General features: G+C 52.5%; 95 protein-coding genes (1 of these 95 running past the window's edge). 40 read left to right on the top strand and 55 right to left on the bottom strand.

The genetic code is table 11. The features are described from left to right. Window positions 1-1,966 carry the 5' portion of a hypothetical protein gene (locus ACKI61_RS02620; RefSeq protein WP_407456259.1) on the bottom strand. 395 nt of this gene lie to the left of the window's left edge, so 1,966 of the gene's 2,361 nt are visible here — the first part of the coding sequence; it begins with the start codon at window positions 1,964-1,966; its stop codon lies off the left edge, out of view. Between the two features lie 108 nt (window positions 1,967-2,074). Here ACKI61_RS02620 and ACKI61_RS02615 point away from each other — a divergent pair, with 108 nt between their 5' ends. Both ACKI61_RS02615 and ACKI61_RS02610 read left to right on the top strand, forming a co-directional pair. After that, a complete protein-coding gene (locus ACKI61_RS02615; protein ID WP_407456258.1) occupies window positions 2,075-2,407 on the top strand; it encodes a DMT family transporter in 333 nt (110 codons plus the stop codon). A gap of 63 nt (window positions 2,408-2,470) precedes the next feature. Next, window positions 2,471-3,841, top strand: a complete 1,371-nt coding sequence (locus ACKI61_RS02610; RefSeq protein ID WP_407456257.1) for an anaerobic C4-dicarboxylate transporter — start codon at window positions 2,471-2,473, stop codon at window positions 3,839-3,841. 2 nt (window positions 3,842-3,843) lie between these two features. Here the strand turns inward: ACKI61_RS02610 and ACKI61_RS02605 are convergent, their stop codons facing one another. Continuing rightward, window positions 3,844-4,284, bottom strand: coding sequence for a GNAT family N-acetyltransferase (locus ACKI61_RS02605; protein ID WP_407456256.1), 441 nt, complete (start codon window positions 4,282-4,284; stop codon window positions 3,844-3,846). A gap of 223 nt (window positions 4,285-4,507) precedes the next feature. Here ACKI61_RS02605 and ACKI61_RS02600 point away from each other — a divergent pair, with 223 nt between their 5' ends. After that, a complete protein-coding gene (locus ACKI61_RS02600; protein WP_407456255.1) occupies window positions 4,508-4,978 on the top strand; it encodes a hypothetical protein in 471 nt (156 codons plus the stop codon). A 63-nt stretch (window positions 4,979-5,041) separates the two neighbouring features. Here the strand turns inward: ACKI61_RS02600 and ACKI61_RS02595 are convergent, their stop codons facing one another. From ACKI61_RS02595 to ACKI61_RS02560, 8 genes are all read right to left on the bottom strand, one after another. After that, window positions 5,042-6,106 (bottom strand): hypothetical protein, encoded by a 1,065-nt coding sequence (locus tag ACKI61_RS02595; protein WP_407456254.1) that lies wholly within the window; start codon window positions 6,104-6,106, stop codon window positions 5,042-5,044. Between the two features lie 11 nt (window positions 6,107-6,117). Further along, a complete protein-coding gene (locus ACKI61_RS02590; RefSeq protein WP_407456253.1) occupies window positions 6,118-6,561 on the bottom strand; it encodes a hypothetical protein in 444 nt (147 codons plus the stop codon). Between the two features lie 28 nt (window positions 6,562-6,589). Further along, window positions 6,590-8,041 carry a sigma-54 interaction domain-containing protein gene (locus ACKI61_RS02585; protein WP_407456252.1) on the bottom strand — a complete coding sequence of 484 codons (1,452 nt, stop codon included), beginning with the start codon at window positions 8,039-8,041 and terminating at the stop codon, window positions 6,590-6,592. Between the two features lie 18 nt (window positions 8,042-8,059). Beyond that, on the bottom strand, window positions 8,060-9,208 hold the full coding sequence (locus ACKI61_RS02580; RefSeq protein ID WP_407456251.1) for a serine/threonine protein kinase: 1,149 nt from the start codon (window positions 9,206-9,208) through the stop codon (window positions 8,060-8,062). Continuing rightward, window positions 9,205-9,909 (bottom strand): tetratricopeptide repeat protein, encoded by a 705-nt coding sequence (locus tag ACKI61_RS02575; protein WP_407456250.1) that lies wholly within the window; start codon window positions 9,907-9,909, stop codon window positions 9,205-9,207. The genes ACKI61_RS02580 and ACKI61_RS02575 overlap by 4 nt, the downstream gene beginning before the upstream one ends. A 21-nt stretch (window positions 9,910-9,930) precedes the next feature. After that, window positions 9,931-10,851: a BatD family protein gene (locus ACKI61_RS02570; RefSeq protein ID WP_407456249.1), complete on the bottom strand. Its 921-nt coding sequence runs from the start codon at window positions 10,849-10,851 to the stop codon at window positions 9,931-9,933. A 110-nt stretch (window positions 10,852-10,961) separates the two neighbouring features. Then, window positions 10,962-12,446: a glycosyl hydrolase family 8 gene (locus ACKI61_RS02565; protein WP_407456248.1), complete on the bottom strand. Its 1,485-nt coding sequence runs from the start codon at window positions 12,444-12,446 to the stop codon at window positions 10,962-10,964. A gap of 165 nt (window positions 12,447-12,611) precedes the next feature. After that, window positions 12,612-13,559 (bottom strand): T9SS C-terminal target domain-containing protein, encoded by a 948-nt coding sequence (locus tag ACKI61_RS02560; protein WP_407456247.1) that lies wholly within the window; start codon window positions 13,557-13,559, stop codon window positions 12,612-12,614. Between the two features lie 295 nt (window positions 13,560-13,854). On the opposite strand from ACKI61_RS02560, the gene ACKI61_RS02555 reads away from it, so the two are divergent. Then, window positions 13,855-16,050: a cellulase family glycosylhydrolase gene (locus tag ACKI61_RS02555; RefSeq protein WP_407456246.1), complete on the top strand. Its 2,196-nt coding sequence runs from the start codon at window positions 13,855-13,857 to the stop codon at window positions 16,048-16,050. 298 nt (window positions 16,051-16,348) lie between these two features. Here the strand turns inward: ACKI61_RS02555 and ACKI61_RS02550 are convergent, their stop codons facing one another. From ACKI61_RS02550 to ACKI61_RS02525, 6 genes are read right to left on the bottom strand one after another with little or no spacing between them, the layout of a single operon-like run. Then, window positions 16,349-17,404, bottom strand: a complete 1,056-nt coding sequence (locus ACKI61_RS02550; RefSeq protein WP_407456245.1) for a glycoside hydrolase family 18 protein — start codon at window positions 17,402-17,404, stop codon at window positions 16,349-16,351. Between the two features lie 14 nt (window positions 17,405-17,418). After that, on the bottom strand, window positions 17,419-18,588 hold the full coding sequence (locus ACKI61_RS02545; RefSeq protein ID WP_407456244.1) for a hypothetical protein: 1,170 nt from the start codon (window positions 18,586-18,588) through the stop codon (window positions 17,419-17,421). Between the two features lie 11 nt (window positions 18,589-18,599). Further along, a complete protein-coding gene (locus ACKI61_RS02540; protein ID WP_407456243.1) occupies window positions 18,600-20,816 on the bottom strand; it encodes a hypothetical protein in 2,217 nt (738 codons plus the stop codon). 9 nt (window positions 20,817-20,825) lie between these two features. Then, on the bottom strand, window positions 20,826-23,177 hold the full coding sequence (locus ACKI61_RS02535; protein WP_407456242.1) for a hypothetical protein: 2,352 nt from the start codon (window positions 23,175-23,177) through the stop codon (window positions 20,826-20,828). Window positions 23,178-23,192: 15 nt separating this feature from the next. After that, complete coding sequence (locus tag ACKI61_RS02530; RefSeq protein ID WP_407456241.1) at window positions 23,193-25,736, bottom strand: hypothetical protein; 2,544 nt, start codon at window positions 25,734-25,736, stop codon at window positions 23,193-23,195. A 9-nt stretch (window positions 25,737-25,745) separates the two neighbouring features. After that, entirely contained in the window at window positions 25,746-26,489 is a 744-nt protein-coding gene (locus tag ACKI61_RS02525; RefSeq protein ID WP_407456240.1) for a sugar-binding protein, read from the bottom strand. A 240-nt stretch (window positions 26,490-26,729) separates the two neighbouring features. Between ACKI61_RS02525 and ACKI61_RS02520 the strand changes: the two genes are divergently transcribed. Further along, complete coding sequence (locus ACKI61_RS02520) at window positions 26,730-28,028, top strand: glycoside hydrolase family 5 protein (RefSeq protein WP_407456239.1); 1,299 nt, start codon at window positions 26,730-26,732, stop codon at window positions 28,026-28,028. Window positions 28,029-28,531: 503 nt separating this feature from the next. On the opposite strand, the gene lpxA is transcribed toward ACKI61_RS02520, so the two are convergent. After that, complete coding sequence (gene lpxA / locus ACKI61_RS02515; RefSeq protein ID WP_407456238.1) at window positions 28,532-29,299, bottom strand: acyl-ACP--UDP-N-acetylglucosamine O-acyltransferase; 768 nt, start codon at window positions 29,297-29,299, stop codon at window positions 28,532-28,534. A gap of 42 nt (window positions 29,300-29,341) precedes the next feature. Between lpxA and ACKI61_RS02510 the strand changes: the two genes are divergently transcribed. Continuing rightward, complete coding sequence (locus tag ACKI61_RS02510; RefSeq protein ID WP_407456237.1) at window positions 29,342-30,445, top strand: glycosyltransferase; 1,104 nt, start codon at window positions 29,342-29,344, stop codon at window positions 30,443-30,445. Between the two features lie 10 nt (window positions 30,446-30,455). Then, a complete protein-coding gene (locus ACKI61_RS02505; protein ID WP_407456236.1) occupies window positions 30,456-31,805 on the top strand; it encodes a DUF6056 family protein in 1,350 nt (449 codons plus the stop codon). On the opposite strand, the gene ACKI61_RS02500 is transcribed toward ACKI61_RS02505, so the two are convergent. From ACKI61_RS02500 to ACKI61_RS02485, 4 genes are read right to left on the bottom strand one after another with little or no spacing between them, the layout of a single operon-like run. Beyond that, a complete protein-coding gene (locus tag ACKI61_RS02500) occupies window positions 31,802-33,127 on the bottom strand; it encodes a CCA tRNA nucleotidyltransferase (protein ID WP_407456235.1) in 1,326 nt (441 codons plus the stop codon). The two genes, ACKI61_RS02505 and ACKI61_RS02500, sit on opposite strands and share 4 nt — an antisense overlap. Window positions 33,128-33,141: 14 nt before the next feature. Next, the gene (locus ACKI61_RS02495) at window positions 33,142-33,606 is read right to left on the bottom strand and encodes a hypothetical protein (protein WP_407456234.1); all 465 of its coding nucleotides are present in this window, start codon (window positions 33,604-33,606) and stop codon (window positions 33,142-33,144) included. 10 nt (window positions 33,607-33,616) lie between these two features. Next, window positions 33,617-35,746 (bottom strand): hypothetical protein, encoded by a 2,130-nt coding sequence (locus tag ACKI61_RS02490; protein WP_407456233.1) that lies wholly within the window; start codon window positions 35,744-35,746, stop codon window positions 33,617-33,619. 9 nt (window positions 35,747-35,755) lie between these two features. Continuing rightward, window positions 35,756-36,376 carry an RNA polymerase sigma factor gene (locus tag ACKI61_RS02485; protein WP_407456232.1) on the bottom strand — a complete coding sequence of 207 codons (621 nt, stop codon included), beginning with the start codon at window positions 36,374-36,376 and terminating at the stop codon, window positions 35,756-35,758. Window positions 36,377-36,556: 180 nt separating this feature from the next. On the opposite strand from ACKI61_RS02485, the gene ACKI61_RS02480 reads away from it, so the two are divergent. Further along, window positions 36,557-38,335, top strand: a complete 1,779-nt coding sequence (locus ACKI61_RS02480) for a thioredoxin family protein (RefSeq protein ID WP_407456231.1) — start codon at window positions 36,557-36,559, stop codon at window positions 38,333-38,335. Here ACKI61_RS02480 and glgA read toward each other — a convergent pair whose 3' ends face one another. Beyond that, entirely contained in the window at window positions 38,336-39,565 is a 1,230-nt protein-coding gene (glgA, locus tag ACKI61_RS02475) for a glycogen synthase (RefSeq protein WP_407456230.1), read from the bottom strand. A gap of 220 nt (window positions 39,566-39,785) precedes the next feature. Here glgA and rbr point away from each other — a divergent pair, with 220 nt between their 5' ends. Continuing rightward, a complete protein-coding gene (gene rbr / locus ACKI61_RS02470) occupies window positions 39,786-40,325 on the top strand; it encodes a rubrerythrin (protein WP_072801206.1) in 540 nt (179 codons plus the stop codon). A 166-nt stretch (window positions 40,326-40,491) separates the two neighbouring features. Here the strand turns inward: rbr and ACKI61_RS02465 are convergent, their stop codons facing one another. The 3 genes from ACKI61_RS02465 to ACKI61_RS02455 all read right to left on the bottom strand — a co-directional run bounded on the left by ACKI61_RS02465 (window position 40,492) and on the right by ACKI61_RS02455 (window position 44,053). Beyond that, a complete protein-coding gene (locus ACKI61_RS02465) occupies window positions 40,492-41,244 on the bottom strand; it encodes a fibrobacter succinogenes major paralogous domain-containing protein (RefSeq protein ID WP_407456229.1) in 753 nt (250 codons plus the stop codon). A 181-nt stretch (window positions 41,245-41,425) separates the two neighbouring features. Further along, on the bottom strand, window positions 41,426-43,072 hold the full coding sequence (locus tag ACKI61_RS02460) for an endo-1,4-beta-xylanase (protein WP_407456228.1): 1,647 nt from the start codon (window positions 43,070-43,072) through the stop codon (window positions 41,426-41,428). A 102-nt stretch (window positions 43,073-43,174) separates the two neighbouring features. After that, window positions 43,175-44,053 carry a LysR family transcriptional regulator gene (locus tag ACKI61_RS02455; RefSeq protein WP_407456227.1) on the bottom strand — a complete coding sequence of 293 codons (879 nt, stop codon included), beginning with the start codon at window positions 44,051-44,053 and terminating at the stop codon, window positions 43,175-43,177. A 125-nt stretch (window positions 44,054-44,178) separates the two neighbouring features. Between ACKI61_RS02455 and ACKI61_RS02450 the strand changes: the two genes are divergently transcribed. Both ACKI61_RS02450 and ACKI61_RS02445 read left to right on the top strand, forming a co-directional pair. Continuing rightward, window positions 44,179-44,745: an FISUMP domain-containing protein gene (locus ACKI61_RS02450; RefSeq protein ID WP_407456226.1), complete on the top strand. Its 567-nt coding sequence runs from the start codon at window positions 44,179-44,181 to the stop codon at window positions 44,743-44,745. A gap of 77 nt (window positions 44,746-44,822) precedes the next feature. Continuing rightward, window positions 44,823-46,505: a putative transporter gene (locus ACKI61_RS02445; protein WP_407456225.1), complete on the top strand. Its 1,683-nt coding sequence runs from the start codon at window positions 44,823-44,825 to the stop codon at window positions 46,503-46,505. A 198-nt stretch (window positions 46,506-46,703) separates the two neighbouring features. On the opposite strand, the gene ACKI61_RS02440 is transcribed toward ACKI61_RS02445, so the two are convergent. The 3 genes from ACKI61_RS02440 to lysA all read right to left on the bottom strand — a co-directional run bounded on the left by ACKI61_RS02440 (window position 46,704) and on the right by lysA (window position 50,363). Continuing rightward, entirely contained in the window at window positions 46,704-47,453 is a 750-nt protein-coding gene (locus tag ACKI61_RS02440) for a hypothetical protein (RefSeq protein WP_407456224.1), read from the bottom strand. A gap of 177 nt (window positions 47,454-47,630) precedes the next feature. Continuing rightward, a complete protein-coding gene (locus ACKI61_RS02435; protein WP_407456223.1) occupies window positions 47,631-48,800 on the bottom strand; it encodes a ribose-phosphate diphosphokinase in 1,170 nt (389 codons plus the stop codon). 303 nt (window positions 48,801-49,103) lie between these two features. Next, window positions 49,104-50,363 (bottom strand): diaminopimelate decarboxylase, encoded by a 1,260-nt coding sequence (lysA, locus tag ACKI61_RS02430; RefSeq protein WP_407456222.1) that lies wholly within the window; start codon window positions 50,361-50,363, stop codon window positions 49,104-49,106. Window positions 50,364-50,811: 448 nt separating this feature from the next. On the opposite strand from lysA, the gene ACKI61_RS02425 reads away from it, so the two are divergent. Continuing rightward, window positions 50,812-51,135, top strand: a complete 324-nt coding sequence (locus ACKI61_RS02425; protein ID WP_407456221.1) for a DUF3392 family protein — start codon at window positions 50,812-50,814, stop codon at window positions 51,133-51,135. A 6-nt stretch (window positions 51,136-51,141) separates the two neighbouring features. Continuing rightward, the gene (locus tag ACKI61_RS02420; RefSeq protein ID WP_407456220.1) at window positions 51,142-52,227 is read left to right on the top strand and encodes a hypothetical protein; all 1,086 of its coding nucleotides are present in this window, start codon (window positions 51,142-51,144) and stop codon (window positions 52,225-52,227) included. Between the two features lie 71 nt (window positions 52,228-52,298). On the opposite strand, the gene ACKI61_RS02415 is transcribed toward ACKI61_RS02420, so the two are convergent. Next, window positions 52,299-53,627, bottom strand: a complete 1,329-nt coding sequence (locus tag ACKI61_RS02415; protein WP_407456219.1) for a GGDEF domain-containing protein — start codon at window positions 53,625-53,627, stop codon at window positions 52,299-52,301. Window positions 53,628-53,711: 84 nt separating this feature from the next. Further along, complete coding sequence (locus ACKI61_RS02410) at window positions 53,712-54,812, bottom strand: GDSL-type esterase/lipase family protein (protein WP_407456218.1); 1,101 nt, start codon at window positions 54,810-54,812, stop codon at window positions 53,712-53,714. Between the two features lie 25 nt (window positions 54,813-54,837). Here ACKI61_RS02410 and ACKI61_RS02405 point away from each other — a divergent pair, with 25 nt between their 5' ends. The 4 genes from ACKI61_RS02405 to ACKI61_RS02390 all read left to right on the top strand — a co-directional run bounded on the left by ACKI61_RS02405 (window position 54,838) and on the right by ACKI61_RS02390 (window position 56,937). Further along, entirely contained in the window at window positions 54,838-55,302 is a 465-nt protein-coding gene (locus ACKI61_RS02405; protein ID WP_407456217.1) for a c-type cytochrome, read from the top strand. 84 nt (window positions 55,303-55,386) lie between these two features. Next, window positions 55,387-55,920: an RNA polymerase sigma factor gene (locus tag ACKI61_RS02400; RefSeq protein ID WP_407456216.1), complete on the top strand. Its 534-nt coding sequence runs from the start codon at window positions 55,387-55,389 to the stop codon at window positions 55,918-55,920. A 2-nt stretch (window positions 55,921-55,922) separates the two neighbouring features. Further along, window positions 55,923-56,291, top strand: coding sequence for a hypothetical protein (locus ACKI61_RS02395; RefSeq protein WP_407456215.1), 369 nt, complete (start codon window positions 55,923-55,925; stop codon window positions 56,289-56,291). A 4-nt stretch (window positions 56,292-56,295) separates the two neighbouring features. After that, window positions 56,296-56,937: a Spy/CpxP family protein refolding chaperone gene (locus tag ACKI61_RS02390; RefSeq protein WP_407456214.1), complete on the top strand. Its 642-nt coding sequence runs from the start codon at window positions 56,296-56,298 to the stop codon at window positions 56,935-56,937. A 133-nt stretch (window positions 56,938-57,070) separates the two neighbouring features. Here ACKI61_RS02390 and ACKI61_RS02385 read toward each other — a convergent pair whose 3' ends face one another. From ACKI61_RS02385 to ACKI61_RS02375, 3 genes are read right to left on the bottom strand one after another with little or no spacing between them, the layout of a single operon-like run. Beyond that, a complete protein-coding gene (locus ACKI61_RS02385) occupies window positions 57,071-58,180 on the bottom strand; it encodes a GTP pyrophosphokinase family protein (RefSeq protein WP_407456213.1) in 1,110 nt (369 codons plus the stop codon). An 8-nt stretch (window positions 58,181-58,188) separates the two neighbouring features. Next, a complete protein-coding gene (locus tag ACKI61_RS02380; RefSeq protein ID WP_407456212.1) occupies window positions 58,189-58,752 on the bottom strand; it encodes an HD domain-containing protein in 564 nt (187 codons plus the stop codon). 15 nt (window positions 58,753-58,767) lie between these two features. After that, complete coding sequence (locus tag ACKI61_RS02375; protein WP_407456211.1) at window positions 58,768-59,400, bottom strand: hypothetical protein; 633 nt, start codon at window positions 59,398-59,400, stop codon at window positions 58,768-58,770. A 259-nt stretch (window positions 59,401-59,659) separates the two neighbouring features. On the opposite strand from ACKI61_RS02375, the gene ACKI61_RS02370 reads away from it, so the two are divergent. The 3 genes from ACKI61_RS02370 (at window position 59,660) to ACKI61_RS02360 (ending at window position 65,775) form a co-directional block, all read left to right on the top strand. Further along, window positions 59,660-62,056, top strand: a complete 2,397-nt coding sequence (locus tag ACKI61_RS02370; RefSeq protein ID WP_407456210.1) for an MAC/perforin domain-containing protein — start codon at window positions 59,660-59,662, stop codon at window positions 62,054-62,056. A gap of 272 nt (window positions 62,057-62,328) precedes the next feature. Continuing rightward, window positions 62,329-64,794, top strand: a complete 2,466-nt coding sequence (locus ACKI61_RS02365) for an MAC/perforin domain-containing protein (protein WP_407456209.1) — start codon at window positions 62,329-62,331, stop codon at window positions 64,792-64,794. A 39-nt stretch (window positions 64,795-64,833) separates the two neighbouring features. Next, window positions 64,834-65,775 carry a C13 family peptidase gene (locus tag ACKI61_RS02360; protein WP_407456208.1) on the top strand — a complete coding sequence of 314 codons (942 nt, stop codon included), beginning with the start codon at window positions 64,834-64,836 and terminating at the stop codon, window positions 65,773-65,775. A gap of 60 nt (window positions 65,776-65,835) precedes the next feature. On the opposite strand, the gene ACKI61_RS02355 is transcribed toward ACKI61_RS02360, so the two are convergent. Beyond that, window positions 65,836-66,150: a hypothetical protein gene (locus ACKI61_RS02355; protein ID WP_407456207.1), complete on the bottom strand. Its 315-nt coding sequence runs from the start codon at window positions 66,148-66,150 to the stop codon at window positions 65,836-65,838. Between the two features lie 283 nt (window positions 66,151-66,433). On the opposite strand from ACKI61_RS02355, the gene pgi reads away from it, so the two are divergent. Next, on the top strand, window positions 66,434-68,098 hold the full coding sequence (gene pgi, locus ACKI61_RS02350) for a glucose-6-phosphate isomerase (RefSeq protein ID WP_407456206.1): 1,665 nt from the start codon (window positions 66,434-66,436) through the stop codon (window positions 68,096-68,098). Between the two features lie 399 nt (window positions 68,099-68,497). Here the strand turns inward: pgi and ACKI61_RS02345 are convergent, their stop codons facing one another. The 3 genes from ACKI61_RS02345 to ACKI61_RS02335 form a co-directional block, all read right to left on the bottom strand. After that, window positions 68,498-69,424, bottom strand: coding sequence for a hypothetical protein (locus ACKI61_RS02345; RefSeq protein WP_407456205.1), 927 nt, complete (start codon window positions 69,422-69,424; stop codon window positions 68,498-68,500). 110 nt (window positions 69,425-69,534) lie between these two features. Further along, window positions 69,535-70,695, bottom strand: coding sequence for an iron-containing alcohol dehydrogenase (locus tag ACKI61_RS02340; RefSeq protein WP_407456204.1), 1,161 nt, complete (start codon window positions 70,693-70,695; stop codon window positions 69,535-69,537). 160 nt (window positions 70,696-70,855) lie between these two features. Beyond that, entirely contained in the window at window positions 70,856-72,139 is a 1,284-nt protein-coding gene (locus tag ACKI61_RS02335) for an O-acetylhomoserine aminocarboxypropyltransferase/cysteine synthase family protein (protein WP_407456203.1), read from the bottom strand. 420 nt (window positions 72,140-72,559) lie between these two features. Between ACKI61_RS02335 and ACKI61_RS02330 the strand changes: the two genes are divergently transcribed. Continuing rightward, window positions 72,560-74,668: a glycosyl hydrolase gene (locus ACKI61_RS02330; RefSeq protein ID WP_407456202.1), complete on the top strand. Its 2,109-nt coding sequence runs from the start codon at window positions 72,560-72,562 to the stop codon at window positions 74,666-74,668. A gap of 16 nt (window positions 74,669-74,684) precedes the next feature. Beyond that, complete coding sequence (locus tag ACKI61_RS02325; RefSeq protein ID WP_407456201.1) at window positions 74,685-76,046, top strand: sodium:solute symporter; 1,362 nt, start codon at window positions 74,685-74,687, stop codon at window positions 76,044-76,046. Between the two features lie 112 nt (window positions 76,047-76,158). On the opposite strand, the gene ACKI61_RS02320 is transcribed toward ACKI61_RS02325, so the two are convergent. Together ACKI61_RS02320 and ACKI61_RS02315 are read right to left on the bottom strand one after the other, a co-directional pair. Continuing rightward, a complete protein-coding gene (locus tag ACKI61_RS02320; RefSeq protein WP_407456200.1) occupies window positions 76,159-76,782 on the bottom strand; it encodes a M48 family metalloprotease in 624 nt (207 codons plus the stop codon). After that, entirely contained in the window at window positions 76,779-78,656 is a 1,878-nt protein-coding gene (locus ACKI61_RS02315) for a DUF4954 family protein (RefSeq protein WP_407456199.1), read from the bottom strand. The genes ACKI61_RS02320 and ACKI61_RS02315 overlap by 4 nt, the downstream gene beginning before the upstream one ends. A gap of 28 nt (window positions 78,657-78,684) precedes the next feature. Between ACKI61_RS02315 and ACKI61_RS02310 the strand changes: the two genes are divergently transcribed. Together ACKI61_RS02310 and ACKI61_RS02305 are read left to right on the top strand one after the other, a co-directional pair. Further along, a complete protein-coding gene (locus tag ACKI61_RS02310) occupies window positions 78,685-79,155 on the top strand; it encodes a hypothetical protein (RefSeq protein ID WP_407456198.1) in 471 nt (156 codons plus the stop codon). 3 nt (window positions 79,156-79,158) lie between these two features. After that, complete coding sequence (locus ACKI61_RS02305; RefSeq protein ID WP_407456197.1) at window positions 79,159-80,466, top strand: glycosyltransferase; 1,308 nt, start codon at window positions 79,159-79,161, stop codon at window positions 80,464-80,466. On the opposite strand, the gene ACKI61_RS02300 is transcribed toward ACKI61_RS02305, so the two are convergent. Beyond that, a complete protein-coding gene (locus tag ACKI61_RS02300; RefSeq protein WP_407456196.1) occupies window positions 80,420-81,616 on the bottom strand; it encodes a metallophosphoesterase in 1,197 nt (398 codons plus the stop codon). The two genes, ACKI61_RS02305 and ACKI61_RS02300, sit on opposite strands and share 47 nt — an antisense overlap. A gap of 49 nt (window positions 81,617-81,665) precedes the next feature. On the opposite strand from ACKI61_RS02300, the gene ACKI61_RS02295 reads away from it, so the two are divergent. Further along, a complete protein-coding gene (locus ACKI61_RS02295; RefSeq protein WP_407456195.1) occupies window positions 81,666-81,980 on the top strand; it encodes a nucleotidyltransferase domain-containing protein in 315 nt (104 codons plus the stop codon). 1 nt (window position 81,981) lies between these two features. Next, window positions 81,982-83,775, top strand: coding sequence for a penicillin-binding protein activator (locus tag ACKI61_RS02290; protein WP_407456194.1), 1,794 nt, complete (start codon window positions 81,982-81,984; stop codon window positions 83,773-83,775). Window positions 83,776-83,900: 125 nt separating this feature from the next. Here the strand turns inward: ACKI61_RS02290 and ACKI61_RS02285 are convergent, their stop codons facing one another. Next, on the bottom strand, window positions 83,901-84,116 hold the full coding sequence (locus tag ACKI61_RS02285) for a hypothetical protein (RefSeq protein ID WP_407456193.1): 216 nt from the start codon (window positions 84,114-84,116) through the stop codon (window positions 83,901-83,903). A gap of 444 nt (window positions 84,117-84,560) precedes the next feature. Between ACKI61_RS02285 and ACKI61_RS02280 the strand changes: the two genes are divergently transcribed. Next, window positions 84,561-85,499: a hypothetical protein gene (locus ACKI61_RS02280; RefSeq protein ID WP_407456192.1), complete on the top strand. Its 939-nt coding sequence runs from the start codon at window positions 84,561-84,563 to the stop codon at window positions 85,497-85,499. A 97-nt stretch (window positions 85,500-85,596) separates the two neighbouring features. Beyond that, window positions 85,597-86,226 (top strand): NYN domain-containing protein, encoded by a 630-nt coding sequence (locus ACKI61_RS02275; RefSeq protein ID WP_407456191.1) that lies wholly within the window; start codon window positions 85,597-85,599, stop codon window positions 86,224-86,226. 501 nt (window positions 86,227-86,727) lie between these two features. On the opposite strand, the gene ACKI61_RS02270 is transcribed toward ACKI61_RS02275, so the two are convergent. Then, window positions 86,728-87,633, bottom strand: a complete 906-nt coding sequence (locus ACKI61_RS02270; RefSeq protein WP_407456190.1) for a hypothetical protein — start codon at window positions 87,631-87,633, stop codon at window positions 86,728-86,730. A gap of 151 nt (window positions 87,634-87,784) precedes the next feature. Here ACKI61_RS02270 and ACKI61_RS02265 point away from each other — a divergent pair, with 151 nt between their 5' ends. The 6 genes from ACKI61_RS02265 (at window position 87,785) to ACKI61_RS02240 (ending at window position 95,260) form a co-directional block, all read left to right on the top strand. Beyond that, entirely contained in the window at window positions 87,785-89,077 is a 1,293-nt protein-coding gene (locus ACKI61_RS02265; protein ID WP_407456189.1) for an ABC transporter substrate-binding protein, read from the top strand. Between the two features lie 3 nt (window positions 89,078-89,080). Beyond that, the gene (locus ACKI61_RS02260) at window positions 89,081-89,878 is read left to right on the top strand and encodes a cyclic nucleotide-binding domain-containing protein (RefSeq protein ID WP_407456188.1); all 798 of its coding nucleotides are present in this window, start codon (window positions 89,081-89,083) and stop codon (window positions 89,876-89,878) included. Between the two features lie 36 nt (window positions 89,879-89,914). Continuing rightward, complete coding sequence (purM, locus tag ACKI61_RS02255) at window positions 89,915-90,940, top strand: phosphoribosylformylglycinamidine cyclo-ligase (protein WP_407456187.1); 1,026 nt, start codon at window positions 89,915-89,917, stop codon at window positions 90,938-90,940. 244 nt (window positions 90,941-91,184) lie between these two features. After that, entirely contained in the window at window positions 91,185-92,798 is a 1,614-nt protein-coding gene (locus ACKI61_RS02250) for a hypothetical protein (protein ID WP_407456186.1), read from the top strand. A gap of 8 nt (window positions 92,799-92,806) precedes the next feature. Continuing rightward, window positions 92,807-94,231: a glycosyl hydrolase family 5 gene (locus ACKI61_RS02245; protein ID WP_407456185.1), complete on the top strand. Its 1,425-nt coding sequence runs from the start codon at window positions 92,807-92,809 to the stop codon at window positions 94,229-94,231. 84 nt (window positions 94,232-94,315) lie between these two features. Then, a complete protein-coding gene (locus ACKI61_RS02240) occupies window positions 94,316-95,260 on the top strand; it encodes a PorV/PorQ family protein (RefSeq protein WP_407456184.1) in 945 nt (314 codons plus the stop codon). Here the strand turns inward: ACKI61_RS02240 and ACKI61_RS02235 are convergent, their stop codons facing one another. Continuing rightward, entirely contained in the window at window positions 95,261-96,229 is a 969-nt protein-coding gene (locus ACKI61_RS02235; protein WP_407456183.1) for a sigma 54-interacting transcriptional regulator, read from the bottom strand. A gap of 138 nt (window positions 96,230-96,367) precedes the next feature. Further along, window positions 96,368-97,495, bottom strand: coding sequence for a hypothetical protein (locus ACKI61_RS02230; RefSeq protein WP_407456182.1), 1,128 nt, complete (start codon window positions 97,493-97,495; stop codon window positions 96,368-96,370). Window positions 97,496-97,731: 236 nt separating this feature from the next. On the opposite strand from ACKI61_RS02230, the gene ACKI61_RS02225 reads away from it, so the two are divergent. Beyond that, window positions 97,732-99,054, top strand: coding sequence for an aspartate kinase (locus tag ACKI61_RS02225; protein ID WP_407456181.1), 1,323 nt, complete (start codon window positions 97,732-97,734; stop codon window positions 99,052-99,054). A 185-nt stretch (window positions 99,055-99,239) separates the two neighbouring features. Here the strand turns inward: ACKI61_RS02225 and ACKI61_RS02220 are convergent, their stop codons facing one another. Further along, a complete protein-coding gene (locus tag ACKI61_RS02220; protein ID WP_407456180.1) occupies window positions 99,240-100,439 on the bottom strand; it encodes a DUF4434 domain-containing protein in 1,200 nt (399 codons plus the stop codon). Window positions 100,440-100,477: 38 nt separating this feature from the next. On the opposite strand from ACKI61_RS02220, the gene ACKI61_RS02215 reads away from it, so the two are divergent. After that, window positions 100,478-101,080 carry a fibrobacter succinogenes major paralogous domain-containing protein gene (locus ACKI61_RS02215; protein ID WP_407456179.1) on the top strand — a complete coding sequence of 201 codons (603 nt, stop codon included), beginning with the start codon at window positions 100,478-100,480 and terminating at the stop codon, window positions 101,078-101,080. A 260-nt stretch (window positions 101,081-101,340) separates the two neighbouring features. Next, window positions 101,341-102,255, top strand: coding sequence for an Rpn family recombination-promoting nuclease/putative transposase (locus ACKI61_RS02210; RefSeq protein ID WP_407456178.1), 915 nt, complete (start codon window positions 101,341-101,343; stop codon window positions 102,253-102,255). Window positions 102,256-102,536: 281 nt separating this feature from the next. On the opposite strand, the gene ACKI61_RS02205 is transcribed toward ACKI61_RS02210, so the two are convergent. From ACKI61_RS02205 to ACKI61_RS02190, 4 genes are read right to left on the bottom strand one after another with little or no spacing between them, the layout of a single operon-like run. After that, complete coding sequence (locus tag ACKI61_RS02205) at window positions 102,537-103,664, bottom strand: hypothetical protein (protein WP_407456177.1); 1,128 nt, start codon at window positions 103,662-103,664, stop codon at window positions 102,537-102,539. Window positions 103,665-103,676: 12 nt separating this feature from the next. Then, on the bottom strand, window positions 103,677-106,295 hold the full coding sequence (locus tag ACKI61_RS02200) for a hypothetical protein (RefSeq protein WP_407456176.1): 2,619 nt from the start codon (window positions 106,293-106,295) through the stop codon (window positions 103,677-103,679). A 19-nt stretch (window positions 106,296-106,314) separates the two neighbouring features. After that, window positions 106,315-107,070, bottom strand: coding sequence for a hypothetical protein (locus ACKI61_RS02195; RefSeq protein ID WP_407456175.1), 756 nt, complete (start codon window positions 107,068-107,070; stop codon window positions 106,315-106,317). Between the two features lie 48 nt (window positions 107,071-107,118). After that, the gene (locus ACKI61_RS02190) at window positions 107,119-108,612 is read right to left on the bottom strand and encodes an FISUMP domain-containing protein (protein ID WP_407456174.1); all 1,494 of its coding nucleotides are present in this window, start codon (window positions 108,610-108,612) and stop codon (window positions 107,119-107,121) included. 367 nt (window positions 108,613-108,979) lie between these two features. Here ACKI61_RS02190 and ACKI61_RS02185 point away from each other — a divergent pair, with 367 nt between their 5' ends. Next, the gene (locus ACKI61_RS02185; RefSeq protein WP_407456173.1) at window positions 108,980-109,852 is read left to right on the top strand and encodes a TIGR02147 family protein; all 873 of its coding nucleotides are present in this window, start codon (window positions 108,980-108,982) and stop codon (window positions 109,850-109,852) included. Window position 109,853: 1 nt separating this feature from the next. Further along, window positions 109,854-111,629, top strand: a complete 1,776-nt coding sequence (locus ACKI61_RS02180) for an FISUMP domain-containing protein (RefSeq protein ID WP_407456172.1) — start codon at window positions 109,854-109,856, stop codon at window positions 111,627-111,629. A 57-nt stretch (window positions 111,630-111,686) separates the two neighbouring features. Here the strand turns inward: ACKI61_RS02180 and ACKI61_RS02175 are convergent, their stop codons facing one another. The 6 genes from ACKI61_RS02175 to ACKI61_RS02150 form a co-directional block, all read right to left on the bottom strand. Beyond that, window positions 111,687-111,899: a hypothetical protein gene (locus tag ACKI61_RS02175; protein WP_407456171.1), complete on the bottom strand. Its 213-nt coding sequence runs from the start codon at window positions 111,897-111,899 to the stop codon at window positions 111,687-111,689. A gap of 36 nt (window positions 111,900-111,935) precedes the next feature. Continuing rightward, window positions 111,936-113,324, bottom strand: coding sequence for a DNA methylase (locus ACKI61_RS02170; RefSeq protein WP_407456170.1), 1,389 nt, complete (start codon window positions 113,322-113,324; stop codon window positions 111,936-111,938). Next, entirely contained in the window at window positions 113,248-113,577 is a 330-nt protein-coding gene (locus tag ACKI61_RS02165; protein WP_407456169.1) for a hypothetical protein, read from the bottom strand. The genes ACKI61_RS02170 and ACKI61_RS02165 overlap by 77 nt, the downstream gene beginning before the upstream one ends. Before the next feature lie 355 nt (window positions 113,578-113,932). Beyond that, complete coding sequence (gene rhuM / locus ACKI61_RS02160; RefSeq protein WP_407456168.1) at window positions 113,933-114,799, bottom strand: RhuM family protein; 867 nt, start codon at window positions 114,797-114,799, stop codon at window positions 113,933-113,935. Window positions 114,800-114,826: 27 nt separating this feature from the next. Then, window positions 114,827-115,120 carry a hypothetical protein gene (locus ACKI61_RS02155; protein WP_407456167.1) on the bottom strand — a complete coding sequence of 98 codons (294 nt, stop codon included), beginning with the start codon at window positions 115,118-115,120 and terminating at the stop codon, window positions 114,827-114,829. A gap of 42 nt (window positions 115,121-115,162) precedes the next feature. After that, window positions 115,163-115,343 (bottom strand): hypothetical protein (locus ACKI61_RS02150; RefSeq protein WP_407456166.1); only part of this gene is annotated, 181 nt, incomplete at its 5' end.

The following is a 115,343-nucleotide window of genomic DNA, read 5'->3' as shown; positions in this document are numbered from 1 at the left end:
TTGCAACGCCTAAGCTATCAAAGCCAACATCCAGAAGGTTTTCTTCGCCATTCCCTACGTTTCTTGTCTGCATACTGCAGAATAGGCCATTTTTTTGTGTGGCTACAGAAAGCCAGTTCCCCTCTTCATTGAATTCTTTTAGCGTTCCTTTTTTCAATGAGATTTTCCCCAAACTATCATAAAAAAGAACGCCCTGCAATTCCGTTTTTATCACGCCATTATCGTAATATTCTTTCCAATAGTTAGGAAAATCCATGTCAGAAAGAAGAACGCCTTGATCATTCCATGATTTTTTATAAATCATATTTCCTAAATCATCATATCGCAAATCTAAAATCAATTTTCCCTGAAGGTTCCACTCTTTACCTGCGACAATCCGATTGTTTTTATGTGTTGTAACACGATTCTTTCGCCCATTCGGGTAAAAAACTTTATATTCTCCATCGCCAAATGCAAATTCGCCATTATCCTTATAATATAGATTTCCCTTAAACTCCGTTTTCGGTTTTCCGTCATCCCAATATGTTTTCATATATTTCGGCATTTTCAAATCTGTAATTAAAACACCAGTTCCATTCCATTCTTTTGCAGAAACGGATCTTCCTAAACTATCATAAAAGGTTTCACTGACCGGCTTCCCTTGATAAGACCACGTCTTATCGGAACCTTCAGTTAGAATTAATTCGCCATTTTGATCGTAATAAAATTTTCCTTTGACCTCTCGCGACATTTTTCCATTCTGATGATACGCTTTATGAACGCCTTTTGACAAGTCGCCTTCCGCCTGAATCGTTCCATTCTCATCCCACGATTGGAAAGAATAGCCTTTTCGATCCTTATAATTCACAAACATTTCCATTTGCCCGTTTTCATAGAATCGTTTCACATATCCGTTTACTGCACTAGCTTCATTGAGCGAATTTATAGAAACTCCAATCGCCTCTATTTTTACTTTTCCATTATCATAAAACTCCCGATAATATTCAGGAAAATTCACTTCCTTAGTCAACACACCATTATCATTCCAGTCCTTTTCCGTAAGAATATGCCCTAAACTGTCATAGTAAAATTCCTTTACCAGGTCTCCTTTCCCGTTCCAATATTTTTCAGAAACTTTCTTCTTGTTTTTGTATTCAGCTTCCGCCATTATTTGACCATCTTCATAATAACCCTTATTGTACCCATTTTCGACATCTATCATGCCCTTTTCGTTTCTATAAAGTTCACCGGTCCACTCGTATTTTAGATTTCCATTGTCATAATAATCCCTCAGATATTTCGGGAAAAGCAAATCCTTGATTAGTACACCCTGATCATTGTACTGTTTCACAGAATCACGATTTATCTTCACATCCCATTTCACATTCATATTCATGACAAACTTGAAATTCTTCGCATCCCCTGTATAGGAATCCGATTCTATGGTTGAACTAAACTTTTCATTATTTTTTAGATGATATTTAGAGATGCACTTTATACAAGTGATGCTATCGCTATCCATATCCAAAAGGCGTACGTCGCCTTCTATATCCAAGGCACTATCCGTACTGAATATCCTATAAAACTTTCCCTTTTGATATTCCCTAACCAAACTATCGTCTTGATAAACTTTGCTTGCAGACATTTCCCCCGCCTGAAATTGCATGCTGCTTATCACAAAATGATTTGAATCAACATAACGAATGCCCGCATTCCGTTCATACTTGCCATCCTTAAGATTATACAAGGAATCAATTTTTCCTTCGGCAACCGAGTAATAATAATCACCTGGTACAGAGTCTACGACTCCCTTGAAAACCGACTGAGCAAATGTCGGCGTTTTCGCCAAAAGCGAATCCGCAACCGCAGAGTTCGCCTTTACTAAAGTTTTCCCCTGCATGTCATCTTTTAAAGACGAATTTGATCCTGCACAACCTGCGAGAATAAGCATCGCAAGCCAAATCATCAGCTTACATTCAAATTTCATAGGAGCTCCCTCTTTATAGATTACCTTCTAAATATAATCAAATAAAAAAGCAATGGTTCAGAAAATTTTACAAAAGGTTAAGCCACATTTATTTTGTATATTCTCCCTATGCTCAACTACGTATTCCTCATCCTCGCCATTGTCGCAGAAGCCGCCGGCACCACGCTCCTCAAGATGTCGGAGCAGTTCACCAAGCTCGTCCCGTCCATCGCCTCGCTCGTCTGCTACGTGGCGTCGCTTTACCTGCTGAGCCTCTGCCTGCGCACCATCCCCATCGGCATCGCATATGCCACCTGGTCGGCACTCGGCATCGCCCTCATTACAATAAGCGGCATATTCTTTTTCAAGCAGATGCCGGATTTGGGCGCCATCGTGGGGCTCGTCCTGATTATTTCCGGCGTAGCGGTTCTCAACCTGTTTTCGAAGATGAATATCCACTAGGTTCATAGGGCAACTTCATTTTTTTGTGTATCTTTATGAAGACTAGCTTATAAGGAGGCTTCCATGACACTCATGATTATCCAGCTTTTAATCGTACTCCTCGCCCTCTACGTGGGCTCGCGTTACGGAAGCCTTGCGCTCGGAGCCATTTCGGGTATCGGCCTCGCCATTCTCGTTCTAGGCTTTGGCCTGCAGCCCGGCAAGCCCCCTACCGATGTTATCTACATCATCATCGCGGCAGTGACGTGCGCGGGAATCATGCAGGCATCGGGCGGCATGGACTGGCTTATCCAGATTGCAGAACGCCTATTGCGCAAGCACCCGAACCACATCATTATCCTCGCCCCGCTCTGCACGTTCTTCCTCACGGTACTCGTGGGCACCGGCCATGTGGTGTACACCCTCATGCCGATTATCTGCGACATTTCGCTCAAGAAGGGAATCCGTCCGGAACGTCCGTGCGCCGTAGCTTCGGTCGCTTCGCAGGTCGGCATCACCTGCTCGCCGATTGCAGCCGCGGTCGCATCGTTCGTGGTTATCTCGAACGCGAACGGCTTCAATATCAACAACCTGCAGGTCATCGCAATTACGATTCCCGCATGCATCTGCGGGCTCATGGTCGCAGCGCTTGTCTCGTACAGGCGCGGGCTCGACCTCGACAAGGATCCCGCCTTCCAGGCGCGCCTCAAGGACCCGCAGATAAAGGAATACATGTACGGTAGCACCGCTTCCATGCTCGACAAGGAAGTTTCCAAAGAAGCAAAGCGCGCCGTATTCATTTTCCTCGGTGCACTCGCTGTCATCGTGTTCTTCTCCATCATGCAAATTGCGGGCCACGACATTCGTCCCAAGTTCCCTACAGGCAAAATAATCAATGGCATCGCAGAGATAAAGCCGCTCGCCATGAACATCATTATCCAGATCGTGATGATTGCCGCAGCCGCGTTCATGATTATCTGTTGCAAGGCTAGCCCCAAGAAGGCCGTGGCAGGCGCCGTGTGGCAAAGCGGCATGGTGGCCGTCGTCGCGATTTACGGAATCGCGTGGCTTGCCGACACCTACTTCGCGAACTACATGGACGTGATGCAGGGCGGCCTCAAGGATATCGTGCAGCACTACCCGTGGGCCATCGCGTTCGCCTTCTTCGCAGTGAGCGTGCTTATCAACTCGCAGGGCGCCGTCGTGGTGGCCATGCTCCCGCTCGCCTACAGCCTCGGCATCGAAGGCCCCGTGCTCCTGGGCGTACTCCCGAGCGTGTACGGGTACTTCTTTATCCCGAACTACCCCTCCGACATCGCGACCGTGAACTTCGACCGTTCGGGCACAACCGTCATCGGCAAGTACCTGCTGAACCATAGCTTTATGCGGCCGGGCCTCGTGAGCGTCATCGTCTCGACAATCGTGGGCTCACTGCTCGTAAAAGTATTCTACTAGGTTCAGAGAACCTTTTCCATATACACGCACTCGAACGTGTCATGATGGGCTTTACCGCTTTCGTTGAAGCGGTAGCCCATTTTTTCATAGAAGCCTTCAAGCCCCACGCGGCTAGAGATTGCAACTTTCTTGAAGCCCGCTTCGCGCATCCACTTTTCGGCCTCGGCGACAACGGAGCGGCCCAAATGCTGACCGCGGTATTCCGGCAGCACCACCACGCGTCCGATTTCGGCAACACCTTCAGCAGCGTCGCCTACTTCAAACCAACGGCAAGTGGCAACCGGGTAAATATCGTCCAATGCCAAGATGTAATGACAGTTCTCACCGTCATGCGTATCGATTTCAGCATCCAGCGGAATCTGATACTTGCGCATCATCGCGACCATGCGCACGTAGTAGGCGCCAGCGCGTTCACATTCCCTTGTCACACGTATAATTTTCATTCCGCAACCAATTTACAATTTTCACGACCTTGACTTCTTTTGTTTCCTGCCCAAAAACGGGGCAATTTCACCCATCGGGCTTTTAATTCCCGCTTTCCAGCAGACACGATTTTCAGAAAAAAAACATTTATCGCAATATCTGCACATTTTCAATACTTTTTGCTTTTTTGGCACGATATTTGCACTACTTCCGGTGTCAAACAATTCTCAAACGAGGTTCATTATGAAAACCAGACTCATTCCCGCAATGGCAATCGCCCTGATGGGCATCTTCGCCACCTCTTCTTTCGCACAGGAAGAAGCTACCACCGAACCGCAGGCCACTGAAACCGAAGTGGTCGCCGACAACGCTTCCGAAAAGGTCGCAAAGGAAGATCCACGCGCAGACCGCGCCAAGGAACGTTTCGAGCGCAAGGACGCTAAGAAGGCCGAAATTGCCGAACACAAGGCAGAAAAAGAAGCTTTGAAAGCAGAAAAGAAAGCCTTGAAAGAAGAACGCGCCCAGGCCCGTGCCGAACGCAAGGCCGAAAAGGAAGCCCTGAAAGAAGAGCGCGCCCAGGCCCGCGCCGAACGCAAGGAAGCCAGGAAGGCTGAATGGGAAAACCGTAAAGCCGAAAAGGAAGCTCAGAAAGCAGAAAAGGTTGCCATGAAGGAAGAACGCAAGGCCAACAAGGAACACGGCCACAACAAGTAACCAAACCCCTACCAAACAAAAATGCAAACACGCTATAAAAGGTGCGGCTTTATGCTGCACCTTTTATAAATTCCACTTGACGCCGGCCTTGTATTCCGTGAAAAGGCTATTTTGGGAATATCCTATTTCGTAATCGGCAGGAACTGAATAGTGTTTGTAGAACTGTTCCAAACCAATGAACAGTCCGAAATAATTGGGAACCCACGAGACATTGCAGCTCCAGGAACCGCTAAACTTTTGGACCTTTTCGTAGTCGCTGTCAGGACCATCGACCACAAATCCATAGAACATGTTTAGGCGAGCATCGATTGAAATTTCCGTCTTGAATTTGTACGAAATTGAAGGCTTGAGCGAAGGCCCACCCCACTTCAACCAGTATTCAGGCGACCTAATGGAATCTGCCTCAAAACGGCCTCCCACATACACGGAACTTTTCAAGCCATACTTGACATACCTGTGCCATGATGCATACAGGGCCAACGACAGAGGACCATCCGTATTTTCGTAGCCCCAGAACGCGACTCCCATCTTCTGGTTGTCATAACGGGCCAAGTATTTTTCCAGCCACGCAAAAAAATCAGGATGCCAGTCATCGTCTTCCGAAGCATTCATGTTCGCACCGACATCGAGCGTCAGACTTTTCCCGATAAGGCTGTATCCAAGGCCCACCGATGTTTCCCAAGCACTCGTATCCAGAGAAGGCATGTCATCCTTGTCAATGAACCAGTCCCCGGAAAAACTAAGCCCGAAGGAATGGATCCAATTCTTGGAATTGTAATCCAGCGAGACATTCACCGAAGAAGATAATTCACCCCCCGACTCCGTCGAGGCACCCTTTCTCCAGTAATTGAGTCCCATGTAGACGAGATTTCCGTAGGTGTGGAATTCCCAGGGGCTTGTCTCCTTATAATCCGAAGAGTCCCTCTCCGATTCGCCCAGGGCGTCTCGGTACTCGTCGACAATCTCCTGGATTTCAGCCGTGTAGGGGCCGGGAGTCGCAAGGGCCTCTTCGAATGTCCGTAACGCCAAGGAAAGGTCCCCCGCCTCTTCGGCCTTCAAGGCACGAAAATAAAGATCCTCTTGCGATTCGGCAACCGCAAGAGAAGACAAGAGAAGAAGGACTATCACTAAAAAACGCATTACTTACGGGGCGGCCAATCCTTATTTTCCTGACCACGCCCACGGTTCGGCATAGGACCTCCACCCGGGCCTCCCATCGGCGACGGCTCATTAAACTTGGGACGCTCCATGTAGGGATTCTGCCGGTGGTCAAAATTTTTCGGGGGGCCCTCCTCAAAACGGGGCTTTTTGTCCCTATTTTTTTCGGACTCCCACCGCATGGAATTCTTCTCTTCAGCCGACCTGTTCCGCAAATCGGCAAGAATCTGTTCGCGGGCCTGCTTGCGTTCGGCGCGCATCTTCTGCCAGTTCTCGCGGTCGCTTGCCGCAAATTCGCGGGATTCCTTCGAAATTTCCACTTTTTCGCCCGGAGTGGCAACATCGGCCTCGGGACGCACCGAAGATTCCGCCGCAAAAGCCACTGCAGCACAGACCATAAGTAATGTGATAAGTCTCTTCATCATATACAAATCCCTGCAAATTCTGTGCCAACTACTTAAAATTTTCCTTCTTGATTCCCAACCGTTCCATGATTTCGCGCAGCACCTTGCGGTCGATTCCAAGAATCGTGGCGGCAAGCGTCAAGTTCGCCCCAGAATCTTTGAGAGCCCTGCTAATCACTTCGCGCTCGACGGCCTCGCGAGCTTCCTTGAGTGTCCTCGGGGAATCCTTCACCAGCGCTTCCGCGTCGTCAAGCCCCAAGTCCTTCGGCTGAACAACTCCGTGGACAGCCTGCACAAGCGCCTTCTGAATCCGGTTCTCGAGTTCACGCACATTGCCCGGCCAGTGGTAGCCAAGCATCGCCTTCTCGGCACTACGGCTCAGGTGGAACTTTCCGCGACCATACTCCGCACCGTAACGCGTCAAGAATTCTTCAGCAAGCAGCACGACATCCTGCCCACGGTCTCTGAGTGGCGGCAAGTTCAGGGGCATCACCTGGATGCGGAAGTACAGGTCTTCCCTGAACTTCTTTTCCTTGACAGCCTGCTCCAGGTCCACGTGCGTTGCGCTGATGACGCGGACGTTCACGGGAATGTCCCAGTTTTCGCCGACGCGGGTAATGTGCTTCTCCTGCAGCACGCGCAGAAGCTTCACCTGCATATTGAGCGGAAGTTCGCCAATTTCATCCAAGAAAATCGTTCCGCCCTCGGCCTCTTCGAAAAAGCCCTTCCGATTGTCGATGGCGCCCGTAAAGGATCCCTTGGCGTGCCCAAACAGCAGCGATTCCATCAGGTTCTCGGGAATGGCGCCACAATTCACCGCAATGAAGGGCCTGTCGGCGCGGGGGCTGTGGCTATGGATGTAGCGAGCGATGACTTCCTTGCCCGTTCCCGTTTCGCCACGGATAATGACTGGCATCGGGAGCGGCGCAAGCTTGTCGGCAAGAGCCACCACATCGTCCATCTGCTTGCTCGAATAGATGATGTCGCCCCGGCGCTTCACATTCTTCAGGACATCGAGCGACTCCTTGTCGCGCAGGCGGTCAAACGCAGCAAACGCAAACTTTTCGCAGACACCCACAAAGGCGTCGAACAATTTGCTGTCATCTTCGGTAAAGGGTTCCTCGCGGGCGGCACGCTGCAAGTACAGGTAACCCGATTCGCTGTCGGGAGTACGGAACGGCGACACCATGATGCTTGTCAGCTGGTTCTGCACGATAGACTTCGACAAGTCCACAGAATCGTCGTCCAGCTGGTTCCAGACAACCGCCTTGTTCTCGGTTTTCGCGAGGCGGATGGCCGAAATCGAAATCGACACATTTTCCGGACGCGTCAGGTGCAAGGGCTTCTCGCCTGCAATGTCGAGTACCGCGGCATCGGCACGCAGAACGTCTTGCACCACTTCAAGAATTTTCGGGAATAAGAAATCTGGACGCTGTTCGTCCAGCAGGATGTTGATGACATCCAGCATCTTTTCTGTAGCAAGCATCGAGTTCGACTTCATAAAAAACCTTCGTCTTTACTATTCCCGTAATTCCGGTGTCGGCAAGTCCTGCAACAGGCTTGAGTCCACCCCGCTCTCGGTCGATTCCGACGGAACGCTGTCCAAAAGCTCGTCAAAGTTTTCAAGGCTACGCGACTTCTTCAAGAGCAAATCGCCCGCATCGTCCACATCCGATCTTCCGGATTTCAGAACCGAAACAGCCAATACAATTAATATAAGAACTAATCCCAGAAAAAACGATACCTTCCACCAACAAAATTTTCCCTGCCGCCCCGCAATTTTGTAAGGCAGCGCTATTTCGGAAGGGTCTGGAACTTTTTGTCGCATTTTTTCCTGGAGTTCGCCTTCCACAAAATCATGGACAGCCTTCTGGACAGCAGCTTCACCCGCGGTGAGTTTCCCCAGGGCAATTTCCAGGATTTCGTCCAGTTCGTCCAGGTCTTCGGCGCGGTTTTCCACATCGGCACGAACCGTCGCCTTCCAGAGCGGAGCTAGCGCAGAAATCTCTGCGACCGTGAACCTGCCCGACGCATAGAGCACCTGCGACGGGTCGCAGCAGTCGATGGAGAGGCTCTTCGCGGCATATTCATCGTAGCCGTCCGCAGTCACAAGCTCCGAACCATAGACCAGGCGGAACAGCAGCATTCCTAGGCTGTACACATCCGACTTCTCGTCGGCGCTCTTTCCCTGGAAGCGCTCCGGCGCCGCATACGCAAGTGCACCCGGCCCCAGAATGCCGCAGTCTATAAGAACAGGCTGCAGACGCCCCTTATTGGCCGTCAAGACGATATTTCCTGGGTTCAAGTCTCCATGGTGCAACTGTTTGGATTTCAGCGTTTCAAGCGTTGCGACAAGGCTTCTCAAAATGAACAAGGCGACTACGACCGGGACCCGCAATTCCGAAGCCGACACACCCGGAATGTAGTCGTAGACCACGTAGGAATGTCCGTCCCGTTCGCCAAACTCACGAATCTTGTAAAGGCCGTCGGCATTGAGCGATGCAATCTGTTCAACCGTTCCAAGGTCAAACGCAGACGCCCTCTTGTACCATTTCAGTACATAGGCGTGGTCCTTCGCCGACACCCTGTATATATCGGCTTCACCCCCCTGATGCAAGGGGACTCCCCCAGCAACAAGGTCCAGCAGGCTTTGGACTTTTTCACTCATAGCTCGCCCGAAAGCACCTTGGACTTCAAGGAATCTTCAGCAATCTTTGTCCAGCGCAGCAAGGCGGGGTGGCTAGGAGACTTCATGAGTCCCATGGACCAGGTGTCCCACGCCGATTCGACATCGCCTTCGTTCCAGTAGATGTTTCCCAGGTTCACGTAGGCCGAGATGAATTGCGGTTCGCTCGTAACAATGTGGATAAAAATCTGCTTCGCCCTTTCGACATCTTCGGCGTCATTGCTTCCGGCAAGGATCAGCCCCTTCAGGTTCAGGCTGAAATAATTTGCGCTATCAAGCTGAATCGACTGGTCTAGCAGAGACAAGACATTGGCGCTTTCGCCCTTCGCCATCGCGGCGCGCGCCAGGTAGAACAGGCAGGTCGAATGGTTTGCATCGACCTGGGCCCCGCTATCGATCTTGGAAAGAATACGGAATTCATCGGCGGCGCGTTTCCACAGATCCAATGTCGAAATATGGAGCCGTTCGCCTTCTTCTGCCACCGAGAAATAAGACAGGGCGAGTCCATATCGGGCATCCCTGTGGACAGGATCCTGATCCAGCGCTTTTGAAAAATTGGCGATGGCACGGTCGTAATCGCCTATGCGGAGCGCCTCGTTTCCTCGCCTGACATCGCCTTCGACGCAGGCGACAAGGCTAAGCGCAATGCACGCAAGAACAATTTGCCAAACACGATTCCACATACAAAAGAAATATAATATTTGCTAGAGCGAATCTTCTTCGATGCCCATGAGTTTCATCGCCGCTTTCCAAGTCTCCCTGTTCTCGAAGCCGTCGCGCTTTCCGCCGCCATAGCGGGCGTGTGCGAATTCTTCGACAAGGGCATTCCAGCCTTCGAGCTTGCCTTCCTTCACCAGGTTGTCGAGGTTGACCGCAGAGGCGGCATTGTCGACCCCTTCGACAAGCTCCGGGAACCTGCCTGCCACATATTCCTTGCAGACGCTTTCCAGCTCCAGAAGCCACTCGCGGCTGTCTGCCGCATTCACTCGCTGCTTTAGCACCATCATACGCTCACGCAGGGCGCTTTCTGCGGCATTCTTGGCAACGGCAGCCTTATGGGCGGCCGCACGCCGTTTTGCACGCCACAGGCCCGCCAAAAGCACGCAGAGCGCAACAACCACGCCCACCGCAACAGGCAGCGGGTTGAACGGCTCGTTCACGCGCACAGGCACGCTTTCGCTGCGCAGGTCGAGCGGACGGCCCACCTGCGTTGGAATTTCAAAGCGTATCGCGGGGATGTTCAGGCTGCCGGTGTCTTCGGCAACAATCTTGTAGGTAAAGGTAATCGAGGCCACCTCGGCGCCGTCTTTGACCGACCGCGCCGACTCCTGCGACATGCCCACCTGCGTAAGGCCCTTCGCGTTGGCAGAGCCCGTTGGCACCACCAACAGGGCACTGCCCTGCACGCCCCAGCTGACCGTCACCGGGAATTCAAACGTGTCGCCCACCGTCACCGCGGGCATTCCGCCTTGCGGTCCCGAGACGATCGATATGCCGAGCTGCTCCGCAGAAGGCATCGGAAGTTCCGACACCTCACCAGCAGAATCCCCATTCGCCACCGCAGGCTGCACCGACGATGCCCGGACCGAGTCCGGCTCTACACTTACAACAGAATCGTTTTCCATACCACTAGAATATATAAAAATCACCCCCATAAAAAAATCCCCGGATATACCGGGGAAATCATCCTTGATAAGCTTTCGCTAGTGCAATTTCGTTAGCACCCGAGTGTTTTTTAGATCGCCGGGCGGACAAACTTGCCATTCAGCAAGGCGCTATACAGCCCGAGCAGAATGTCCGGGAAATAGCTGCTACCGTTCCTGGTCAAAGTCTTTGCATTGACCAGGTTCGTGCAGGCGTTCAGCCAGTCAGGATTGGTGCCAATACCCGTTGCACACCAGCCAGCAAGCCACTGCGGCGGCACAACAGTGCTGGAAATATCACTCTTGCTCGGATCCCAGGAGTACGATGTTCCAAGAGCCGGAGAACTCGGATCGCCGCTCGCCCTGGTCGAAATGAAGCTGTTCAGCTTAGCAAGAATGGCCTGGTCGCGTTCGTCGGCAAACCAGTAGTAGTCCCAAGCGATACGCCACGGAATACGGACCGATTCCTTGTTAAATGTCCAGTAGGTCTTGTCGGCAGAACCATTGTTCGGATTCACGGCAGCACCGGAAGCATCGCTCCAGTCAGGGAACACACCCGTGCCCGCATTCTGCACCTGCATCATGTAGGCGTACATGCTGTCAAGCACCTTGTTCCAATCGTGTGCCGGGTCCACAACAGCAAACAGACGCAGCGCCACCGGAGAGAAGTAACTCAGGTTGTAGACCGGATTGTCGTTCACCCATGTGGAGGTGTTGCCGGAATAGAGCAGGTAGGTAGTCTTGTTGACTTCGGCATCCCAGATAGCATTGATGATGTTCAATGCATCAACCTTGTAGGCTTCGTTCTGGGTCTTGTAGTACATCATCACCAGCGAAGTGGCAATATCCAAATCGGCATCGGTAGCGCTGGAATTGTCAATCTTGTCGTAACCGAAGCTATAGGTGATCCACGGAGTCAGATACATCTTCGTCACCGATGTGCTGTTGTATTCGCGGATGGCCTTGGAGTAGTTCCACAGGCGGTCGAAGGCATCCTTGTCCTCGTTGGCAACCGTCAAAAGCATGCCGTAGCCCGTTCCTTCGGAAACGGTGCAGCCGCGAGCCTTCATATTAGACTTGGTGCTGTTGGCAGTCTTGCACTTGTCTGCATAGTAGCCGGTGCTCTGGGCCTGCCAAATCACGCGGGCTGCGGGCCTGAACTGTTCCGTAAACACTTCATCGGCCTGTTCACTGAGAGTCGGATAATATACAAGTTCATCTTCCAGCGTAACATAGTGGAATTCCTTCCACGATGCATAAATGGCGGTAGAATATTCAGGATTGGCTCCGGTGCCAAGCGCAACCGTCGGAGTCCAGACACCGGTATTGCCCTGCTGCCCCGGATTCGTCTGCGTGCCAGGATCCGTTTGTGCGCCCGGATCGGTCTGAGTACCAGGATCCGTCTGCGTGCCAGGATCGGTCTGAGTACCGGGGTCAGAAGGATTGGAAGGATCCGCCGGATTATCGATGTTAGCGTCGGTTCCAGAAGAGGAGTCGTCACCACAGGCAGCCAGTCCAAAGACGGCCGTAATCGTCAAGGGGAGAACGACAGGAGCTAAAAGTTTCTTGATGTGCATAATAGCCTCTTTTATAGTTTTTCCTAAATATATATTTTATTCCCCCATTGGCAAATAAATAGCAAAAAAAATAACTTTCGATTTAATCTACATCACAAACATCTTTAGAAAAAGGAAAAGGCCGTGCAGAGCACGACCTTTCCTTAAGATTTTACCGAAGTAATATTACTTCAGCATGATCTGCTGAGAGAGACCCATAGCGCGAACCATGTAGACGCCAGCCTGGAGCTTGGCGAGGTCCATAGCCTTCACGGAGGAAGCGGTCATCACGACCTGGCCCTGGAGGTTCACGATTTCAGCCTTGGCAACGGTCTTGCCGAAAGAAAGGGTACGGCCAGAGAGCTGAGCCTTCAGAGAAGACTGCATAGCCTTTGCACCGATAGCGTCTTCGCTGCTACTATTCGGAGTCGTGGTCTTGCAACCACCACCGAAAGCACCGAAGGACATGATGTTGAAACGACCGGTATTGTCGGCACCCTGGATCTTGAACTTCAGAGCAACGAGCTTCTTGGAAGCGGCATCACCGTCAATTTCGAGACCGCCGTCCTTGGCGCCCCAACCAGCCTGTTCGAACTTGCTCCATTCAAATTCCTTGACTTGACCAGTAGCGCTCTTCGGAACAGTCACAGCCGGGTTGTCATACTTGAGGTCAGCGTCAACAGCGTCGCCGAGACCCATTTCGAGGGCGGCCGGAATGTCAACGGAGTAACCAATGCAAATACCACCCATGCCAGAAGCGTCAGCAGCTTCCATCGGTTCCTCTGCATCCGGGTCGGCAGTACCGGCAATATTGAAGCCAATACCAACGAACGGTTCGTAGGTGAGGGTGCCTGCGCTCAGAGTGAAGGTACCGCACACGCCACCGCAGTGGTCGATGATCGGGTCAAGAGCGGTAGCGTCGTAGAGGTTGCCAGCTTCGACATCCCATGTGATCTTGGAGGCACCGCCATCCTTGTTGTCGTCGTAGGTCCACCAGTAACCGGCCTTTTCGCCACCGGCGTCAAGTTCGGTATCGATCTGATAAACGCCTTCGTCACCATTCCAGGTCACGAAACCGAAAGACATGGAAGCTGCAGCCAGGAAGGCAGAAGCAGTAAGAATTTTCTTGTTCATAATTCTCTCTCTTTTTTGTTTTTGTTGAGCTCAAAATGAGCGGTTTGTGTCTTAATATATCTTTTTTCAACCGCTTTGTCAAAAAAAAAATTCTCTTTTTTGAAAAATTTGATTCATATCACCTTCAAGCGCCCGTTTTTACCTAAAAGAGCGACCAAGATAACAAAAATTTACACCCAACATGACCGTATTCGCAGGTAAACATTATTTTTATTGAACTGCATTCCAATTTTCCTGCAATTAAAGTATTTTTAGACTCGATGGGAAATTATGGGATTTCTATAAGGGAAAAGCTATGAAAATCAAAAAAATTATCCCCAGCCTGCTTGCACTTGCGGTGATTCCCGCCTTTGCAGCAGCTACAGACGCGACCCCCAAACGCGTCGGTCCGGTAAGCTATTACGGCGCACTCCACACCAGTGGTGGAAAAATCATCGGCGCCAAGAACAACCAGGAAGCAGTGCTCCGCGGAATGAGCCTGTTCTGGTCGGACGCTACAGGACGCCCCTACTACAACAAGAACGTCATCAGCTGGGCCGCTCAGAACCTGCCCATGGACGTTTTCCGCTTCGCCATGGGCATCACCTACTACGATAGCGACGGCGGTACCTCCAACAAGCTGGACGGAAGCTACGCCTACAGCAGCGCTCCGGATGGATATGCAGGCATCATCGACAAGATGGTCGAAGCGGCCATCGAAAACGACATCTACATTATTCTCGACTGGCACAGCCACCGCGCCGATAAAAACGAAGGTGGCGTCAACGAACCTCAGTTGGCCAAGGATTTCTTCACCCAAATGGCTGCCAAGTACAAAGATGTCCCCAACGTCATCTTCGAAATCTTTAACGAGCCCCGCCAAAATCAGGACTGGGGTTCCATTAAGAGTTACGCGAACCCTATCGTTTCCGGAATCCGCGCGAGCACCGAAAACCTGGTGCTGGTCGGCACCCCGAGCTGGTCGCAGCTTGACCAATATGGCGGCGTGAGCGGAACAAACGTCGGCTACGTGTTCCACTTCTACGCAGGCACGCACTCGACCGGAACCTATAGCAGCAGAATCACCCAAGCAAAGAGCAGCGGAAACGCCGTATTCATTACTGAATGGGGAACCGTGAATGCAGATGGTGCGGGCAACGCCGATCAAAGCAGCACCAACAGCTGGATGACCTTCATGGACAACAACAACATCAGCAATTGCAACTGGAGCCTTCGCAACACCAAGAGCCGCTACGCGGCCGACGGCAAGGTCGAAACTTCCGCCATGTTCGAAGGCGAAGAGGACCTGAACACCATCGGCAAGCTCAACAACGCAACCTACAGCGCCTCCGGCAAGCTCGTCAAGGCCTACCTTGAAAAGCACGCACGCACCTGGGGTGACTCTCTCGTCAAGGGCAAGAATACCGGCAACTGCGCCTTCCCGACCGCTAACGTAAAAGAAACGGACGGTCAGCTCTCTGTTCTCAAGTCGGGCTGCACCTATGTTTCCAGCAACGAAAATGTCGTCACATCCACCGGTGAAATCAAGAAACCCGGCTTTGTCATTATGACAGACAACAACGGCTCTCAATCCGTGGTCGTCGTCAACGAAGTCCCCAAGCAGACGATTCCGTTCTTCACCGATCTTACCTGTAACTACAGTGGCAGCTGCTCCATTGAACGCGCCCTGTCATACTCCGGTGGCACCGCCAAGGAATGGATTGTTTCCGGCACCACCAAGACCGAAGAAGGCGGAACATTCACCATCACCTCCCTGAACCCTGAAATTGTGACCGTCAAGAAGGCCAACTGCACTTCTTCGTCTTGCTTCAAGATGCAAAACACCCAGGTGACCATGTACGAATTCAAGGGCTATGGCACCGCAAAGATCGTGGCAACGGCCCCGGCCGTAACAGGATACCCTGCCTTGAACGATACTGTCGAAGTGACCTTTAACAAGGGCTTCAACAAGATGACCAACAAGTACAAGGACATCGCGCTCAAAACAGGAGAAACAAAGTCTGGCTACCTTCCCGACCAATCCCTGTACAAGACTCCGGTGACCTACACGTTCAACGACAAGGAAACATCCAGCTATGTTTCTAGAAACGGCACTGACCTGGTAGCAGGCAACGAAAACGCCGTGGTCCTGGTGACCGCCCATGCCCCGGAAGTGGACAACTACCTGGAAATGCACTCTTCCATCACGGTGATCGTGGGTGACAGCTCCCAGGCCGTCAACAAGTCGGAATATCAGACTTCCCCGGTAATCGTCACGAACCCGGATCTTCCGCTCCAGGCCGTCATTGCAAATAACATGCTGGGCATCAACAGTGTCAACACCGAAGACATCCATGTCGACGTGTTCTCCGTGAATGGCCAGAGCGTGCTCAGCAAGACCTTAAGCGCAAAGCATGCCACACTCTCTCTCGCTAGCGTGCCGACTGGCGCCTACCTGATTACTATCAAGCAGGGCATGAGAATCCTGAGCGTCAGGTGGAGCAAGAAGTAATCCATTCTGAAAGCTTTCCCTAAAAGGAGCCAGGCCAACGCCTGGCTCCTTTTTTTACCTGATTTTTCTGCGGCACTTTAACTGCTAACGTTCCGCGCTTCGCTTACCACATGAGATCTCCGAGGGCATGCACGACGCCCAGAACAGGCCTTGGCGTACATGCACAAAACGGGCACAACATGATAGGCGCACACTCCTTTGGCAAGCAAATAAATCTTGCTAGAATGATAGCTATGTATAAAAATGCCCCCGACTCGGTTGTCGGAGGCAATTTCACGCGTCTTACAGACGAAGAAACTTACTTCTTCTTGGGCTTGTAGTTCACTTCGGGGCGAAGCTGCAGGCCAATCGTCACCAGAAGCGAGACAATCGGTTCGTGATGGTCCTGGGAAAGATCGTAGACCGCTACACCGGCCATGCCTTCGCTCTTGACCTGTTCTGCAACGGCCTTCACAGAAGGAATGCCCATGAACACGATCGTTTCGGCATCGCTTACCGCCACTTCGGACTTGGAAGCTTCATCGAAGGTCACCTTGTATTCCGGAGAATCGAACTTGCCCATGAGTTCGGCATAGGTCACGTAGCCTTCGTTACCGCTACCGGTACCCTGATGCGCAGAGCCAAGACCCTTGGCACCGCTCCAGGTTTTGCCGTAAAGGAAAATGACCGGCACGAGCAGGTCGCCGTTCACGCCAGCGCCCTTCACCTTGCTCAGGGCTTCGTCCACAGAGGCGGCGCTCTGGTTCGGAACGACTTCGGAGCTTTCTTCGGTCATCTGGTCGGCCATGAACACATCCACATAGGAAAGACGGTTCAAGGCGTCCGCCTTGTAGGCATCCATGCCTGCGGCAGGGTAAACCACAGCGGTCACCGTAGCGCCCGAAAGGCCATCCACCAGGGCGTTCACCATCTTGGCGTAGTCTTCGGCATCTTCGGCGGTCAGGTTCTGCCAATCCAGTTCCACGCCGTCGCCACCATGTTCAGAAAGCCAGCTGCTCACATTAGAGACAAACGTCGGCAAAAGTTCTTCGGAAGAGGCAATTGCCTTGAGGTTGCCTTCATTTTCCATGCCGCCCACGGAAACAATCAGCTTCACGCCGTTGTCCTTGGACATCTGTGCAAGCGTCTTGAAGTTTTCGGCATCATTTTCGTCTGCAAAGGCGAGCGAACCGTCTTCACCGGCGGCAAGGCCGACATAGTGGATGTCCGTCACGGTATTGTAACGAATGTCCTTCGGATAGAACTGAGAATACTGGCTCCAGTAGGGGTAGAAGCCCACTACCTTGTCTGCAGCGGCCTGGGCGACCACAGCAGCGCCAAGTGCAAAAGTCAAAAGAATCGGTTTGATATTCATAAAATCACCTCATCCTAGTTAATTTCATGCGTAATGCCATTGTCGTCGGCACAGTAAAGCTTTGTTGCCGGGTAGACTTCGGGGTCGTACGGAGCGTTTGCCTTTTCTGCTTCAGTACAGAGGCGGTATGCCCAGCCATGTTCCCTACCAAAAATTACGTACTGGTAGGCAACGGCAAACATGTCCACCTGGAATTCCTTCAGCTTGGCATAGTCGTCGGCCACGCCGTACAGATTCAAGGATTTCAGGACGTTCAGCTGTTGCTTCGAAAGTCCGCCTTCAACCGGAAGCTGTTCAGTCACCGTTTCAAGCGTCACCTGGATTCCCTTTGCGGAATCAATCGACATCTTTTCATCGATGGCAAGATCAACCAGGAGAGTCGCATCGGCAGTGGACCAGGAATCCTTGGTCTTGATACCCTTGCTTTCGATGGTCATTCCGTCGGCCACTTCGAATTCAACCAGGAGCGTGCTATCGGCAGTCGTCCAGGTCTTGCCGTCTGCAGACTCGTACTTGTAGCCAGTCACCTTGGTAATCTTTCCGTCGGTCACGACTACGGAGCCCTTCATGGCAGAATCCGCATCGACAAGGATAAACTTGTAAAAAGCGTCAGTCGCCTCCACCATAAGTTCAGTCGTATCCTTCTTGTAGTCGTACCTGTAGCCAGTCACCGCGGTAATCTTTCCATCGGTCACGACAATGGAGCCCTTCTTTGCAGAATCTGCATCAAAGAGACGCATCTGAATCTTTGTGGCGCTGGTCGAATCATAGATTTCGACCTGAACCGTGTCCTTGGGAACATCGTAGGTGGTGTCCCTAGTCGTAGAAGTCCAGGCAGCCGCCCAGGCAGCCTCGGTAAAGCCTGCGAACATCGGATCGACCATAATCTTGTGGAGCAAAGCCGTGTCGCCAAAGTATGCAGCCGTATCGGCAGCCTTGATGGAGTCAAAGGCAGCCGTTGTTTCTGCGGCCTTGGCATCTTCTTCCAACTTGGCATTGTACTTCGACACGAAATCCTTGACCTGAACGCGCACCAGTTCCGGATGCAGGTTCATATAGGTGACATCAGAAAAGTCTTCGGGGAAGTTTCCGGCCAGGGCGTCTTCTTCATCGACAGACATCGAGGAACAGCCTATCAGTGCAGAGGCCACCGCAACAGAGAATAAAAACTTGAAATTTTTCATTGCATTACCTCTTAGAAGTTCACCGTTACATCGGCGATAATGACGTTCTTGTCAATGGAGAGTTCACTGGGAGTCTTCTGCATAACGGCTTCTCCGGTCGCTTCATCGACAACCAGGTTGCCTTCGCCGTCAAGCACGTAGCTTGCCGCATTGAATGAGACCTTATCCGTAAGCATTCCATACTGCACCGAGAGGTAGGAGTTCGGAGCAATCTTCACGCGCGGACCAACCAGGAGCAAGCTTTCTTCGGCCTTGGTGACTTCGGCAAACTTGGACACCGCCATCGGAAGGCCAAACTCGCGGGTCGCCATCTGGTAACCGGCCAAGAAGGAGAGCGGGCCAATCACATCGACATTAAGACCCGCCATGATGCGGTCGTTCTTGCGCTGCATGTTCTTGTCTTCTTCGGCATGGTCGTAGGAGCCCTGGATCTTGATCTTGCGATCGAGTCCAATGATGCGGCCCACATCTGCACCAAGACCGACAGCATAACGGGTGTACTTGTTCTCTTCGAGAACTGTTTCGCTCTGGGTCATCATGGTGAACAAGCCGTTCAGTTCCACAGCGCCCTTCCAGGAAATGTCGAAGTTGACATTCAAGCCCTTGCGGTCAGGTGTTGCCACACCAAAGGGCAGCGCCATTTCGTTGATGGGGTCCATGCTGGCAAGGTTCTGCTGAGCATTGCGGATGTCGCGCAGCTTCAGCACATCGCCATTGTAGGCGTTGCGGTAGAAGTGGGCGTTCTTGTAGTTGTTGTCAAGACGGTAGTACATGTTGCTCGATTCGGACTTGTCCGTGAGCACGTTCGTCGCGTTCGACGTCATCAAGTTTGTCGCATGCAGCGGATTGGAGTTGTAGACCGCCATGTAAATGTTTTCGAGGCTGGACATGCCGAACTGTCCGACAAGAGTCGAATAGCTGGAATCCCTGTAGAAAGCATTCGAGTTGAACACCACCGTACCGCCACGGTACACCGGGCTAGACGCCATTTCGCTCCAGAACTTTTCGTTGTTCTGCAGGTACATCACCTTGACGATACCTTCGATATCGCCGAGATTCAGCTTTACGAAGGGTTCCACATAGAAAGCCTGGCCGTCGAACTTTTCGACTTCCGTTTCGTGGACTTCCTGTGTCGTTTCAGTTTCCTTGATCCTAAGGTAGCCAAACGAGGTATCCACCGGGTTTACGACAGCCGGGTCGCTCTTGTACTTGTATTCGTCAATTGCGTATGCCGTTTCAACGGCCTTCTCCATGTAGTCGCGGTCCAGAGTCCACCAGCTCTTGGCAAATTCGCCGTTCAAGCCGAAGCCGATGGCAGATTCGCCCATCAGGTCCTTGGAATCGAATCCGAGTTCCACGGAAAGGATGGAGTTGTCTTCGTAGTAGACCGTGTCCTTGTTACCAATCTTGCGAGAACGACGGCTCTTCGTGCGGTCAAACACGTCGGTGTAGTTCACGCCGAGGTGGCCGCCAAAGGCATCGCCTCCCAGGCGCAGGCCGTAGAAGTAGCGGTCGGAGAAATCGAAGTCGAAGAACACCTGGTCGAGCTTCTTGGCCGTGTTACGGATACGGGCGCCCGTCACCTGAGCGTGGATATCGCTCATGGGGCCAACCTGTCCGCTATGGAAGTCGGCATTGAGGCCCTGCATCAGGCGGCGGCTCGTCGTATCGAGATTACGCATTGCCAGGGCTTCCACACGCTTTTCGGCAAAGATATCCGGTTCCTGCAACATGGTCTGCTGCGGAGTGTAGACCGTATAGGGCGTATAGCCAACGCGCATGTAACCCAAGTTGAAGTCCAGGTGCTTGTTCAGGATAGATCCATCGTAGCTGAACCAGTGACCAATCACCGGGTTGTTGTTTTCGTCGAAGCCACTCTGCCAATCCTTGTGCAGGCGCACTTCCAAGTGGATTTCTGTTTCGGAGCTCGGACGGGCCGTGAGAACCAGGTTTGCATCGGTGAACATCTGGTTTTCCTGCGTCGGGGACTTTTCGGTCCCGTTGGAGCCGTCGCTGAACTGGTCGGACTTCGCCATGGAGGCAAGGCCACCGGCCTTGAGGGTTCCGTTGAGCTTAAGCCCGAGAACAGCTGCATTCAGGGAATCAAGCTTCTGCAGAAGCGTTTTCTGCTGGGTCTGCACTTCGTCTTCAGCGAAGGCGGTTGCTGCGGAGAACAGGATGGCAGAAGCGAGAGCGAAAGAAATTTTCTTGTTAAGCATCATATTCATACCCTCCCATTAAAATTCCACATTAAGGGAAGCTTCAATAATAAACTGCGAGAACTCATGCGTGTAAGAGACATTTCCTTCCGGATTGGTATAGTAATCTGGCAGGTTGTCCGCCTTCAAGCCGCTGACTTCAGCCCGGGCAGCCGTTGCGGCTTCTTCCGTCGCTTCAGGATTAGCGAGCAGTGCTGTATTGTAGGCGGTGTTATACACATTGCTCAAGTTGTATTCGTTCTTGACGTTGATGGTTCCAACATTAATCGCAAGCCATGTGGTGGGGGCGATGTTGTAGTCGAAGCCAACCATCCACTGCATCTGCTCACCCTTCATCAGAGGGGCCGGTTTCGGAACGGGGATGCCGACATTTTCGTATTCAGTGGTAATCATCTGGAAACCGGCATTGATACCCAGGCGCGGCAGGTACTGCACATAGAGACCACCGTTGATGAAGTCGGACTTGAGCGTGCTCGTTTCATCGGCCAAGCCGAGATCAGCCCAACCATCGGTATCCAGGGAGCGTTCGGAATGCTTGTAGGAACCAGAGAGTTCAAGCGGCTTACTGAAGCCAAGCATCTTGAAGATGTCCACCTTGGCGCCACCGCCAAACTCGGTGAACTTGGCAGCCTTGTAGCCAGCCACGGACGTTCCGACAGAAGATGTTCCGTCTTCGTTGTCGACGATGTAGTGCTGTACAAGGTTCTGACCCTTCACCTGGTTGAACATGCTGAAGAGTCCCTGCACTTCGGCGAAGTCCTTGATGTTTGCAATCAGGTTCATGCGGGCACCCACACGGTTGGACGTTGCAAGGCCGTTCGGGAGTGCAAGCTGGAGAGCCGGATCGCTGAGCGTTTCAAGGAGCGCAAGCTGGTTACGCGTATAGACGTTCGAAGTCCAGGAGTTCTTGTTGTAGTTTTCGATATTGTAGCTATTGACCTTACTGCTCTTGAATGCGTTATCGTCGGTAGTAAGGGTCGTTGTTACCGGGCTAAACTTCGGGCTGAAGTTGTAGAGAGCGTCGAAGGAAGAATACAGCGGAGAGTTCACGCCGTACTTGACCGTCTGACCGTCCTTGTCGGAGTTCTGAATGCGCTGGGCAAAGAAGCGCGGAGACTGTGCCAAGTTGTTGAACCAGTTGCTGTCGTTCATGACGAAGTCCACGGCAAGGCGCACGCCAAAGGCATCGGCCTTGTAGCCCAAGTTCGCATTCACGAGCATGGCCATACCGCTCAAGGTTTCCTTGGAGAAGGTATCCAGAGCCAGGGACTTCATTCCATTCTTGTCTGTAGAATAGACGAGATTGCCGTCGTCGTCGTATTCCGTGGCAATGACGGAATCCGGCGTATAGACATCGTCGTTCGACATCGCAAGTTCACCCATAAGGTCGAGCACCAGGTTGTTGCTACCAACGAGCGATGCAATGTCGGCGCCAACGCGGCCGCTCACGATCATCGTCTTCTGCGGATTCAGTTCGTAGGGGTTGATGTCTTCGCGTTCATAGGGCAGCTTCACGTTGTTGTCGGGATGGCGCCAGGTGTAGCTGTAGGAATCTTCGTTGTCGAAGATGAACATCGGGGTGGCACCCACATACACGTTGCGGTTCAGCGGCAAGATTTCGAAGTTACCTGCCAAGAGGAACTTGTCCATGTTCGCAGACTGCGATGCACCCAGAACCGTGTCGCTCGGCAAGATATTGCCCTCGGCACCGGAAAGGTCCAGAACCGCCGTACGGTTGATGCGTGCAAACATGGCTTCGGCGCGGATTTCTCCAGCGGGGCCAGGGACCTGCGTGCGGAACTGGAGGTTCACGCCCTGCAAGTTGCGCTGGTTGCCTTCGATCAGCTGCTCCTTCTCGGCCATGTAACGCTTGCGAGCGAAGATTTGCGCTTCGTACATGATGTCGAGATCGGGCAAGAAGAGGGTCAGCGGAGAATACTGCTGCCTAAAGTCACCAACAGTCCAGTAGAAGCTGTTGCCCAGGTTGCCTTCGGCATTGAGCCAGGCGACAGAGACTGTCTTGGCGGCCGAGGCGAAGTATTCCTGCATGCCAGCACCCAGACGAATCATCGCGTTGGCGCGGACATTTTCCCAGGGGCGGAAGCCAAAGTTCAAGTCAGCCGTTACGAATTCGTCTTTTTCGACATTCGGCTTGTCGTTGAGGCCCGTCGGATCGTTATCCGTATTGAGTTTGGAAGACTGTGCGACAGCACGAATGCTACCGGTGAGTTCAAGACCGCGCTTTGCATTGATGGAGTCCACCTTGCTTTCGAGCAGTTCCTGATTCTCTACAACCGAAGCTGCAGAAGCGGCCATGGAGGCTGCAAGGATAACAGCAAAAGTCTTTTTCATATTCATAGTCTTTTTCATTTTCAGCACCCCCTATTAGAACCAAGCCTTGGCTTCGGCTGAAATGTAGTGGGAATGCCAATCATTCTTAGAAATAAGCTCATCGGAATGGGTCATCCACTTGTAACGCACATGGAGACCGGCACGGTCAGCAAAGTCCCAGTCAAAACCGATACCGATTGCGGTTTCAAGGTAGTTGATCGGGGCCTGTTCGTAGTAAAGGGTGTTATACAGCAGGGACGAGGTCTGAGAACCAACCCATGTCAGGTTCGTCGCCTTGTAGGCGTAATCGGAACGGAAGGTTTCGAGGCCCAAGATGCCGAGCACATGGAAGGAAGGCGTCACAGCGACCGCCGGTTCAAACTGGCCGTAGAAGCTCCACAGGAGCATGTCGGACTGGGATTCGCTGTAGGCAATCGGCGCAATCGTCGTCGAGAGGCCAGAAATTGCGGCATAGCCCGTCATCATGATGGTGCGGTCGGTACCGAACCAGCCACCGATATCGTAGCCACCCATGAAGGAGAGGAAAGAAGACCACTTGGTGTGCGACGGGATTTCACCCTTCTGGATCTGTTCGGTGGTTTCGTAGGCCGTGAAGGATTCCCACATTTCCCAGGTTCCACCGTAGAGACCGCCCTGCTGGCGGTACTGCTTGATACCCTGGTCGTAACCCACGATGGTACCGGTACGGGCGACGTAGGCAGCACCTTCGGCGTTACCGGAGTCAGCCACGAACAAGGGCTTGTGCTTGGTCCAAGAGTTGGAGCTTTCCCACATGTTGCGGCCGTTCAGGCGGTAGTTGAAGAAGATGACATCCTGGCCGTCTTCGATCTGGCGGTGCAGACCGTACTGCAGGTCAAAGTAGCCACGGTTGAAGGTCGGTTCGAGCTTGAAGTTAAGACCGGCCATGTTCGGGGAGTAGCGGAGCGAACCACCGTTCAGGTAGGCTTCGTCCTTGCGCCAGCTGTTGAAACGGGACGGGTTGCTCAAAGAATACGGAGAGTAGAACTCCTTGGGAAGGAAGATGGCTTCGACCGTGATGGGCCAGCCTTCGATATGCTTGGACTGAGCCTTGATGTAGACACCCACCTGCGGAGTGTTCATACTGGATTCGTTTGCATCCGACAGGTAGCCGCTAGACGAGATGGTGGAATCGTAGTCGGCGGCATCGGCGGTCTGGAAGAACTTGACCGAATCCGTCATGCTCAAGGCCACATCGGCCATCAAGAAGAGCTTCGGGGTGATGTTTCCCTTCAAGTCGATAGAGGCAACGTGCGTATTGAGAATCACGGGGCCCACATCGGAATACTTGATCCACTGGTTGCGGAATTCCTTTTCGTAAATGATTTCGTTGTCAAAGACGACGCCCATGTAGTTAGCACCGAGCGTCAGGTTGTCGGCAATCTTTTCCTTGGCGATACGGCCGTGGTAGATGGAACCGCGGAAATCGTAAGCACCAGTCATTTCGAGCTGACCCATCAAGCCACCGTACATGCGCAAACCGTCGCGGGTACCGATGTCGGCGTCGGCCGGCTGGGACAAGAGGAACTGAGCCTTCATGTTGAACGGAAGCTGGTAGGCATTGGCAAACACGCCGCCGAAGCTGCGGTTGGTCCAGAACGCACGGCCACCTTCTTTAACCGGCTTAAACACCTTTTCCTTATAGTAAGTGGAAACGGTCTTTTCGTCTTCAAAGAGTTCGTACTGCCAGGCAAAGCGCGGGTTCGTTTCGCGTTCCCACATGGTAAGGGGAGATGCGTTTGCCCAGATAACGCCACCGGCCGTCACATAGGCGCCAAAGACGCCCGCACGGATATCCACGCCGAAGTTCATTTCTTCGTTCACGGTCGTGGTATAGTAGTCCGTGGAGTGGTCGAACAGGACATGTTCATCCTTGTTGTCGGGCACCATCGTCGGGTTCTTACCCAGATTGTTGGTGAAGATACCGGACAGGTCGAACGGGAAGCTCATGTTCGTCCAGAGGGTCATGTAGGAGTTCGGCATGGCCACGATGTTCATGTTGAGCACAGCGTCAACAGAAGTGCGTGCCAGGTCGTTCCTGACCCAGGGGCTCGGTTCGGAATAGTGGAAGTTCTTGAGGCGGAAGGCCATGTAACCGGAGACCGCCAGCGGCAGATCGTCCTTGCCCATAAGGGTCGATTCCATGTTGTTGGAAAGGGTGTCGATGCCCTCTTCCACGTTGGCCATCTGAGTCTTGGGGTCAAGACGAGAAGAAGCGTTCACCACGAGCGGCTGGTAGGGGCCGTTGTCGGCGGGCTTCGAAAGGTCGCGAGCAGGAGCTTCGGCCACCGGTTCTTCGGCAGGTGTTTCTGCCGGAGCTTCGGCGACTTCTTCGGCCGGTTCAGAAGCGGGGGCTTCTTCGGCGGGTTCTTCGTTGGAGCCATCCTCGGCCGCCGGTTCGGAGGATTCGGCAACAGATTCTTCGGGCTCGGAAGCTTCAGCACTCTCTTCGACAGCCGGGGCAGACTCTTCGGAAGAGACTTCTTCGTCGTCAAACTGAGCCAAAGCTAAAGACGTGCAGCAGAGCAGAGTCGTAAAAAGGGTAGGTAGTTTGCGCATAAAATCCTCTTAAATCTCGTTGCGGAACGGATAGTTCATCGGACCTTCGTAAGCCTTACCGTGCTTCTTGATCACGATATCGTCAATCCAGACCTTGAAGGACTCGTTTTCGTCTTTACGGACTTCGAGACGGAATCCCTTGAAGTTGCTCCAGCTGAACGGCAACATGACTTCGCGGGTATTCTTGGCATCCCAGTACACACCCGTCGTACCGAACAACTTCAGCGGGATGCTGAAATGCTTCCATTCCGTGGTAATTTCGCCAAGGCTCTTGGAACGGAGCTTCACCTGCAGGGATTCGCCACCGCTCTTCACGCCGTCGTCCACCAACACGAACAGGGCGTTTTCGCCACCCTTGGCCCCCTTGATCCAGAATTCCAGGACGCCTTCTTCGAAATACGGGGTCAAGTCGACAGAACCGGCGATACAAATGGCCACGCCGGAATAATCGCTTGCGATAAGCTCAATTTCCATGGAAAGGGCACCTTCCATGGCATACTTGTCCGTAAGTACCGGTTCGGGGTTTTCACGCGGGTACTGGTAGGTATAGCCACCACCACGCGGAATAGCTTCACGCATCACGACGGACACGACATCCTTGTCGGGCCTGAACGGCTTAGCCTGTTTAGTGACAAAACGGGACTGGTCGCGGTCGCGGTAGTCGCTGAAACCATAACCAGCAAAAGAGAAAGACGCTAAAAGGAGTACGCCCAAGGCGCACACCCAGCTTGCTTTATGCGGATTTACGTTCATAATATCTAAAATTCTCCAGATACGGACGGCTACAATATAGCTTGTTTTTTTTGTTCGTGAAAAGAGCGACTTGCCAAATTAAAGGCGAATCGAGACACTTCATCCCGAAAAACCTTTTTTTTTGCGTTTTTTCGCGTTTTCGCCAGTAAACACATTATTTTTCAGATCGATAGTCCAAAACAAAAAAAAAGTCTAATTTTTGAATGTAAAATGAACCGTAACAAATTTTAAGAGGTCCATATGAATTTTTACCGACTGTCCGCACTTGCCCTCGTCTGCAGCATGGGTTTTGCCGCCTGTTCTAGCGATAGCAAGCACGAAGCCGTGGTCGCCCCCGACGATGAAGAAGAAGTCAAAGCCGTCGCCATAGACTACTCCCTAGGCCGCGCCATGAACAAAAGGCTCGGAAAGGGCATCAACCTGGGAAACGCATGGGATGGGGAATCCTACTGGAGCTGCGGAAAGCTTGAGGCAGGAGATTCCTTCACCTATACAAACCTTTCCGGCGAGACCAAGGAAATCGTTCTGTCCAAGAGCGAAGCAGACTCCTATGTTCTTCCGGCGGAGCGCTACAACTTCGGCTGCTCCGACAACCTGGACGCAGGCTGGGGAAGCGCCATCAGCGACGACTATTTCCCGATGCTCAAGGCAGCCGGTTTCAATTCCGTCCGCATTCCCGTGCGCTGGCAGCACAATTCCGACCCCGTTTCACACAAAGTAAATCCTGACCGTATGGCGGGCGTCCTGGACGACGTGCAAAAAGCCATCGACGCAGGCCTTGCCGTCGTGATCAGCTTCCACTGGTACTACGAAATCATGTTCGCCGCGAACAACGCCACAAAGTACCCCGATCTCTACGAAGCCGAGAAGGTCCACTATTCCAGCATCTGGACCGAAGTGGCAACAGCGTTCAAGCACTTCCCCGACACCATGCTCGTCTGGGACATTCTCAACGAGCCCACCATCATATCCAAGGAAACGATGAACGAAGTGATGACGCTTGGCTACAACAGCATCCGCGCCGTAGACAAGAACAAGACCATCATGTTTGAATCCTACCACGCCGCAAAATTTGCCGACCTGGATGCTCTCACACTCCCGCAAGACGGAAACATCATCTATTCCGGCCACTACTACGAACCGTTCGCATTCAGCCACCAGGGCCATCAGGCGCAGTACCCCTGCGTCGGCGACAACGCCTTCAAAAACTCGGCAGCCATCGACCTGAACAAATATGTCAAGCAGGCAACGACCCTATACCCCGATGTGAATGGCGGACACGTTCCAATGAACATGGGCGAATTCGGCATTTCGGGCGGCGGAAAGTTTGCAACCGACTGGGCCTGCGACAAGGACAAGGACTGGTCGGTTCCCTCTGCAAGGATGAAGGCTGAATGGGCCAAGATGACCATCGAGGCTGCCGAAGCAAACGACATGTCATGGCACTACTGGGGACTTGCCAAGGTGGGCGGGTTCGAAGCCTACGACAAGAATAACGGCACCTGGTACGAAGGCTTCCCCGCCGCATTCGGGCTTTAAGAGTTCCGTGAGCCGTAAGCGACTCATCCTTATGAGTCGTGGCGGCGAGAGAACTGGCTCCAGAGTAAGGACTCCGTAGAATTTAGGCAGTTCGGTCGTTCCGTGAGCCGTAAGCGACTCATCCTTATGAGTCGTGGCGGCGAGAGAACTGGCTCCAGAATAAGGATTCTGTAGACTTTAGACAGCTCGGTCTTTCCGTGAGCCGCAAGCGACTCATCCTAATGAGTCGTGCCGGCGAGAGAACTGGCTCCAGAGTAAGGACTCCGTAGAATTTAGGCAGTTCGGTCGTTCCGTGAGCCGTAAGCGACTCATCCTTATGAGTCGTGGCGGCGAGAGAACTGGCTCCAGAATAAGGATTCTGTAGAATTTAGACAGTTCGGTCGTTCCGTGAGCCGTAAGCGACTCATCCTTATGAGTCGTGTCGGCGAGAGAACTGGCTCCAGAGTAAGGACTCCGTAGAATTTAGGCAGTTCGGTCTTTTTTAGCCAGTTCGGTCTTATATTCTACGGGCGGACGAGAGTACCGCCCCAGCGTTCGTCGAAAAAGGCTTGGAACAAAGGTTCCGGGCCTTTTTTCAATTCCTCGATGACTTCGGAAACAGGACGCGTGCCACGGTATAGTTCGCGGTAGGCCCGCGAAAGCGCCTTGATGCGTTCTTCGGGGAATTCATCGGGGTGAAGCCTAAGCGCATGCAGGTTCAGCGCCCCATAACGGATGGGATTGCCCGACGCCTTGGTGCAAGGGGGCACATCGCGGTCCACCTTGTGGGTGCCACCCACGAAAGCGTAGGCGCCCACCTGATTGCGCTGTTGGATGGCGGTGACACCGCCGATAGTTGCGTACTCGCCGATGCGCACATGGCCACCCAGCTGGCAGCTGTTTGCGATGACCACTCCTTCCCTGATATCGCAATCGTGGGCGATGTGCGAATACGCCATGACAAGCACCTTATTTGCCACACGGGTGCAGCCGCCCCCCTGCACCGTACCGCGGTTAAGCGTACAATATTCGCGAATCGTGCAATTTTCGCCAATTTCGAGACGGGTGGGTTCGCCCGCGTATTTCAGGTCTTGCGGAGGGCCGCCCAAAATGGCGCCATCGTAAACATGCGTATTTTTTCCGACCGAGACCCCGCCGTAAACATGCACGCGGGATTCAAGGACGACCCCTTCGGCAATCTCTGCACCGGCATCGACAAGGCACCAGGGGCCAATAACGGCCGTCTCGTGGACTTTGGCTTGCGGGCTTACAAATGCGGAAGGGTGAATCATGGGCAAGAATATAGCAATTCCACATTAACTATATTTTTCCACATGGGTGGTATTATCATCGCGAGCCTTACCGCATTATACGTGCTGTTGTTCCTATTCTTTATTATAGGAGTTATCCGCACGCACCGTTACAGGGGCCCGAAGGCTACTCCGAGTGTCACGGTCGTGGTGCCGATGCGAAACGAAGAGGAATTCGCCCAGCGCACGTTAGAAGCGCTCGCCGAACAAGATTATGTGGGCGAATGGGAAGTAATTTGCGTCGATGACCGCTCCACCGACTCCACCAGGGAAATTCTCGAGAAGTTCGCGGCGACACACCCGAAATTCAGGGTACTCAGCCTTTCACCTGATTTACCGCAGATAGCAAGCCCCAAGAAGCGGGCGCTGGAAAGCGCTTTCAAGATTGCTAAGTACGAAGTGCTTTTGACCATGGACGCCGACTGCATTCCTCGCAAGAGCTGGATTACCGCGATGGCGGGAAGATTCACTGACGGGATCTGCATTGTGCAGGGGCCCAAGCAGAACAACGGGAGCCGCACGATGCCGCACCTTTACCAGAAACTGGAAACGCTCGGCTACACCGCCATGGAAGCCGCCGGATTCAGCTGGGGACACCCCATCGTAGCAAGCGCCGCCTGCCTCGCCTACAAAAAAGATTTGTTCTTTGCCGTGGGCGGTTTTGGCGACCTGGTAAACCTTTCGAGCGGCGACGACGATATGCTCATCCACAAGATGATGAAAATCCCGGGCACCAAGGTCTGCTACAACCTGGACAAGGACGCCGTGATCGAAACCGCCCCGGTGCATACCTGGAAGCAACTCTTTAACCAACGCGCCCGCTGGAGCAGCAACGGCACCAACTACGAAAGCAAGGCGTACGTCTTGATGCTCACGCTGATTTACACCTACTACATCTGGATGTTCATTAGCCCCTGGTGCGTGCTCTTTTTGGATTGCCCGTGGCAATGGTGCGTATTCAGCATATTGCCGAAGGTGGTCGTGGACTTTGTGTTCCTGATGATCGCCTCGTGGAAACTGCATTCCAAGCGCAAGATGCTCGCCTTCATTCCGACCGAGATCATTCAGATTCCGATGATTGTCTTTGCAGTGCCCGCGGGCATCACCGGGATGTTCCGCTGGAAATAACGGAGGCGGCATGAACAAGGCCACGCTCCGCGTCTTTGCCCTGGTGGCGCTCCTTGCGCTAGGCGTATTCTGCAAGATAAACTACTCCGACGGCGACGACGCCATCTTTGACGACATGGTACGCTCGATGCCGTACCTTGAATACATCAAGATGCGCTACCTGACATGGACGGGGCGCATCGGCGGAGAGACGCTAGTCTACCTGCTTTTTAGCCTTGGCATTTGGTTCTGGCGATTTGCAAACGCCGTCATGGTCGCCGCGGTTCCGATGCTAGTTTTGCTGATCGTAAAGCAGCTGCAGCCCGCCGAAGGCATCGCCGAGAAGGAATCCCTGTGGCAGGCGCTTAGGCTTCCGCTGCTGATATGCGCAGGCTACCTGCTGATGGACATCGTCACCTGCGGACACGCCGCAGTCTGGGTAAACGGTTCCATTTTCTACACATGGTCGTTTGCACTAGCGCTGCTGTGCATCTACCTGAACCTGCATTTTCTGAGATCGGGCACTGTTTCTGCGAGGCAAGGCGCCCTGCTGCTCCCGGTACTTTTTTTTGCAGCGGCATCCATCGAGCAAATCGGAGTTATTCTCGCCATATTCTTTGCAGGAATCCTGATTTACCGCAAACGGCAAAAGAAGACTCTTCCCGCAGGAATCCTTGTGGAAATCGCATTCCTTATCACGACCTTGGCCGTCGCGACGGCAGCTCCCGGAAACATGGAAAGAATTTCACAGGAGACCTCGTCGTGGTTCCCGGGCTTCGCGGAACTTTCGCTTTCGGAGCGGGCTTTCATCTCGACGCAATGGTTCCTTTCTTCGCTTGCAAACGAAGGCAAGCTGTTCCTCGTTTTCATCTGGATCGGAAGCCTGCTTGTTGCACCAACAAAAGGCAAGGTGGACATTACCCTTTCTGCAATCTTTACCGCCATAGCTCTTTTACCCTTCGCAGGGGTGCATGCACTCTCCGACATGGGAATCGACTACATCAACCCCGCCATTCCCCCTACAGTATTTCCTTCGTTTGCCAACGCGACACCGATGAACCTCATCGCGATGGCCTGGTGGCTTGGTGCGACTGCATTTACATTCTACATGGTCAACAAGTCGATGAAGCTGGGCGGTGTGGCAGCCCTTGCAGCCGCCCTGCTCTGCGAAGCGATGATGTTCTTTACACCCACGATCTACGCTTCTGGGGAACGGGTGTTCTTTGTGACGGACTGGGTGCTGACCGCGATGATTGCGACTCTTTTTTTGCGGATTCCTTCGGAAAAAGGGAAAAACGCCTTCTTTGCCTCACTCTGCTGCATGGCGCTTTTCAACTTGGCGACACAGATTCCGGAATTACTTGCAAAGTTACACGGCTAGCGATTGCTTGACAACGACGCAAGACAGCTGCGGACCCAGGCGATAGCATCGGCTTCGCCTGCAATTTTTCCGTCGAGCTGAAGCTCGAAGCTTTTCTTGATGATTTCGCCCATCTGCTTTCCAGGCGCAACACCCAAGTCCATAAGCATCTTTCCGGTAAGGTAAGGTTGCGGGGCAGTGTCGAGCAGGTTATACTCCGAAGCAACACGCCACAGCCTGTCAGCAAAACATTCCCTATCGGCGGAGTCGCCGAAGTAGCTGCCAGGGGCGCATTTCACAAGGAGGCACAGCTGCTTTAAGCCGCCGAGCCGGACGGCGAGGCGGCGAAGCGATGGGATATCACCCACAATGGCTGTAGAAAGACCGCTGAACGATTCCAGAAGTTGCGGCACGACCTTCAGCAGATGCGTTTCGTTGGTGATACGCTCCAGGAACTGAAGCGACGTTGACGGACTTCCGCAAAGGAGCGCTGCAAAGGCAAATTCCATCGACTGGGCTTCGGACAGTCCTTCGCTTTCCGCGGCAAGACCGCGGCGCAAGCTCTCCATGCGGTCGAGGATTGTTCCGAGAGTTTCCCAGGAGCCTTCGAACGGATGAATCTCGGGGAAGTATTCGTTGAGCCTGATATCCAGAAATGCGTGGAGCCCAAGCGAAGGCTTGCCCGGTTTCAGGAGCCACTTCTTGAATTCCTCGAAGAGACGCTCCACGGACAAGTCATCAAGCGAAAGCGTGCGGCAAAGTTCAACGGTATCGGGAGCGAGCGTGCAGCCGAAGCGGCTTGCAAACTGCACCCCGCGCAGAATACGCAAGGAGTCTTCGGCAAAGGCGGGCCCCACATGGCGCAGCACATGTGCCTTCAAGTCGTCGATGCCACCATAAGGGTCACAGAGCGTCAGTTCCGGCAGCTCCATTCCCATCGCATTGATGGTGAAGTCGCGGCGGAGCGCTGCTTCTTTAAAGGAGAGCTTTTCGTCGGTATGCACCACGAAACCGCGGTGACCGTAGCCCACCTTGCTTTCGGTGCGCGGAAAGGAAAAGTCAAGCGACAGCCCCTTCATGGCCAAGTGAATGACGCCGAAGGCCTTGCCCACTAGGTTGGTGCGGCCATACTTCGAGAGTATTGGCACCAGGGCATCCTGCGACATGTCGTAAACTTCGACATCGTAGTCGCGGCAGGTTTTGCCCAGGAGCGCGTCGCGGACCCAGCCGCCCACCAAGAAAGCGCGACCACCCGCTTCGCGGATGTCGCCAGCAATTTTGAGAAGACGCCCCGGCAAATCCGGTTCGAACCACTGCCCCGAAAGTGTCTGCAACTTTGCCATGGGTGCGTGACCGCCTACTGGAAACTACCCACGTCGGCAGCAGAAGTGTCTGCGGCAGAAGCACCGGCAGACGCCGCGGAAGAATCAATCGCCTTGGCCGTATCGGCAACGGAACCGTAGCGGTCGTAGATGCTCACCGTCTTCTCGCTAGAAGAATCCTGCAACGCCTTGGTTACAGAAACTTCGCCGTCGTCGCCGGCCTTCGTCGAATCCGTAAGTTTCGACTGCGTCGTATCCGATGCGGCAAACTTTTCGTAGATGCTCTGGCGCTTGGCAGCTCCTTCCGCCTTCTTCTGCGACTCCTGCTCGCGGCAGACGCGCAGCTCCTCTTCCATATAAGCGCGCTGGTCCGGCGAATAGGTCATCGTGTTCAACCGGTATTCCATTTCTTCGCAGACAAGCCCCTGGCGCTCCCCTGCACAGGAAGCCATCAGGAGCGCGGCCGATACAGACCCTATGGCAAAAAGCACTTTCTTCATAAGCCACCCATCAATGGACGATGATAAACTTTCCCTTTTTGTTCTTGGAACCGTCGTTGACGACATAGTAGTACACGCCCGGCGTAACCCACTTGCCCGACTTTTCGCGACCGTCCCATTCAAGCTTACCGCCGAGCAGGTCCTCGCCACGGAATGACTTGATCAGGGCTCCGCCCCGGTTGTAGATGCTCACGACGGAACTTTCCGAGACGCCTTCGATCGTAAACCTTGCATGGAGCTTCGGACGGAACGGGACCGGATACGCCTTGATTTCCACCTTAGCCGAATCGGTCATGTTCGCACGGGCATCCTTCAGGTCGTTTCGCTGGTAGTAGCTGACACCGTTCGTATGCGAGAACCAGGCGACACCATAGACCGGATCGATTGCCACGTCCCGTACATTGTTGTTCAGGAGTCCATTTCTTTCAGAGAAGTGAAGCACCGACAATGTGTCCGGAGAGCCTTTCTTCGAAGTCAGCCGGTATGCCCCCTGGCTGGATGTACCGACCCACAGGTTGCCATGGATGTCGGTTGCCACGGAAGTATAGTCGCCCGTATGCATGCCGTTCATGGAACTCGGCGAAATCAACGTGTCATTTTCCTGGTCCACGTAGAAGATGTTGGAGATGGAGACCATCCACAGCCTTGAAGCGACCGAGTCGTAGGCCATGTCTACAGGAATCGGGCCTCCAATCCTGTATGTCTTACGCGTTCCGTTAGCAAGCTCGCCACCATTTGTCTTCGGCGCAGGGAACCTGAACACATCCAAATCCCCGATGTCGGAAATGTCCATGCCTTCCTTGGCACCCACATAGATGAGCCAGGAACCATCTTCGTCGAGCAAGGCATAGATGGCTCCCGCAACGGGCTTCGAACCGACCTGGTTTGCACAATGGACTTCACCGTCGTTCGTAAAATAGGCGATGCTGTAACCCTTTTTGCTGGAGGTCGCCACCAAAAATCCGGAGTTATCCGGCGCGGGGACAGACCCCCACGAAACCGAGTAGTTCTCTTCAAAGTTGTCAAGGCAGAGCCCATCGTAGGGGGTATAGCCATATTCCAGATGAGTCATCGATTCCGAATAGATCTGATAAGCCATGCCCCAGATGTGGAAGAACACGTTGCCATTCGGCAGGGCAGACAAAGTTTTCAGCACGGAAGAATAGGAGCCGTAACCATTATAGGCAAAGAAAGGGACATCCCAGCCGTACATGTTGCCAACGGCCAGCTGGCCGTCGCTCGATGCGGTCACCACGTTGCCAGAAGGAAGGCCAATGATTTCATAGGTGGAACCGATAGCAAATGCGCCATAAGAAGTCAGGTCGGTAACCTTTGAAGATCCCTTGGGGCAAAAGGCAACCAACGAAGAGCCGACCAAGAAGTAGCCTGAGCCACATTCGAAATTCCACAGGACAGTGCTTGTATCGGCATTGAAAAGGATAGGATCCGAAAGCTTCTTGCCCCCGACATTCAACGTAGACTTGTCCCTAGGTTCAAGACCCTTGACAACCTGCGTTTCCGGGAGAGACACCCAGGAGCCCGGATCGCTCAGGCGCCTATCGGAAGAAAGTGTTTTCCACGACATCTGGCGCACAAAGACAGCACGGTCGGTCTTTACATAAAGGGAATCGCCGCGGACCAAGATGCCTCGGACGGGATTTGCCAACAGTTCGTACGAGCCTAGACGTTCAACGGTTAGAATCGAACGGTTTTGCGTCAAATCATAAAAGGCAAGCCTGTCTTCAAACGCGACAACCAGGACACTGCCGCCAACTTCGGCTACACCGGGAACCACACGCACATTGTTGCCGACGTAGGAACGGTTCACCACCTTCCAAGAGAGTGCCTCCGGGTTGAACGCAGCGACGGCGCCGTACTCGGATATCGCAAAGATCCCTTGATCCGAAGACACCAGGGCATAAAAAGAGGATGTCTCAAGCCCATGTTCGGAATGGTACACCACATCTGCATCCAGCGAACGGTAGCGAACGCCGCCATCTGTCGCAAGCATAACCCCATGATCCCCATAAAGAATGGCATCCCTTATCGGAAAGGGGTCGGAAAAGGCACCCCAACGGTCGGCAGCAAACAGCTCCACCGAAAAGAGCAGTATCAATATGGATATCGGAAATAACTTCACTCCCTAAAATTACGAAAATTCACTTGCCCGCGTGAGCAAATCTTCCAAATTCAGACGAGAACTTTCGCTGTTTTTTAACGAAGCCATGTAGATATCCTTCTTTTGGCGCATCTTCTTCAACGCTTTCGATTTCCTTTTTGTGAAGGTACTCCGCTCAACACCGCAAAAGAGGCTCGCCTCGGTAGTGCCCATCTCGCCAATGCAGGAAAATTCAACCGCAAGCTTTTCTGCCGACGAAAGATCCTCCATCAGGTGATCCAAGGTTTTCCGAACATACTTTCCGCGACGATCCTCGCAGACTTCCTTGGCTATGCTTGGCAATCCACGCGCATGGTACTCTATGAACGACTCCGAAAAATGGGAAAAGGGTATTACCGGCAACACTCTGCGGTTCATGTCGCAAAAGGCGTTGTGCACCACCGCCCTAAACCAGGGATCGATGGGTCGTTCCAGGTCCAATGTCGCGGCAGACCTGCATAAACGGAGCGCAACTTCCTGAAATAGGTCTTTCGCGCGTTCCGTATCGCTACTCTGGCTCCGACATAGTTTGTAAATTTTAGGAGCATTCTTGCTCCACAACTTTTCAACCCACTGGGAGGGTCGCTCTGTTAAAATTCTTGATTTGGACATATCGCAAACCGGAATTTTGACAGCATTCTTTCAGTTGAAACAAAATATATGAAACTGGATTTAAAAAAACGAACAGGGCTCGCATTTTGCAAACAACTGTTTGCAGCTATCAACAGTTTTTTTAGTTTGGTGGTAATTTTCGCAGTTTATCCACAATCTGTGCGTGCTCAGGAATTCAACATGAACTCGATGCCGCCTCCGGAAATGTCAATGGAGTACAGCTTGGGCACCCTGAAGGAAGGCGGAAAGCTTGCCGTGAGCATCACCATCCCGGGCAAGTGGCACGTGAACGCAAACGAAGTGACCGACGAATTTCTGAAACCCTCTTCGATTGAGGCCAAGGCTGCAGGAATTGAATTTGGCGAACCCGTATGGCCTGCACCCATCAAGGAATACAACGAGGCGCTGGAACTTGAAATTTTAACCTTCCGCGGAACATTCACGGTTATGCTTCCGGTAAAGGCTGTAGACGGAGACTACGATAGCGTCGGGACAGAAGTCACCTTCCATTATCAGGCCTGCGACAATTCAATTTGCCTTGCGCCCACCAGCAAGACGATCCGCTTAAACGGGCAGCTGGGTGACGCCGGAAGTTCTGCCAAGAAAGCCGTTAAGAATGTGGACGGCCAAAATGCCTCAACAGGGAGCGCTGCCCTTATAAGTGAAGGCGCCCCGAAGAACCTTGAAAATTCCGCAACAGAGAACCGCGCCGGGGTCGCGGCACTCCTTTTTTTCGCGTTTCTCGGCGGAATCATCCTGAACCTGATGCCGTGCGTTCTGCCGGTACTTTCGCTCAAGCTCTTTAGCCTGATCAAGCAGGCAGGCGAAAGTCGCGGACGGCTCCTCGCCTTGGGAGGAGCCACGACGGCGGGAATCCTCATGAGTTTTTGGGTGCTAGCCGCCGTCGTCGCCGCCGTCAAGGCCGGCGGCGGGTCCGCGGGCTGGGGAATGCAGTTCCAGAGCGCAGGATTCATCGCCTTCATGACAGTCATCCTGGCAGCTTTCGCAATGAGCTTCTTCGGAGTTTTCGAAATCTGGCTCCCGTGGAACGCCACCACCAAGATGGATGCCGCGGGCAAGAAGGCTGGACTCGGCGGTGCATTCTTCACAGGCGCACTCCTGGTGCTTCTGAGCACTCCCTGCTCGGCACCCTTCCTCGGAACCGCCATGGGATTTGCCTTTGCAGAGTCCACCCCCGTATTGTTCATCTTCTTTACCGCGGCTGGGCTAGGTCTTGCGCTCCCCTACATGCTCGTGAGCGCCTTCCCGAAAATCCTCAAGGTATTCCCAAAACCGGGCCCGTGGATGGTTAAACTCCAGAAAGTCATGGGCGTTCTGCTTCTCGCGACTGTCGCATGGCTCCTGTGGCTTGTGAACGAACAGTCGGGAATGGCAGGAGTTGGACTTTTCACCATCTTGGTCTGCGCAAGCATCCTCTGCAGCGTTGCCATCGGGAAATTCGCCCCGCCGGGAGTCACCTTTAGCCGTGAAGCCTCCACCATCGGCGCAAGCGTCGTCATCCTTGTTGTCGCCTGGTTTGCAGCCATCGGCCCGCAATACGAAAGTGTCGCCACAGAACATTTCAACGCCCGCATGCAAGAGCAAATGACTGCCGACGGCTGGTACCGCTACAGCCCAGCCCTAATCGAAGAATTCGCAAAAGCGAAGCGCACCGTATTCATCGACGCGACCGCCGACTGGTGCCTCACCTGCAAGACAAACGAAGCCGCAGTCCTCAACCGCGACGATTTCCGCCATGCCATGGACAGCTTGAACGTGGCGCTTGTAAAAGCCGACTGGACCCGCGAAACCCCCGAGGTGAATGCTTTATTGCGTAGCATGGGAAAATCGGGCGTGCCCGCTTACGCCATCTACCCCGCCGGTGATGCCTCAAAACAAATCGTGCTGCCGGAATTACTCACGACAGCAGCGATTGTGGAGAAAATTGTAGGAAAGTAACTACCGTTTGCCTTCGCGCTTATAACGGTCAATGCATTCCTGGTAGAAGTCGAAGGTCTGCTGGGCGATCGACTTCCAGCTGAACACGTCAATGGCGCGCTTGCGGCTCACTTCGCCCATCTTCTTTGCAAGTTCCGGATTTTCGAGAATCTTGTTGAGCTTGTTCGCAAAGTCGGCCTGGAAAGCACCAGGGTCAGCCGGTTCAAAATCCGTCTCGGACTTGGCCTTGAGCGGCACCAGGAATCCGGTTTCGCCGTCCACGATGATTTCGGGAATGCCGCCCACCGCGGAACCCACCACCGGTGTGCCGCAGCTCATGGCTTCGAGGTTGATGATGCCGAACGGTTCGTAGAGCGAAGGTGTCGCGAACACGGTTGCATGGCTGTAGAGCACGCGGAGTTCTTCGTGCGGAACCGCTTCTTGAATCCAGACGACGCCGTCGCGGGTCTTCTGCACCTCTTCGATGAGGGCCTTACATTCGTCGGCAAGTTCAATGGTATCGGGGGCACCGGCACAGAGCACCACCTGGGCACTCTTGTCGATCTGCGGAATCGCCTGGATCAGCTGGCTGATGCCTTTCTGGCGCGTGATGCGACCCACGAACAGCACATAAGGACGTTTCGGGTCTACACCCCACTTGGTAAGGATTTTTTCGTCGAAAGTCGGCGCATAGAAATCCGGATCGATACCGTTGTAGATTACCTTCACGCGGTCTTCGGGAACGCCGTAAAGTTTCATCACGTCGCGTTTCATGCCCTCACTCACGGCAATCACGCCGTCGGCAGCTTCGTAAGCGGTGCGTTCGATCCAGCAACTCATGGCGTAACCGCCGTCACCCAGCTGCTCCGCCTTCCACGGACGGTGCGGTTCCAGCGAATGCGTCGTAAGAATCAACGGGCACTGCAGAAGACGGCTAGCGAGCACGCCGCCAAAGTGGCTGTACCACGTATGGCAATGAATCACGTCGATATCCTTGAGCGAGGCCGCCCACTGGAGATCGATATCGAGCGGCTTGAAAATTTTCTGGAAGCGGTCGTCTTCGGGGTTGAGCCCGAGCTTGCGCGAAAAGCCGAGCGCGTGGATATTGTTTTCGTCCACGTTCTGAACTCCAAAGCAGCGGGCCTCGATGTGGCAAAGTTTCGCAAGTTCCTGGGTCAGGAACTTCACATGAATTCCTGCGCCACCATAAATTTCTGGCGGGAACTCATTGGTAAGAATAGCAGCATTCATACGATAAAACTCCAATTTCACTAATAAAATAGCTTTGTTTTTCACCATATGCAAAAGTGTAAGTAAAATGTCCTATTCAAATTTGAGATATCCCCAACGAATCCACAGACTTTTTTCAATTTTTTTCGACGCTCTTAAGTTTATCCATAAAGAATATGTTATATTCAGACTAGGACACATACAAGGGCCAACAGGCCCGCAACCCAAAGAAGAGGAATTTATGGCAAACAAGTACGCCGGAACCCAGACCGAAAAGAACCTTCAGGCCGCCTTCGCTGGCGAATCCCAGGCTCGCAACAAGTACACCTACTTTGCAAGCTGCGCCAAGAAAGAAGGCTTCGAACAGATCGCAGAAATCTTCCTGAAGACTGCCGAAAACGAAAAGGAACACGCGAAGCTCTGGTTCAAGGAATTAGACGGTATCGGTGACACCGCTGCTAACCTGAAGGCTGCTGCCGACGGCGAAAACTACGAATGGACCGACATGTACGAAGACTTTGCAAAGACCGCCGAAGCCGAAGGCTTTGCCGCTCTCGCCAAGAAGTTCCGCATGGTCGCCGCCATCGAGAAGCGCCACGAAGAACGCTACCGCGCACTCCTCAAGAACGTGGAAACCGCAGCAGTCTTCGAAAAGAGCGAAGTCAAGGTATGGGAATGCCGCAACTGCGGTCACATCGTCGTGGGCACCAAGGCCCCGGCCGCATGCCCCGTGTGCGCCCACCCGCAGTCCTTCTTCGAAGTCACTGCTGAAAACTATTAAGACCGCTCGGCTCTATCGCATCAACAAGAATGTGATATCGCCTCGCTCTCGCAACCACGCCTCGTTAATACGAGGCGTTTGTTGCTCACAAACAATGCTGCATTTAATAGCAATAAGAAAAACCCCGCGATTTTATCGCGGGGCATTTTCGTCTATGCAGAAATTTTTAGTCCTTAATGCAGCGCACGGAGAGGCCTTCGTCCTTCATGAGCGAGCCGCCACCAAAGCCGAACATGCTCGACACGGTCCAGATGCCGACATTGCGAGGACCACCGACAACATCACGATGGTCTTCGTCCGCAGTCCAGAAAAATGTCTTTTCGCCAAGTTCTTCATAACCGGTAAAGTTTTTTCTTCCAGCGGGCAGCATCGCAAATCCGAAATCATCCGTAGCCGGATAATACGATTCGTTCGGCCACGCATCCTTGGCGCGGACAACCGCACCTTCGTCGTTGCTTTGTTCTATAGCGTAGTTCGCTACGAAGTCGTAGAAATCGCTCCATTCGGCTTCGGACGGCATGTGGAATCCCTCGGGGCAGTTGCCACGCTGCACCCCGGTCAGGTTTGCGTACTCAGTCTGGTAGGATTTATCAATTCCCATCGCCGCAGTCCAGCTGTACAGACGGCCATACTTATCGCAATTTTCCGCATTGTCTTCGTAGCACCAGCTGTCGTCCTTGATGTTGCAGGAATAGTAGTTCAAGTTCTCTGCCATCCAGACCTGCGAGCCGACAGTCGTAATCTTGTAGACATGCCCGTCGCGGCTATCGCAGATGGTGCCTTCTTCAAGCGTTGCGGGGCACTCCGCCTTCACGGCTTCGTTGCAAGCCGTAGATTCGCCGTTATCGCTTGCAGACGTAGAGTCACCACAGGCGGTGAATGCCACGGAGAAAGTCAAGGCGCATGTAGCCGTTGCCATTTTATAGAAATTCTTCATTGTTTCCTCACTATGGTTTGTGGAGTGAAATATAAAAAAGAAAACCTCCCTGATAAACCGGGAGGCTCTTTTAGGAGTAGATTGCTTCTCCACAAAGAGGATAACTCTACTAAGGCAACAAGTTGCCTTAGTATCGTATAGCTTCGCTCGCAATGACGTTGAGCTACTTTAACTCAACCATTTCGGACTTGTCGCCGATGGTTACTTTGTACTTGCCGGGGTAGCCGCGGAACTTCACGACACCGTTTTCGTCGGCCTTGAACGTTCCGTTGGTGGTCCACACCTTGTGCCACAAGTCGTAAATGAGCTTGGCGGCGGGCTTTTCGCGACCGTCCATGGCCACGATGCCGCCTTCCTTGACCCAGTGGCGGCCATCCCAGAAGCCCCACAGGATAATGCCTTCGACCGCCGGGTGACTGAATGCGATGCGCAGGAACATTTCGTAGCGCTTGGCCTGTTCTTCTTCGCCGAAGTACATGCCCTTCTGCCAATCGCCAAAGTCAAGTTCCGTGACCTTGATCGGGAGACCCAAAGATCCGAGCCTATCGAGGCGCGCCTTGATGAATGCCGGGTTCAGCTGGCGGTCGCCAAAGTGGCACTGCACGCCAATACCGTGTACAGGAACCTTGCGTTCGAGCATACCCTTCACAATTTCGTACAGGCGGTCGGTTTCACCGGCGGACACCACGTTGTATTCGTTGATGAAGAGGCGCGCATCGGGGTCGGCGCGGTGAGCCCAAACGTGGGCGCTATCCAACAGGTCCCAGCCGCACTTGTTAAAGATGAACGGTTCGTGGAAAGCTTCGTTCCACACGTCGTATTCCTTGATACGGCCCTTGTATTCCTTCACGTCGCGGGTGATGCGTTCCTTGATCTTTTTCGAAATGTCCTTGCAGCTGCCCTGGTTACTGAAGTGCTTGTCGAAGCCGTAACCTTGGTGGCCCCACACGAGCGTATGGGCGCGGAAACCCCACTTGTAATCGTTCACGTAATCCAGGTACTGCTTGAATTCTTCGCGGCGGATCTTGCCCTTCTTGGGTTCGTAATCGGGCCACTTGAACTGGTTCTCAGGCACGCCGTACCAGAAGTACTTATTGGCGGTTTTGCGGTACCAGGTTTCGACGCTGTCCTTAGTCGGGTAGAGAGCGAGTGCTGTTCCGAAGGGGAACGCGTGTCGCATGAGTTCCACCTTCACCTGGGCGCCGGGGGCAGCCTTAAGCGTCAATTCCTTCTTGCGCAGGCTGTCAATGCGTGCGGCGGAATTGTTGTACCAGCTCATGTCATCCATGCCTTCGATCTTCTCGATTTCCACATCATCCATCTGGAGCCAGCCCTTGGCGAGTCCCACGTGGAAAGTCACGTTATTCACGCCGTAACCCTTCTGGTCGGCAAGGAAAATCATGGAATATTCCTTCCAGTCCTTGGTAAGCATGAACGAGGCGCTTTCCTTCTGACGGTAGTCGGGAGGACCACCCTGAATGATGGCGTTAATGGGCATGTTGCCCTTCGCCTTGAAGGTGAGCTTGTAGTAGGCGGAGTCGGCGAGCCACTTGGGCGGCTGCAACTGGAGTCCCCAAGAGGGGTTCGGCAGTTCGGTCACTGTGACCTTGACACCTTCGCTTCCGTCAATACCGAGCCCCATTTCGCCGAGTTTGCCTTCGTACTTGGCAGGGCCATCGGGATTGTTCCAGATGTACCAGCCGCCATCACCGTAAGACAGATCACCGTTGGTAAGGAGCGGGGCTGCCATAAGAGCAGAAGTCCCCACAGAAGCGCCGATGGCGCACGCAGTCAAAAGTTTTTTAATCATAAACATCCCTTGTTTTTTCACAAGAATGAAAATACCCTTATTTTCCGCAGGGTGTTACAGAAAAAGAGACAATTTTGTATACCGCTGTATCAATTGTTTGCTTTACTTGGAGTTTTTTTTCAACATCGATACCAAGAACTTGAAGAACGCTTCCGTCCGAGAATTGTCCTGCTTGATCTTCACGAGCGTAATCACGATATCGCGCTTAAACTCCGCATCGGTAATCTTCAAGAGCTTGATTTTACGGTTGTTGATCTTACCCCAAGAGAATTCAGGCCAGAAGCCCACGCCGAGACCGCTTGCAATGGCATCCTTCACGGCAAGGGCGTTGTCACTTTCGAAAACGACATGCGACTTGAAACCGATGCGGTTGCAGTAGTCCTCGCAAATGGTATGCAGCTGCTTGGAGCCGTAAAGGCCGATGAAGTTGGTATCGCCCAGTTCATGCAGCGAGATGCTGTCGCGCTTCTTGAATTCAGCCGTATTGGGCACCGCCAAGTAAATGTTCTCGGAGCACACGAAGGTTTCTTCGTCGGGGTTTTCCTTTTCAGGCTTATGGTAGTTGGCGAAAGTCTGGATGCAGATATCGTACAAGGTGGACTCTTCACGCTGGACAAGGTAGAAGCGAAGGTCCGGGGCCTGCTTTTTGAACTGCACGACGGCATTGGTCACGAACGAAGACGCGGCAAGCACCTTAAGGCTAACCGTCACGGTCTGCGTATCAGACTTGGCGCGGAGCCTTGCGGGGAGAGCCTCGATGTCTTCGTAAAGCGGCTTCACCTTCTTATAGAAGTAGTTACCTGCCTCGGTGAGCTTGATGTTTCTGCCACTCGACTGGAACAGCTTTACGCCCAGTTCGTCTTCGAGCTTGTGGAGTGCATGCGTGAGCGCAGGTTGCACAATGCAGAGCGTCTGAGCGCTCTTGGTCACATGTTCGGTACGCGCCACTTCCAAGAAATATTTGATATGCGTGAGTTCCATTTGACGGGCTCTCCTTTTCGATTCATCAAAATAATTGATTGTTTCAATATAAATAATCTATTAGACATCGGCAAGAAAGTGTTCTAAATTTCGGCTTGAAAAAACAACACCCCAAGGAGTTTTCCATGAAAAAGATTTTTAAAGCCGCTGTACTTGTTACCACCACACTTGCTGCCGCCATCGCTTTCAGCGGTTGCGAGCAGGCAAATGTCTGCAACTACGACGAAGCCGCGAGCACGCTCTCCTGCCCCGAAAAAGTTTACAAGACCATGAAAATCGGAGAGGCCGTCTGGACCGCCGAAAACATGGGCACCTACATTCCCGACTCCAGCGTGTGCTACGGGAACGACCACGCCAACTGCGACCAAATGGGACGACTCTATACATGGAATGCCGCAAACACGGCTCTCTGCCCAAGCGGCTGGGCACTCCCCACCCAAAAGGACTACCAGGCAGCCTTCGGCAAGGCAACCGTCGAAGAGCTCAAGAAGGCGAGCAGCTTCAACGTGAAATTTGCGGGATTCAGGTATTTCGATGGCAAGTTCGCCGACAAGGACGCCAGCGCAAGCTACTGGACAAACGAAGCCTACGACGACTCCAGAGCCTATCTCGTGCGCGTCACCGACTCCACAATCACCTACGAGCACTTCAACAAAAGTATCGCAGCCTCTGTCCGTTGCATCAAGAAATAATTCTGAATTATATTTATTAGCCTTCCACCACCTAGACAACCAAACCAAAGCGCCGTAGGCGAAATCTCAAGATCACTATGAACTGGTTAATCGACTTATTCACGAAGCCCTCGGTAGGGCAACAGGTTGTGGCGATTGCGCTCACGGCCGCCATCGGCCTCATGGTCGGCAAAATCAAGGTCAAGGGAATTAGCCTCGGGGGCGCAGGGGCTCTCTTCGTGGGCATCCTGCTCGGACACCTCGGCCTCCGCGTCGAAGGCAACGTCCTCCACTTTATCCAGGAATTCGGCCTAATCCTTTTCGTGTACACCATCGGCATGCAGGTGGGCCCCGGCTTTATGGATTCCATACGCCGCCACGGCCTGGTGCTGAACGTCCTTTCGACAGGAATCGTGCTGCTTGGCGTTGTCGTGACGCTTTGCCTGTATTTCTTTACCGATATGCATAACAACGTACCCGTGCTCATCGGAATGCTCTGTGGCGCCGTCACGAACACGCCTTCCCTTGGAGCCGCTAACTCAGCCTTTGCCGCGGCCGGGGTGGACACATCCCTTACGGGTATCGGGTACGCTGTTGCATATCCGTTCGGCGTCATAGGAATCATCCTGGTGATGATTCTGATGCGAGTCATCTTTAGGCAGAATCCGGCCAAGGCAGCCGAAAGCTACGCCAAGGACATCGCGGCGAACGCCAAGGAAATCGAATCCTGCAGCCTTACGGTTGACAATCCCAACCTGTTCGGAGTGACGCTCAAGGATATCCCCGACCTGATTTCGAGCGGAGTCGTGGTCACGCGTCTCCTGCGCAACGGGAACATCACTACCCCGAACGGAAATACCGTCATCGTGGAAGGCGACAAGCTGCATATCGTGGGCATGCCCGAAGCGGTCGCCGCCATGGAAAAGATTATCGGACACCGCCTCGAAAAGCCCATCACGCATGTAACGAGCAACGCCGACAAGCCGATAGTCGTCAAGACGATCCTCGTCACCAACAAGAAAATTCTCGGCCGCACCATTGAATCGCTCGCACTCGCGGAACGCTACGGAGTCAACATCAGCCGCGTGGTCCGCAGCGGATTCAAGTTCACGGGACGTCTCGACCTGCGCATCAAGTTCGCAGACAAATTAAGAGTCGTCGGCACCGCCGAAGGCATCGAAGCCGCCGAGAAGGAACTAGGCAACTCGCTCACCGCGCTTGACCACCCCGAAATATTGCCCGCGTTCCTGGGGATCTTCCTCGGAGTCATCGTCGGAAGCATCCCGCTCGCCCTCCCCGGAATGCCGACACCGCTGAAGCTCGGTCTCGCCGGAGGCCCGCTGATCGTGGCCATCCTCCTCAGCCGCAAACGCAAGATTGGCCCGCTGAACTTCTTCATGGCGAACAGCGCAAACCTCATGCTCCGCGAATTCGGCCTCACGCTCTTCCTCAGCTGCGTCGGCCTGAACGCAGGCATCAAGTTCTTCGACGTGCTCCTGAACGGCGACGGACTCTACTACATGGGACTGGCCGCCATCATCACCTTCGTCCCGCTCGCCATCATGGCTACCGTCGGCCACCTGGTCTTCAAAGTCAACTTCCTTTCGCTCTGCGGCGTACTCGCAGGCGCCACCACCGACCCGCCCGCCCTCGCCTTCGCGAACAGCCAGGCTGACAGCGAAGCAGTGAACATCGGCTACGCCTCGGTCTACCCGCTCACCATGCTGCTACGAATCTTGAGCGGACAAGTGCTCGCGATTCTCTTGCTGCAAGCGATGTAGGCGAAACGAATAGCCGAACGGTCTTTGTGAGCAGCAAGCGACTCGTATTGACGAGTCGTGGCCGCGAGAGTGAGGCGATATCACATTGTCTAGGTTCATTTGAGCCGAACGGTCTTTAAAGTACTCCACCAAGAAACAGCAAAGGCTCCCCTTTTCGGGGAGCCCTTCGCTGAAATACCTTTAGCTTTCGCTAGGGAATTACTGACCCATATTGGAGAAAGCCGCGATCATCGCCTTATAGTCAGCACAAGACATTGGTGCGTCTGCGTAGAAATACATCGTGATGCCTTCTTCGCCAATATCACAGGCTTCGCCACCAGCCGGGCATGCATCAAGAAGTTCTTCGCCTTCTTCAGCAGCGCATTCAGAAGCCATAGCTGCAGGACCTTCAGAACAAATACCAGCCTTCATGCAACCGACCGTACCAGTAGCAGGTTCTTCAGCAACAGGATCAGCCGGAGTTTCTGCAGCAGGATCAGCCGGAGTTTCAGCAACAGGATCAGCCGGAGTTTCTGCGGCAGGGTCTGCCGGAGTTTCTGTGGCAGGATCAGCCGGAGTTTCTGCGGCAGGGTCTGCCGGAGTTTCTGTGGCAGGGTCTGCCGGAGTTTCTGTGGCGGGATCGGTCGGGGTCTCAGTGGCGGGATCAGCCGGAATTTCTTCGGCAGGCTGCGACGCAGCTTCACAGGCGGCAATAGGACCTGTAACCAGCGATCTCCAAGCATTCACGCCATCGCACTGCATGGTGTCATTCTTGTCTTCAATCAGAACCTTGGCGCACTTGTTTACCGTTGCAGAACATTCATACTTGTCGATGTCCATAAAGGTCGGAACGCTTGCCGGGGCGGTATTGCCGGATGCCGGAGAGCCCGAGGAACTGTCATCGCCACAAGCAACGAAAGAAGCCATCGCAACGGCAGCAAGGGGGAAAAGAACTTTTTTAGAAATCATTGTTACTCCTTATTTATAAAGCAAATAAAATGGATAAAACGAAAATTAAATAATTATTTTCCCAAAAAGGAATTTTTTTCAAAAAAATATAGATAAACGTTGTTGACAACAACAACAAACCCCCAAATGAAAAGTCATCCAGGGGTTTATTCATTTGTGTATAATTTTAGTTACAAACTAGAAGAACTGAGGGGGCCAACGCGGGTTCTTCGAGGACATGTCAATCTTGTAGAAGTCCTTCTCGAAGCGTCCGTCGTCCAGACCGTACATCTGCATCACGTGGCGTGCGATCCACTTGCCGAGCTTCATCACGGTGAGCTTCTTGCGGAGGCGGCCCTGGCAGTCGCGGTTCATGATGTCCGGGAGCGTAGACGTCGTGAGGATTTCGTCGATGGCCGGGCTGTTGAGCTTCTCGCGGGCCTCGGGGCTCGTGTGGAAGTGCGTCACGCCGAAGCACACGCGGTTCGGATTACCCTTCTTGATGTGTTCGCAGCACTGCACGATCGTCGTACCGGTACGCACCATGTCGTCGAACACGATGACGTCCTTGCCCTCGATTTCCTCGATGCTGATGTCGGAGAGTTCCGGGTTGAAGGTCATGCTGATTTCGCGTTCACCGGTACGGACCTTGTCCATCACCACGCGCTTGCATTCCGGCAGGTCAAGCGCCTCGTAGACGGCGTTCATGAACGGGCGTGCGCCCTTGTCCGGAGAGACGATCACCAGGTTGTTGCCGTCCTTGCCGGTCTGCACGAAGTTGCTGTTCTTGATGTAGTGGGCGTAGACGTCGGTCGGAATCAGGTTGTGGAAATTGTCCTTGCCGAAGATGTCGGCAAACAGGTTCTGCACCTTGATGCTGTGGTTGTGCACGGTCACCACGGCGTCGACACCGGACTTCTTCAGGAGTTCGGCATAGAGGAGGCTCGTGAAGGCCTGACCATCGAACTTCTTGAGGTCGACATCCGGACGGTCCTTTTCGAGTTCGCCGATGCGGTGGGGGCCTCTGTCCTGAGCGCTGTAGAACAGGTCGGGTTCAACAAGCACCACCTGCTCGGCACCGTTGTCCTTCGCGGCGCGGGCCAGGATGCAGTTGCGCATGGCGTAGTCGTTACGGCTGCGTTCATGGTTCGAAACCGAGCAAATCAACACGATCTTACCTTCCAGACGGCGGCCGATATGTTCCATGTCGTCCACGTCCAGCATGTAGCGGGGGCAGAATTCGGAGTTTGCGAAGGTCTTCAAGGAGACCACGTCGGAAATATCTTCACGGAGGCCGATGTACTGGGCCATGTCGATGGCGAACGGGTCATCAGTGAAGTTGCCGGTCACGATAAAACGATCTGACATTTTGTTGCCTTGATTTGAGGGTTGAACCATTTGGTACAGGCAAATATAGAATATTTCAATACCCGAATTCAAGGCTGTCTTACAATAGGCGACTTTTCAAAAAAAAGACTTTCGCCATTATTTGACGAAAGCCTTAAAAATAAAATGATGCTCACATTTTGATATTGATTTAGAAACAAGCAAGACAAGGCGCGAGCTCCCGTAGCGTACTAAAACGTACGTGAGGGAGCGAGCTATACGACACTTGAGGCGTAGCCTCTTAGTGAGAGTTATCCCCTTTGGGGAAACGCCGTAATGCGCCGTTTATAAATCAATAATCCTGTCGTTCTGCAACAGCTGTTCAAAAGTCTGCCTTTCGCGAATGACCTTGAGTTCGCCGTTCGTGTACATGGTCTCGGCGGCGTAGCGGCGGCTGTTGTAGTTACTGCTCATGGCAGCCCCGTAGGCGCCTGCGTCATGGAGAATCAACAAGTCGCCGACTTTTGCCTTCGGGAGCTTGCGGGTCACCACGAAGCCACCTTCTTCCTGCGTGAATACGTCACCGGATTCGCAGAGCGGGCCCGCCACCACTGCATCGACCATCTCGTTCATCTCGCGACCGTCGCGGGCGATGATGGAAATGCCGTGATAGCTCCCGTAGAAGCTCGGGCGAACGAGGTCGGTAAAGCCCGCGTCCAGCAGGTAGAACAAATTATCGCCCTGTTTTTTGACGGCGCGGATTTCAGCCATCAGGTAACCGCTTTCGGCCACCAGGTAGCGACCGGGTTCCACTTCAAGGTGTACCTCGTGACCGATGCTCTGCTGAATACGCTTGCGGGCATCGTCCCACAGCTTGTAGTAGGCGTTCACGTCGATGCGGTTGCCCTTGTCTTCTTCGTGATACGGAATCGGGAGACCGCCCCCTGCACTGATGGTGCGAAGGTGAGAGCCCAGGCGACGGCTAGCGTCCACCATCGCGTCGCAAACCTGCGAGAGGTGCTCGAAGTCGGAGCCGGAACCGATGTGCATGTGGAGCCCTGTAATCCACATGCCGTTCGCCTGAGCGAGCTTGATGCAGTCCTTGATCTGTTCGTGCCAGATGCCGTGCTTGCTGAGGTCGCCACCGGTGTTAGTCTTACGGGAATGACCGTGGCCAAAACCCGGATTCACGCGGATGGTTAGTTCGGACTTCACACCGAAATCAGCAAGCTGCTGGATCATGTCCGGCGAGCCCACGTTCACGGCGATGTCATACTTCTTCACGAGTTCAAGAGCGTCCTTGTCGAAGATGTCTGCGGTGTAGACAATTTCAGGAGCCTTGCCCTTCTGCTGACCGCCCTTGAAACCCGCCTTGAGGGCACGCACGATTTCGCCTGCAGAGACGGCATCCACCACGCCGCCCAACTTGCGCACCAGCGCTACGATGGAGAGGTTCGGGCATGCCTTCTGGGCAAAGCGCACGGTGTCAAAAACCTGGACCTCCTTGACGCGCTTCTCGATGGTAGCGCGGTCATAGAGCCAAAGGGGGGTGCCGTACTGTTCGGCAGCACCAACAAAAACTTCTTGAGGAATAGAATAGTTCATGGAAACAAATTTAGCAAAAGGCAAGAACCCCGCAAGCCATCCCTATGCCACTCACTCACCCACACCGCCACGCCATAAGGCTATCCGTCCCGAATGTTTTACAGAAAATGAAAAAGAGGAGCAACCTAATGAGACCCAACTCCAAAGCCCATTCACTTTCAAAAGCGATTCTGTCGCTATTCCTAATCCTGCTTACCGCGGTCACCTCGTGGGGAGCAACAAAACAACTCGGTGATTACACCTTCGATGCGGATGGTGACATATACCTGATTAAAAGCGCAACCGACTTATCTAACTTGGCGGGTTATAACAACAAATATATCAAGCATTCTAAATTGGGGCTAAACATCCCCATAACCTCCAGGGGGCTAACAGCCTCCAATTACGGAGTACGGGAAAAAGGGAACGCACCATTGCGCTCCCTTTTTCTTTTTAGTATTTTTATACCATGCAGCCCTACATCCACCAGTTTGCAAACTTCTTGCGGCTCCACATGGATTCCATTTCGGTGGGCCTTGTCGCCACGATTCTCATCATCTACGGCGGCTACATCAACAACTACTTCAAGAAAATCACGCGGAGCATCCCGTTTCTTGGAAGGTTCGCGCTGTTTGTCGTGCTGTGCAGCGCGGGCTATGCATTCTTGTCGTCGCAGATGGTGCGCCTTCTGAAAATGTTTCTGCGCGGACAGGCGGACATGCCGCTCATTGGAATCATCGCAGGGGCGTTCGCACTGCTCGCCTTCTTTGCCCGCAGCGGAAAGGACATCTAAAGCTCCATGATGACAAGCAGCGACATTTTCAACGATGCCGTCCGTAGTGCGATGAAGCTGAAGGACCTCTCGCAAGACGAGCTCTATGCACGACTCGGTTATTCCCGCAGAACGCTCGTCGACCACTTTTCGGCAGAGAAGCAATGCGAAATTGAATTCCTGCTCGACGCCCCCGCCACAGACCTTTGGAACATTACCAATGGCGAAGACAAACTTGCACTGGAGCAGGCAAGATGTTCCTTCGAGCATCGTTTCCGTTCTGACGAATACATTTCCTGGGCACAAAGGTTTCCTGTTCGAGAGCTGCAAAGCCTCGGCTTCATCCGCAAAAGCGACGGCATGAGCTTCACCCAGAAATTCAGGTCAGGATTGTTGCCCCGCGAAATCATGAAGTTCCTGGGAGTCGCATCCGTCGACGGCTGGAAAAAGAGATACGCCATCGTGCAAAATTCGGTGAACCCCTACACCTATTCCGCATGGATTCGCCTAGGCGAACTCCAGGTGAAAACACCCTCCAAAGAGATTTTCCTGTACCGCGGGATCATTGCAAACAACTTAAAATTTCTGCGCAGAAATTCCGAGCCCCTCCGACAAAGCTTGCGGAATACCGTTGTCGAAACGCTTGAAAAATGCGACATCCGTGTTCTGCAGGTTCCTGCATTCATCTCGGCTCCGGCACCTAGGAGCGCCGTCTTCTGGAAAGGGCAGCAGCCCATCATCCAACTTTCGACAGCGCCCATGAGCGACAGTTCCTTCTTGGAAGCGGTCTACCACGCTGTGGGGCATATCCTGCAGGAACACACCAAAAGGCCTTGTCTCATGCTACCTGCCGCAGCGAAATGTGCGACCAATCCCCAATCTAGCGATGATAACCGCTATTGCGCCGAAGCCTCGCGCATCGCCGAAAGCCTTCTAATGACCGAAACCGAAGAATGCGAAATCATCTGCTGCGGGCAGTTCGCCAAAAAGGAGTGCGTGGATTTCTTCGCAAGAAAATTCCAGATCAGACCGGGAATCATCGTGTCGCGGCTGCAGCAGCAAAACAAGATTCCCGCCAAGAGTCCGCTCAACGCGTTTAAAGTCGCCGTTTGATAAAGCACCAAAAAGAGAAGCCCGTCATGTAGTTGACGGGCACAATAAATCTCCGTAAATGACTAGGATGTTTAGCGGGTGTGCCTGAAGGTTGCACTCGTCACGCGGTTGCGGCCGTTTTCCTTGGAGGCGTACAGGGCCTTGTCGGCGCGCTCGAACAGGCGCTTCGGGTCTTCGCCTGCAATCATCTCGGCAATACCGAAGGAGCAGGTAATCTGTTGCTGCTTGATAAGCTGCGTGCTCTCGATGGCCATGCGAAGCTTTTCGGCAAGGAACTGCGCATTCTGGATAGGCGTGTCTCCGCAAAGGATTACGAACTCTTCGCCGCCCCAGCGCACCAGTGCGTCGGTGTTACGGATCTTGCTCTGGATGAGTTTTGCAAGGTTCACCAGCACCTCGTCGCCCACGATGTGGCCGTAGGTGTCGTTCACCTGCTTGAAGTGGTCGATGTCCAGGATCACGAAAGACACGGGGCTGTCGTTCTTCTGCAGGTTCTCCTGTTCGCGCATGAGCACGCTGCTGAAGCCCGCGCGGTTCAGGCACCCGGTCAGCGGGTCTTCCTTGCTGGAACGCTCGTATTCGCTCTTCTCGATTTCCAGGGCGCGCAGGTTCTTTTCGAGCTCTTCGCGCTTCTTCTTGTTGGCGGCACGTTCGCGGCTGTAATCGAAGAAGCGAATCACCAAAATCACGAAGAAGGTGATGAACCATAGAGCGACAAGGGCGGTCGCGAGTTCTTCCTTCTCAATCTTCTTGCCCTTGAAGCAGAGCCCCTTGATTTCAAGAGTGCCGTAGCCGAGCGGGGCGTTCGTACCCGTCTGGATTTCAATCAGCGGAATGTTCGAAAGGTCGACGCGGGCCTTGTGGACGTTGATTTCGTTCTGGGCGACCCACCAACCTGCCACGCGGAATTCCTGCGGGACGAACACTGCCGGGTAAGTTTCTTCCAGCGGGAAGAATTCAATTTCGTTGAACTTGAGCGAAGTCTCGTCGCCGGGGCGAGAGAAGGTGCTGTCGTAGCCACGCATGTAGAGACGGACCGTTCCTTCGCCGCGGGGCTTTACCCACACAAAAATGCTGTCGAACTTAGAAAGGTCCTTGCCGCGGGTCTTGCCGTCGCCAAGGAAGATCTTCACGCCCACGTACGGGTAAGCGTAGCCTTCCTTCAGTTCATAGTCGACGATGATGGAAGAGTCCGTGCGGGAAAGCTTGACCGCAGAGGCGCCACCATCGGCAGAGTCCGTTTCCGCCATCAAGTAGGGATAATCGGACAGGTAAAGGGGCTCGATGACATCTAGGCCGTTCTGATACGCGAACAAAGCGATGACCGTTACAGCCAACAGCACAAAGATCAGGAGATTCATCCTGAACAGCACGTATATCTTCTCAAAAATCCTAGACATAATCGTTTTCCATCTTTATTCCCCACTTAAATATATAAAAAAGACCAAAAAGACAAGAATAGTCCCTTTTAAGTGTGCGTAAAATCACCTAGAAAGCCAGCCACCCAGCCTAGCAACGATGGAACGGAGCGTCCTTGCCAGGTCCGCCTGGGAATGTTCGCTCGGATGCCCGTGGAGAGCCGTGTTTTCGGTATGGACTTCGACAAATTCCAGATCCTTCTTTCCAAGGGCCTTTTGGCTGTCGTAGACGGCCTTGACCGTCGGGGTCATGTCGTCGTTTGGCCACACCTTGGTGGACACCAGCAGGAACTTGACACCTGGATGCGCCTTGCGGAGCTTTTCAAGCAGCGCCACATAGGCCTTCTTGTATTCGTCCTTGTCGGCGTAGGGCGGGTTGCCCTGGAAATCATTGATACCGACGAAGATGACGATGACCTGCGGATGGAAGCTTCCGAAATCGTAGCGCAGGCTCTCGTCGGGAACGCCCTTGTCGAGGTCTTCGGGGGCAAGCCCCGGAACGGTGTATTCGTAGAGACGGGTCACCGGCCATTCCGGCACGATGTTGTCATAGTTGCGCACCATTCCACGCCCGCTAAACGCATTGATCTGGAAGTCCGCCCTGAAGCCATCCGCAAGCAAGAAAGCGTAACCCTTGGAAGAGTTCGTCGTCTTGAACACGAAGGAATCCGGGTCGCCAAGCTGGCCTTCTACCCCGTAGCCCACGGTGTAGGAGTCACCGATGAACTCGATGCGCCGGTTGTTATGCTTGGGCGGAGCAAGGAACTTGCCCGACTTGTCGGTTGACACCTTGTAAAGGTGGATTCCGCCCGGGTTGCTTTCGCTGATCTTGATCAGCCGATACAGGTGCGGACTGGCAGTACCGGTCGTTTTTACTTTATACACATCGCGAGCATCCGTCGAGATGACGGCAATCTGCTTGCCGTCTTCGTCTATACGGAAGCGGGCTTCGCCCGAAATTTCAAACAGCAGCTCCTTTGCCTGCGCATTGAACTGCACCATGGCGGCCGGGGCACTTGTACGGCTGTATTCCTTGCCGTGGTCCCAGCGACCGCTAAACAACAGATTTTCAGAGAAAGCACCCACAGTGACCTCTGCTCCCAAAGATAATGCCGGCAACAGCGAACACGCCGCCAAAGCCGAACGGATCCATTTCAAACAACGCATACTGGAATATTACTAAATTCAACTCATGTTCTACAAAAGGGCAACATTATTGGCGGTTCTTTTTGTAACCACCTACGGGCTATTGCTGGGCGGGGCGGCCTTTGCTTCTGCCAGCGATTCCGTCAAAGCGGAAAAGCCTGTGCCAGGTTCCCCTGGCGACACGCTCACGCGGGAAGATGCCCGCATGGCGCTCTTGGTCTACAAGCTGCTCGACAAGGACGGGAAAATCAAGGGAGCAAACATCAAGCGCGGCGAAAAGCTATTCATGCAGAACTGCAGGCCCTGCCACGGAGACGACGGGCACCGTTTCAACTTTTCGCTCTACTACGAAAAGCCCGCCTTTATTGGCGACCGCGCCCGCGATGACATGCCCACCTTCTGGTACCAGGTGAACTTTGGCGACCCTGAACGCAGCATGGAAGCCTATATCGACGAACTTACGCTCGAAGAGCTCATCGACATTGCGGGTTTTGCGCAAACCCTGCCCTAAAACCGACGACCCGCCGCAAAATTTTCATTTTTTATGCAACCGGAGCCGCCCCCTAGGCATCAAAAGGGTACAATGGACGAAAAAGTGATTCTTCAACATCTCCTGGAAGGTGGACGCGAAGCCTTGGCCCTGCTCTGGCAGGCACACAGCGCAAACGTGCTGAACCTCGCCTTCCGCATGCTGAAGGACCGCGACCAGGCCGAAGACATTCTGATGGATGTCTTTGTGCAGGTTCCCAAGGCCGTCAAGGGATTCCGCGGACAGTCCGCTCTCGGCACGTGGCTTTTCAGGCTCACGGTAAACGCCTGCCTCATGAAGCTGCGCGCCCAGAAGCGACACCACGAGCTCGAAGAGGACAACCTCGACGCCATCGTGGAATCGGCGCTCGGCCAAGGTGACGCCAAAAGCGAAAGCTTCGACCCGGAACTGCTTGAAGCGGGACTAAACGCGCTCAACGCCGAAAACCGCAGCATGCTCTGGCTCAAGGACGCCGAGGACCTAGATGTGAAGGACTTGGCCGAAATCTTCAGGATGCCCGAAGGCACCATCAAGGCAAGGCTCAGCCGCGCAAGGAACTTCGTCCGGAACTATTTGAAAGAACGCAAGAAAGGAGTGTAACCATGAGCGAAAAAATCGATTTCTCGAAGCTCGAAAGACTTACTCCCAGGGGCGATTCCTGGGCTAAAGTCTGTGAGCGCCTGGATGCAGAAGCCCGCGCTACACCCAAGGGAAAAATCATCTCGATTAAGGCCTGGTACAGCGCCATCCCGCTAGCGGCAAGCATTGCGCTCGTCGCCCTGACTGCGCTTCTCCCTTCTATCTCGAACAACGTAGAAGGAAACGGATCCATTTCGACCGAATATGTCGCCATCTACAGCTCGACGCCGGGCGAAGTCTCCAGCTGGTATTCCAGCCTGGGCAACTCAACGAGCGACGACTTCGAGACCCTAGAAGAAACGGTCGGTTTCAGCTATTTAACCAAGGAGTAACACCATGAACGGAAACAAACTATTCGCCGTAAGCATTGCCGTACTTGCACTCGCCCTGGGATTTTTCCTGGGAACTCTCAAAGGCGGATGTTGCTGCGGCGGTATGGACATGTCCTGCTGCAAGAAAGGGGCCCCCTGCGAACACAGCGCCATGAACGCCCCTTGTGAACACGGCAACCATCACATGGGCAAACACAAGGGCCCGCATGGAGATTTCAAGGGCCCCGGCCCGAGATTCAAGGGCAAGATGGACTTTGCCGAAATGGATTCCCTGCTGCAGGTGACGCCGGAACAGAAGGCAGCCATCGAAGCGAGCCGCACCAAAGGAGATTCCCTGTTCAAGGATCTCCGCAAGAACAAGCACGAAGCCGAGAAGGCCCTTGGCGAAGCCCTTGAAAGTGGCGACAAGAACGCCATCGAAACGGCAAAGGCGAAGGTCCTCGACGCCGACAGGGCTCTGCTCGAACACCGCATCAATGGCGTGCAGACGCTTGCAGGCATCCTTTCGAAGGAACAGTTCGACAAGTTCAACCAGTTCCACAAGGAACAAATGAAGAAGTTCCGCGAATTCAGGAAAGGCCCGAAAGGACCGCATGAAGAACACGGCCCGCACGGTAACCCGCCGCCAATGCCCCCGCAGCAGTAATAAGCTTCAATCCCTCCAAAAAAGCAAAGGTCCCCAGCAGCAATGCCGGGGGCTTTTTTATTTCTACTTGAGATCCTTCGACTCGTTTCACTCGCTCAGGATGACACAATCGGGCTGCACGCACACTTTCGCGTTACTTTTTCAAGAAGGCTAGGTTCTGCGATACGCGGAAAAGACTTTCGGCACGGTGCTTGTTGCTGGTCGACACGCCATTGAGCGTTTCTAAGAAACGAGTCAATTCAAGAACGCCGCCCCCCTGTTTGAGCACATGGACAGAACAGAGGGCAATCACGCCGAGTGATGAATTGATGATGTCGAGATCCGTATTGGCGAGCTGGAACGCAGCAAGCTGGTAGGCATCTTCAGAATCTCTCTTGAGAAGCCTGTCGATATCGCCCAGCGTCTTGAATCCGAAAGAGGCGAACACATTCAAGAAACGGGATAGCGATGTTTCATGAATTTCAGCCTGGTTGATAGAAGCGATGCGTCTGTTCAGCATATCGAACGGACGAAGCTCCAGATAATTGCTGAACGAGTCGCCGTTCAATTCCACTTCGTCGAAGCTTCCCGAACTCACTAGGGACTGCACCTGGCGTCGGTAATCGTTGATACCCGAACGAATCTGACTAAACTGTTCGTCAATCAGTTCGAGCATTCCCGCGATGCGGTTCAAGTTGCGCAGGTATTCCCTGGGGACTTCGAAACCGGACTTGTAGCCGGTATCGTGGTCGAGCACCGCCCAGGCATGCTGCAGCACCGTTCGCATCTGCACTTCAAAGCGGATTTCGTTCAGCTGCGGGCACTCCGGATCAAAGAATCGTTCCTTAGGTAAGCGACAGATATAGTGCAGGGAATTATAGCCGAAGCTGTTAATTTCGTGCATTCTGCGCTTGTCGATACTGTTTTCCCAGTCAATTTCAAAGGTGCGGCTCACCAGGGCGGCGATTTTGTCGACTTCGTCGCTGTAGAAGGTGATGACGCGGACGCCAAGAATATCGGTGAGGTCCGAAAGTGACGAGTACTTGCCGGACTTTCGTTCGAGCTTGCCTACAAGGCTGTCTTCAGCCTTGACGCGACCTTCAATGGCGTTGATATAGATTTTGTTTTCAGCGACACTTTCTTCAAGGGTATTCTTGACTATACCGAGCAGCCTTTCAAAGACACTGCGCTGTTCGCGGTAGTCTTCAAGGATCATCGCCTCGTTGTGCGACAGGTTATATTCTTTCGGGGTTTCTGCAGTCATGATTCACCCTACTTGGCAAAAACCTTGTCGATCGTCTCGGTAAATTCCGCGTAGGCGAATGTCCCCTTGAGACTAGAAAGCGCGCGCGCAAGTCCGCGGAAATGCCATTCGTGCGAAGCGGCATCCTTTACGCAGAACAAGTCCCATACCTTGTCGCCTATGGCCTGGTAATCACGGTAGATGGCGCGGATGTTGCTTAATTTGTCTGCAAGCGCTACAATTTTGACTTCGTTAGTTGCCGAAGACAAACGTTCAATCGCTTCTTCTTTACGAAGGCGCCAGCTTTCTTCGCGGGTCTTGCCTTCGAATTCGATATCGGATTCTGCTTCAACAAGTTCTGCCACCCTCTTGCCGAACTCTCGTTCGACATCCTTGAGCGTCACCGCCGTGTCTTCAACGGTATCGTGCAATACAGCAGCGGCCAGGAGCTCCTGGTCGCTTGTCATGGTCGCCGCAATCGACACCGATTCCAGCGGGTGCACTATGTAGGGGAAACCTTTCCCCTTGCGTTCGACGCCCTGGTGCGCCTTGACCGCAAAAACAATTGCCTTATCGAGAATAGAAGTATCCATGTCACTAAATGTATATTATTTGGCGAACAATTGCTTGGCGTCCCAGCCGTAATCCTGATACATCGTGACAAAAAGGTCGTTCGCCTTGACGTAGTCGCCAATCATCTCGGCGCGTTTGCTTTCGCGGAGAGCATCGTTTCCCGACATGTTCTTTTCCCAATCATCGTAGTGCTTGCCAAAGATTTTCTTTGCGCTTCTGAGATAGCGCGAGCCATCCTCGACGACATCTACCCGCTTGACGACATAGCCGCCATCACCCGTTTTTTTCAGGTGAGCAACCCCCGGATATTCACCACCCGAAACGCAGAAGAGCGTGTTGCCGCGAAGCTCGTAGTTGAGCACCCAAAACGAACCCCAGACTAGGGTTTCGCCAAACTTGGCCGGTTTTACCGCCAAAATGTTTACGATGGGGATGGTCACGTCGGACTTGGCGTAGTGCTTTCCGAATTCATCTACGACATACGCCGATATGGCGGCTTCCATCGAGTCGTTTCCGGCATAGCTGTAGGCCGGGAGCCTTGAAGATTCGACAGAGCTTTCCGCCACCGCTTCGCCTTCGCTTGAGCCAAGCTGTTTAAAATTGCCAGCGGCATAGCCAAAAGACACGACCGCAACCATCGCGACCAGGAATTTAACGCTCATTTTCATAATGCACTCCTTTGTGGCTGATTCCTATCAGCACGGATTGTTTTTCCTTTTCACACTATGAATATACATCTTTGCATCCATATTATAAAATGCATTATTCTAATCATTTTAATCAATTATTTATATAAATAGACACTTAGCCAAATCAATCAATTTTTATTATCAAAACAATGAAAATTATGCATTTGACTTTATGAATTTTCGAAGATAAATTACGGATGTAACAGAAAACAAAAAACCTTCAACAGAGGATTTCACCATGTTTACTTCAACCTATTCTAACAAGCAGAACGCCATTGCAAGATTCGCAACGACATCCATCGCATCCCTCCTGGTTTCGGGAGTCATGATTCTCACCACCGGATGCTCCGATGACTCCAGCTCCCCCGCCGGAGCCGCAACCGACATTTCCAAGTCTGACGACGTCGACGCCATGGTCTTCGAGATGCAGGACGGCACCTACGAACTGAACATCACCGCCGAGGGTCCCTGGCACATCGAGGACAGCACCCACTTCGTCCAGTCCATCAGCCAGACCGAGGGCACGGGCCCCGCGACGGTCGAGCTCAAGGTTCTCACCAACGACCTGGACGAACGCCTTGAAGGCAACCTTTTCATCGTGTCCGACGACCCGAACCAGGACAGGACCATCAAGTGCGTGCAGAAGTACTACGGTGACTACGGCGAAAACGCTCCTTCCGACATCGGCAAGAGCAACAAGATCTACGCCGTGGGCTACGGCTACAACGCCATTACCGGCGCCTACGCCGACCACAGCAGCCTGAAGGCGGAAATCTTCAACACGAAGAGCCTCATCGAGGAATTCAACGGCATCACGCTGAGCCCGACCTCGGTCGACTACCACGAAAAGACCTTCACCGGTTCGACCATCGCCGACATCAGCTACGAATTGGGCAGCCGCGTGGGCGTGAGCGGAAAGATCGCCAAGTTCGAGACCGAGATGAAGTCCTCCTACGACCTGAAGGTGGCCGCCCAGGACACCTTCGAGTTCGCCATGACCTACCTCAACATGGTCACGCAGACCGTCGGGCTCGATATCGGCGTTGACGACATCAAGAGCGACCCTGAAAACTTCATGAAAAAATCGGCCTACGACGCCATCAACGGCCTCAACAAGAACTACAAGACCAGCAACGAGGGCTTCAAGAAGTTGATCCGTACCTACGGCACCCACGTCGTGGTGGGCGCAGCACTCGGTGGACGCATCCGCCAGTCCATGACGGCCAACGTTGCAAACATCAGCACGCAGTTCGACATGAAGACCTTCGCGAGGGCGGCCTACAGCGGCGCCATCGCAAAGACGAAAGACACGGTCGACTCCAAGCTGAGCATGAGCCTGAAGGCGAACCTCGAAAACATGGATATCAAGGTAAACGTGAAGGGTGGCGACAACCTCCTGGCCGTCAAGCTGACCGACTCCAAGATCCTGAATCCCGAGGACATCAAGAACTGGAAGGAATCTGTCACCAAGACCGAAAACGCTTCCTTCATTGATCTCGCCGGTGACGGCGTGCTGCCGATCTACGAGCTCATCGACGAGGACCTCGGCCCCGAAGCGAAGGAACGCAAGCAGAAGCTCAAAGATTACATGGAAGGCAAGGACGTGATTGCCGACTTCAGCACCTACGAATGCGGCACCGTGACCGTGATCGATGTTCCGAAGATCGAGGACAAGGAAAACAACACGCTCGTGAAGGACATCTACTCCAGCGGACAGCTCATCGCAAAGGCCGTGCTCGAATACATCCCGAACCAGAACTACAAGGAAAAGATCATGGTGATCTACCCGGTCATCAACAACAAGGTCCGTTTCAACATGGGATTCTTCATTGGCGACAAGACCCACAAGCCCGCCCGCGTCAGCTGGGACGGAACCGACGTGGCCATCATCGAAGACGCCGACCTCGACTTTGGCGCGGTAAACAAGCTCTACATCCGCGGATCCTCCGTCATGGCTGAAGCCCCGAACGGCACCACGCCTCTCGCAGGCCGCATAGAGGATTCCTACCTGAAAGCACAAAAATACTTCGGGAAAATAGCACCACCGTACAAGGTGATTTCTTCGGTCAACGTCGACTACAAGTACCCGCTGGTCAAGGTATTCAACCACATCTGGACCCGCGAGAACTACTCGACCACAGTCGACAAGTACGGAAACCCGATGATCACTGGCGCCAAGAATTCGGATAATAAGAACAGTAAAGTGGGCGTTTACCATGAAACAACGATAAAAGACCCGACGACCGACCAATACAACATCAATCTTATGTTCCGCAACTACATCGCGTTGAGGGACTACGCCCCCGCAGGTTGGAGAATCCCCGATACCACGGCGTTCAAGGAAATTGCGAACAAGCTCGAAGCTAACGGATTTACAAAGATCACCAACGCCATGCTCAGCAAGAAGGACTGCCGGGCCGCCGGAGAATCAAGCGATTGCGGTCTGCTGGGACTGGATCTAAACACACTCGACGTGTCTTACGTGCCTTCGAATCTCACTTACTTGCAATATGCAACCAATTCAAGTAAAGCGGTTCTATACGCGTTGGTTGGGGGCAGCACCGTCAAATACAGAAATGTCGAAACAGACAAAAACATGGTCACTGATGTATACGTCCGTCTGATCCAGAACTAACCAAGAACAAGGCAACATAAACAAACCGCCCCAGACAAATGTCTGGGGCTTGTTTTTTAGGCAAGAAAACATTCCATCCTTACAAAAGTTCATAGATCTCCTCACCGACACAAAAGCTCCGCTGCAAAACAGCGGAACTTTTTAGTTTATACGCACCGCATTTCTTTTAATAGAAATAATTGATTATTTTAATGAAAATTATGCATTTGATTTTATGATTTTTCATAGGTATATTATAGTCGTAAAACTATGTTCAAAGAAGAGGTTCGCTTATGCTTTTCGATAGATTATTTGGCGGATTCAGCCTATTAACAGCATCTGCCCTTATTGTCGCCTGCAGCAACTTCGCAGAAACCGAAGACAGCTCGGTCGCGCTATCCGCCACTGTCCGCAACGACACGCTCTGGGTTGGTATTCAGGACAGTACCTACAAAATCGACATCTCGACCGATGGCGACTGGAAAATCGTCAACGAGACCGACTTCGCAAGTGTCAGCGAAGAATCCGGGACAGGGAACGCTACGGTCGATCTCGACGTTCTCTACAACGACTACGACCTGAGCCGCTACGGCAAAGTAACGGTGCAGCTCCCCGACGGAGAACGGACCATTGTCGTCGCCCAGCAGGGCCATGCCGACCTGGACGAAAACGACGCGAGTTCCATCGAATCGACCAACAAGATCTTTGCCGTGGGCTATAGCTACGACGCCATCAAGGGAGGCTACGCCGAACACAACTCCATAAAAAAGGAAATCTTCGACACCAAGAAGCTGATCGAGTCGGGCATATTCTCCGTGGGATCCCCGAACATCAACTATACCGAAAAGTCGTTCACGGGGATAACGGTCGCCGAAGTCGGCTACAAGATGGCCCAAAGCATGGGCATCGCAGGGAAGCAGGACAATTTCCAGGCCGAGATCGAGAACTCGCTCAACCTGGAAGTTTCCGCCAACACTTCCTACGAATTCGCGCTCGCCTACATCAACATGGGAATTGTGGACATCTCGAGCGAAATTTCACTTGACGAGCTCAAGGAAGACTACATGATTCCCTATGTCAAGAAGGACATCAACGGGCTCTCCGACGCCTACTCCAGCAAGAACAAGAACTGGAAGCGCGACCTAGTGCGCGATTACGGCAGCCACGTCGTCTTGAAATCGACCCTGGGCGGGCGAATCCGCTTTGCCATGAGCGCAAACACCGCCAATATCAAAGGCAGCATGGACATGAACCAGATGTCCACGGCGGCACTCAAGTCGGGCGACGCCAGTGCCACCGACACGGCATCCCAAAAGCTGGTGGCATCGCTCAAGCAGAACCTTGCCGCAGCCAACCTGAAAGTCAAAGTCGAAGGCGGCCGCGAGAGCAAGGCAAGAATCGCCGCCGAGGACGGACTCCCCGACAAGAGCGCCATTCAGGACTGGAAAAAGGAACTACTCGGATATAGGGAAAATATTTACGACGATGTGTCATACCACTTCAAGAACTGCAACCCTAACCCCCGGATTAACGACAACGATCGCAGAAATAAATATCTGCAGTTCAAACCCGAAAATAATAAGAAGGACGAGTGCAAGATTGTCGAAGTAAAGCAAACAGTGCATGAATGGATCCAAGAAATCCATTACGACGAACTGTCGCTGGTCGATTTCCCGCAAGAAGGCCTGGAGCCCATCTACGAGCTGATTGACCGCAGCCTCACGCTGGAACATGACGGCGTCGACGGCGAGGCCCGTTACCGCGAACTCAAGGCCTATTTCGAAGGTAACGAGATCGTTTCGGATTTCCGGTCGAAATTCGACAACGGCGCTGTGGCAGAAATCGCCTTGCCCAAGTATGTTGAAAGCGACACGGAGACGCTCATCTACGACGTGTTCCTGGGCGGGCAGCTCACGGCCAAGGTCGTCCAGGAATTCATTCCGGAACTGAGCACCAAGAACCGCGTGACGGTGGTGTACCCGGTACAGAACAACAAGATGAACCTGAAGAAGGGCTACTTTGTCGGAGACGCCACCCACCGCCCCGCAAGGGTATCCTGGAACGGTTCCAACGTCACCTTGACCGAAGACTCGCAGAACAACGCGGGCGAACCGAAAAAAGTCTACATTCGCGGAACGGCAATCACTCTCGCGCCGCCGAAGGGTGCCACCGTCTTCAGCGGGAGCGTCGAAGGCGCATACCTGAAGGCGAAAAAGGCTACAGCCTATACATCCGGCGGCAATGGCAAAATCGACTACACCACCGATACGGACTACAAGTACCCGCTCGTCAAGATTTTCGACAAGATCTGGCTCCGCGAAAACTACATGAGTTCCCACGATAGGACAGGGAAAGCCCTCGATTCCAAGCAATGGCTGTGGACAAGCAGAACGCCCAATCCCCAAAAGCACGGCAAGGTTCTGTTCTTCAAGAAAGATGCCGCCCAGAACAAGAACTTTGCTCCGAAGGGCTGGCGCGTGGCGAAAAGCAGCGACTTCGAGCAGTTCAACAAGATTTTCGCCGCCAAGTCGATAGGATCTTCGGTGGCGGGGCTCAAGGCGGGCGGCGTCACAGGCTTCAACGGAGACTACAGTTCCAGACACCTTAACCACCCGGATTACGGAGAAAAGGAGATCAGCTTCAACATGGCCGACGACAAGTACATAACAATCGCCAATGGCGCAAGCGTCATCCGAATCGAAAATCACTCCGGCAAGAGCAACGACGTCTGGAGAAGCATCCGGCTCATCATGGAATAATTTATATTTCGGCCCGGGACCCATACCGGAGCCGATTTTTTGTTCAGGGAAAAATTTTTATTTGGAGCATTTCTATTAGTTTCGTTTTGGGGCTGTTCCCAGGACGAAACTTCTGTCGCACCTGGCGAAAACGAACCCGCGGAAATTGGCACATGCGTCGAAAACCTCGACACGGCCTTTTTCAGTCACTCCGCCGCGACATCGCACCCCGAACTTGGCGAACGCTGGGCGCTCCTGGTTGCAGGCTCTACGGGCTGGGGAAACTACCGCTACGAGGCCGATGTCTTTGAAATGTACCAGAAGCTCAAGGAGTACGGCTACGACGACGACCACATCGTGCTTATTGCCGAAAACGATATCGCCTACAACGTCCACAATAGTGAACCGGGAATCTTGAGGACAAGCCCCGACGGAAAAAATGTATACGATTCCAGCGCCATCGACTACAGCCTGAGCGAACTCTCCGCGATAGACTTGGGCAATATATTGAAAGGGAACAAGAGCAGCCGCCTACCGCAGGTGATTGGCGCAAGCTCCGAAGATAACATCCTCATTTACTGGAGCAGCCACGGCACGCAGGGGAATCTCGAATTCGGCAATACCGAAATCGCCTATGGACAGATGGCAGAAATCTTGAAGGATACACCCCACCGTAAGATGATGTTTGTTCTGGAAGCCTGCTACTCCGGCGGAATGGGCGAAGCGGGCGTCGGGATTCCGGGCGTTGTCTACCTGACGGCGGCCGACCCCGACGAAACAAGCCACGCGACCGAAAAAGACGACAATCTCGGCGTTTTCCGGACCAACAGCTTCACGCAGGGCTTCCAGGAAATCATCGGCAATGCCCCAAACGTTTCCTTGCGGGACATGTACCTAGACCTTGTCTGTATGGTCAAGGACTCCCATGTGCGCCTGTATAATACGGAAAATTACGGCAGCGTCTACACGGAAGATTTGAGCGAGTTCTTCGCCTCTCCATAGACGTAAAAAGCCCCGCGAAGCGGGGCTGCGTCATTCAACAAGGAGAGAGAGGGGCATAAACTAGATGAAAATATATTCGTCGCCCGAGTTTTCCGTATAGCGAGGCCTCAAGGTCATATACATGTCTGATCCGACGTCATCCGGATCGGAGGCGTACATGCCGCCGAAGGCTTCCGGCTCGTTTGCTGCAGCGTCATAGTCCTCTTCTTTGGATACTACCGTTTCTTCAGAAGCGGCCTCGTCCATGCACCATACCGAACGGGAGATGCAGGGGTCGGTCAGGTAGGCGCTTTCGTCATCGGTAACGGGCGGGTAGGCGTAGGCGGAAACAGCGGCGATGGCGATAAAGGCGATTGCGTAGATAACGGTTTTCACGATGCGCTCCTTTTCAAAAGGTTCAATCTTTTCTCGTTTACATCTATAATATACCCACGCAAATCCATAAAATCAAATGCATAATTTTAATTGAAATTATAAATTATCTTGATGAATTAGTAAGACGCGACCACTAAGCTGCGGCTAGAGCGAAGTCCGCAAGCATAATTCGCAAAAAGAGATTGTTTTCGCCATAATCCTAATCACAAGCCACTAACCACCAACCACTATTTTCTATTTTTACTCTCGCAACAAATAACCGCGCAGCGGAAAGGATTAATCTATGTCGAAACTGACTGATTCTCAGGAATGGAAGGCCCTTGAGGCCCACGCCGAAGTCGCCAAGACCTGGCACATGAAGGAACTCTTCGCAAAGGACCCGGCTCGCGCCGAAAAGTTCAGCGCCGAAGCCTGCGGCCTCTTCCTGGACTACTCCAAGAACATCATCACCGACGAAACCATGGCCAAGCTCCAGGACCTCCTGAAGTCTGCCGGTTTCGAAGACATGCGCCGTAAGTACTTTGCTGGCGAAAAGATTAACACCACCGAAAAGCGCGCCGTGCTCCACACCGCTCTGCGCTACAAGGGCAACGATCCGATTTGCGTCGACGGCAAGGACGTGATGCCCGAAGTTCGCGCCGTGCTCAAGCACATGGAAGAATTCACGAAGCTCGTGCGTACCGGCAAGTGGAAGGGCCACACCGGCAAGTCCATCAAGTACGTGGTGAACATCGGTATCGGCGGTTCCGACCTCGGTCCGGTGATGGTGACCGAAGCATTGAAGCCGTATGCCGACAAGCCGGCTGCTGGCGAATACTCTCCGGAAGTCTACTTCGTTTCTAACATCGACGGCACCCACATGGCCGAAACCCTCAAGAAGGTGAACATCGAAGAAACGCTCTTCATCGTTGCTTCCAAGACCTTCACCACTCTTGAAACCATGACCAACGCCGAAACCGCCAAGGCTGCCGTTCTCAAGGCTTTTGGTGGCGACGAAAAGTCCATCGCCAAGCACTTCGTGGCGCTCTCCACCAACACCGAAGCCGTGTCCGCCTTCGGTATCGACACCGCCAACATGTTCGAATTCTGGAACTGGGTGGGTGGCCGTTACTCCCTGTGGTCTGCCATCGGTCTTTCGATCGCTCTCCGCATCGGTTTCGACAACTACATGAAGCTCCACCAGGGCGCCTACGAAATGGATCAGCATTTCAAGACCGCTCCAGTCGACAAGAACCTGCCCGTCATCCTCGCCCTCATCGGCGTTTGGTACAACAACTTCTTCGGTGCTTCCAGCTACGCTATGCTCCCGTACGACCAGTACCTGCACCGCCTTGCCGCCTACTTCCAGCAGGCCGACATGGAATCCAACGGCAAGACCGTTGACCGCGACTCCAAGCGCGTGAACTACCAGACGGGTCCGATCCTCTGGGGCGAACCGGGTACCAACGGCCAGCACGCCTTCTACCAGCTGATCCACCAGGGCACCAAGATGATTCCGTGCGACTTCATCGCCCCGGCAAACAGCCACAACAAGGTCGGCGACCATCACCAGAAGCTCCTCTCCAACTTCTTTGCACAGCCCGAAGCCTTGATGAACGGCAAGACCCTCGCCCAGGCCCAGGAAGAACTCCGCAAGGACGGCAAGAGCGAAGAAGAAATCGCCTTCCTCGCCCCGCACAAGGTGTTCGAAGGCAACAAGCCGACAAACTCCATCATGATGGACTACGTTTCTCCGGAAACGCTCGGCGCCCTCATCGCCATGTACGAACACAAGATCTTCACGCAGGGCGTAATCTGGAACATCAACAGCTACGACCAGTGGGGTGTTGAACTCGGCAAGCAGCTCGCCAAGAAGATCCTTCCGGAACTTGCCAAGGCCGATGCCGAACTGAACCACGACAGCTCCACCAACGGTCTTATCCGCTGGTACAAGGCCCACCAGAAGTAAGACGGCGCAGCGGGGTAAATCGCCCCGAGCCTAAAAATTAAAAAGGCCGCGACTTGAACGTCGCGGTCTTTTATTTGTTCTTTACCTAAGTCCGCTCGACCCAAGGTTTTGTCATAAACGAAAAGGACCAGGTCCTCATCTTCGGGAAACGGGCATTTCTTTTTCATAAGGGCTGCCTCATTAATTAACATTTACATTTCTTCAAGAAATGTAAAAATCAGGAAGCGCCCCGTTTCTCTCACCCACAGCTACGACTATTTTTTCTTAGCACGTTCCGCCTTGACGGTTTGTACGGCAGCATTCAGCTCATCCTTTTTAGCCTGCTCTTCTTCCTGTGAGCAACAAATGCTCCGTATAAACGGAGCATGGTTGCGAGAGTGAGCGCTATTCTATGATTTCTTATTTGCTTTGAGCGCGAACGGTCTCTGGTGTCGGCTTGGTATCTTCCAATAGGCGGTCGGCCCATTCGTCCCAGAAGCGGCAGCGTTCGCCGTCGAGCTTCATCTTTGCAAACTTGACCGGTTCGGTTTCTACGGCAAGCGTCACCACCGATTCCTTGTACGCCTGCGGAAGCCCCGCCACATGCGCCATACGCTGCTTGAGCTCGGCGACGGTCGCATCCAAGATGTCCACGTCAAAGCGGCGTTCAATGTAGCGGCGGGCAATGAAACCCAGCGACATGAAGTAGTCGCCCTGATTGCCTTCGGCAAGGTAGTTCCGTGCTCGCAGCTCCTTGAGCGCAAGCACCGCTTCTTCGTAGGGCGGGAGCCGCGGGGCAGCCCCCTTCTTTGCAAACTTCTTGTGGAGTACGGCACCAAGTAAAACGAGAAGCGCCACGCCGACGATAATCAGCACAATGTAGAGCCACTGCGGAAGACGCGGATCGTCGAGCGGATCTTCCACTTCCAATATGTCCGTCTCTTCGCCGGTAGTGCGGGTGGAGACCTTGACCGCCACGGGGTCGGTATTCGTCTTCACGGTGTCGGAGCCTACAACGGCGCTCACCTGCTGCGGGGCAATCAGAAAGTCACCGCTCACGAAGGTGTTTAGCGTTGCATTCCACACGAACTTCGCCGTACCCTTGGGCATGCCCTCTACCACCTTCTCGTTCTTCATTTCCTTGACTTCGAAGCTGCCCAGGTTACCGACAAAGCTCGGCAGGTCGACAATGGCGTTTTCGGGTGCTGTCACCTGGATTTCGTAGTTAAACATGTCGCCCACGAACACCTGGGCGTTATCGACATTTGCCTTGACCGAGACATCGAACGCGATGGCGGGAGCGGCAAGGAACAACCAGAGAGCGGCAGCCCAAAACAGGCCTGCCATAGAACGATTCGAATTAGACAAACTCAAAATCCGGGACATAAAAACCTCTTCGGGGAAGAATATACAAATTTTGTACACCGGAAGAGTAATGCCCAAATTTTGAGCTTAATTCAAAGTGCGACCTTCAAGATATCCTTGATTGCTGAGGCATCCAGCGGAACATAGTGACCGACCTTGCCGTTGCGCGTGGCACGGGCGGCCATCGCGTCAAAGTCCCTGTCGGTGATTTTGAGTTCCGTAAGCGTCGTCGCGAGTCCCAGCTTCTTGAAGAAAGCCGTGAGCTTTTCCGAAAGGATGTAAGCGCGTTCGGTTTCGCTGTAGTTGAACGAATCTACTCCGAAAACCCTGCTTGCCAAAAGCGCAAGCCTCCAGGGCTTTTTCTCGGCCATGTACTTTGTCCAAGCAACAGTCACCACCGCCATGCCTTCGCCGTGAGTGATGTTGTACTGCGCCGAAAGCTCATGCTCGATTCGGTGAGAGCCCCAGTCAGCGCGACGACCTGCATCCAAAAATCCGCCGTGAGCGACGCTCGCGAGCCACTGGATTTCTCCGCGGGCGTTCACGTCTTTCTGGTTGGCGATGAGCTTGTCTGCGTTCACGAGCAATGCACGAATCGCGCCTTCAATCAGGTAGTCCGTTGTGTCGGAATTTTTCTCGTCAGAGAAATAGCGTTCCAGCAAGTGCGAAAGTACGTCCGCAATTCCCACGAAAGTCTGGTATGCCGGCAGGCCCACCGTGTATTTCGGGTTCATGATGGCAAATTTCGGAATGATTCGGTCATCTTCAAAGCCGAGTTTCCATTCACCGCTCGAAAGAATCGCCGCATTAGAAGTTTCGGAACCGCTCGATGCCGTCGTTGCAATCACGCCAATCGGCAAAACCTGCTTGGGCGAGATGCCTTTTTCAAAGAAATCCCACACGTCGCCATCGTACGGAATGCCGAGTGCCACCGCCTTCGCGGTATCGATGGAGCTTCCGCCGCCGACGGCCAGGACGAAGTCTACCCCGTTTTCTTTGCCCTGCTTTACAAGTTCACGCACCAGGTCAATGGAAGGGTTCGGCACCACATTCCCGTTTTCGGAAAAACGAATCCCGAGTTCCTTGACAGCGTCCTTGATTACGTCATAAATGCCGAGCGTCTTGATAAAGTCGCCACTGTAAACGAGCTGAAGCGACTTCACGCTGTATGCGGCCAAAAGTTCACGCAGCTTTTCTTCGCTGTGTTCGCCAAAAACAATCTTTGCTGGATTATAATATTCGAAGTCTATCATGATGTACTCTCCTTGTAAACATCAATAAAAATAATCCCCGCCGCCAGCCGGAACCGTGGGCAAAGAATCCAGTACCAAACTCTCGAGCAGGACTAGAATCATCCTTACCTACGGCCCGCCTGCATGACGAACGAGGAATGTTGTTCACGCAATGGAACTTTTAGATAGCGGCGAAGCCGTTTTCCAAGTCAGCGATAATGTCTTCGTAATGTTCCGTACCGATAGACACGCGGATCGTTGCCGGGGTAATTTCGGCGGCAGCCAGTTCTTCCGGAGAAAGTTCGGCGTGCGTGGTGGTGTACGGGTGAATCACGAGGCTCTTCACGTCGGCGACGTTTGCAAGCAGGCTGAAAATTTTCAGGTTGTCAATGAACTTGAAGGCTTCTTCCTGACCGCCCTTGATGTCGAAGGTGAAAATGGAACCGCCGCCATTCGGGAAGTACTTCTTGTAAAGTTCGTGGTCCGGATGGTTCGGGAGGCTCGGATGGCTCACGCGGGTAACCTTCGGATGCTTGGTGAGGAACTCGATAACCTTCTTGGTGTTTTCCACATGGCGATCCAGGCGGAGAGAAAGCGTTTCGACACCCTGCAACAGGAGGAATGCGTTGAACGGAGAAATTGCAGCACCTTCGTCGCGGAGGAGAATCGTGCGAACGTAGATCACGTAAGCAGCGGCGCCCGTCGCGGTGAAAGGAATTCCGTAGCTCGGGTTCACTTCGGTGAACTGCGGGAACTTGCCGGATGCAGCCCAGTCGAACTTGCCGCCGTCCACGATGATGCCGCCGAGAGTCGTGCCATGGCCACCGATGAACTTGGTTGCGGAATGCACCACGATGTCGGCACCGTGTTCAATCGGGCGAATCAGGTACGGAGTACCGAAGGTGTTGTCGATGACCAGAGGAATCTTGTTCTTGTGGGCGATTTCGGAAATGGCTTCGATATCCGGGATGTCGGAATGCGGGTTGCCGAGCGTTTCGATAAAGATGAGCTTCGTGTTGCTCTTGACAGCAGCTTCGACACTCTTGAGGTCGTGGGTGTCAACGAAAGTCGTTTCGATACCGAAGTCGCGGAGCGTGTGCTGCAGCAGGTTGAAGGTACCGCCGTAAACCGTACGCTGTGCAACCACGTGGTCACCCTTGCGGGCGAGAGCCGTAATGGCGTAGGTAATGGCAGCTGCACCGGAAGCGACGGCGAGAGCGGCAACACCACCTTCGAGGGCAGCGATACGTTCTTCGAGCACACCCTGCGTAGAGTTGTTGATACGGCCATAGACGTTACCGGCGTCCTTCAGGGCGAAACGGTCAGCGGCATGCTGAGCGCTATGGAACACGTAGGAAGTGGTCTGGTAGATGGGAACTGCGCGAGAATCGGTTGTGGGGTCTGCGTGTTCCTGGCCAACGTGAACCTGGAGAGTTTCAAAATGGAGCTTGTTCTGTGTCGTCATGGTTAAAATTCCTTTTAGGTTGCAGCAAGCAACGGGGTTTTTCGCTGACCCTTGCTCACTAAATTTTTTTTGGGGTGTCCTTTCGGCTTATTTTTCTAACCTGCAAAGCCCTAAGGACAAAAGGCTTTCGGCTAGTTCGTTTTCAGAATGCCTCTCGGCATTCGACATTCACTACTCATAGGCGCTCCTTCGAATGCTTAGGAATCACAAACCATTTCGTTATTCCTACCAATCTTGTAGGATTTAAGATAGAATAAGATTTTCCCGTTGTCAAGGCATAGAGCGATACTATTTTACGTTAGCTAGTTATAAATAAAAACTATTAATCCGGTACGGGCGGGTCTCGATTGCCGTTCTTTAACATCAGGGACTTACAAGCACCGTAAATAAAGCTATTTTCACCGAAAAAGGATGTGTAAGATGAAAAAAATGATGACAGCTGCCCTTGCTGCAGCCACAATTGCATCTGCAGCAAGCATTACTGTTGACCCGACCGCAACCAAGCAAGAAATTGTCGGTTTCGGCGGCGGATCCGTTTACTACCAGAGCTGGATTACGGCACTTGCCGACAAAAATAAGCAAGCCCTTTTCGATACGGCCTTCACCGGATTGAACCTTTCCCTTTTGCGCGTGGGCAACTGGCTCCAGGCCGATACCGCCAAGGTTAGCCAAGACGACATCGAAATCGTACAGGCTGCAAAACAGCGCCTTGGCAATCACCTGAAAATTGAGATGTCCAGCTGGTCTGCACCGGGCAGCCTCAAGCCCAGCGGCAGCGTGAACGGCAAGGACGGTTCAAGTTCGGCCGCCAACTCCCTGAAAAAAGTCAGTGGCGACGCCTATGGTGCTTACGCCTACACGGACTTTGCCGCCTGGTGGAAAAAGAGTCTCGAAGCTTACAAAGCCGCAGGTATTGCACCTGACTATATCAGCATTCAGAACGAGCCGGATATGAACGCCGACTACGAAGAAACCTTGTTCACCCCCACCGAAACAGACACGGCGGCTGGTTACAAGCAAGCCTTAAATGCGGTCTATGACGCCGTAAAGGGCCAGACCAAGATTATTGGCCCCGAGCCGCTCGGTATTGGTTACAGCAACTTCCAGAAATACGCCAAGGAACTCGACGACAGCAAACTGGACGGCTACGCCTACCACCTGTATCACGCGGGTGACGGCAACGACAACTCCGGCAACAACTACCTCGCTCCCGAAAACTTCCGCAAGGCCATGAAGTCCATCGGTTCCACTTACGGCGGCAAGGGCAAGCCGATTATCATGACCGAATTCTGCAACATGCTCGACAAGACCCGCGAAGAAGACATGGTGGGCCTCGCCCACATTATGCAGGTCGGCTTTACCGACGGTCAACTCGGTGGTTACATCGCTTGGGAACTCTTCTGGGGCGAAGGCCGCGGCCAGCTGATTGGCGTGTGCGCCAAGAATTGGGGCAGCTGCAAGAATGATTCCATCGTCATTGGCCCCGAATACCACGCCATGCGTCACTACTCTAAGTTCGTGAACCCCGGCTGGAAAGCTGTTTCTGCCTCCACCACCGAAAACGACCTCAAGACGGTCGCCTTCGCAAGTGCCTCCGGCGACTCCATTTCTGTCGTCGTCGTGAACACCGGCAAGACCGCCATACAGCTTGACGCTCCGGCAATCAGCGGCATGAATGTCGCTACCGCCGTGCAGTCCAAGGAGAAGGGCTTCAAGAGCAAGAACATCACCATCGCCAGCTGCTACATGCTCCCCGCTCGTTCGGTGACGACACTCGTATTCACCAAGACCGCGGCCGCCTCGACCGTCGCCGTCTGCCAAGACGAAACCACCGACCCCAACTACTCTGAACCGGTCATTACCCCGTCTGCAGATGTCGTGATTATTGACTACTCCAAGACCACCGACGTTTCTACCTGGCAGGCCATAAGTGACGACCTCGGTACTGTCACCTACAACTCAGGCGCCCTCGATGGAGTTACCGGCTATGTCAGCGTACCGCTCGCCGGGTGCGAACAGGCCGATTGCGGCTACAAGAGCCAGCTCATGAACGTGAGCGACGCCGCGGCAGAGGCCATCGCGAATTGTAGCGAACTTGTAATTACCATGCGCAGCCAGGACAAATCCAACGCCTACGTGAATGTGGGCGGTGCCAATGGCGGCAGCTGGGTAGACTACCAGTACGGCCGCACCGCATCGGCCTCCACATGGAGCGAAACTACCGTGGACCTCGAAAAGGAAGGCGACAACGGCTCTACCGCACTCACCTTCAACAGCGACGCAAGCGGAATCTACATTGCAAAGATCGTGGCAACAGGTTGCACCACCACGGGGCTTGCAAAGATGCCGAAGTTTACCGCAAATGACCACCTCGCCCCGGCGAAAGTCTTCGACCTGAACGGAAACCTTGTGTGGAGCGGTCTCAAGGGAGCAGCCCTCAACGCCGATGGGACGCTGCGCCTCGAGCTTCGCCAGGGCATGTACATCGTGAAGACTAGTGCATCGACAGTGAAGGCGCTTAAGAAATAAATCAAAATCTTTCATCGTGAACACCGCACTCGTTCTTTACCTTGTTGTTCTCGCGCTGATTGCCGTGCGCAGTGCGCGGCGCGTTAGGGACATTCCCGATTTCTTCGTGGCGCGCAAGGGGGCATCGGCAAAGGCGGTGGCGGGGAGCCTTGTTGCAACGATTCTGGGCGGCTCGGCCGTGATCGGCGCGGTAGATTCCGGGGCAAGGCTCGGCGGGGCCGCAAGCTGGTTCATGCTGACGGGCGCGCTCGGGCTTCTTGCGCTCATTCCCTTTGCAGAGCGAGCATACAGTCACGGTAAATACGCGCTCCCCGACCTTGTCGAGAGCCTGTACGGCAACGGTCCGCGCCTTGTTGCATCGGTCGTGATTCCCGTCGCATGGACAGGTATCGTGGCCGCCCAAATTATCGCAGCGGCAAAGCTCCTGATGACATTCACCGACCTGAGCTACACGGCAGCGGCCATCATCTCGGCCGCCGTATTCACCTTGTATACATTGGCGGGCGGCCAGCTTTCCATTCTTCGCACCGACTTCATGCAAGCATGCCTTATCATATTGGGGCTTCTTCTTGTTGCAGGCTTCGCGATGTTCGGTGGCAATGCCCCAACGCGCCCCCTCTCCGAAATCCTGCAGTCGGCACCACCATTCCCGTTCAACGCGAACTTCAGCCCGCTCGACCTGTTCCTGCTGATTTTAACCTACGGCACCACCTACACGGCGGGCCCCGACATCTTTAGCCGCATGTTCTGCGCAAAAGACACCGCCACCGCGAAAAAGGCCATCGGCATGGCGGCCATCACGCTCATCCCCGTCGCCTTCATTATCGGTTTTCTCGCCGTGTACGGCGTCACGCTCGAAAATGTCCAAGGCGCCCATATCACGGCTATTGCAGACAAAGTATTACCCGGTTTCCTGATTCCCGTAATCGCCCTCGCCCTCCTGAGCGTCGTGCTTTCCAGCGCAGACACAACGCTCCTGAGCAGCTCCGTCATCATCTCCAGGCTCATGGGCCTAGGCCGCACGGAATCGGCTAGCGAAAAACACCCGCTCGCCAAGGCGCGCATCGTCATCTTGCTAAACGGAATCGTCGCGCTCCTGCTCGCACTCGTGTTCACTGACATCATCGGCACTCTGCTGCTTGCGCTCGCCGTCTACGCGGGAGCATTCACCGTGCCTATCCTGTGGGGACTTCTCGGACTCAAGGCAAAACCGAAGTTTGTCGCCGCGGCCATTGTCGCAGGCGGAATACTCGCGCTCGCGGGCAAGCTCTGCCCCGCGCTACCGGGAACCCTCGGCGCACACACAGGCGATATCCTGATGATAGCCGCTTTTATAGCCAATACGGCATGCCTTTTCATGGGACGAATCAAACAATAAAAACCAAATTCATATCTTTTGGGACATGGTCGTCTTCAAAAGGATTTTCTTTGCGGGGGTGTTTTTTTGCTGGGCGCATGCTCCAGCACCAGGATGAACTACGCAGATTCCATTACGATGGATGCCTATCCCGCCCCGAACTCGCAAGGAGCAAACCGCCACCTTCCCGAAAACACTTGTTTAAAATCCGATAGCTGCGATCGGCAGCCGTCGGGTGTTCGCGGTAAACCAAGGCAAACAGCTTAGTGTAAGGGATCTCGCTTTCTGCCAAGTTACGCATGGCGACCTTCGCCTTTTTCTTGCCGACTTTTTCGAAAGCGTAACGATCGGCATCGTATTCCTGGTACCAGCAGTACAGATGAAAAACCATGCGGAACGGAATCACCGCCAAGTGCAGCCACAGCACCGCCTCTACAACCGAAAGCGTCATGCTGCTGAGTAAAAAAGCAAAAGCCCATACCGCAAGCAACAAGAAGGCGACCTTCACCAAATTTCGCAAAACGGCGTGCCGCATGGTCGCGTGGCCTTCTTCGTGTTTTTGGACAAATTCACTATCAGCGGTGTCGCGGCGACTTTCCGGCAGCGGCACAATGTCATTCACCAAAGGAATCAGCCGAAGCACCGTAAATACGCCGCCGCGAATTCCCGTCCGGCGGCGTTCGCGAACTTCGAGCACCACCCTCGCTACAAGTTCAACAGCCAGGCATACGCCAAGCAGCAACCACGGAAAACTCATTCGAACCTGGTCACCTTTGCAATGGTCCCCAGGCGGCGCAGCTTTTCTTCGACGCGGGCCTTCTCCCATTCGGTAAAGCCGCGGTCAATGGGGTGAGCGTCATCGTAGTCGTCGAATATTTCGCGGCCGCGTTCGTTGTCCTTGTCAAGCCCATGCGTCACCCGTTCGAACCAGTCCTTTTCCAGCTGGCGGTAACGCTTCAACAATTCCTCGAAAGATTCCGGAAGACTCACCAGGCGCATTGCGTCCTTGTTCGTCTCGTTGGTGGCCAGGCGTCGCAGTTCCTTGACCGGCTGCGTCTGGAGACCGGTATCGTTCACGACAAGAGTAATAATCTGTTCCAGGGCATAGCGTTCCAGGTATTCGCGGTAGGTCCCTATCGCCTGTTGGCGCACGCGTTCGCGCATGAAGTTTTCGCCAAGGCCGTCGATGTGCTCCTTGGTGTAGATGTCACGGACATCGCTCACCTGCAAGCGCTGGTAGGCATCGCACACGTAGCGCACCGTATCGGGGTTGAAGATGCTGTAGAATGAAGACGGAATAACGCCCTTGCCGCGCAGCGAATACTTGTAGAGGTTGCGGTCCAGCGCATAGGCGTTCTTCGCGTAGTTCCAGCCCGGAACAATCTCGTTCAGGCGGGGCGGGACATTCATAAGCTGCGGGTCGCCCGGCTTGATCAGCGAGAACGGGAACTTGAGCCGCTGCGGAAGCGTGGTGAGCCCAGTCGCCACAAGCGTAAACGGCGATTCGCGGTAGTTCGCGGGGAACTTGATGTTCACGCCCAGGCCAAAGAACATCCCAAGGCCTGGCATCACTTCCTGGTCGGGCATTCGCCCGGTGTGGTTGCTACCCACATTGGCGCCATAGCCCAGGTTTCCACAGCCATCGGGCCAGAGCGCCGCAATCAAAAGCGAATGGTGGTGCATCTGCGTCATGGGTCCCATGTAGGAACTGTTCACTTCGCCTTCTTCGATGTGGCAGCACGGCGCAATAATCGAAGATTTCACGATCGCCTTGCAGGCCACCGTGGTGCGGCTCATGAGCACAGACCCTTGCACTTCGGCACCGGTATGAATCGTGACACCCTTCTGCACATTCGAATTTTCAAGAATCACGGAATCGTAGACGTGGCCCGGTTCTTCGAGCGAAGAAAGCACCACGGAGTTGCGGATCTTCTCGGCGCCCTCGATGCGGGCATGCGCGCCGATCCAGCTATTGCGAATGATGTTCGTATTACAGATGACGGCACCCTTACCCACAATACCGAACGGGAGCGCCATTTCTTCGCGGTAGGTCTTCAGCTGTTCTTCAAACGCGGCGGCAACTTCGGCATCGGCCTTGTGGAAAAGCTGAAGATCGACAAGGTCTGTACTAATCTCGGGGAACACGAGAACACGCCGTCCGCCCATCTCGTTGCCCACGTGCATCGCGTTGCCGATCATGTAGCTGATCTTTCCGCTGCTGACAATGGAACCCACGTTCTGCAACACCGAGGAGCTCCGCACAAGAATGTTGCTGAGCATCGCGACACGGTGCACCAGCGCGTTTTCGACGATGCAGTTATGCACAAGACTATCGTAAATGCCGGTCGGGAAGGACACATCGCCCGGCAACAGGAGCGTACCAAAAAAGCGGGGCAGGTAGACCGCGCCCATAAAAGAACTGCGGAATATGCGGTTCGGGTCGAAATCCGTCTCCACCATGACCTTGTTCCAGGATTCGGAACGGTTGCCGTTCTTTTCGAGAATCTGGATTTCGGCTTCGGTCAGCGAACGGTATTTGGATGTTCCCGAGAGAATTCCCTTGAAATTTTCGACGGAGGCCGCCAAAATACTGTTCTTAAGCACTTTTTTCAGTTTTAACAATCGCTGCATGGCATAAAAATAGCCTAAATTTGAGTCGATGATGAAAGAGCAGCTCTTTAATTTGATAAGAAAACACAAGTATAACATCTCTATCTACACCGAAGAGATCTTTGAACGCCGTTGTCAAGAAGAAATCATCCGAAGCGATGAAGACAATAGCTCGTTTGTATACCTGGAATTCGACTTTGAGGTGCTGCAGAAGGAAATGCCCGACATCGATACGCAGCTCCAGTTCTGGAACGTCTTCTTCGCGGCGCTCAACAACAGCAGCCGCGGAAGCGACATCGTCGGTTTCCTTGAACACGAATCCGGAATCGGCATGCTGCTCCTGGATTCCAAGCTTGACGGCTGGAACCGCGTCAGGGGCCGTATCGAGCAGAAGGGTTCTGTTCTCGGCTTCGAAGGCATCAAGGACATTCTCAAAAAGACCATCCGCCCCATTCTGTACCCGGCCTGCATCCAGGTGAACGACCCCGTTACCGCCCAGCCCGCAACAGCCACCGCATAAAAGATGGTCAAGAGAGTCCTCGTCATCGGATCCGTCTACCCGCGTTTCCACGAAGACGCCGAAGTTCCCTGGCTGCGCACATCCATCGCGCACCTTAAAAAGGCGGGCCTCGACATCCAGGTTTTGGCGCCTGCTTACAAAGGACTAAAGAGCCACGAAATCGACGGCATCAGGGTGAACCGTTTCCGCTACGCACCGGCCTCCTGGGAAATGCTCACGCACGAAGAAGGCGCCCCGAGCAAAATGGCAAACAAGCCCTGGCTGCAACTGCTCGCCATTCCCTACATCATCAGCGGGTTCTTCAAGTGCATCAAGATCTGCCGCAAGTTCAGGCCCGACATTATTCATGCGCATTGGCCGTTCCCCCACGCCTACATTGCGCTCGGTGCCGCTAAGTTGTTCAAAATTCCGCTGGTGCTGAATTTCCACGGGGCAGAGCTCCTGCTTATCCGCAAAAAGAAATGGGTCAAGCCGCTCCTTAAATTTGCAATCAGCCAGGCACAGGCCGTGTTTGCGAACTCGAGCTTTACCGCAGGTAAAATCAAGGCACTCCGCAATGTGGAAGTCGAGTGGAGCCCCTATGGAACAACCCTTGAAGTAAAAGAAGGGGGAAGTCTCCCCCTCGCTCCTGCCGCAAATGCGGCATTCACTACCCCCTCTAGCGGGGAAGTATCCCCGCAACGCCCCTCACCGCATCCCGTCCAGGGCAAATTCAAAATTTTATTCGTCGGGCGCCATATTGAACGCAAGGGCATTTGCTACTTGATTGAAGCGGCCAAGTACCTGCCGCGCGAAAGTTTCGAAATCCGAATCGTCGGCGTCGGCGATTTAACGGATGAATTGAAGAAACTGGCTGCGAACGTCATTGCGAGGAACGCAAGTGACGAAGCAATCCAAGGCGGCTCTGCCGCTCTACCTGCCGAAATCATCTTTACCGGCAAGCTTTCGCCCGAAGCGCTCGCAAGCGAATACAAGACTGCAAACGTCTTCACGCTCCCGGCGATTGTCGACAGCAAGGGCGACACCGAAGGCCTCGGCGTCGTACTCATCGAGGCCATGGAACTCGGCCTCCCGATTGTGGCAAGCAACGTGGGCGGAATCCCCGACGTGGTTATTGACGGCGTATCGGGAATCCTCGTTCCCGAAAAAGACCCCGAGGCCCTAGCAAATGCCTACAAGCGCCTCGCCGCCGACCCCGAGCTTGTAAAGCACCTGCTCGTGGGTTCCCAGAAGCGCATCGCCGAATGCTTCACCTGGGACGGCATCATTCAGCGCCAGATTGCTGTGTACGATCGGCTTCTTTCACCTTAAACTTGATGACCCATATTTCGGAGTCGCTCCCTACGCGTACAGGCGGGCCCCAACAATCAAAGCCGGAGCTCACGAGCCAAAGCACGCCGCCGAGCGCCCCCTTGCCGTAGGCAAGTTTCCATACATAGTCGATAATGAAAGTCACGGGGAAGAACTGCCCGTCATGCGTGTGGCCCGAAAGGGCAAAGTCCGGGAGCCTGCCGGTATGCGTCTTTTCGATTCCCTTGGGCTGATGATCCAACAGAATCCAGGGGCGATTCACGACCACGGTATCGTAGACGGTAGTGTCCAAGGCAACGGAATCGGCGGCCCGCTCGACAAGCTTTACGGTGTCGGGGGCAAGTTCTGCCAGCGGCTTGCGTTCGGTATTCCTGCTGCGGGCGACCGTAAAGTCGGTGCGGCCCGTAAAGCAGACACCGCCGAGGCATGCGGTAGAGTCGTCGAGCACCACAAAGCCCACCTTGCGCATCCATTCTTCGGGACTATTGCCCGAACGCGCCATGAACGCCTCGTGATTCCCGTTAATGGCGACCGCCGCCACCTTAGCGCCAGCGGTCAGCTTCTTGAACAAACTATCGTAACCCGCGCTATCCATTGCTCCGGTAGAAATATCGGCAAGGTCACCGCCGAACAGCAAGTAGTCGGGCTTGATAGAATCGACTTGTGCAATAAAGCGTTCAAGCTTCTGGGCGTTGAACAGCGGGTCTACATGAATGTCGCTAAAGAATACCGCGCTAAAGCCTTCGGTGTATCGGTCCGCCAGTTCGACCGTGAGCAGGTTCATTTTATATTCGTCATTGTGCTGCATGCCGTAGCCAATGAACATAAATGCCACGGCCATCGAAATTCCAAGCAGGTAGCGGCCCACGCGGCGCACCAGGCGGTGACTCAGGTGGTGCGGCTGCGTAAAGTGGTAGCCGATCCTGTAAAGGGTCCATGGAATGTAAAGAAGGAGTGAATTCGGGAGCCAAACTGCAAAAAATGCGACAATGCAGCTTCCTATAAGCGTAGAGCGCAGGAACATGCCCAAAAAGAGCAAAACCAGCACGGCTGCACCAATAATTTTACCCATTTTGCCCTTGGCTACACTACTTACATTAATATAAATCAGCACAAGGCCAATGAGCAGTATCAATAGGAACGCAATCATGATTCAATAATAGCAAAACTTTTTTTAGTTTAACTATATTTGCCCCCGTATGGCTTTATGTATTGAATCTGATCATTTGGAAACGGTCCAGCGGATCCTAGCCCTCCATTTCGAAGGCCTGGAAGTCTGGGCCCATGGAGCCCGAGTTTCAGGAGTGGACTTCACACCCGATACGGAACTGGAACTGGTAGTCATTTCGGACGGCCCCCTGTCCTTCGAGGCGATGACCGCCGTCGAAAAGGCGTTTGTCGACAGCGGACTGCCCTTCAGGGTCGATATCATGGACTGGGCAAAACTCCCCGAATCTCTCCAGAAGCAAATCAAGAAAGAACACGAAGTGGTGCAAGCCGCCGCGGAATCGTAGTATGAAACGTCTCTTACCTTTTGCCTTGGTGGCAATGCTTGCCGCTTCCGCTTTTGCCCAGGACGAACTTGCCCAGGCAAAATCACTCATTCAGAACGGGCGTTGTTCCGATGCAATCGTCCCTCTCCAGAAGCTCTACAAGTCGAGCTTCCGCAAGCCCGCAGGCGAACGTGCCACCGTGATGCTCACGGAATGCTACCTACGCGAGCACAAGCGCGACGAGGCGCTCAAGACCTCCGAACGCTTCCTGGAATACTACGTGAACACGGCCTACCGTGAACGCATGGAACTTGCACACGCCATTGTGATGGTCGAAAAGGGAAACGTCTACGAAGGCGTCGAGGCAATGCTACGCATCCTCGCCTACACGAAGAACCCGGCCGCAAAGGCCCGCACCAAGGAAGTCGTCATCCAGACGCTCGCCGCATCGCTTTTGACCGCAGACCAGCTGCAGGCTCTCCTTGAAAAGTACCCCGTCGACAAAGACGCCATCGGCTGGATCCAGTTGCAGATTGGCCGCGAATGCCAGAACTCCAAGCGCTACCGCGCCGCCCGCTACTGGTACAAGAAGGTCATCGCCGGCGAAGTGGCCGAAAACCTTTCCAACACGGCCCAGAAGGGACTTGAATCCCTGGAAGGCTACGGGGCCGGTATGCCCACCGTGCTGGTGCTCGCGCCATTGTCCGGCGATTTTGCCGAATTCGGTGCCGCCGCCATCCAGGGCGTGATCCTCGCCCACGAAAAGGCTGGACTCCAGGGCAAGGTGAACCTGCGCGTGGCAGACACCCGTGCAGACGCCGCCCAGGCGCTCCTCCGTACGCAGCAGGCCATCAACCAGGACAGCATTGTCGCCGTTATCGGCCCCATCATGAGTGCCCCGGCAGCGACCGTCGCCGCATGGCTCGGCAGCAACTTCCAGAACATCCCGATGCTCACCCCCACCGCGACCGACGACGGCATCGCGAAAATGGGACCGAACATCTTCCAGGTGAACATCACCATGGACAACCTGGCAAAGAGCATCGCCGACTTTGCGACCAAGTGCCTGGACATCCGCGAATTTGCAATTCTTAGCCCGCTGGGCGGCTACGGCGCCTCCATGTCGCAGAGCTTTACACAGGCCGTGGAACGCCGCGGCGCCTCCGTGGTCGCCTTCCGCAACTACGAAGAAGGCCGCCCCGACTACAAGACCGAATTCAGCCTGCTGCGCGATGTCCGCTTCAAGCAACTGAACCGCCGCAGAAACATTGCGAAGGGCGCTTCCGACCTCGACGCCGTGAACGCCAAGGAACGCCGCTTTTACATGCAGGACTCCACCTTCGAAATCCCGGGCATCTTCATCCCGGCGACAAACCCCGGCGACGCGGGCCTCATGGCAGGCCAGGTGGCGTTCAACAAGATTTCGGGCGTGCTGCTCGGTGCCTCGGGCTGGTACGGCCGCGAACTCTTGATCCAGGGTAAGCGCCAGGTGGACAGCTCCTACTTCAGCGTGCCCGCCATGGACATGGACGGCGGCAACGACAACCTGAAAAAGTTCGTGAGCAGCTTCAAGGAACGCTGGGGCGAAGAACCTGGCGAAGACAAGGTGAGCGGACTCAGCTACGATGCCGCAAACATCGTCTTCACCTCGCTCGCGAAAAAGCCGAACAGCCTGACCAACTCCATCAACAACACCGCAAACTTCCAGGGTGTCTATGGAGAAATCAAGTTCAAGCGAGGCATGAACACCAACACGAAGATCGTGACCGTGAACAAGGGCAAGTTCGAAACGCTCGACGGCTGCCCCGCAAAATAAGACGAAAGAACGCCGCTACGCGGCTACAGACGAGAGATATAAAAATTCCCGCAGCAAGCACGCTGCGGGAATTTTTTGTTTCTAGGAGGAGAGAGCTCGAATGAATGTCAAATTTCCCAGGCGCCCTAGTCCTCATCTGCCGGCGGGCAGAGGGAAGCTGCGACGTAAGACGGAGAATCCCCATTGCGGTAGTAGGCATGGAGGCTGTCGTCATCCAAAAGATCGTCCAGGTTGTCGCCACCCATAGAGTCCAGTTCCTCCTTCACGCGAGTCTTGAACGACAGGAATCCGGAATGGATCAGGTAGAACGACAGTGCAGATGTTTTATGGAAGAGCTTCATAAGGCCTCCGTCTCGATTCTGGGTTAAAAATGGTCAGGGTGACATATCTACTTGTTGTTGGATTGTTGAAAAGTTGTTTATTTCCTGTAATAGTTATAGAAATTTTTCAGCCCTTTTGCAATAGTTCGAAATCACATTTCTTGCAAAACAGAATTCCGTAATATTTTGGAAATTTTGCAAATTTCGCCACTTTTTTGGCATTTGCAAAAGACTAAACCTTTGTCAATCAACGGATTACAAGGGCCTTTCCGGACAAATTTTCACCCCAAGGGGGCAAAATTCCGCATATTCCAATTTGGACTAAAAAATTCCCCGAAAAACCCCCTTCCAGGCGTCCGAAATGGATAAATTCTTGTTAACAAGTTGTGGATTAACTAATTCTATCCATAGTTTATCAACATAAAATCGCGCCCAGCACGAGCTGAATTTTCTAAATTTGAACCCATGCGTTTTCTTGCACCGACAATTCTCGCCGGCCTTATGGCCTTTTCGTTTGCCGCGGAAGCCCCCACGCTTTCGCTCCCCAAGGAACAGGCGGAAACCTGGTCTAGGACGACGGCCGCGACGATGGCGCTGCGCTACGACGAGGCGTTCACCCTCGCCAAAAAGCTGCGAAACGAAAACGAAGGTGCCGGATGCGTGCTCGAAAACATCGTGCGCATCAGCCGCTACGACGACCTGGGCGACACGACGGCTCTTCTGAAGGCAGGGCCGCTGCTCGAAAAATGCAAGACCGAAAACCTGTGGGATGCGCTCCGCAAGTTCGAGATGGGCTACGTGCAGGGCGAAACGGGACATTCCGTGAAGGGCGCCATGACGACGCGCTCTGCCGCCAAGGCGTTCGAAGACTCCAAGGACCTGGAAGCCCGCGCCTTCTTTGCCATTTACGCCTACTACATCGACAAGAGCTTTAGCTGGGTTCCCTTCAAGTCCGACAACCGCGACCTTTACCTCGCCACGCTCGACTCTGCATCGGTAAAGTCGGAGCGTTTCTGGCCGCTGTTTTTGACGCCTCTCATCTGGATGCACTACGACCGCGAAGACTTTTCGACGGGCCTGAAGCTTGCCGAGCGCGGACTCAAGCGTGCGCCGAACCACCCCGTTATGCTGCAGATAAAAGCCGACATGCTCTACCGCTTAAAGCGCTACGACGAAGCCGCAAAAATATACGAGCAGAGCGCCGCCGACTACCTGAAGCGCACCGGCAAGAGTATCCGCTACTGGTGTTCGGTGCTGAACCTAATCCGAATCGAGAATGACAAGGGCGACAAGGAGAAGGCCGCCAAGTGGCGCAAGCTTTTGGACGACCCCGAATTCGACAAGCAGGAACGCTGGATGCCGGGCTCGCTGATGGACGACCTGAAGAAGAGAAAGCTCCTGTAAGTTCGTTTGTTTGTAAAATTTTACACCTAAAATTTCCACAGGGTACCCCAAAAAAGCGTGTTAGTAAAGAGGCACGTCTTTTTTTTCTGGAGGTACCATGCCACGATCGCTCCGCATAGGATTTTTCCTAGACGGCTACACCCTGAAGAAGGTGAACGACTACTACCGGAACTTTCACCGGTTCCACTCCGCCATTGACTTCAAGAGTCTGAGGGTCTGGGTCGAGATGCAGGCCATCCGCTACTTCGAAGGGGAAAACTTCCGCGAACTCGAGATGGAATCGCACTACTACCACCCCTACAGAAACCCGCACCTGAACGAAGTCGAACGCGAGGGCACCCTCCGGCTGGAGCAGCAGCTTATTGCCGCGGGCTACACGGTGCACTTCAACAAGCGGCCAGTCTTCGACGACATCGGCCCGAACATGTCGCTCATGGAAGATGCGCTGCTGTTTGCCATGTACCGCAAGATGGACGCCATCGTGCTCCTGAGCACACAAGGCGAATACGCGCCGCTCCCAGACCGGCTGCGCCTCATGGGAATCCCCACGCTCCTGCTCGGGTGGAACTTCATTTATCCAAAACCCAAGCACAATGTACACTGGAAGACAGACTCCTACCTGCGCAGGACCTGCGCCCATTATGTTGCTATGGAGAAAGTGGTTGACCGGGGCAACAGCGAAAACGCATCTAGGGGATTCTTCTTCCAACCCGCACGAAAAACCTAACTTAAACCTCGATCAAAGGTGGCGGTGGGGCGTAATCCTCATGCGCCCCGCCGCCTAATAAAAAAGCCCCAGGCGTTAAGCTGGGGCGGTTGACGCCTTTGGCGTCCGCGGCTTCACTCGGTCATAGGAAAATGCAAGCATTTTCTGCGACGCTCGTTTTGCACGCTTTTGCGAGAGCGAGTGCTCGGGGGCCCTACCTAGCGGATTGGGCACGAGCGGTATTTGTGAGCAACAAACGCCTCGTATTAACGAGGCGTGGTTGCGAGAGAACTGGCTTCAGAGCAAGGACTCAGTTGAAGTTAGCCGATTCGGTCTTACGTGAGCAACAAAGCCCCTGTTATAAAACAGGGGCGGTTGCGAGAGCAAGTGCTCGGGGGCCGTACCTAGTGGATTGGGCACGAGCGGTATTTGTGAGCAACAAACGCCTCGTATTAACGAGGCGTGGTTGCGAGAGAACTGGCTTCAGAGCAAGGACTCAGTTGAAGTTAGCCAGTTCGGTCTTTATATCTTATCTGCTTGCTTCTTTTCCCACTGGGAGTAGAAGTACCATGTCAAGCGCAGACCCAAGAAATAGGTGTCACCCACGTTGTCGGTATGGTTCGTGCGCCACTTGCCGTACGTCTGGTTGAAGCCTTCGTGCCTCATGTCGTTGTAGCGCACAAAGCGGTAGCCTCCGTAGGCACCGAGAGCGAGCCTGCCCAATTCGATGCGGAGTTCGAGTTCGGCGTTTATCGTCGTGGCAAGCGTACTGTAGAAACGGTCACGAGTGGTTTCGATATGTTCTTCGTTCCCAACTTCAACCCAGTCGAAATGGGAAGCGTAATGCATATTAATCAGGTTGAGACCAAAACCCACAGCCGGAATTAGGTTGATGAATGTGTTTTCGCCAAAGAGCTTCCAGCCAAACATCCAGTCGGCGCCATAGGTAAACCATTCCACGTCGTACAGCGGGAAGGTCAAGCTTTCGACGGGAGTTACGCCCTTTTCAACTTCGACCGTATAGGAGTCGTCTGGGCGCTTGGACACCTGCGGCGGCATGAAGTTGAAGTCCATCCAGGTCATGAACTGCTTGTACTGGGCGCCGACGTTCACATGCAGGCCCAGGTAGTAGTCGTTGAACTTCTTGTAATTCAGATCTCCCCAACCGGCAACCTGTACCGTGTCGACATCGCCGCTGGAAGAGGCCTTCACGGCCTTGATGTAATGAACACCATTGGACCTTGCCACCGTGTTCACATAATCCGCAAATTCCTTGCGCATGCCACGGTAGTCGCCACCAATGGAAATGAACCCACGGACGTGGTCCTTTTCGTAAAAACCTGTCTCGCTATCGGCGAAGGCGCCGGTGGCAAGCGTAAGCAAGCTGAGAGCGAATACGCTCAAAAAAGAGGCTATCTTTGTTTTCATAAAAGATTCCGTTGCTAGTATACGGCATATAAAATACATTATGTTTTGCTAATTTGGCAGAAAAATTTTCATAAGATGTTAAAAATCAACGATTTACACACTTTTTTAGGTGCTTAGGATGTGGACTATTTGTGGAAAAAGACCCCTTAAAGTGGCTCCGGCTCTATTTTTGTCGGTCGCGGCCATTCTAGGATCCGGCTGCGGAAATGGCGAAAAAACGGAAAAATTAGCCGAAAAGTGCGGCGAGCTCCCCGAGCTCGAGTTCAGCAGGAACCTAAAAATCGGCACTACCTGCGGTCAGTCGATTGCAGAAATCCGCTCCATCGTGGGTCGCGACACCCTGGTGCGGCGGTTCATCCTGAAAAAAGGGGCAACTGAGGGTACCGGAACGGTCACCGCGGCAGAGCTTCCACCGGAGCTTTCGGCAGCGACCGTGCTCCAAGTACCGCTGCAAAAGGTAGTGGCTCTTTCTTCGGCGCAAGTCGGCTATATGGTACGTCTCGGGGTGCAGGACCGCATCGTGGCCGTAGGCGAAGGGCGCTACATTGTTGACAGCGCGGTGTACGCAGGCGTCGCCTCGGGCACGGTCGCCGAAGTCAGCAACGGGAACTCGCTCGACCTTGAAAAGTTGATAGCGCTGCAGCCAGACCTTACGATGACATTTGCAACGGGGGGCGCCCACGACGATTACGAACGAATTAACGCGCTCGGCCTGCCGCTGATGCTCACCTCGGAATGGCAGGAAGAAAGCCCGCTCGCGAAGGCCGAATGGATCAAGCTCTACGGCGCCCTTTTTGGTATGGAAGCGCTCGCCGACTCGATTTTTGAACAAAGTAAGAACGCATATTTACAGGCTGTAGACGGGGGTGTTGCGGGGGTGTCCCCCGCTAGAGGGGGTAGCGAGCAACAACGTGCGAACGAGGGGGAAACTTCCCCCCATAAATCCACTCAAGATGATACAATTCCACATTCCACATTCCACATCCCACACTCCCCTTGCCCCCGCGTGCTTGTAGGCATGAGCTACGGCGGCGTGTGGTACGCTCCTGGCGGCAACAGCTTTACCGCAAGGCTCATCAAGGATGCGGGAGGCTGCTACCTGTGGGCCGCAGACACCAGCCGCGAACTCAAGTTCACACTCGAAGAAATCATGGCTATCGCAGACAGCGTCGACGTGTGGGTGAACCCAGGAATGTTTTCTACACCAGACGAGATCCTTGCCGCAGAGCCCAGGGTGAAGTTCATCAAGGCGTTCCGGGAAAAACACGTGTGCCAGAACGATGGAGTCAAAGGACCCGGCGGCGGCAACGACTTTTACGAATCTGCCGTGGCCTACCCCGCCGAAATGCTCCAAAACCTGCACCGGTGTTTACAAAATGCAACAAATGGAGCCGATTCCACCCTTAAGGAATTTGACTGGTACCGCAATATTTTTATCTTTTAGGGCATGAAAACTCATACTGGTATTGGCGATTGGATTGCAGCGAACTACGAGCTGGGAACACCTTTTTTGCAGCAGGTTCCCAGGGATTGTGCCGACTATTTGCTTCTGAACGCACAGATCCGCGAATACGACCCCGGTGAAATCATCATCAACGGCGGTTCCATCGGCGATTCGTTCTGCGTCCTGCAGAGCGGCCGTGGCCTCATTTGTGGCCAAATCTTGGCTGACGGGCACTACAACACGCTCGCAACGCTCGAAGCGGGCACCTGCTTCGGCGAAATGTCCATCATCTGTAACGAACCTACCAGCAATACCGTCATCGCAGGCGAAGACGGCGCCACCGTGCTCCACATTCCGCGAGACGAGTTCGTGAAGTTTTTGGACAAGAACCCGAACATCATGGTGTACCTCTACAAGGTCGTCTCCGACCGCCTGCGCGCAAAGAACAAGGCGTTCGACGAATTCGAAAGGCTTTCGCTTTTGGCATCGGCCAAGGTGCTCCCCTTTATCGATTTTGCGCAAACCATGGAAAAGAGCCGCATCACCGGCACCGTCATGTTCGAATGCAACGGCGAAAAAGGCTTTATTGCATTTCAGGAAGGCCGAATCTGCTGTGCCAAGTGCGGCAAACTGGCAGGGCCGGACGCTCTCGAAAAGATGCTCTCTTGGGGCGACGAGACGCTCTTCAAGCTCGACACCCACCTGATGCCGGACATTGTGAACATCAACCAGATGTCCGACACGACGAGCCTCATTCTGGATGCGCTCAGAAATATTGATGAAAAACAAAATGCCCACTAAGGGCGAATAGATGCCCGCTAGGGCAAAGGAAAAAAGATGAATTACGCAGACGCAGGAGTTTCCCTGGCCCGAGCTGACGAAGCGATGGTCGGTGTCAAGAAATCCGTACGTACTACATTCAACGAAGGTGTCCTCGGTGACGTGGGCAACTTTGGCGGCCTCTTCACGCTGAACCACCTGGGCATGAAGGACCCGGTGCTGGTGAGCTCCGTGGATGGCGTGGGAACAAAGCTCAAGGTCGATATCGAAATGGGCACCCACGAACTTCCGGGCCAGGACATCGTGAACCACTGCTGTGACGACATCCTGGTGCAGGGCGCGCGTCCGCTGTTCTTCTTGGACTACGTGGCTACCGGCCGTCTGGAACCGGGCGTTATGGACAAGCTCGTTGCCGGTATGGCAAAGGCCTGCCGCGAAAACGGTCTCGTGCTCATCGGCGGCGAAACGGCTGAAATGCCGGGCTTCTATGGCCCCGGCGACTACGACATTTCCGGCACCATCGTGGGTGTCGTGGAACGCGAAAACATCATTGACGGCAAATCGATCAAGCCGGGTACTATCATTCTCGGTCTGCCTTCCACGGGTTTACATACAAACGGTTATTCGCTCGCCCGTAAGGTGCTCTTTGACGTGGCCGGCTACAAGGTGGACACCCTCGTCGACGGCATGGACAAGACCATCGGCGAAGCACTCGCCATGCCGCACCGCAGCTACTACCCGAGCCTGATTGACCTCTGCAACAAGAAGATCATTCAGGGCCTCGCCCATATTACCGGTTCTGGCTACCAGGGCAACATCCCGCGCATTTTGCCGGACGATGTCGACGTGATCATCGACCGCACCACGTGGGATCCTCCGATGATCTTCAAGCTGATCCAGCAGGCCGGCTCCGTGGAAAAGGACGAAATGTACTCGACCTTCAACATGGGCATGGGCATGCTCATCTTCATCGACCCCAAGGACAAGGCCGAAGTTACCGCTCACCTCGAAGCCAAGGGCGAAAAGTGGGTGCAGATCGGCGAAGTCGTGAAGGGCACCAAGCAGGTGAAGTTCCGCGACTAGTGATAAGTGTGAAATGTGGAATGCGAGATGAATCATTTCACACTACACATCACACACTACACATTTAAAAAGGCTTGCACGTAAAAGTGTGGCCTTTTTTTTGCAATATGCATATTCGAGCGCACCTGCGCACATTTCGGGAACATTTAATGATTTTGTAACCTGTTTTTACTTTGAAAATCGGCAAACAGAATATATTTTTGGAAAAAACTGCCTCGTTTGGGGAGGCATAAAAAGAGGTACTATGAAATACAAGCTTTTCAAGACGATGGTTGCCGCATCTTCGGTCGCCATGATCTGCGCCTGCGGCGACGATTCCGGCAATTCTTCGGAACCGGGCAACGGCACTGAAATCTCCAGCAATTCCGCACAGGCTCCCGGTGGAAACAACGGCGAACCTGGCAGCAATCCCGTAAACGACCCCTGCGCCAAATACAAGGTGATCGCTGCGGGCTGGATCGAAGACATCGGCAATGGCGAATACCTGGTCATCGACCAGGCAACCGCAGGAACCGGGCGCGGCACCGTCTATGACGCCAACGGAGAAATTGCACCGTACTACTTCTACCAGGAAGACGTAGAAGGACATACTGTCGGACATGTCTACGAACTGATCAACGGCGAACCGGACATCTGGATCGACATGAACATGGCCGTGAAGCAGTTCTGCCAGGCGAACACCGCCCCCGACGGCACTCCGCTTTCCTCTGCAAGCGCCGATCCGCAGGACCCGAACAATCCCAACGCAACGACTTCTTCAGCGAGCGTGAATCCGGGTGACCCGAATGCAACGACTTCTTCGGCAAGCGTGAACCCGAACGACACGACCACGACACCGACCGAAAGCAGCAGCTCCGTGAACACGGATCCTGAACTGGACGAGAACGGATTCCCGACCATCGAATCTTACGGAGCTCCCCCGGCCGAGTACACCAAGGAAATCCGCAACAACGGGCAGACCGGCTGGAACAGCCGCTACTGGGATGGCTGTAAGCCGCACTGTTCCTGGCTCAGCAGCGTCGATACCACCAGCGAAGAAACCTTCCAGGCAGGCCTTACGGTTGCACGCAACTGCAACATTCACGATACAGAAGTTCCTGCATACACTCTCGGCCACGCCGTTCAGCAGTACTGGATGGGTTACGAAGGCACCAATAGCGCATGCGATACGAAAGACCCTACTGGAACATTCGCCTGCACGGACATGGCGCCTATCGCCGTGAACGACACGCTTTCGTACGCTTACGTTGCCGGTTCCGGAAAGCAATACCAGTACGGTTGCGGCAAGTGCTATCACCTACAGTATAACGGCGGCAAGAACGACGGCGACGTCAAGAAGACTCACAAGGCCCTGAACGGCAAGCACATCGTGGTGATGGTGTCCAACATCGGTTACGACGTGGAAGTGGGACAGTTCGACCTGCTTATCCCCGGTGGTGGCGTGGGCGCATTTGACGCCCTTTCGACACAGCTGGGGCTAACGGACAACTCGGTACTCGGAGCCAATGGCGGCGGTATCGGAAGAGTCTGCTTTGAACAGGTTGGCTGGGACGGCGAAGTCGCCGCATTCCAAAAGTGCATCATTGACGGTTGCGAGAAAGCCTTTTCCAAGTGGCCGAACCTTTTGCGCGGCTGTAAGTGGTATGCCGAATGGTACATGGCGGCAGACAACCCGACCTACAACTGGGAAGAAGTGGATTGCCCGCAGTACCTGGTGGACCACTACATGACAACCATCAACACGACCAAGGACAACCGTTTCCGCTGGCGCGACGACTGGTCTACCTACAAGAAGGGTGACGAACTCGAGACGCAGGAATGCCTAACAGACGAATATCCGCAGGGTTGCGGACCGTAAGAGGTTTTATGAATAGTAGGCTGTTTAAGTCCTTGCTTGCGGCCAGTGCGGTCGCCATAATTTGCGCTTGCGGTGACGATGCCGCTTCGAACAATGCGACAGACCCGAGTTCGATCGTTGATCCGGATACCAGTGCGACTGGCACCCCGTATTCTTCGGGCGAGGTGACGGACCCGAGCAATCCGGGCAACACACAGGATCCGGGCAATACGCAGAATCCGACATCGAGCGCGGGCGACGACAGCCAGAATCCGGGCGACCCGACGAATCCGACATCGAGCGCAGGCGTTACCGACCCGACGAACCCGACGTCGAGCGCGGGCTCTGACCCTGTTGCAAGCAGCGGCTCCGTGAATACCGATCCGGAACTGGGCCCCGACGGGTTCCCGACTCTTGAATCTTACGGGCCTCCTCCGGCCGAATACACCAAGGACATTAGCGCTACGGCAAAGCGTGGCTGGAATACGCGTTACTGGGATGCTTGCAAGCCGCACTGTTCCTGGCTTAGGGAAAGCGCTAACGATGTGACTCGTGCAGACACGTCTTCCGATGAGGCCTACATTGCCGACTATGGTACTGCACGTAACTGCAACATTCACGATGTCGAAGTCCCTACTTTTACCTTGGGTGACGTATCGAAGGCCTGGTTCGGTTACAACGGAACCCGAAGCGCTTGCGGCGAAGAAAAGGAAAAGGGCGTGTTCACCTGCACGGACATGGCGCCGATTGCCGTGAACGATACACTTTCTTATGCGTACGTTGCGGGCACTGCCGATAGCAAGTGCGGTAAGTGCTATCACTTGCAGTACGATGGCCACTTCGCGAACGAGATGGAAAACAACCCGCCAAGGGAAACCCACAAGGCTCTCAAGGGCAAGCACATGATCGTGATGGCCTCTAACATCGGTAACGATGTGGCTGGCGGCAATGCTAACTTACCTGCAGGCCAGTTCGACTTGATGGTGCCGGGCGGTGGCGTGGGCGCCTTTGACGCTCTTACAACTCAGGTGAAAAAAGGCAGCGACTTTAACTGGGGTGCAGGCTTTGGCGGATTCTTGACCGAATGCCAGAACCAGCTCGGTTACGACGCTACTCTCGCCGCATACCAGACCTGCATCAAGGATATGTGCGACGCGGCCTTCGGCGACGCCGGCCTCCCGAACCTGTTGCGCGGTTGCCACTGGTTTGCCGACTGGTACAAGGCTGCAGACAATCCGACCTACTACATCGAAGAAGTGGAATGTCCGCAGTACTTGATCGATCATTACATGAGCCGATTCAACACTACTACGACAACCAATATCAAGAAAGTGACGGACTGGTCCACTTATAAAGAAGGCGACGTACTCGACACGCTCCATTGCTGGAAGGCGGGCGAAGCTCCTCCAGAAAACGGCTGGCAAAATCCGAGCGCCGGCTGCGACGTGGAATAATCGACCTTAAGTTTAGCTGAAAGCCCCGCGAAAGTTCGCGGGGTTTTTGCTTTACTAATCCTGAAATTTTGTATCTTGTAGGGCATGAATAAGAAGATTCTCGCTGTTAGTCTGGTTGCATGCTCCCTTGCTTTTGCCGGGGAGCATTGGAACCTGGATGCTGGCGATGTGTCAATGAAGTACCTAAGCATGCAGGTTTCGGCAAGGTCTGCCGCCCTTTCGGGTGCAGGTGTCGCGGATGCCACGCGCGCCTCCGACATCCAGAGGAATCCGCTTGCCATGAACTCCGTGACCGAAGCCGAGGCGGGCATCAACCATATTATTTTCCCGGAGTACACCGCCGACGACTACACCACGGCTTACGTGGCGCTCCCTTTTGCGGCGTTTAACTATCCGCTGACATTTTCGGCGGGCGCCGAATTCCTGGGCTACGACGGAATCGAGGGCCGCGACGAGGAAGGCTTCAAAACATCAGATTACGGCGCCTACGCCTGGACGTTACAGGCGGGTCTCGGAAACCGAGGCCAGGCATTCAGCTGGGCCGCTACCGCGCGCTTCAGCCAGCAGACCATCGACGACGAATCTGCAATTGCGCTCTTGGGCGATATAGGTGGCGCATTCCGCGTGAACCGCTATTTCGCCTTTGGTGCAACACTCACCAACGCAGGCTACATGGGCGACTACGACGGCGAAACCGAACACGCCCCGATGGCATTGCAGGCAGGCATCACAGGAATCGTCCCCGTTGCAGAGCTTTTCGGCCTTGCAAGCATCTGGAATGTGCACCTGTCCGCAGACGCTTACCGCCGCGCCGACATGGAAGCCCCCGAATGGCGTTTCGGCGGCGAGATCGACTACATGGAAACCATTGCGCTTCGCATCGGCTACGCCGCACGCCCCGATACCGAAGACGGCGTGAGCGCAGGCATCGGAGTCTCTTTCGGCATGGTCGCCTTCGACTATGCCTACAGCCCCAAAAAGGCATTCGACGGCGGATACCACTACCTGACACTCGGACTCAAGTTCTAGTCAAGACGACATAGCCGCCGAGTGTTTCTTGATCTGGTAATTGAGGCAGCCACGACTAATCCCCAGTTTCTGCGCCGTGACGCTCCTGTTTCCATCGTTCCTTTTGAGTTCAGAACAAATTAACTCCCACTCCGGAGATGCCGCATAGTGCCGCGGCCGCTCGCAAAGCGAGCCTATGTAGCGCGACATTTCTTTTGCATGACGCTCCGGCTCCCCTGTCATAGGGGGTGCTGCGGAGCCAGCATCAAAATATTTCAGGGGAGCCGGGCTGAACTCTTCGTCCAGAATTTTCGCGAGCGAAGTCCCGTAGCATTTGAGCAGCGCATAGCGTTGCAGCACATTCTTCAGCTGACGCACGTTGCCGGGCCACGCAGGCTTTTTCAGCAGGGCCAAGTCGCCGAACGAGAGCGGTTCTTCGCCGCCGATTTCGCACCAGATGTCCGCCGCAATCTTCTCGAAGTCTTCGCGGCCACGCAGCGGCGGGATTTTCACGGGGAACACATTCAGTCGAAAGAACAGGTCTTCGCGGAACCGCCCCGCCGCGATTTCCTGGTGCAGGTTGCGGTTCGTGGCGCAGACCAGCCGAAAGTCGACGGGGACATTTTTGCTGCTGCCCAGCGGCATCACGGTGCGTTCCTGCAGGATCCGCAGGAGCTTGCACTGCATCTCCAAGGGCATCTCGCCGATTTCGTCTAGGAACAGCGTGCCGCGCTCCGCAGAACGCACCACGCCCAGGTGCTCCTCGACGGCGCCGGTAAAGGCGCCCTTGCGATGTCCTTCGAGAACGCTCTCAGCAAGGCCCTTCGCAATCGCGCCACAGTTCAGCGCAATGAACGGGCCACCCGCCCGCTTGCTGTGGGCATGTATAAAGCGGGCGGCGACTTCCTTGCCGGAGCCGGATTCACCTAATAGCAAAACTGAAATATCGGAGTAAGCCGCAATGCGCAGCATGGATTCGTGTCTGTTCATAAAGCCTCTATACTATACACGCTTTCTTCGAGACTTCTGTGAACCGTTTGGCAAACAATTTACATTCGAACGTATTTTTTTACAAAAAAGCCCCGGCCGAGCCGGGGACTCTCATAGACCTATAGACTATCCTAAAAGTTATCTTTCGACATACTTCATCCATTTCTCGAGACGCTTTTCGGCACGCTTTTTTGCCTCGGCGCTCTTCGATGTATTCGACGCAACCTTCTTGTACAAAGCATCGTAATCAGTATAGATCGCGTCTTCCGACTGAGGCGGAACCACGGCAATGCTCTTGAGGCATGTCTCGAATTCATCGTTGTTGCTGTCCCTATAACGACGCGCATAAATGTACCCTACATCCTCGTAGTCGTCGTCATCACCCATGATGATATGTTCCAGATTTTCGACCTTGCAAAGACTTTCGTCCATCGCCTTATGCACGGCATACCCGTTGCAAGTCGTAACGCCATCGGTTACATCGATGACAACCTCTGCATTTTCGTAACCGAGCTCCGTAATGCTCGATTCGACCTTCTGGACTGTAGCCGTGAAAGTCTTTTCGCCAATCTTGAATGTCTGGCTTGTCTTGGATTCTTCCAGAATCTGCACCCCATTTCGTTCGATAACCCTTTGACGGTATTCCTCATCTTCAGCATCCACAATACCCAAAACATCCGTAGGATCGGCATCGAAATAGCTTGCGCCATTCAACACTTCGTACAGTTGCTGGACGAAGTAGGTCCTAAAGTAACCCTGCGCATCCATATCCCTAAGATAGGCGTCGTAATCGTAATCGATTGTGACTGTAACCCTGCCTTCGCTGAACTTGAGTTTTCGATTTACATAAGGATTATTCCAGCATTCCTTTTCTCCGGTGCGGCCATTGTATTCGCAAGGGAGAGCTGTCCAGGTACCATAGATGTTGCCGGCAGTTCCACCCACGAGCAAGTCGCCATAGTGGTCCGGCTCGCCATCGTCAAAGCTATAGACTACGAGCGTATCGCCAAGAAAATCGTAAATGCTGGAATCGGAGGAAACCTTCTCCTTCATGGATTTCCAGACAAGGCTTTCCCCTTCCTTGACGCACTGGTCTAGGTAGGTTTCATCAGCAGTCATCACGAGCAGTCGCTGGGCTTCGTCCACATAGAGCGTGCCCGACCGGGTATAGAGACTAGACTCACCGGCGCTTGACGAACTGTCGTCACCGCAGGCGGCCAAAAGAAGTGCAGATGCCGCAACGGCGGCCATCAGGGAATATTTCATGTTGTTCTCCTTTTTCAAAAAACAGAAAATTTACTGAACTTTGGGGCAGAATATAACAAATAATACCCTAGACATCGTGATTCAAAGTTTCTAAATTTCCGCGCGCGGTGGATTTCCTACCGCAGACATAGACAAATAAACCAAGTGGCTGGCCAGATGGGTAGGCTTGGGCACGACGACCGTGAGGAAAGCGGTTGCGCTCGAAGCCGAGAGGTTTGGTGGCCCGAAAGGAAAAAATGAGTCAAAGAATCGTATGCAAGTTCGGCGGCAGCTCTGTCGCCGATGCCGGCCAGTTCAAGAAGATCAAGGCCATCGTTGAATCCGACAAGAACCGCAAGGTCATCGTCGTTTCCGCCCCCGGCAAGCGCAATCCTAAGGAAACAAAGCTTACCGACCTCCTCTACAGCACCTACGACCTCGCCTCCAAGGGCCTCGACTTTTCGACCCCGTGGAACCTGATCCGTCAGCGCTATGACGAAATCTGCAAGGACCTCGGTCTCGAAGACAAGCTGACCGAAGACCTCGACAGCCTCGAAGACAAGCTGAAGAACCACCCCGAATCCGTCAGCACCGACTTCCTGGTGAGCCGTGGCGAGTTCCTGTGTGCACGCCTCATGGCCAAGTACCTGGGCGCAAACTTCGTCGACACCTTCCCGCTGATCACCTTCGACGACAAGTACCGTATTACGCCGAAGACCTACGAAGACATCGCGAAGGCCCTCTCCGACGAGAACCAGCTTTACGTGCTGCCGGGCTTCTATGGTAGCAACCTCCGTGGCGAAGTCAAGACCTTTAGCCGTGGCGGCTCCGACATCACGGGCGCTATCCTTGCCAACGGCATCGATGCCGCCAAGTATGAAAACTGGACCGACGTTTCGGGCATGCTCATGGCGGACCCGCGCATTGTCGAAAATCCGCTGCCGATCGAATACGTGAGCTACCGCGAAATCCGCGAACTCGCCTACTCCGGCGCAAGCGTGCTCCACGACGAATCCATCGCCCCGTGCCGCGCGAAGAAGATTCCTATCAACATCCGCAACACGAACCGCCCGGTCGACGCGGGCACCATCATCGGCCCCACTCCGGAAGAAGCGAAGCTCCCGATTACGGGTGTCGCCGGCCGCAAGGGCTTCTCGATGATCTACATCGAAAAGTCCATGATGAACAAGGAAGTCGGTTTCGGTCGCCGCGTGCTCGCCGTGCTCGAAAGCGAAGGCCTCTCCTACGAACTGTGCCCGAGCGCCATCGACTCCATGAGCATCGTGGTGGATAGCAAGGCCCTCGACGCCGTGCAGGACGTGGTCCTCGAAGACATCACGCAGCAGATGCGCCCCGACCGTATCAAGGTGTTCCCGGGCATCTCGCTGATTGCGACTGTCGGTCACGGCATGACGAACAAGATCGGTGTGGCTGCAAAGCTCTTCACCGCTCTCGCCGAGAACAAGGTGAACGTCCGCATTATCGACCAGGGTTCTTCGCAGATCAACATCATCACCGGTGTTGACGAAGCCGATACCGAGAAGGCCATCAAGGCCATCTACGGCGCATTCGTGAAATAACCCGCGATTGTCTCCCCGGCCTCAGTGCCGGGGCCGCCGATAGCGTCATCCTGAGCCCTGAAAGGGCGAAGGATCCAGACCCACATTAAACCGCCCCCGACTATCACGGCCGGGGGCTATTTTTTGCTATAGTGCATTTTATTCGCTATAATTCTCTAAATATGTATTTTTCTGAATTCTAAACTTTACCGTTTCTTCACGGTCCTGACGGCGGGGCTGATTTTTTGTTCGCCGGTGCCGAGGTAGCGGCCCTGCATGTCGAACACGCGGGCATCACCCTTTAGGAGCGGCATGGTTTCGCTGTGCGTCTCGCGAGGGACCACAATTGCGGTTGTCGGCTCCATGCTCGATTCCAGATTCCACTTCTCGAGGGAATCGAGACCTGCATTCCCGAGGACGGCCAAGTCATAGCCGATGACCTTCAAAGCCCCCGCGGCGTATGCGGTATCGAGTTGCGCCGAAATTCTTGCACTGTCTGCGAGTGCGTGCGAGTCGTCGGTGCGGAACAGTTCCAGGTCTACCCAGAAATCGATACCGTATTGCTTGCAGGCGTTTGCAACCGCCCGCTCGTAGTTGCCCACGGTCGCGGTTTCGGCGTGGTGCTTGCCCGCGTCGCTCGCGCCCACGCCGTCCTGCACGGCGATAATGTCGGGCTTGAATCCTGCGGCAAAAAGTTTCTCGAAAAACATTTGCAGTTTCTCGGGAGTTTCCAGGTTCTGGTTGTAGAATGGGGCCGCCATCACCTTCCAGCCCTTCGCCTGTGCGGCTTCGGTAACGGGCTTCAAGAAGTGTTTGGTGAGCATTTCCGGCGTCGCGTCATCGCGCAGGTCGTCCCAGTAGTAGCGCGCAATTTCTTGCGGAATGTACACGCCCTCGACGACAGTCTCGCTCCCGTATAGCGCGTAAATTTCTTCAAGTACCTTCAGGTTGCGTGCAGACAAAGTATCAAGCTGCTCGGCGGTCGGTGGCGTGTACCAGTTTTCGCCATTATAGTAGAGCCCGAGCCAAACCTTTGTACCTGTAACCTTCGCCGCCTCAATGCTTTTTGGGAAAAGTTCATTGTTCTTGTACTGCGTGTTCTGCAGAAAATCCAGCTGCGAGGGGTAGTACAAATGCGTCGCCTCAACTGCGGCATACTGCAACACGACCTCGTCCATCCCGAGGGCGTGCAAGCGCTGGTGCATGTGCGTGATAGAATCCAGCGGGTAGTAGGCAGTGGACCAGCCCGCATCGAACACACCCGCGAGCCCCGCGACATTCGCTCCCGCGATTCCTGCGGCATCTGCGGCATAAACTGCGCCGGCGAACGGCCCCGCTACAAGCGAAAACACTCCGCACAAAAGCGCGGGGAGCGCATGCCGGAATGTGTACCGCGAAAAGGACATACTTGGAATATATATTTTTTTTCTACTTTAAGCATGTTATGCGCTCCATTTTTTACGCCATCTCCATCTTGTTCCTTGCGACTATTTTCACGGCATGCTCCGAGTCTTTTACCGACCCGCGTGACGGGCAGAGTTACGACATCGTGAAAATCGGTTCGCAAACCTGGATGGCGGAAAATCTAAACTTTGAAACTGAAACGAGCGCCTGCCCCGAAGGTGACAAACGGAACTGTTCCAAATACGGACGCCTCTACACCTGGGAAGAAGCAAAACACATTTGCCCCGAGGGCTGGCGGCTCCCCGACAGTGCAGATTTTGAACAACTTATCGAAAATGCCGGCGGCGCAGAAGCCGCGGGTTTTGCACTCAAGTCCACCAGCGGTTGGTTTAAGAAAGGCAATGGTTCTGATGACTTCGGCTTTGACGCACGCCCTGCAGGTTACCGCCTAGCAGGTCGCGATGACAGCGGCACAACTTCGGGCGGCAAGTTCGACGGCATCGGCGGCTACGCACACTTTTGGAGCGCCACAGAAACCCCCGATGGGCTCGCCCACTACCTACTACTCGATTTCAGCACCAAAGCCGCAAAACTCAGCGCCTTCGGCAAGGACGAATCAAGATCGGTGCGGTGCGTGAAGTGAATTATTATTCAAGAAACAATTAAAGTTCACGAATTTCTTCTTCAGAAAGTTCGTTTTGCAAGACCTTGAACACGGGGGGAGGAGCCAGAGAGGCTTTTGCTTTATTCCGCGTATTTTTGTATATTACACAGCAGTTTCCCGAACGGGATTTTACGGCTTAGGCCTTTTTTAGATGGGTCGGCATTCCGGCCCGATTTCCCTATATAAAATCAACATGACCTGCGCGGCCGTTCTCCGTGCATGCCTAGGAGAAACTGTACATGAACGAAAATACAAGCACTGCAAAACGAAGCCACGATCCCTTCTTCCGATGGCTCTTTTCTGATACAACCCACGCAAGGAATCTGCTGGAGCTGTCAGGAAAGGTGAGCCAAGAACTCAGCGAGTTCCTCTCGGTGGTGAACCTAGACACTCTCATGCGCATCCCCGATTCCTACTCGGAAGTGGACGAGACAGGCGAAGCAGACATCGCCTTTCGCGTGAATGTCACCACGGGCGCACCCGTACTCGTGGGCATCCTACTAGAGCACAAGTCGGGTCACGATTCCGAGGTACTCAACCAAATAAAGCGCTATGTCAACTCAGTGATGAAGGATTCCAACGATAGGCGTGGATTCGACACGCTCCCCACCATGGCAATCATATTCTACAACGGGCGCGAAAACTGGAATCCGCTTAAGTGGCTGGAGGCTGGATACCCGGAATACTTCCACGGATCAATGTTGCCATTCAAGTATTCCTTCGTGAACATGGGGGACATCCCTGACAGCGACTGCCTCGCCTGCGACGATACGGAAGCCGCCATGGGCATTGTCGCCATGAAGTACGCATTCAATAAGGACAATCTGCTTGCAATCCTGCCGAAATTCAAGGGTGCGCTGCAGAAGATGGATAGCAAAAATGCATCTTGTCTTTTGCAGAAAATAAGTTTATATTTGAAGGAGTATGTCGATCAAGGCATTCTAAAGGAGTTAAACATGGCATTTAAGAGCATAGGACAGAAGTATGGGTTCATAAGTGCCGGTGATGTTTTTCGCCAACAAATCGCTGACACGGAGCAGAAAGCTCTCGAAGAAAAGCTGAACACGGCGAGAGGACTCCTGCAGGATGGGGTTTCCATGGAAATCCTGACGCGACGATTCAACCTTACCGAAGAAGCAATTCTCGGAAAGTAGCCTTCTATACTCTCAAAATGTCAAAACTGAAGCACCTCTACGAGCTTGAAAAAATACAGGAATACGAAAAGGAATTGAAAAAGGCGAAGATGGACATAGCCTAAATCTGATGTTGGGACAAACTATTTTTGCGAAAAACCCTTGACACTACCGACTTATACCATCGACCGTGAACAGACGGAGATGCATAACGGCGAAAACTGAAGTCGCTTAAAATGAATTAACGCCGCCCTGGGAATAACGGGGTGGCGTTTTTTGGTGTAGTGAGCTTGCTTTAAGTGTTACTTATTGCAGGTACCGTATTTGCCGATAGCATGAATCGTGAAATCGTTTGATGTTCCTGCATCGCCTTTGAAATTAAACAAAATCGTTTGTGCGGAAGAAAGGACTTGTGCCTGGGAAACGATTTTTCCCCAACCTTCTTGAACAAAGTCGGACCAAGATACATTTACTAAAGACATGGATGTTGCTGCCGGGATTTTCGCCTGGTAATCGTCAAAACCACAGAATGTGTCGTCCTTATCAGCCTGAATTCTCAAATAAAATTCTTGCGTTGCTGTATAAACGATACACATTCCTCCCCACGCAGTAATATCTGTAGATGAACCGGAACCTTTGATGTGGAATCCGATTCGTCCGTAGGGGAATTCATAGCCGTTTCCAAATATAATAGAACCGTTTACATAACCGAATTTTTTTCTGGAAGGCGGTTCAAAGCTGTCATATTCATCCAAACCCCCAGGCCAATAAAAAGAACTCGTTCCTCCATTTGCATCTGCATCCGTATAAGTCCACAGATAGCCTTGATTTCCTTTGCCATCATCAACACCTGTGTAGACAATTCCGCAATCTATGCCGCAATTATTTGGACAGTACATTGCATTTGTACAATTGATGTTTGACACAGTAGTAGGAGAGACCATAGGATACGGAGAGTTTGTTGGGTTTACATCCTGAACATCTGACGAAGATTCGGGAACAATGAGTGGACTTTCGCTACTTGAGCTTTCGATTGGAATCGTAGCGCACACGGGATTTCCCACAGGAACCCATGCATTACCAGAACATATAAAGTTGGTAATGCAGCCACCGGCCTCCAAACTGGTTGTAAGGCCTTCTTCGCACACGAGATCTTGCGTTTTGTCATTACATATATACGATGTAGGAGTCCAGGAATCGTTTTGGCAAACTAGATCTGTTGTGCAATTCCCATTAACCAGAGTGGTCGTTTTTCCCTCTTCACAAACAGAATAGGAAGGAGTCTGTGTAGGAGTTCCTTCAGGGGTTTGCGCAGGTGTATCGTTCTCTGTATTTGAGAACGTATTTTCATATTTTTCGTCCCAATCGGCGGCATAGTCAGTGCAGTTCCACAATGCAGCGGCAGACAGTAACAAAAGAATCTTTTTCATATTGCAAGCCTCCTAGAACAAAATTGAGATCCCGAGCGCCACAAGACCCACGGCGGCAACACCCAGTGAAATGTTTCGAACATTTTGATTCTGCTTGGCATCGTCATGCCCTTTCTTGAATTCCTGTTCGTTTGCTGGCGGAGTTGCGGTGGCGTCCTTCGCCTTCTTGTCGAACATATAAGCCGCAGCGGCACCACCGACGGCAACTGCAGAGAATACTGCAATACGGAGCAGTTTGGTCGTACTTATTGAGGATTTTTCATCGTCATCTTGCTTTGCGGATTCGGCTGCAGCGCTTGCGGATTCCTGCTTTTGATTTTTCAAACGTTCTTTACGTTGGGCGATATTTTCAGAAGAAGGTTCCTTGGAAACTATATTGTCGTCAGTATTTTTTACACAACGGATAAAATTTATATCATCTGTATAGCCCTCTATTTTTTTGAAATTATCAACTCCATAAACGAATGCTACTCCATTTTCATCCATTGCCCAATACCGATTAGGATGAACTTCGCTATATTTTTTCCGTTTACCATCATCTGGAATAATATATGTACCACCAAAGTAAGTTTTAGATGATGTTATTTCGCATAAAGAAGTATCTCTCCAAACTCGGTTTCCGTACATATCTACGCACCCATACTCATTAGCACTGTTTTCATACGAATAATTAATATATGGGAAAACTGCTTGTTTGGAATCAACTTGATTTTTGATTTCTTTAAGATCAGATTCTTTTGGAAGTCTCCAACCATCTGGGCAAATATTTTGAAGATTTGACTTCCCATAAATATGCCCCCAAGTACGAGAATATCTATTCCAAGTTTCTATTTGATCTTTTTCTTCAAAATACATATTGTCATACGTAAACGTTGTTCCACCAACATCTAAATTATGTGCAGCGACTTCAACATTTCCAATTTTTACACTATACAATGACCAACCAGAATCTGAACAAATGTAGGTATTATTGGCATTTACGAGACCTTTTTGAAAAGATCCCTTATTCCTAAAAGAGCATGTAGTTGGATCAATGTCCAAAACTTTTTTTTCTGGAGCTGTATTTATAATAACAACATTTATAATATCATAAAAATTCTTTTCTAGTATCGGAAATAGATTATCCCGACCAAAAACTGAAAAACATTCACCATCTAAATTCGGATAATCAGCTTTGATAAAGACCTTTTCAATTCGCTTCCAATTAAAATTTTCATTAATATTACTAGTGAAATTTTCCAAAGGAATAGAGACCTTTTTTATCCATGGATGAGAATTTTCATTTTCAACAAGGTAATCTCCTATAGAAAGAGAGACTTTTTGGGGGCCTTCTACAAAATTTCTTTTTGACTCAAAACCTACTTCTATTTGAATTTTACCAAGTTTTTCTTTACATTCTTCATACAAATCTTTAGAACCCCATTTTTCATCCCAATAATCGTTATTATTCCAATTATTCAAGTCATTCCAATTCATAACAATTGTGAATTCTATTTTTTTATTTTCCACATTCCCCAAATCAATTGTTTCCATATCAAATTGTTCCGATAAAAAAGGTTCTTTCAAATAAAAGAAATATCTCATATCAGATTTTATATTAGATAGAGAAGCGTTACATTTTTGTTCCCATCCATTATTATAACACAATTTAATTGAATGTTCTACGGACTCATCAAGAGGCGTATTTTTTGCATTTTCCCATGCTTTTTTGAATAGAGAATTTGCCGCTTTTTGTGTTGCAATCTTCTTCTTTTCTGCAGCAATAGTTTCTATAATATTTTTAAAAAATAAATCTCCATCTTTTACAGAATCCTGTCGGTAAAGTCTATGTATTTCTCCTAAATCAATATCATAGTAAAAGTTTTCATTATAATAACCAAGCCCTTTTATTGAAATACTATCGAAACATGGGTATTCTTTCATTTCTTTAGGAAATACAATTCTGTAATCATTGTCAATCAAAAATGTTAATGAGGTCCCACTTTTGCACCCTGTATTAGGCATGTCGTTTCCTAGTTCAATAGTTACACCATGACCTTTTAAAGGTTCTTTGTCACGTATAAAAAATTTATGGTATTTTTTGTCTTTCCAAAACCAAGCTCGGTGCAAAGAATCAACATATGGCTCATTATTGCAACCTAAACAGGAATGTGGGTATTCATTCGTTTTAATCCAGGATAAATTCAAAGAATCATTCGATTCCTGTTTATAATAATTTATTACAGTTCTTAAATAATGACCAATACTCTGGGACACTACACGCCGAATTATATTTTTTTCCTCAGCGGCATCAAAATTTTTTATATTGGACAAAATTTCATTACACAATGCAGAAGGCTTGCTGACATATAGAATTTCTTGCATTGAAGGTGTATACTTATGGGAACCCCACCCCTGATTTCCAAATGCCGATCTGTGATAATAACAAGCGTACATATATTTTTGAGGTGATGGATCCTTCAACAAATTTTCTCGTATACGTAGTCGTGGATGATTATCTTCGCAAACATAATTATCCCTTTCAGAATATCCCGCTTTTTCAGTATTCTTATATGTACATTCTACTACCTGTGCGTTTGCTACGACAGTTAGCAAAAAAAGTAAAGTGATTGAACAAATTTTTCTGATCATTTTTTTGGGCTCCTTGTTTTCACTTTATTCTCATAAGTTCTTTTGATATTCTAATTGCAGCCGATATTGATTCTTTCGCAATATATTTAAAGCCTTCTTCTTTATAATTTTCCTTGAACGACTTAATCATCGAACCAATTGAATTAGAAGACTCCTTTATTTTATCATAATTTTTCAAATCTTTACGAAGGCTTTCGTTTAACAAAATTTTAAAATCATTTTCTTCTAATATTCCTCCCTGCTTCGAAAAAATTTCTTCAAGAAGAGAGATAAGCTGACTATATTTTATTTCCATTTGTTTTGGATTCGACCTATAATTAAGTGAAGAACCTTTGTCCACTACATATTTCTCAATAATTCTGTAAACATGAGTATCAGGAACATAAAATTTTACGCACCCATTTTCATCATCGGGAAATTCAAAAGCATTTTTTTGAATAACATCGGCTAAAAAATTTATTAAGAGTCGCCGATTTACTTTATCATTCAAATCCAATTGCAAATATTTTATTGAACGATTTGTTTCTAAAGCGCGCAGTTTAGATGACGAAATTTTGAACAAATACATCAAGTCATAATCTGAAAGAGGATGCTCTAAATTTTTCATATACAAATGAAAAACAAACGTTTCTAAATCGGCCTTAGACATGTAACCTAAGCCTTCACTGGATATTTTTTCTAGCAACTCAGTAGCTATATTGACAAGAGGATTATGAATTTCCATATTTTCCTCATTTAAGCCCAGTTTTTTTATGATTTCAGAAGCCGTAATCACCTTTATGATGTCAGAAGACTAGTTTGCTGTATTCTCATTGGGATAACATTAATCTTTGAGACAACGAACAGACAACCAAAGATCTTTACCAATGCTATTTATGTTCGCCTTATCGTAAAGATAATACAAGGATAAGTAGAACGAACTGCCACTAAAATCTTCATTCTCTGTTGAGCTCCAGAAGCTCGCACCGCTTCCCAAAAAAGCCCATCCGTCTTCATTTCCGAAATAACCTCCAGTAGGCAATGCATTAAAACCAAAATCATCTGTTCCATCGTGATTTTCATGCCAACCATAGGTAGACTTTAACATTTTACCAGCATTATCTTCGCCACCAACGGTTTTTATCAAAATCTCAAAGTCCTTTTTACTTGGCAAATGCCAACCTACAGGGCACGCCTTTTGCGCGGCATCCCATGCATAAAAGCGGCCGTACATTTTGCAGTTCGTAGATTTATTCTTATAGCAATGGCTATCTTTTGTTTCGTAATTCAAATTTTCAGCCATCCAGGTTTGATTGCCAATTTTTATGATATCGTAGAAGCTGCCGTCGCGAGAGTCCTCCATTAGCGATTCACCCCTAAGACAACGAACAGAACATGCGAAATCTCTTGAAACATCAAACAAGTCTCCATCATTACTATAATTTTGCAGAATCATACGATGCGCGGTGAGTGAATAGGCTCCTGTTGAGCTCCAAAAGCAAGTTTTTTCTCCCAAATGGACATATTCCTCACCTTCCACAATCCTATAACCGGCAGGTAATGCCGCAAATCCGTAGGAATTCTTGCCATTACCACTTATTCCATCTTTTGATTCTTTCCAACCGTCTACAGATTTCAATTTTAAACCTGCATCTGTTTTTCCACCAATGGTTGCAAACAGAGTCCTGTATTCAGCCGCACTAGGCAAATGCCAACCTACTGGGCATGCATTTAATGCAGCATCTTCCCATTTATAAAGACGCCCATATTTTTCACAATTTTCAGGTTTATCCTCATAACAAAAACTACCCTTCGTTTCGTAGTTCATGTTCTTTGCCATCCAAATCTGGTTGCCAATATATACAATTGGATACTCTTGTTCTTCTTTACCTCTACTATCATAGGTGAATCCCTCACCAATAACTTCGCCTTCTTCGCTATACACCTTCAATAGGCGTTCGAAGGTCCCGTTCTTATAGATATTTTCAAGCTTTATTTTTCCATTTTCATAATATTCTTTATAGGAACCGTTTAGTTCTCCATTTTCGTAGGTCCCTTTAGCCTTCAGTGTTCCATCTTCAAAGAATTCCTTGTAAGAACCATTTAGTACTCCATTCCCATAAAAGGCCTCAATCTTCAAATTTCCATTTTCATAGAATTCTTTATAGGAACCATCCATTTTCCCAGTTTCCTTATCAACCTCAAACACTTTGAACGGCTTCTTGGAAACATCATCATAATATTCGTAGATAGAATTTCGTTCCTTGCACCCTGCAAACATTACAATCAAAAGTATTCCAAAGAATGTAGGGATATTGAACCACTTAGGCATATCCATTGATTACTCCTCTTAATGAATGTTTTTCATTGTTTTTTTTTAAATCTACCCCCAAATTTTCCCTTTATTTCACACCATCCCTAAAATGATACGACTTTCTGCACTTCGTAAAACAATACAGAAACACAATACAATCACCGAATACCGCATAAACATTGACTTCAGCAACAGAACTACACCACAAAAAAGTGTATCATAAAATTTTTCCCTAATCGGTTGCCTAACATGCCGCGCAACCGCGCAAAACAAGCGGGAAGGCCATTCCCAAATCAAGACGAACATACCAGAAATATCGAAAGGCACGATTTTCGTATCATTTTTGCGTTTCTGCGTCTTTTTCGTCATTTAAATTTTATTTTATGATATTGTGAAGTCTATCTACGAATACAAGGATTACCGCCGGTACATATCGGACTACTACAGTGAACAGAAAAAGTTCACCGGTTTTTCGTGGCGGGACTTCGCCAAGGCGGCTGGTTTCGGCTCGCCTGTATTCCTCAAGCTCGTATGCGACGGAAAAAACGGCCTTTCAAAGGGAGCAAGAATCGCCGTTGCCAAGGCCATGGGACTAGAAGGGGACCAGGTCGATTATTTCGCTCTGATGGTGGAATACGCTCACGCCAAAACGGCCGAACAGAAGCTTAAAGCCCTTGAAAGAATGAACGAGATTCTCGCGCTCAACCGCGTGGGCGTTCTCGAAAGGGAAATGTTCCAATACTACTCCACATGGCTTCACTCCGTCATCCGCGAAATGGCGGCATCGCTCACAGACACTAGTCCCGAAAAGATCGCCGAACTCTGTCAATGGGCGGTATCCCCCGAGGCGGTCAAGGAATCCCTGAAATTCCTGACTCAGAAGCAGTTCCTGAGAAAGTCCACCACCAAGGGGCAATTCATACAGGGCAAAAAATCCATTTCCACGGGCAAGCTTGCCACTTCCGTGCTCACGGTTCGCAATCTGCACCGCCAAATGGGAGAGCTCGCGCTAAAGTCCCTGGACGACATTCCCGTTTCGGAACGCAACTTTTCAACCATCACGCTCGGGCTCACGCAAGAGGCCTACGAGACCATCATAGAAGAAATTGCCAACTTCCGCAAAAAGATCGTGGCAATAGCCGCACACGACCCGCAAACGGAACGAGTATACGAAATCAACCTGCAGCTTTTCCCCTTGTCAAAGAAGCTGCCCACTGAATTACGGAAGGCAAACATTCGCAAGCCTTCCAAAAGAAGAATTTAAAATGAAACTCTGGACTCTCTTCGCAACCTTCCTCATCAACTTCACCTTCTTTTTTACAGCCTGCTCCTCCGACGACAAGAATGCGGGCGGCACCTCGGAAGCGGAGAACTCCATCGCCATTACCGACAAGACTGTGGCGGGCGTGTCACAGAAGGGTCCATTCACCAACGGCTCCGTCGTCACGCTCTATGAGCTGAACTTCAGGACTCGTGCGCAGACCGGCAAGAGCTTCTTCGGAAAGATTTCCGACGACAAGGGAAGCTTCTCCATCAACAATATCGAACTCGCCTCGCAATACGCCCTGCTACGAGCCGACGGTTTCTACCGCAACGAAATCACGGGCAAGGTATCCACGAGTCAGATTACTCTGAACGCCATCTCCGACCTCTCGGAACGCGACAACGTGAACATCAACCTGCTCACGCACCTGGAATACGAACGTGCCATCTGGCTTGCGCAGGAAAACGAGATTTCTATCAGCGAAGCGAAAGTCGAAGCCGACAAGGAAATCTTTGCCACATTCGGAGTGGAATACGACGGCAACCATTTCGAAGACTTGAACATTTTCGGAAGCAGCGACGCAGATGCGGCACTGCTTGCAATATCGGTTATCATGCATGCAGGGCGCACCGAGGGCGAATTCAGTCTAGCACTAGCCAACTTAGCCACAGACCTGCAAAAAGACGGCAAATGGAACGACTCCACGGCAATTACCGACGCGGCAGACAATTCCTTTGACGCCGACACTGTCCAAATTCGCAGAAACATGGAAGAATGGAACATAGCGAACTTGATTCCCGATTTCGCACCCATCGTAGAATACTTCTGGAACAATGTCTTCGGGCTTGGGCGCTGCACCGCAAAGCGCGAAGGTGAAATCCGCGCCAACAGCAACTCACGCTCCAGATACTTTGACTATGACTTTGTCTGCGAAAACGGACATTGGCACCTGCTCGGAGAAATGGAGACTTCCCGTTCGGCGGGAAAAAGTTATTCTAGCTCGTCAGAAGGCGATGACTCCAGTTCCAGCGAAGCACTATCCAGCTCCAGCGAGACTTCGCCGAATGCAGTACAGCTATTGGCTGACATAGAACCGGATTCATGGTTCAATCCCAATGTTACCTACGGAACATTGAAAGATGACCGCGACGGAAATACCTACAAGACCGTCACCATCGGCACACAGAACTGGATGGCGGAGAACTTGAAATTCAATGGGACCAATGCAGACGAAGTAACATTAAACAACCTTAAAGACAATATCGAGTGCTACTCCCCCAATGATAGCTATTGTCAAAAAGCAGGCTACATGTATTCGTGGACTGCTGCCATGAATATTTCTCCGGCTTATCAATACGATGTTTCCGCTTATCCGGGCGACATCAACCACCAGGGCATTTGTCCCGAAGGCTGGCACATTCCAGCATGGAATGAGTGGGAAACGCTTTTTAACTATGCATACGAAAACGGGAAAGCCTACACCGACAGCGTCGGAACAATGCTCAAGTCTAACAAGACATGGGAATACTATCCTGGAACGCCTTATGGCATGGACCTTTTTGGATTCTCCATCATTTCAACCGGCGCCCTTTACGGTTGGAACGGTTTCTCGGAAACCGAGGGACAAAACACGGCATACTGGACAGCAGACGCCATCGAAGGATACGACAGGGCCATCGGCATCAATTTCTATCACTGGATGGCCGGTTACGACATGGGTGGGCGCGGAAAATCCTGGATTACGGGGTATATCCGCTGCGTAGAAAATTCCCAATAAAGCAGTTCAAAAAGGGTCACTCCGTAATTCCTGATAAACTTTTAAGGGTGCTATTCCCTATTCGAATTCATCTAGCGTGAATTCGTTCTCCACGGCTTCCTGCTTCTTTTCTGCCGTCGCGTCAAGCGCCTCGGCATGCCCGCGCAACGCCGCAAATGGGTGGAAAATCTTTGCGCGGTCTTCCACATTCATGCGCGGATGCTTCATCATGAAATTCCAGTCGTTTCGCGGATACGGCAAATCAATGATGTCATTATAATTATCAATCATAAAAAGCGACCCTGCAAGGGGAGCGACCTCACACCCCTAGGCACGATGTCCTCCGATTTGTCCGTTGCGTTCGATGGTAGTAGCACCTTCTTGCAAGTCCATTCCTTTTACAATCGCGTTCTTGCCGAAACGCTTCTTGATGAGGAGCTCCGCCTTCAGGCGCTTCTTTTCTTTTTCCTGCTTCTGCACATCGGTGAACAAGTCGTACTGTTCGTGACTTGCATCCACGATGTCGGCGGCCACCAGGTTCAGGCGGCGCACCGTCAGCTTCGGGTCCACGATGCGGTCGAAAAGCTTCATGACCGCATCGGCAATTACCGACTGCGAGCTGGTATAATAGCCGATGCTTGCCGTGCCATGAGCAGGCTTTGGAATCGTGCGCCCGTAAAAATCCGTGACCGTGACGCCGTGGTAAATTCCCTTGTCCACATTTTCGCGGTCGTAACCCACCGTGAGCACCATCGCGTTTGTCACAAGGTCGTGCGCAATCAAAGTCATCGAAACCGTATCGACCATTTCACGCACCACGATGCGCGCCTTGTCGAACGGGTAAGGGTCCTGCAGCACCTGGCCCTCACCCGTACTCCTGTTCCGCGGCTTTGACTTCTTGATGTCCGCAATCGTGCAAGGTTCGTAACCCCAGGCGTGGTCAATCAGAATCTCTGCATTCACGCCAAACAACTTATACAGCGCTTCGGGATTTTTCACACTCACGCGGGCGATGTCGCCCATCGTGTAAATGCCGCGTCCCGCATTCAGCCTGCAATTTTCCAGGCGCTCCGCAATGCCGCGGCCCACCTGCCAAAAACTCGTGAGCGGCCTATGCGACCAAAGCTGTCTGCGGTAACTCATCTCGTCCAGTTCCGCGATGCGCACGCCGTCGGCATCCGCATTCACATGCTTCGCCATCACATCCATCGCAATCTTGCAAAGATACAAGTTCGTGCCAATTCCACCCGTCGCCGTAATTCCCGTAGTCGCAAAAACATCCTGGATAATCGTCTTCACCAGTTCGCGTGCGGTCTTTTTATAAAGCTTCAAGTAGCGCGTCAAGTCCAGAAAGCATTCGTCAATGGAATACGCATGAATGTCTTCGGCACTCACGTACTTCAGGTAGACATTGTACACCTTCGTGGAATACTCCACGTACTTTGCCATCTGCGGCTTCGCGATGGTAAATTCAATCTTTTCGCCCGTACGACGCAGCACCTCGCGCACCTTCTGGTTCACCTCGAAAAGTCGCGCACGCCCCGGAATCCCGTAAGCCTTGAGCGCAGGCGTCACCGCGAGGCAAATCGTCTTTTCGGTGCGGCTCTCGTCGGCCACTACAAGCTTCGCCTTAAGCGGGTCAAGCCCCCGGAGGATACATTCCACCGAGGCAAAGAACGACTTGAGGTCTATGGCCGCGTAAGTGCGTGAAGGCATAATGGGAAATATACAAAAGGCGGGAATTGTTCACCGCCTCAAGCTCGTAATACTCGCGCTTGTCGGGGTCAGAAATAGCAATAAGCATCTTATATTGAGACCAGTTCAATTGCGAACACATTGTATTCGCAATTGGCTTCCAGTACATCTGGACACGACAGAAATCAACGCTCCTAACCGCATTTTTCCGCGCAGTCTCGATGATTTGCTTGGCATCTTGGACTAGCTTCGTAGAGATAACTTCTTTAGCCATATTAGCCTCCATTTAGCCGCAAAAACGGCTTGTTAACGTTTGGGGCGTTCTTGCAAAACCGGTAAGCCGATTTAACGCAAAAACGCACCTCGCCTTAAAACAGCGAGATGCGTTCAGCGGTAATGTATCAAAATCCGCCAAAGTTGGCACAAATGCGTAAGGCGAGAGTCACAGCCATGCTTGCATGGATATGACCGAGCCTAGCATTTGGCGCTTGCGCAACGGGAGCAACGAAATTTTACATAACCATTTGGGTTATTCGTATTTCAATTTGAACCCGGCAGAATTTCCGAAGGTTTGCCCGAATTTGTAATTTGCAAAAAATACAAATTGCCTATATGCTTAAAAGGCGAGGCTACTTGATCATCTCCAACAGTTGCTGCTTGGTCAAAAGGCTAAGCACTGAAAACGCAGTGAGTTTATTGCCCAAATCCTTGATCGATGCACCAATGTGGTAAACGGTCTCGTCAACGACAATGAACCGGTCATGGACTTCACGCATCGTCCGCAATTCCACAGGCGGGCGCTGCCGATTCAGCCGTTCGCATTCAGCTTTCATCGTCTGATTGATGCGGGCGGAATAGATTATCGCGTTCACTCCGGGATTTCGCTTGGGCATAAGCGATAAAGACATGTCGTCCGCAAACGGGTCGATAATGACTATTTCTTGTTTAGCCGAACGGACGAGCTGAACAGCGAACTCATAACCGCTCCAAAACGCTTTCGCCTGCAGAATGCCCTCCTTAGGCGGCAAGTTCGCCTTCACGAAGAAATCCACCTGCTTTTCAAGATAAATGACACGAGAATCAATGTTTTCAAGCTTATTTTCATGGGCAACAAGGCGCTGATTTACGCTGAATCCCTTCAACATGTGCTCTTTGAGGACACTGTTTGCCCACTGACGGAAGCGAGTGCCCTGAATTGATTTGACACGATAACCAACAGAAATTATAACATCAAGGTTATAGAATTTTAAAGTCCTTTTAACCTTACGACTTCCTTCACTGGCAACTTGTAAATATTCTTTACAAGTTGAATTTTTCTCCAATTCCCCTTCATCATAGACTTTTTTAATATGAACAGTGATATTTTGAGGCACCGTCCCAAACAGCTCCGCCATCTGCGCCTGCGTCAGCCACACCGTGTCTCCATCCATTGGTACTGATAACGTTACTTCTTTATCATCAGTTTCAAATAAAACAATCTCATTAATACTTCCCATATTGCATCCTTTCCAAATCTATCCGCTCTATTTTCCAAACGAATCCTTTATCCTTTGAAGTTCTATTACTTTACAATACCGCGTATATTCCATCCCCGCATCATAGAATGCTCTTTTCTTTTCGTTCTCTTCTGGGTATTCTTCCGTAATTGGAATTCCATATTCTCTACAGAATTCCTCATGATTAAATGTAATCAATCGTTCCGGATGTTCCTCGCATTCCTTGATCGATTCATCGAGTTGTTTCTTTTCTTCTTCAAGGCTTTCCTGATCATACCCAAAGAAAGATATTTCATGTAAAAAATCAACAACCACATCCATTATGTTATCCTGTGTCAGCTTATTATCTGAAACGAGGAAACTTCACGCCTCTTTTTGTTCCGTAAATTCATATGCATATAAAGAAAGATTCTCAAGCTCCTCAGTTCCCATTAATTCATCTGCGTGAATTAGTCCTACCACCTCATCTAATATAATATCATGCATTTGCGATTTATACACAAATAATATTCCCTGCTTTTCCGGACTAGCTTCTGCATTCATC

This window comes from Fibrobacter sp. (assembly GCF_045601785.1).
In the GTDB taxonomy this organism is placed as follows: Bacteria; Fibrobacterota; Fibrobacteria; order Fibrobacterales; family Fibrobacteraceae; genus Fibrobacter.
Note: the sequence above shows the minus strand (reverse complement) of the source record. Positions and strands in the feature narration are given on the sequence as shown.

Coding starts and splice junctions, on each gene's coding strand:
- ACKI61_RS02235 (WP_407456183.1), bottom strand. CDS start 96,229: ATGAACAGACACGAATCCATGCTGCGCATTGCGGCTTACTCCGATATT.
- rbr (WP_072801206.1), top strand. CDS start 39,786: ATGGCAAACAAGTACGCCGGAACCCAGACCGAAAAGAACCTTCAGGCC.
- ACKI61_RS02365 (WP_407456209.1), top strand. CDS start 62,329: ATGCTTTTCGATAGATTATTTGGCGGATTCAGCCTATTAACAGCATCT.
- ACKI61_RS02485 (WP_407456232.1), bottom strand. CDS start 36,376: ATGTCCAAATCAAGAATTTTAACAGAGCGACCCTCCCAGTGGGTTGAA.
- ACKI61_RS02415 (WP_407456219.1), bottom strand. CDS start 53,627: ATGTCTAGGATTTTTGAGAAGATATACGTGCTGTTCAGGATGAATCTC.
- ACKI61_RS02370 (WP_407456210.1), top strand. CDS start 59,660: ATGTTTACTTCAACCTATTCTAACAAGCAGAACGCCATTGCAAGATTC.
- ACKI61_RS02405 (WP_407456217.1), top strand. CDS start 54,838: ATGTTCTACAAAAGGGCAACATTATTGGCGGTTCTTTTTGTAACCACC.
- ACKI61_RS02480 (WP_407456231.1), top strand. CDS start 36,557: ATGAACTCGATGCCGCCTCCGGAAATGTCAATGGAGTACAGCTTGGGC.
- ACKI61_RS02345 (WP_407456205.1), bottom strand. CDS start 69,424: ATGGCAGGCCTGTTTTGGGCTGCCGCTCTCTGGTTGTTCCTTGCCGCT.
- purM (WP_407456187.1), top strand. CDS start 89,915: ATGAATTACGCAGACGCAGGAGTTTCCCTGGCCCGAGCTGACGAAGCG.
- ACKI61_RS02165 (WP_407456169.1), bottom strand. CDS start 113,577: ATGGCTAAAGAAGTTATCTCTACGAAGCTAGTCCAAGATGCCAAGCAA.
- ACKI61_RS02155 (WP_407456167.1), bottom strand. CDS start 115,120: ATGGATGTGGTTGTTGATTTTTTACATGAAATATCTTTCTTTGGGTAT.
- ACKI61_RS02315 (WP_407456199.1), bottom strand. CDS start 78,656: ATGCAGCGATTGTTAAAACTGAAAAAAGTGCTTAAGAACAGTATTTTG.
- ACKI61_RS02575 (WP_407456250.1), bottom strand. CDS start 9,909: ATGTGGAATCGTGTTTGGCAAATTGTTCTTGCGTGCATTGCGCTTAGC.
- ACKI61_RS02555 (WP_407456246.1), top strand. CDS start 13,855: ATGAAAATCAAAAAAATTATCCCCAGCCTGCTTGCACTTGCGGTGATT.
- ACKI61_RS02335 (WP_407456203.1), bottom strand. CDS start 72,139: ATGACGACACAGAACAAGCTCCATTTTGAAACTCTCCAGGTTCACGTT.
- ACKI61_RS02525 (WP_407456240.1), bottom strand. CDS start 26,489: ATGAACGTAAATCCGCATAAAGCAAGCTGGGTGTGCGCCTTGGGCGTA.
- ACKI61_RS02510 (WP_407456237.1), top strand. CDS start 29,342: ATGGGTGGTATTATCATCGCGAGCCTTACCGCATTATACGTGCTGTTG.
- ACKI61_RS02375 (WP_407456211.1), bottom strand. CDS start 59,400: ATGAAAATGAGCGTTAAATTCCTGGTCGCGATGGTTGCGGTCGTGTCT.
- ACKI61_RS02340 (WP_407456204.1), bottom strand. CDS start 70,695: ATGATAGACTTCGAATATTATAATCCAGCAAAGATTGTTTTTGGCGAA.
- ACKI61_RS02170 (WP_407456170.1), bottom strand. CDS start 113,324: ATGCCTTCACGCACTTACGCGGCCATAGACCTCAAGTCGTTCTTTGCC.
- ACKI61_RS02190 (WP_407456174.1), bottom strand. CDS start 108,612: ATGGATATGCCTAAGTGGTTCAATATCCCTACATTCTTTGGAATACTT.
- ACKI61_RS02210 (WP_407456178.1), top strand. CDS start 101,341: ATGAACGAAAATACAAGCACTGCAAAACGAAGCCACGATCCCTTCTTC.
- ACKI61_RS02420 (WP_407456220.1), top strand. CDS start 51,142: ATGATGACAAGCAGCGACATTTTCAACGATGCCGTCCGTAGTGCGATG.
- ACKI61_RS02175 (WP_407456171.1), bottom strand. CDS start 111,899: ATGATTGATAATTATAATGACATCATTGATTTGCCGTATCCGCGAAAC.
- ACKI61_RS02615 (WP_407456258.1), top strand. CDS start 2,075: ATGCTCAACTACGTATTCCTCATCCTCGCCATTGTCGCAGAAGCCGCC.
- ACKI61_RS02605 (WP_407456256.1), bottom strand. CDS start 4,284: ATGAAAATTATACGTGTGACAAGGGAATGTGAACGCGCTGGCGCCTAC.
- ACKI61_RS02410 (WP_407456218.1), bottom strand. CDS start 54,812: ATGCGTTGTTTGAAATGGATCCGTTCGGCTTTGGCGGCGTGTTCGCTG.
- ACKI61_RS02445 (WP_407456225.1), top strand. CDS start 44,823: ATGAACTGGTTAATCGACTTATTCACGAAGCCCTCGGTAGGGCAACAG.
- ACKI61_RS02330 (WP_407456202.1), top strand. CDS start 72,560: ATGAAAAAAATGATGACAGCTGCCCTTGCTGCAGCCACAATTGCATCT.
- ACKI61_RS02505 (WP_407456236.1), top strand. CDS start 30,456: ATGAACAAGGCCACGCTCCGCGTCTTTGCCCTGGTGGCGCTCCTTGCG.
- ACKI61_RS02225 (WP_407456181.1), top strand. CDS start 97,732: ATGAGTCAAAGAATCGTATGCAAGTTCGGCGGCAGCTCTGTCGCCGAT.
- ACKI61_RS02390 (WP_407456214.1), top strand. CDS start 56,296: ATGAACGGAAACAAACTATTCGCCGTAAGCATTGCCGTACTTGCACTC.
- ACKI61_RS02535 (WP_407456242.1), bottom strand. CDS start 23,177: ATGAAAAAGACTATGAATATGAAAAAGACTTTTGCTGTTATCCTTGCA.
- pgi (WP_407456206.1), top strand. CDS start 66,434: ATGTCGAAACTGACTGATTCTCAGGAATGGAAGGCCCTTGAGGCCCAC.
- ACKI61_RS02220 (WP_407456180.1), bottom strand. CDS start 100,439: ATGTCCTTTTCGCGGTACACATTCCGGCATGCGCTCCCCGCGCTTTTG.
- ACKI61_RS02280 (WP_407456192.1), top strand. CDS start 84,561: ATGCGTTTTCTTGCACCGACAATTCTCGCCGGCCTTATGGCCTTTTCG.
- ACKI61_RS02245 (WP_407456185.1), top strand. CDS start 92,807: ATGAATAGTAGGCTGTTTAAGTCCTTGCTTGCGGCCAGTGCGGTCGCC.
- ACKI61_RS02585 (WP_407456252.1), bottom strand. CDS start 8,041: ATGAAGTCGAACTCGATGCTTGCTACAGAAAAGATGCTGGATGTCATC.
- ACKI61_RS02380 (WP_407456212.1), bottom strand. CDS start 58,752: ATGGATACTTCTATTCTCGATAAGGCAATTGTTTTTGCGGTCAAGGCG.
- ACKI61_RS02545 (WP_407456244.1), bottom strand. CDS start 18,588: ATGAAAAATTTCAAGTTTTTATTCTCTGTTGCGGTGGCCTCTGCACTG.
- ACKI61_RS02560 (WP_407456247.1), bottom strand. CDS start 13,559: ATGAACAAGAAAATTCTTACTGCTTCTGCCTTCCTGGCTGCAGCTTCC.
- ACKI61_RS02570 (WP_407456249.1), bottom strand. CDS start 10,851: ATGGAAAACGATTCTGTTGTAAGTGTAGAGCCGGACTCGGTCCGGGCA.
- ACKI61_RS02590 (WP_407456253.1), bottom strand. CDS start 6,561: ATGATGAAGAGACTTATCACATTACTTATGGTCTGTGCTGCAGTGGCT.
- ACKI61_RS02565 (WP_407456248.1), bottom strand. CDS start 12,446: ATGCACATCAAGAAACTTTTAGCTCCTGTCGTTCTCCCCTTGACGATT.
- ACKI61_RS02200 (WP_407456176.1), bottom strand. CDS start 106,295: ATGATCAGAAAAATTTGTTCAATCACTTTACTTTTTTTGCTAACTGTC.
- ACKI61_RS02180 (WP_407456172.1), top strand. CDS start 109,854: ATGAAACTCTGGACTCTCTTCGCAACCTTCCTCATCAACTTCACCTTC.
- ACKI61_RS02460 (WP_407456228.1), bottom strand. CDS start 43,072: ATGATTAAAAAACTTTTGACTGCGTGCGCCATCGGCGCTTCTGTGGGG.
- ACKI61_RS02385 (WP_407456213.1), bottom strand. CDS start 58,180: ATGACTGCAGAAACCCCGAAAGAATATAACCTGTCGCACAACGAGGCG.
- ACKI61_RS02310 (WP_407456198.1), top strand. CDS start 78,685: ATGATGAAAGAGCAGCTCTTTAATTTGATAAGAAAACACAAGTATAAC.
- lpxA (WP_407456238.1), bottom strand. CDS start 29,299: ATGATTCACCCTTCCGCATTTGTAAGCCCGCAAGCCAAAGTCCACGAG.
- ACKI61_RS02240 (WP_407456184.1), top strand. CDS start 94,316: ATGAATAAGAAGATTCTCGCTGTTAGTCTGGTTGCATGCTCCCTTGCT.
- ACKI61_RS02270 (WP_407456190.1), bottom strand. CDS start 87,633: ATGAAAACAAAGATAGCCTCTTTTTTGAGCGTATTCGCTCTCAGCTTG.
- ACKI61_RS02495 (WP_407456234.1), bottom strand. CDS start 33,606: ATGAAGAAAGTGCTTTTTGCCATAGGGTCTGTATCGGCCGCGCTCCTG.
- ACKI61_RS02435 (WP_407456223.1), bottom strand. CDS start 48,800: ATGTCAGATCGTTTTATCGTGACCGGCAACTTCACTGATGACCCGTTC.
- ACKI61_RS02290 (WP_407456194.1), top strand. CDS start 81,982: ATGAAACGTCTCTTACCTTTTGCCTTGGTGGCAATGCTTGCCGCTTCC.
- ACKI61_RS02295 (WP_407456195.1), top strand. CDS start 81,666: ATGGCTTTATGTATTGAATCTGATCATTTGGAAACGGTCCAGCGGATC.
- ACKI61_RS02500 (WP_407456235.1), bottom strand. CDS start 33,127: ATGGCAAAGTTGCAGACACTTTCGGGGCAGTGGTTCGAACCGGATTTG.
- ACKI61_RS02285 (WP_407456193.1), bottom strand. CDS start 84,116: ATGAAGCTCTTCCATAAAACATCTGCACTGTCGTTCTACCTGATCCAT.
- ACKI61_RS02305 (WP_407456197.1), top strand. CDS start 79,159: ATGGTCAAGAGAGTCCTCGTCATCGGATCCGTCTACCCGCGTTTCCAC.
- ACKI61_RS02600 (WP_407456255.1), top strand. CDS start 4,508: ATGAAAACCAGACTCATTCCCGCAATGGCAATCGCCCTGATGGGCATC.
- ACKI61_RS02520 (WP_407456239.1), top strand. CDS start 26,730: ATGAATTTTTACCGACTGTCCGCACTTGCCCTCGTCTGCAGCATGGGT.
- ACKI61_RS02455 (WP_407456227.1), bottom strand. CDS start 44,053: ATGGAACTCACGCATATCAAATATTTCTTGGAAGTGGCGCGTACCGAA.
- ACKI61_RS02580 (WP_407456251.1), bottom strand. CDS start 9,208: ATGAGTGAAAAAGTCCAAAGCCTGCTGGACCTTGTTGCTGGGGGAGTC.
- ACKI61_RS02395 (WP_407456215.1), top strand. CDS start 55,923: ATGAGCGAAAAAATCGATTTCTCGAAGCTCGAAAGACTTACTCCCAGG.
- ACKI61_RS02465 (WP_407456229.1), bottom strand. CDS start 41,244: ATGGCAACGGCTACATGCGCCTTGACTTTCTCCGTGGCATTCACCGCC.
- glgA (WP_407456230.1), bottom strand. CDS start 39,565: ATGAATGCTGCTATTCTTACCAATGAGTTCCCGCCAGAAATTTATGGT.
- ACKI61_RS02320 (WP_407456200.1), bottom strand. CDS start 76,782: ATGAGTTTTCCGTGGTTGCTGCTTGGCGTATGCCTGGCTGTTGAACTT.
- ACKI61_RS02550 (WP_407456245.1), bottom strand. CDS start 17,404: ATGAATATCAAACCGATTCTTTTGACTTTTGCACTTGGCGCTGCTGTG.
- ACKI61_RS02205 (WP_407456177.1), bottom strand. CDS start 103,664: ATGAAAAAGATTCTTTTGTTACTGTCTGCCGCTGCATTGTGGAACTGC.
- ACKI61_RS02300 (WP_407456196.1), bottom strand. CDS start 81,616: ATGATTGCGTTCCTATTGATACTGCTCATTGGCCTTGTGCTGATTTAT.
- lysA (WP_407456222.1), bottom strand. CDS start 50,363: ATGAACTATTCTATTCCTCAAGAAGTTTTTGTTGGTGCTGCCGAACAG.
- ACKI61_RS02610 (WP_407456257.1), top strand. CDS start 2,471: ATGACACTCATGATTATCCAGCTTTTAATCGTACTCCTCGCCCTCTAC.
- rhuM (WP_407456168.1), bottom strand. CDS start 114,799: ATGGGAAGTATTAATGAGATTGTTTTATTTGAAACTGATGATAAAGAA.
- ACKI61_RS02450 (WP_407456226.1), top strand. CDS start 44,179: ATGAAAAAGATTTTTAAAGCCGCTGTACTTGTTACCACCACACTTGCT.
- ACKI61_RS02260 (WP_407456188.1), top strand. CDS start 89,081: ATGAAAACTCATACTGGTATTGGCGATTGGATTGCAGCGAACTACGAG.
- ACKI61_RS02440 (WP_407456224.1), bottom strand. CDS start 47,453: ATGATTTCTAAAAAAGTTCTTTTCCCCCTTGCTGCCGTTGCGATGGCT.
- ACKI61_RS02425 (WP_407456221.1), top strand. CDS start 50,812: ATGCAGCCCTACATCCACCAGTTTGCAAACTTCTTGCGGCTCCACATG.
- ACKI61_RS02275 (WP_407456191.1), top strand. CDS start 85,597: ATGCCACGATCGCTCCGCATAGGATTTTTCCTAGACGGCTACACCCTG.
- ACKI61_RS02540 (WP_407456243.1), bottom strand. CDS start 20,816: ATGAATATGATGCTTAACAAGAAAATTTCTTTCGCTCTCGCTTCTGCC.
- ACKI61_RS02215 (WP_407456179.1), top strand. CDS start 100,478: ATGCGCTCCATTTTTTACGCCATCTCCATCTTGTTCCTTGCGACTATT.
- ACKI61_RS02230 (WP_407456182.1), bottom strand. CDS start 97,495: ATGAAATATTCCCTGATGGCCGCCGTTGCGGCATCTGCACTTCTTTTG.
- ACKI61_RS02530 (WP_407456241.1), bottom strand. CDS start 25,736: ATGCGCAAACTACCTACCCTTTTTACGACTCTGCTCTGCTGCACGTCT.
- ACKI61_RS02250 (WP_407456186.1), top strand. CDS start 91,185: ATGAAATACAAGCTTTTCAAGACGATGGTTGCCGCATCTTCGGTCGCC.